Consider the following 81,399-nt stretch of genomic DNA (forward strand, 5'->3'; position numbering starts at 1 on the left):
AGTTTTATCTTGCTCTCTAGTCAGAAATACCCTTAAACGGCTACCCATATTGCTGTTACCTTTGTAGACGCATTGTACGTATTTACTTATCTTTACATAGTTTGGTTTTTTCGCCTCGTTCTACTTACTACACACAAATCAGTTAACCTAGACTTATTTCTTCCTGTTCTCGTCCCAGTTTCCCGAAAAGTTAACCAAGGTAAACTTAAACGCTGAATTTCTGCTTTAAATAAGGTAGCTAAAAATTCGACAATTAAGAAATGTTCAATCGTTGGGGGATTCATTAATTCCAGCCTGCCATCCACTAACTCGTAGTGAAAACCACTGCCATCATCATAAGTTAAATACTCTTCAAATGTGAGTTTTGTTACTGGTGTAGTGACCATCCCAACATCCCCCTAGACGATACCATTATCGTAACTGAAGCGTGAAGTCTGAAGTGTCATCTTTCTCCCTCCTGACCAATAACTAATGACAACAATTAAAGATATTGGCGAACAAGGCCTGTTAGCAAAATTACAAAGCTTTTGTCCCGCAGAAATGATTGGGGATGATGCAGCAGTGTTGGTAACTGTGCCAGGAAAATCTTTAGTAGTAACAACAGATGTCTTAGTTGATGGCGTACACTTCAGTGATGCTACCACTTCCCCAGAGGATGCAGGTTGGCGAGCCGCAGCCGCTAATTTATCAGATTTAGCAGCAATGGGGGCTTCTCCTTTGGGTATTACCGTTGGGTTGGGGCTTCCTGGCGATTTACAAGTCAGTTGGGTTGAGCGGCTTTACCAAGGAATGGCAGAATGCCTGCAAAAATACAATACCCCAATTGTTGGCGGTGATGTAGTGCGATCGCCTGTGACAACTATTTCAATTACCGCTTTTGGTCAAGTCGATCCCCAACGAATTATCCGCCGTTCTGCTGCTCAAGTGGGATATGCGATCGTTGTCACAGGAGTTCATGGAGCCTCCCATGCTGGCTTACAATTGCTTTTGCACCCTCAATTAGGACAAAACCTCACTAACGCAGACAAGACTGCTCTCATCAAAACCCATCAACGCCCTCAACCACGATTAGATGTCTTACCAATTCTTTGGAATATTTTAAGTCCCTCCCCACTATCCATCGCAGGGATGGATAGTAGTGATGGTTTAGCAGATGCAGTTTTACAAATTTGCCACGCCAGTGGTGTTGGTGCTGTGTTAGAACGCCATCAAATTCCCTTACCAGTATCTTTTGAGCATTGGCTAAAACCAGAACAAGCAATAGAATATGCTCTCTACGGTGGTGAAGACTTTGAATTAGTTCTGTTTTTACCAAAAGAACAAGCAAATACTTTAGTACAACATTTGAGCCAAAATGCAGCAATTATTGGAACCATTACATCTGGTTCAGACGTATTACTACATGATGAGCATGAAAAAATCCCTGACCAAGTTCTTAGCCTTAGTCAGGGATTTCAACATTTTAGGCTATAGTCCAATGTCAAGAGTCAATAGTAAAAACTATTAACCATTGTACAGATACCAAATTATTGCCACTTCACGGCTACTAATTCTGCTAAATCCAGAACACGTTGGCTGTAACCCCACTCGTTGTCATACCATGCCATAACTTTTACTAAGTCACTGCCCATTACTAAAGTTAGGTTAGCATCAATAATTGAAGAAGCATCAGTGCCTTGGTAATCTGAAGATACCAATTCGAGTTCACTGTAGTCTAAGATACCTTTTAGTGAACCTTCTGAGGCATCTTTGAGAGCTTGGTTCACTTCTTCCGTAATAGTACGCTTCTCAACCTGAACAACGAAATCTACCATTGAGACGTTCGGGGTTGGTACACGTAAGGCAACGCCATTCAGCTTACCTTTGAGTTCCGGAATTACTAGCGCCACTGCTTTTGCTGCACCTGTCGAGGTGGGTACAATATTGATGGCTGCTGCTCTTGCCCGGCGCACATCGCGGTGAGAAGCGTCTAGCAAACGCTGGTCTCCGGTGTAGCTGTGGGTTGTAGTCATTGTACCTTTGATAATGCCGAATCGGTCATTTAGTACCTTGGCAATGGGAGCTAGGCAGTTGGTTGTACAGCTGGCATTACTAATAATGTGATGTATGTTGTGATCGTAATCGTGATGATTCACGCCGATCACAAAAGTACCATCTTCATTTTTTCCAGGAGCGGTAATGAGAACCTTTTTGGCTCCAGCATTTACGTGCTTTAACGCTCCTTCTTTGCTAGTAAATACCCCAGTTGCTTCAATAATCAGGTCAATTCCCCATTCTCTCCAGGGCAAGTTTTCTGGATTGCGATCAGATACGCATTTAATGGTTTTTCCGTTAACGATGATAGAGTTATCATCTGCGGTAATGTCAACATCCTTTAACTTCCCAAGCATTGAGTCATACTTTAGGAGGTGAGCATTTGTTCTAGGATCTGATGTGTCATTGACAGCTACAAGGTCGATATTACTATTTTGCCGACCTAGCCAACAACGTGCAAAGTTACGCCCGATGCGCCCGAAACCGTTGATTGCGACTCTAATCACAGTGTCTTGCCCTCTGTATTTATGCCTATAAGTTGATATCTTTGACCCCAATCATATCGCAAAGGAGGGGAGTATTAATAACTATAAAGTGTTAGATCCAAAAAAAAATATATATTTTATTCAGATTTTTCTGAATAGAGGTTGTGAGTCGTAATGTAGAATCTAACCGACTCAGGGACTAAATACTTAATAGATTGACTTTCACAAAAAAGTTTGCGAATAAGACTTGACGAAACTCCTACTAAGGGTATATTCAAGAATTGCCAGTGAATGGTAAGTGACTGCTGTTTGAGTTGTTGCTCCACTTGTTGGCAGATTATATCGCTTTGAACTCTATCCCTATCTAATTGTCGGGGCGCAATCAACCAATCACACATTTGTGCTAGTTCGTGTCCACGGTACCAACGGGGTAACGTTTGGAAAGTATCCAAACCCACAATCCAGTACCAGCGAGTATTTGAATAAATAGCAGATAAGTCAATCAAAGTGTTGATTGCATAAGAAGTTCCAGAGCGACTGGTATCCACTAAGGAAACCGTAAAAGCTGGGTTTTCTTTTGTAGCTATTTGTAGCATCTTGACTCGATGCTCAAATGGTGCTGCTTGTTTATGTGGAGGATTGAGCGATGGTACCCAAATTATTTGATCTAGGGATAGCTGATTCAAAGCCGTTTCGGCTATGAGCAAGTGTCCCCAATGAATTGGATCAAATGTGCCACCAAAAATTGCCAGTTGCTGCATCCGATCAAGCCTAAGCTTTATACCTTTGAAACACAATTTCACTATCAATGTATTATTGTACTCAATTCATGCCTTAGCTTGATGAAATTTAAAAGCGATTTGGTTACGAATGTATTATCGTAGCCGTTACCAGTCAGGAATCTAAAAATTATGTATTTGTCATTACATGAATTTCTTTCCCGATGCAGTGGAAATTTGCAGAATAATCTTAAAAATAGTTCAGAAATAGCAAAAACCTCCTACAAAGGTAAAATCATTCTCAATCCGCATAACGAAAGCGGAAAAGCTCTCAGACAGCCAGCATAAAAAAGGTGTAGAAAAATTTACGGTAAAAAACAAATTCCTGTTATGATACGCGTGTCATTTGTGAATATGGTGTGGTGTAAGAGGAGTAATCAATGAGTAATGCTGTGGATTTTGGCGGTAGACCATTCCATTTCATTGGAATTGGTGGCATAGGTATGTCTGCTCTGGCATACGTTTTGGCAAAGCGTAAATTGCCAGTATCAGGTTCAGATGTTCGTCCAAATCATATTACGCGCAAGTTGGAATCTATCGGTACACATATTTTTGGTAAGCAAGAAGCAAGTAATCTTGAATTCTTTCATCCCAAGGTAATGACGAATGAAGCAGCATTAAGTTCACAAGAATTATTAACTGCTCCTACTCAGTTCTCATTACCTCAAGTAATTTGTTCAACTGCAATTAACACTAATAATTTAGAATATAAAGCTGCGTTGGAATTGGGTTGTCCAATATTACATCGTTCAGATGTACTAGCTGCTTTGATTGCTGATTATAAAAGTATTGCTGTAGCAGGCACTCATGGCAAAACTACAACCAGTAGTATGATTGGTTATATGCTTCTACAAGCTGGTTTAGACCCCACAATTTTGGTAGGAGGTGAAGTTAATGCTTGGGAAGGTAATGCTCGCTTAGGCGAAAGCCAATATCTAGTAGCAGAAGCAGATGAATCTGATGGTTCCTTAGTGAAACACGCACCTGAGATTGGCATTATCACTAATATTGAACTAGATCATCCTGACCACTACGAAACATTAGAAGAAGTAGTTGATACTTTCCAAATATTTGCGCGGGGTTGTAAGACTTTAATTGGTAGTATTGATTGTGAGACAGTGCGCGATCGCCTGCAACCTACAATCAGCTACAGTCTACATCCAGATACTAATGCTGACTATAGCGTTACTAATATTGACTATCGTCACGATGGCACGACTGCACTAGTTTGGGAACGCGGTAAAGCTTTAGGTGTGTTAAAGTTGCGCTTACTAGGCCGTCATAACCTGAGTAATGCTTTAGCAGCAGTTGCTGTCGGTCGAGTTTTAAATTTAGAATTTGGTGAAATTGCCAAAGCTATTGCCACCTTTGAAGGTGCAAGACGACGTTTTGAGTTTCGCGGAGAAGTTGATGGCATTACATTTATTGATGACTATGCCCATCATCCTAGTGAACTGCGTGCTACTCTGGCGGCTGCACGTCTTCAAGCTAGACCAGGACAAAGAGTTGTGGCTATCTTCCAACCCCATCGCTATAGCCGCACACTGACATTTTTAGAAGAATTTTCTGAGTCGTTTGCTCATGCTGATTTAGTTGTACTAACTGATATTTACAGTGCAGGCGAACCTAACTTAGGACAAATCAGTGGTGAGCAGTTAGCCGCAGCCGTTAGTAAGTTCCACTCACAAGTGGTGTATCAACCAACCTTACCCCAAGTATGCGATTTCTTGCTGAAGACGCTACGTCCTGGAGACTTAGCACTATTTCTGGGTGCGGGCAATTTAAATCAAGTAATTCCTGAAGTCATTACTACTCTTTGCGAAGCTGCTACAGCCACATCCTAAGACCGTTGAAGAACGGCCAGATCAATTTATAACTATTGCTGTATTTTTGCGGCAGAAAAATGTAAAAATTTCACAAAATTGATGTCACAATGAAAATCTCCCAGGCAGCTGGAAACATCTGCACAGTTTCTGCTACACCTACACAGAAACAAGAATCAGATAAATCATCAGATAGCAAAATAATTTACTTACCAGGTACAGATTGTATTATCAAGCCACAAGCTTCGTTGTCTGCATTCACATCCTATAGAGTAGGGGGAGCAGCGGAATGGTATGTTGCGCCCCGCAACTTAGAAGCACTACAAGCAAGCTTGAATTACGCAAAAGAACATAATTTAACAGTAACAACTTTAGGTGCAGGTTCTAACCTGCTGGTGAGCGATCGCGGTTTACCAGGCTTAGTGATTGCCACACGTCATCTTCGCCACAGTCATTTTGACCCAGAGACAGGTTTATTAACAGTAGCGGCTGGAGAATCTATTCCTAGCCTAGCATGGGAAGCCGCACAACTGGGCTGGCAAGGCTTAGAGTGGGCTGTTGGTATTCCCGGCACTGTAGGTGGTGCTGTAGTTATGAATGCCGGCGCACATAATAGCTGCATTGCAGATATCTTAGTGAGTGCAGAAGTCTTTTCACCCGATGGCAAACTAGAAACTCTCACCCCCGCCCAATTGGGTTATAGCTACAGGACTTCATTACTTCAAGGTAGCGATCGCATTATCACCCAAGCAACTTTGCAATTGCAACCAGGTGCTGATCCAGCCAAAGTTTTAGCATTAACCAAACAACACAAGCAGCATCGACTTTCCACCCAACCTTACAACTTTCCTAGTTGTGGTAGCGTGTTCCGTAACCCCAAACCTTATACTGCTGGCTGGTTAATTGAACAAACAGGTCTCAAAGGCTATCAAATTGGTGGCGCACAAGTAGCTCAACTCCATGCCAATTTTATTGTCAATCGTGGTGGAGCCAAAGCTAGTGATATTTTCTGCTTAATTCGACACATCCAACAAAAAGTACAAGAACACTGGTCAATTTTATTAGAGCCAGAAGTCAAAATGATGGGTGAGTTTCAGGCAGCTTGTGGATAATCAGGAGTTAGAGGTTAGGGACTAGGGGCCAGTGAAAAATTTAATTCATGAGCAGCTATATTCAATTACATTATTTCTACTTCCTAGTCTCTAGTCCCTCATTCCTCATCTCTAGCGTTAATTATTAGTAACAAAAGTGGCAAATTACCGCCCGCATCTATAATTGAATTTGATTTGTTATTGAAAGCACACGCGGACAATCATTATGACAGGTAAAGGACAAGGATTTGGCTTTGGCTTAGGAAAAATGAAAGAACTAGCCGAAGCCTTTAAAAAAGCACAGCAAGTTCAAGAAGGCGCAAAGCGACTCCAAGAAGAATTGGAGCAAATGGAAATTCAAGGAGAAGCTGGTGGTGGTCTGGTTAAGGTGATTGTCAGCGGAAACCAAGAACCAAAGCGAGTAGAAATTTCTCCTGATGCCTTAGCACAAGGATCAGAACTACTTTCTGATCTCATCACAGTGGCAATGAAAGACGCTTACAACAAGTCCACGGCAACAATGCGGGAACGTATGGAAGAATTGACCAGTGGACTTGAATTACCTGGATTTTAGTCAATAGTCATTGGTCATTAGTCATTAGTCATTAGTTGAAACGAATGACAAGTGACTATTGACAAATGACAAGTGACAAAGGACAAAAAATACTTATGCCCTACAAGCTGTTGTTTGTCTGTTTGGGAAACATTTGTCGTTCGCCCTCCGCAGAGAACATCATGAGTCATCTGATTGATCAGGCTGGATTAAGTGGTAGTATCTTCTGTGATTCTGCTGGTACATCTAGCTATCACATTGGTAGTCCGCCTGACCGACGGATGAGCGCGGCGGCGACGGCTAAATTAGGAATTCAACTACGTGGTCGAGCCAGACAGTTTGCCAAATCAGATTTTCAAGAGTTTGATCTGATTTTGGCAATGGATCAAGATAATTACAACGATATTCTCACTCTTGACCCAACCGGCAAATATCACGGCAAAGTGCGCTTAATGTGTGAATTTTGCACTCAACATAACCTTAAGGAAGTTCCAGATCCCTACTATGGTGGAGTAGAGGGGTTTAATCAAGTCATAGATTTACTAGTTGATGCTTGTGAAGGTCTACTTGAGAAGATTACCAAGCAGCAAATATAAGCTTGATTAACTGAAGAAAGGCAGAGGGTAGGAGGAAAGAAATTTATTTTATAGCAGGGGATAGGGGATAGGGAATAGGTAACAGGTGACAGGTAACAGAGTTAAAAGTCTTTGATTGTCAGTTTTATCGCTTACCAATGTCCTAACTAGCTTGGCTACAGCTATACTTCTAGCAAAAGGTTAAAGCTCTATCATTGCTTGATCAACGAAGGCCAAAAAATTTAATTTGTGCGGCGCAGCACTAAGCATCCTTGTTAGATCACGCGAAATAACCCTTCTGCCTTCTCAAGTAACACAAAACAGCTATTCTACTAAACCATGTTTAATTGCAAACCTTACCAGTTCAGCCCGGTTACTGGTAGCGGTTTTTCTTAATAAACTACTAACGTATTTTTCTACTGTTCTTGGACTCAGGTGTAACTGCTGGCCCATTTCGACATTTGACAAGCCATGAGTCAGCAGTTCGAGAACTTCTTGTTCTCTGGAAGTTAAGGATGAGAAAAACTCAGGTTTATCCAGATGGGTAAATACAGGGTTATGCGCTTCTAATGCTGTTCCTGGGGTAGAAGTAGTGACATTTTCTTTATAGGAAACCCGGTACTCTGATTGAATAATTTGCGATCGCTCCAACAAATTACGAATCGCCGCTGCTAACTCCTCTAACTCAAATGGTTTTGGTAAGTATAAATCACACCCCGATTGATAACCCAGAATTCTCTCTTGGGTTTTTGTCCGTGCTGTTAATAAAATTACAGGCAATAAGCGGAATCCTGGTTGTTGACGCACCCTGCGTACCAGTTCATAGCCATTCATTCGTGGCATTACAATATCAGTGACAATTAAATCAGGACGATATTCTTCTACCATTGCCAAAGCCTCTTGACCGTCATTAGCTGTGATCACCGAGTAGCCAGACAGTTCAAGATAATCACTAATAGATAGACGAGTGCCCAGATCGTCATCCACCACAAGGATCGTCAAGGGCATGGACAGTACACCCCTAGCATTTTTGTTACTTAGAAATTTGCTTCTACGAGCTTTTTCAGTGAACACAGGCAATAATAGTGTTCTTATGTTTCATACTATGACAGGATTACCAGCTAATGACTGTCCGATGGGGAATTTATAAAGAAAATCTTAAATCATTAGAGTAGCTCAAGCAGTTTAACGTAGGTTTCATAGCTAGTGCTTGTCAGGCATAGAGACTTTTGTAATTCTTAACAACACTCAATTAATCTAGAGTAATCACTCAGCATAATGTAAATAATATTGACTTTACTCATGATAATGCAGCAGATAGCGCAGCAAGTAACATTTTAATTGATGGTTATAAAAAGCTAGATTAATAGGATAACACTGATATTCAGCTAATAATTAATTTATAGTAGTTTAATATGCCTCTATAAATTCACAAGGTCGTCTAAACGATTTTTGCAATACATTTAAACTTCTAAAAATATCAATGAGTGAAAAAAGCGACAGTTACAAAGTTATTAGCGACAACCGTCAAGCCCGTTATTTGTATGAAATCTTGGAAACCTATGAAGCTGGCGTTCAGTTGACGGGAACAGAGGTTAAGTCCATTCGTGCCGGTAAGGTAAATCTACAAGATGGTTATGGTTTGATTCGTGATGGGGAACTATGGTTACTCAACGTGCATATTTCTCCATACAATGCTAGTGGGCAATATTTCAATCATGAACCGCGACGGACGCGTAAGCTACTACTGCATCGTCAGGAAATTCGTAAGTTAATTGGCAAAGTAGAACAACAGGGTTTGACACTCGTACCTTTAAAAATGTACCTCAAGCGAGGTTGGGTAAAGGTGAGTCTTGCCCTTGGTAAAGGTAAAAAACTCCATGACAAGCGAGATGATATCAAACGCCGCCAAGATCAACGCGATATTCAAAGAGCAATGAAAAATTATTAAAGAGTCCATACATAGTCCAGAGTCATTGCTCACAAGAGGGGCTTGAGACTAGTATATTTACTCAATATGAGTTAAATGCCCCGCGAATATTAACAGCACCTTGCTATACCTTCAGTGTTAGTTGATAAAAAACCTAGTTTATAGCTACAGATTGATTCTGGCCGCATTAGGACTCGATAGAGTGGTGGGTAACTTTGCAACCAATAAGGGACTTCATCATGAAACGCAACCTTGCTAAAGCTGTTAGCGCTGGAGTACTAACATTAGGGATGGCAATTGTGCCTTTAACATTGCCTGTACAAGCTCAGGACAACACTACTACCACTGGTGATGCACCACGGACAACTACTAGCGATCGCAATGATTTTGATTGGGGTTGGCTAGGATTACTTGGTCTGCTAGGTCTGGGGGGTTTAGCTGGCAGAAAGCAGAACGATGAACCGACCCGTTATCGTGATCCTAACGCTCCTGGGACTACGAGCTACAGGGACTAGTGCAACAAAACATAATTCAAAAAATTTGAGAATGAGACTTAGGTGATTTTGATTTTCTGGAAAACTCAAATGGGCAAGTTTCCACTTTAACTTGCCCATTTTTCACTGTTAACTAGTTGCAGACTCTTGGTTAGAGGAATTAATTTGTTGGTTGTAATTTTGATTTAGTGGTATCCAATAGCTGGCAATTAAAGCGACCATCAACCACCAAAGGGTATTGACTTCAGGCCGGAACCAAATAGTGTCTACTGTACCGTGAGCTAACATCCCCAGCAAAGTAGCACAAGCACCAATTAACCAAAATCCTTGAATATTGCTCGATTCTCGTAATCTCCGCAGTTGGAGAAAGGCTGTATTAAAGGTGACTAAGATTAGCCACAAAAAACAAGCTAAACCAACAAAGCCAGTTTCTACAGCTATCTCCAGGAGGATGGAGTAAGCGCTTAAAGCACTATAACGAGGATGTTGGTAAAGGGGGTAGATTTTATTAAAAGTATTATGACCAGGGCCAATACCAATGATAGGGCGATCGCGAATCATTTCAAAAACAGCATCCCAAACATTGCGACGATAATTGTTACTGCTATCTTGGCGATCGGCAAAAATACTAAAAATCCTTATACGCACTGGCTCCACAAATATAACTGCTAGGAGCAAGACTCCTAGTGTACCTCCCAAAATTATCGGCAGTGACCAAGTACGCCAAAAACGAGGTAGTTCTAGACTGTGCCAATAAACCAATAACGCGATCGCTGTTAAAATTGCTACGACTAGCCCAATCCACCCACCACGGCTAAAAGTCAAAATTAAGCAAGCACTATTCACAATTAGCATTGTTAATGCTAAAGCTTTTTTGACCCAACCTTGCCAAGCAAAAATAGCTACTAAACTCAAAACTACAGCTGGCATTAAATACCCAGCTAACAAATTAGGATTACCCAAATAACTATAAACCCTGGTTGTCTTAGACAAAGGTGATTCCGGATCTACCCATGTAGCCAATTGGGCAGCGCCAAAAAACCATTGCCGTAATCCATATACACTAACAATTAGCGATATATGTAGATATAAGGTAATAATCCAAGTTCGCAGACGTGGCGACCTGAGTACCCTAGCACACAGGGCAAACAGCAATAAATATAGTGTTAATGTCACCAAATCATTCAAAGCGGCCTTTTTCACTGGTGATAATGCTGTAGCGACTACAGCAATTCCCCAATAAAGCAATACCAACAAGTGAATCGGCGTAACTAACGGAGGATTGGCTGGTATTGGCTCATCAGATAAAGTCAACAATAACCAAAATGCTACACATGCTGTCAGCAGTAAACCGATCAATGTACTCGAAACAAAAGGGGCCAGAACATAAATTAAGCTGATTAAGGCAGCTGCAATTATGTCTGCCCACTGAATCAGAATACTGCTTTGCCGCCACGAGTTGAACAAACCAACTGAACAACGGCGTAGGTAGCTAGTTGCCAAGTATTCTTTGAGTGGTAAATCAGATAAAGTCAATCGTTGCCAGACTAAATTCATAAAACACGCTGCATTTAATGAGCAGATCTGCACAAGCAGAACTTGCACTTAATCATAATGCCGGTGATTATAAACAGGTAACAACAAAGATTGCAAATTTAGTAAAGATGCTTTCGTGCAAAGGCACTATTCCATCTCAGCGAAAATTAGGAATATCTCATCTAAAAAATGGGCAAAAAATTGAAATTTAAGGTTTTTATATTTTTACTTCTGCCTCGTGATATTAGTGATGATTTATCAGATGATGCTGATTGAAGGGAATAAATCAGTAGTTGGGTAAACTCAAAAAAGCAGCTAGTGATTAAATCTCATTCACTACTTCCGTAGTATTAGCAGTTTGTAATGGTAAAGAAAGTACATAACGGTGTCCTGATTCTGCTGAACCTTGGATCGAAATTTGTCCACCATGCAATTCTGCCAGCTGGCAACTTAACAACAAACCTAAGCTTTCGCGGGACAAACCATTATTACTCTTAACTAACTCCATATCAGAGTTCACATTTAACAAATCTGAGTAAGAATCATTTAAGTTAGGCGATTGTTCTAATGTGATTGATAAACCACCTAGCTCATCTTGGCTTGTAGAATAGGTACTGTAAGATGCTGCTTCATTGGCAAGTTCCAGCAGAGATAAGGGATGAAGACGAAAGTAGGGATCAACTTCGGTGATACCATCTCCCAACCAAGGATGTGAAACCCAAACAGTAATATTAAGTGTGTTTTCCTTGTAAGAGACGTGAATCCTTACAATACTACCTGTAGCCGATAATTGAATCACACTGAAAACCATGTGATAAATTATTTGCCGCACTTTGTCTTTATCTAAAGGCCAAATGCGCCCACGCCCAGGTTCTATTGACAGGCGAATATCTTGCTCTCGACGATTAGCAGGCTCTTCTAGACTATTGATAGCTTGTTGGCATAACATTTCAATGTCTACGGGAGCTAGGTTTAGTGTCTGCGAATTTTCATCGACTGTTCCTAATTCAGTAATCTCGTTAACTAAAGAAAGTAAATAGCGCCCGCTGTGTTGAATAATTTCTAGATATTCTCTTTGCTTAGTTGTCAAAGGCCCATAAATTTCTCTACCTAAGACACTAGCCATACCTAGTACAGATGTTAAAGGCGTGCGTAACTCTTGCGTCAGTTGCCCCAATAGTTCTAGTTTTAGTTGTCTAGTAGAACGTGATTCTTTTTCTAAACTTGCTGATGTTAGTTTTAGTCCATTGTTGGGTTCTTCATTGATGAACAAAGTACCCGTACTTTTATGATTGCTTTTTTCTGGTCTATTTTGAAGGAGTCGGTTACGCTCAAATTCACTCATGCTCCAACGAGCAATGATTTGTAAAAATTCAATATCTCGATTTTTAAACTCGCGCGGAGCCAAATCCATAACTGCCAAGGCACCTAAACAATGCCCGGAAGAATCAATTAATGGCACTCCTAAGTAAGCGCGAATGCCATATTCCTGGACTAATTTACTAGTGATAATAGTATTATTACTATATTTGTGCGTATCAGTTATTACTAACTCTCTACAAGTTTCTACTACTTGAGTGCAGAAAGATTCTCGGCGCAACAACTGACGGCTTTGCGCTAAATGATTCATCAATCCCAGTCTAGATAAACCTACTGCTGATTTGAACCAGTGACGTTCCTGATCCACAAATCCCAGTATGGAAATTGGTGCTTCCAAAAAATGGGCTGCCGTTTGAGTAGCTTCCTCAAAGACAGGTATTGTTTCGGGTTGCCGCAAACCTAGTTCTGACAGCACTGTAAGGCGCTGTTGTTCTCTCGTTTCCTGAGAAGCCCAACCATCCTTAAGAGCAAATAATTTGTTTTCAGGCTCTACCATTGCCACCGCTACCTTGATAATTCGTCGATATTGTAATATATATAACCACTGTTTCCGGGTTATGGTTTCCTATTGTTAAGCATTCCCCAATTTTGCCCTCGACAAACAATAATTGCATAGAAATTTTATACAACTGTGGAAAATACGGTGATCTAGTAGAATGTCTAGATTACTCAAAGTTTTAATGTCAAGCAACGTTAGTTTTAAACTTCACCAGGGTAATCTAATCTTAGAGTTTGTATAAAAGTATTGTTTCAGTATTAGTTCTATACATAAAGGAAAAATAGGAGTTTTTGTCATACTTATGCAAGCATTGTTGATTTAAAATCTAACTTTTACGTATAATCACGGCTGCTAATTTCATCACAGCTTGAGCATTTTTGATATTTTTATTAGGTTAAATATTACACCAGTTAATTTATGGCAATAATCAATCGTAGGTGGGCAATGTGGAAAAGTTATTCAAAAACTTATTTTTATGTTGTGGACATTACAGCTTGAACGAAAAATATGCTCATATTTAAAGTTGTTTTCTATTAATAAACAGCTTGTTTTAAATGTGCTACCCACATTTAAAACAAGCTGTTTGTAGAAAAAAATATCAAAAATTTACTGATGGTTTACAAAGAAAAATCGTTTAAAGTTTATGTTTAAACAGATTCTTGAAAATATTTGACACCTAAAATTTGAGGCGAAATTATCAATGAATAAAATTGCTGTGAGAGTTCCTTTTGTAGACCTAAATTTACAACATCAACCAATTCAAAATCAATTAAAACAAGCAATTAGTGGTGTATTAAATCGGGGAGACTTCATTTTAGGTAAAGCAGTTGCAGATTTTGAGACAGCATTTGCTATAGCATCTGGTGCAGAATATGGTGTGGGTGTGGCATCAGGAACAGATGCGATCGCTCTGGGTTTACAAGCTTGCAATATTGGTGTGGGTGATGAAGTCATTCTCCCAGCCAACACCTTTGTTGCCACATTAATCGGAGTATTACGTGTTGGCGCTAAACCAATTCTTGTTGATTGCGATCCTCAGACAGCCTTAATTGATTTAGCAGCAGCAGCTAAGGTAGTGACTGCCCAGACTAAAGCGATTATTCCTGTACATTTATATGGGCAGATGGTATCACCAAAACAATTATTAGATTTTGCAGCTACCCACAAACTATTAATTTTTGAAGATGCAGCCCAGGCGCACCTAGCTGAACGGGAAGGTTATCGGGCTGGTTCTGTGGGTATTGCTGCGGCTTTTAGCTTTTACCCCAGTAAGAATTTAGGGGCTTTTGGCGATGGCGGAATGCTCATCACCAAAAATCCAGAGATTGCCCAAAAGATGGTGCGCTTACGCAACTACGGTGCAGCCCAAAAATATGTTCATGTCGAACCAGGGACTAATAGCCGCTTAGATACCTTGCAAGCAGCAGTGTTGCTGGCAAAGTTACCTCATTTACAACAGTGGAATGGCGATCGCAATTCCATTGCCCAACAGTACGATACAGAATTAGCCCCTTTAGCAGCAGCTGGCATTATCCCTATTCAAAATCACAGTAGTGCCGGACACGTTTATCATCTCTACGTCATTAAAATTGATGATACTTGTTCGGTTGAACGCCAGCAAATTCAAGACAAACTTACCGCAGCCGGAATTCAAACCGGAATTCACTATCCCATTCCTTGCCATCTGCAACCAGCATTTACCTACTTAGGCTATCAACAGGGAGATTTTCCCCAATCGGAAAAACTCGCCAAGCAAATATTATCTTTACCCATGTATCCTGGTTTAAGTAGTAGTCAAATTAAAGAAGTCGTGGCAGAGATTACATCAATTATGAGTGGCGAACAACAACAGTTGTTATCCGTTTAACAACCAAGAATTCAGGAGTCAGGCTTCTTTATAAGACCCTCCGCGAACGCCGTCAGCGTCAACCAAGTGGAGCCAGAATTCATCATTGAATTTCTAACTCCTGATGGGTGAATCAACAATCAAAGATTCGCACCTCATCTTTGGATTTTCTGACTTCTGAATTCTGAATTCTTTTTTAATGACTTAAAATCATGGCACTTCCGCAACACATTCAAATTAGAAGCACACAACAATTACTGAGCATAGCAATTTTAGGCGTTTTGGGATTACTTTATGTGCCGATATTGCTGCACTGGCTTGATGGTTGGTTAAATAAAAGTATCAGTATCGAACACGAGTATTTTAGCCACGGAATTATTGGTTTACCGTTTGCAGCTTACCTGAGTTGGTTGAATCGCAAACAGTGGCAACGTTTACCAGACAGCACTCATCCTATGGGTGCTTTTTTGCTTTTAATCGGCGGAGTGTTTTATCTTAGCGGTATCGCCGAGTGGGTTAACCTTTCTTTGCCCATCATTCTCATAGGATTGTGTCTGTGGTTTAAGGGCGTAGTCGGCTTGCGATTACAAAGTTTTCCCTTGATACTATTATTTTTGGCAACCCCCACTTTTGTTCCATATCTATTGGTTCCTTACACCTTACCCTTGCAAAGTTTTATCGCTGGTACAGCCGGATTCATCCTCAATCAAATTGGGATGCAAGTTACCGTTGATGAAATTAATATTTATGTTAGCGGACGCATTGTGGAAGTAGCACCCTATTGCGCGGGGCTAAAAATGTTGTTTACGACTCTCTACGTCAGCTTAATGTTACTGTATTGGACTGGTGCATTGGCTTCACGCCGGATTAGTGTTTGGTTTGTATGTATTGCTATTGTTATTAGCGTGACTGCCAATATTATTCGTAACACCTTCCTCAGTTACTTTCACGGCACAGGTAACGAAGCCGCATTTAAATGGTTACACGATAGTTGGGGCGGTGATCTGTATTCTGCTTGTATGCTTTTATTATTGGTACCCTTACTGAACTGGATGAACAGCAATTTTGCAGCAGAGCCAGAAATTGCAGAACCTATAGAAGAGCAAGACTAACAAAGCATTTAAAGTCGTGACGTTATTCACTCACTCTACAAGTATTCTGCAATAATGCGATCGCCAAGGTGAGAATTACTTCGCTTCTCTGGAAACGCAACCAAACTGCTATTGTCTTAACTTTCATCAATCCCCACTCATAGAGACTGCTACTTTTACTGAACTCAGAGTGCCATTTTTTAAGTAAAATCTTGCGTAAATATCGCAAATTTTACTGATGATTTCCTTTTCTAAGGTTCTCAAAGAAAAACAGTTCACTTATGTAGTAGTTCTTGTATTATTGCTACTGCTATTGGCGATGGGTGGAGTTCCCGGATACTTCACAGGACGCTGGGAATGGAAACAGCCATCACCTGTTACCACCCTCAAGGAATTAAAAAAAATTCGGAAGACGGGATTAACCATTCCTGGCTGGGAAACGGTTCAACAAAGCGAACAACAAGTTGGCGAGCATAAATGGTCGTTGCAAATTCTCAAACAAGCCAGTTCACAAACTCAGGTAGTATTGCTATTACTGCCACAAAATGGGCCGAAGGATCAACCTGAAGTGGAATGGACGGAGATTAACGGCTGGGGTCGGTTGCGCTGGGGAAAATGGGATCTAGCTCAAGAACGTTCTCTGGAATTTTCGGTGAAACAGTCCCAAACTTCAAATTCCCATCCAGAAGCGCGAGTCAAGGCTAGATTTTTTCGCGTTTCGACAAAACAAGATACCTTTGCTGCTTTGCAATGGTATGCTTTCCGCAATGGTGGAGACCCATCACCTTTAAACTGGTTTGTGACAGATCAATTGGCACAGTGGCAGAAACATCGGATTCCTTGGGTGGCGGTGAGTATTCTGATACCGATGGAGCCTTTTGGAGAAGTAGAAAATACTCGGTCTTTAGCGCAGTCTTTGGGTGAAGCGGTGCAAACAGCATTGATGGTAAACGCTATCTAGCCAAGTATGTTTGAAAATATCAGAAATCAACTAGTGATGTTGAGAACCTGTTATCTTTGAACAAACAATTTCGGAGACTAGCAGAATAAAAATTTTTAGGCTTTTCTATAATCAATTCGGCAACTCAAAACAAACATAAAAATTATTTCCAACGTACACGACTTGGTAGAACCAATTCTCAATACAGCTTTACTGCACCGATGTTTATAGCTTCCCATCCTTATATACGTGCATTTAGCACTTTATGTTTTGTCAGTTTTCAGGCAGGTGTTTTTCTCACAAATACTGTCCAACCTGTTGTTGCTCAAGCTTTACCATCTCCTGAAACATCTCCAGGGCAACAATTTCCGGTGCTACCTCCGGCAAATCCAGCAGCGGAAGAATCACCCCTCCAACCGCCTGCGCCACCGCCAAATGCTGACGGTGTAATTCCAGGTGAAAGCAGCGAAGCTTCTTCCCAACTCAACCGTTATCTGTTAGGGCCGGGAGATGTAATTAGTGTGGCGTTTCAGCGTCCTCCCGGTGCTTATCGCTTAGGGCCGGGAGATTCGATTAATGTTGTGGTTCAACGCTTCCCTGATTTAAGTTTTCCCGCTTCAATTAATCCAGAAGGTAATATTGCAGTGCCACTACTAGGTACAGTGCCACTACAAGGTTTAACTTTGCTAGAAGCTCAAGAAAGAATTCGGTTGTTATTCAATCGTTATGTAGTTAATCCTATAGTTGTATTGTCCTTGACTGGTCTACGTCAGGATTTGAGTTTTCAAGCGCAAATTAGCCCCGAAGGCAATATTGTTGTGCCACAGGTGGGAATATTATCTATACAAGGCTTAAGTTTGGCAGAAGCTCAAGAAAAAATTCGCTTAAGTTTGAGTCGCGTCACGGTTGATCCAGCGATCGCCGTATCTCTATTCTCACCACGACCTGTACAAATTACAATTAGTGGCGAAGTTTTTCGTCCAGGAATTTATCCTGTCAGTTCTACTACACCTAGAGTTGCTGATGCTTTACTGATAGCTGGCGGTTCGACGATGAACGCCGACCTCAGACAAGTGCAAGTGCGTCGAAAATTAATGGATGGTTCTGTAATTGCCCAAAATATTGACCTCTATGCAGCCTTGCAAAATGGTGGTTCAGTACCAAATTTGCGCTTGCAAGATGGGGATGCAGTGATCATACCCCGTCGAGAAGTCGGTAATGATGATGGTTATGACCGGAATTTAATCGCTCGCTCATCTTTGGCTGTACCACAGATTCGAGTCCGGTTGTTAAACTATGCGGCTGGTGGACTTGTGACGCAAACTCTACCGAATGGCAGTACTTTTATTGATGCTTTGGGAGGGATTAATTTAGATACAGCTAACCTGCGAGATATTGCCTTAATTCGATTTGACCCAGAACGCGGTCGCGCAATTACGCAAAAACTGGATGCCAAAAAAGCACTTTCTGGTGATATCTCTCAAAATGTCCCCTTACAAGATAATGATGTTATTGTTGTTGGTCGCAACTTAATTACCAGAATTACTAATATCTTTAGTACAATTACTCGCCCGTTCTTTGATGTTCAAAGTTTTATCCGCTTCTTTCAATTTTTTGGTGGTAGCTCAAATTAGTGCATATCATTTGTTTGGCCTGATGACATCAAAAAATGACCCTTGACTATTGACTATTAACAGCATTCTCTCGCTTATTTCTATATGCCTCTGCTATGACCCCACCAATTGTTAAACGCTATCTGATTGCATTCGAGAAGTACAAGTGGATTGGACTAGCTAGTTTTGCGCTAGTTGTCGCTGGGTCGACAGTAGTAGCTATACAGCCAGATCCACCTATTAACTACATCGCAGATGGCGCACTGACTTATAATCGTCCACCAGTTTCATTTTCGCTGACGGGGAATGAAATTCAGCAGCAAGGACAGGAATTAAGCGAGGCTGCTTTGCTTTCAGATCAGATTATTGAAGCTACGGCAATAAAAGTTAATGTTAAGCCCAAAACTATTGGCACAAATGTTGCCTTAAAATTACCAGAAAAAGCTAAGGCAGGAGAAGTTGCATCGACAGTTATTGATCTTAAATATAAAGATACTGATCCGAAGCGAGCGCAAGAGGTGCTTCAGGAATTGATGCAAGCAATGATCAAGCTGAGTGGGGAGATTAACACAGGAAGGTTAAAAGCAATTATTCAAAAAATTGAAGAACGTTTACCCCAGGTTAGAGCGGAATTACAAACAGCAGAAAAAAGATTGGAACAGTACGATCGCCGCGAACGACCAGCAATCTTATCAGCAGAAAATGGTAGTTTATTGGCAGGAATCACTAATAGCCAAAATCAACAACGATTAATTCAATTAAATGTTGCGGGGATTGATGCTCAAATTCGCAGTTTGCAGGCAAAGTTAGGTTTAGATGTCAATAAAGCTTATATTTCTTCGGCTTTAAGTGCTGACCCAATTTTGGGTAGTTTGCGAACACAACTATATCAAACAGAATCGCAAATTGCCTTGCTGCGGAAAGATTTGCGTGCTGAACATCCAACGATGATTCAGTTACAACGCCAAAAAGAAGCCACAGAGTTATTGATTCAACAGCGTGCTAATGAAGTTATTGGTGGTGGTGGTACAGCCGCACCTTTTTCTGGAGATATTTCGGGAATTCGCGCCCAAAGTAACTTAGACCCAGCCAGACAAGGGTTAGCGAATCAGATGGTAACTTTGCAAACCCAACGGGATACCCTGCAACAACAGTTAGCACAGCAAATCCGCGAAGAAGTCCGCCTCCGGCAAGAGTATTCTTTAATACCTAACAAGCAGTTAGAGCGATCGCGCTTAGAACAGGAAGTAGCCCTGAAAAAAGCAGTTTATGACCAAATGCAAGCCAAACTCACAGATTCTAAAACCGCAGAGGCAGAAACTGTTAGTAGTTTGACTGTTGCCCGTATACCGAGTATTATTCCTGAACCTACGAAAGTGAAGAGTGTACCAACCACTTTAGGAATTGGTGGTTTCTTAGGCTTGTTAGTGGGTGGTGGGGTGATATTTTTGCTGGGTTCCCTAGAAGGTGTTTTCAAAACCCAAGAAGATATCCGCGACAGCTTGAAGCAACGGGAAGTTGTGTTATTGGGTGAAATACCTTTAATGTCAGTAGAGCATTTAGCGTCTGATGTAGTTCCGGTAGTATTTTCCGTTGATTCGCCTTATTTGGAGTTTTATGAAAAATTCCGCAGTAATTTACGCCGTCTTGCAGGTAAAGACGTAAAGATATTATTAATTGCTAGTACTGGCGCTCAAGAAGGGAAAACAGTCAGTGCTTATAATTTAGGTGTGGCTTGCGCTCGTGCTGGCAAACGTACCTTAATTATTGAAACAGATTTGCGATCGCCCTCAAAGGCTACATCCCTAAACGTTACGCTTGACCCTGACGCTACTATTGAACCCTTGCGTTATTATGCCAGCTTGAGTGATTGTATTCGCCTAGTACCTGATATCGAAAATTTATACATTATTCCCAGTCCCGGCCCTGTGCTGCAATCACCAGCTATTATTGAATCTAGCGAAATGCGGCGGCTGATGGAAGATGCCCGTGAGCGTTATGATTTAGTAATTTTAGATAGTAGTCCCTTAAGTTACTCTAATGATCCTTTGCTGATTCAACCATACAGCGACGGCATAATATTGGTAGCGCGACCAAACTATACTCAAGAAAGTATGTTAGGTGAAGCCATCGATCAATTACAAGAAGCTGAACTGGGATTATTGGGTGTAATTATCAATGGTGCAGATATTGAAGTTGCTTTACCAGAAACAACAGAACCATCACCCAGATCTTCATCAGAACCAGAAGCAGTAATTGTGGAAGAAACTGATCAAGTTTCTGCCGGAGTAAATAACACTTACAACTAGTGAGGAATAAAAGTTTGGGGATACAAGGGTGTGGAAAATGAAACCTCGATACCCCAAATCCCTTGATATTCAGCACTTTGTTAAGGCTTATTCATAGTCGCGTTTAAATAAACCAAATAAGGGCGCAAGCATAACTCCAAAAACAAAGCCCCCGATGTGCGCCCAGTAAGCAACTCCCCCGGTTTGGACGCTCATATTAGCAGCAGCTTGGAGACTAGCAAGACCAGATATCACATTCTGGATAAAGAAAATGCCAATAACTACCAGGGCTGGAACGCTAATTGTAGTCGCAAAAAAACCTAAGAATACTAAAGTTGTAATTCTGGCATGGGGAAAGCGGATGAGGTATGCGCCTAAAACCCCAGAAATTGCGCCACTAGCGCCCAAAGAAGGAATCGGCGAATTCATGCCAATAAACCACTGGCACAAAGCTGCTAAAGCGCCACAAGCTAAATAAAAAATTAGATATTTGAAATGCCCTAAACGGTCTTCGATATTGTTGCCAAAGACCCACAAGAACACCATATTTGATATCAAGTGCCACCAACCACCGTGGAGAAACTGTGAGGTAATTAAAGTTATCCACTCACTAGAAAAGTTGTAGGTTAATTCGCGGGGTACTACAGCGTACTCACCAAAAAAGAGATTTAATCGGGCATTAGACAAACTCACTTCATGAAGAAAAACTAAAACATTCATGCCAATCAAACCATAAGTGAAATACGGTGTGATTCGCGTCGGATTTTCGTCATAGAGTGGAAACACAGGTGTTTTTCCTAATTATCAATTAACTGCAATATAGCTCGTCTGGCTGGCAGTTGAAAAATTTGGATAATTGCACCTGTGGTGTAGTGCTGAGTGCTGAGTTGACAGTGCGGAGTATAAACTCAGCCTACTCAAAGCTGTTGACAGCACTTAGCTGTACCATGATTCTTCTGGGGATTTGTCGCTAAATAAACCTAAAACCGGGCCAAGAATTGCGCCAAAGATGAACCCGCCTGCGTGCGCCCAATAGGCAATACCACCGCTTTCCATCCCTATATTAGTAGGAGTTTCTAAACTGGCAAGTCCGTAGAAAGATTGCTGGAGAAACCAAAATCCTAAAAAGAAATAGGCGGGAACCCGGAAAGTTGGGAAGAAAATTCCTAAAGGTACAACACCGAGAATTTCTGCTTTGGGGAAGCGGAGAATGTATGCACCCATAACTCCCGCGATCGCACCACTAGCACCCAAAGACGGAATGTTAGAATCTTGGGAGAAATACCACTGGGTCAAAGACGCTAAAAGACCACAAGCTAAATAAAACAACAGATATTTGGCATGACCTAATTTATCTTCGACGTTGTTACCAAATATCCATAAAAACAACATATTGCCAGCTAAGTGCAAAAAACCACCATGCAAAAATTGCGAAGTAATTAAAGTTGCCCATTCTGGTACTGGTTGATGCACAGAAACACCAGCAAAACTTAAACTCAGTTCGCGGGGAACAACCGCCGCAAGGTGTAAAAAGCCATCTAATGCTTGTGGCGGAAGGCTACTTTCATAGATAAATGCCAGAACATTAGCGGCAATTAAACCGTAAGTTACATAAGGCGTAATTTCTGTAGGATTATTATCTTTAATGGGAACCACGGGCGTTTTTCCTGATTTTTGAGAAACTAGCCTCAAATTACCGAATATTCCTAGTAATTTCTTCTACCTCTTGGCTAGATTATGACTTACGCAAATGTCATATTTTTTCGCTTAGGCTGTCAATATTCCAAAAAACACCTATCACCTCTCCCCTAGCCCCTGGTTATAAGAGGGATTGACGATCGCTCACTTCAACTGAAATGATGCAGAATAATGCACATTATTTCAGCTAATTCATGCTTTTTAGCAATTCTTTAGAAAATCAACTGCAACAGTGGGATGATATCATTCGCAGTCAACCAAATAATCCTAAAGCTTATATCCGGCGCGGTATGGTGAAATTCCAATTAGCCAAAATTGATGAATCTATTCAAGATTTTGACACAGCCGAAAACATAGAACCTCGCCTCAAACCATACCTCTGGCAACGGGGCTTATCTTATTATTATGCTGAAAGGTTTGCGGAAGGCGCTCAACAGTTTGAAATTGATTTGACGGTGAATGCTAATGATGTCGAAGAAACTGTATGGCGCTATCTTTGTCTAGCGCGTTTGCAAGGTGTGGAAGTAGCACGTAATTCTCTCTTAAAAGTTAAAAATGACCCCAGACGAGTGCTGCGCTTCATATATGATTTGTTTGCGGGAAATTGTACACCCGAAGAAGTTTTAACTGTTGGAGAATCAGAAGGAATTAAGGGGAAATTTTATAGTCATCTTTATCTAGGATTGTATTATGAATCTGCAAACAACTTGAATTTAGCTCAAGAGTATATAGTCAAAGCTGCCGATAAATACCAGATTAATGATTATATGTGGTATTTGGCGCAAGTACATAAAAAGTTACGGGTTTGGTCGGAATTCACTCAAAATCTGTGATTTTTTTGTCGTTAATTAATTTCTCTGGAAACATAGCATAACAGCCTTCACCTGAATTAGTCTGCATATATCCACATTAAAAACCATATAATCACAAGCATAAGCGGTAGTGTCAGGCTGATTTCGGGTGATTTAGCAATGAAACTGGATTTAGTCAGATTTTCTCAGGCTTGCAATCCCAGCAAGACTTTGACGGTTAGTAAAGCAGAAGATAGACAATATTATATTGATTTTGCCAAAGTGCGGGGTGGCAAGATTATTGAAGAATTGAAACGGACAATTGCGCGACTTTCAGCCGACGAACCAACTTGTCAATTATTTACCGGACATATTGGCTGTGGAAAATCAACAGAATTACAACGGCTAAAACTAGAGTTGGAAGATTTGGGATTTCATGTAGTGTATTTTGAGTCCAGCCAAAGTTTAGATGTGGGAGATGTTGATATTACAGATATTTTACTGGCGATCGCACGGGAAGTTAGTCAAAGCTTAGAAGCAATTAAAATTAAACTCAAGCCGGGATATTTTCAAAACCTGTTTACAGAAATTGTCGATTTTTTGCAAACACCTCTGGATATTGGTGTAGAAGCTGAGTTGTCTGTAGGTATTGGGAAATTAACTGCTAAAACAAAAGATAGCCCAAAACTGCGAAGTCAATTGCGGCAATATTTAGAACCACGCACCAGCAGTATTTTAGAGTCAATTAATCAAGAACTCCTCAAACCTGCCAGAAAAACACTTAAACAGCAAGGTAAACAAGGACTGGTAGTGATAGTTGATAACCTTGACCGCATTGATAATTCTTTAAAACCTTCTGGTTATTATCAGCCAGAATATTTATTTGTCGAACGCGGTGAACAATTAAACCAGCTAAGTTGTCACGTCGTCTATACCATTCCTTTGGTATTGATTTTTTCTAATGCTTTGGGGAGGCTAACAAATCGCTTTGGCGTTGACCCTAAAGTGTTACCGATGGTTCCTGTGCAATTTCCAGATGGAACTAAATTTACTGAAGGAATTACACTACTAAAACAAATGGTAATGGCGCGGGCGTTTCCGGGGGTGAGTTGGGAACAAAGCCAGCATTTAATTACAGAGGTTTTTGATAGTCCTGAAACATTAGAAAGACTGTGCTTAGTAAGCGGTGGTCATTTGCGGAACTTACTCATGATATTGTTTCGCTGTCTGCAACAAGAAGACCCGCCAATTTCCTGGGAATGTGTCAATAGAGTAATTAAAAAACGCTGCAACGAACTAACTTTGGCAATTACCGCAGATGAATGGGAAGTATTGCGGGAAGTCGCCCAAGGAAAAAGCCTAAGAGGTCATGAAAAATATGACCTTTTGCTCCGCAATATGTTTGTATTTGAATATCGAGATGAGGATGGTTCGTGGTTTGATATTAATCCGATTTTGGCGGAGGCTAGAGAATTTAGGTTGTAAGAGCGGATCGCAATTAATTTACCATTTGGAAGGATTATGGGGATGCAATTGATCTACATTCCAAGATAGGGGATTGGTTTGCACGTATTGACGAATTTTCTCTAAGGCTGCTTCATGGCGGATAATGCGATCGTAGTAATTACGTTGCCACACTGGGGCTTTAGGTGTATTGCGGTTGATGTTGATTTGTTTGGTTGTTGCTGATTTGAATCCGGCAATCAATGATGAAATAGACCGAGGCTTCATTGGGGGTATGGCATTTTTGCCGTTTCCTGAATGTAGGGGCGAATGGCCATAATGTAGAGGCGAACGGCCGTTCGCCCCTACGAAAATCTCGTTGATCAAATCCACATTTCGCCCCTACGAAAATCTCGTTGATCGCGACGTTCGCCCTTACCACAATCACGCTTTTCACGACAATGACTGAATAATTTTGTTATGACTGAAAATCTCACCCTTAATAATGAGCATTCATTACAAACTTTAGTTAGAGCAATTACTCTTTCTCAGGGTCAATTTTCACTGATTTTGTTGCGGTGTAATTATGCTGATTTGCGGCGACGTATTAGCCAAAGATTACACCAAATTTCTCCTATAAACATACACGAAATTACTATACCAGCATCAGTCAAAACGCTGTACACAAGCATAACTGAAGAACTAGGAAATATACAGCCTCCCGCATTGATGGTATTTGGCTTAGAGAATGTTAAAGACATTGATACGATGCTGACTGCGGCTAATAGGGTGAGGGAAGAGTTTAGCAGCAACTTTCCTTTCCCGATATTGCTGTGGGTGAATGACTTAGTTTTGCAAAAGTTTATCAGACTAGCGACTGATTTAGAAAATTGGTCAACTATTATTGAGTTTGAAAACTCCACTCATGAGTTAATTGCATTTATTCAGCAACAAACTGAGGCAATATTCACTAGTAAAATAATTCTTAATTTGCAGACTTGTTGGGAGTTAGAAAAAGCAATTCAAGATTTGCAAAGTCGCGGCGAAGTTTTAACACCATCATTACAGGCTAATTTAGAATATGTGCGTGGATTGCACAATTATTTGGCTGACAAAATAGATGTGGCTGTTGAACATTATCAACAAAGTTTGAGTTTTTGGCGACAAAGTGAAGATTTAGAACGACAAGGTATATTATTAGCTCATATTGCTTTAGCTTATGAACGTCAAGCAGTAATTGATAAAACAGAAAATCAACGTTATTGGCAATTGGCTCAAGAATATTTGCAGCAAGCACTGGATATTTTAGAGCAAGGCGAATATTTAAATTTAGTAGCGCAGTATATTAATAAATTGGGTGAAATACTGCAAAATTTAAATGCTTGGGCTGAGTTAGAAAGTCTGGCGAATCAATCATTATTGTTGCAGCAAGAATATGGCACACCGTTGCAATTGGCTCAAGCTTACGGCTTTTTAGCAGAGGTGGCTGTAGAGAATTCGCGGTGGAATGAAGCAAATCAATTTGCCCAACAGGCTTTGCACATTTTAGATAATACTCCTGATGTCCAGCTATATATATATAGTTGGTATCGGTTGATATTAGCTCAATCACAACAGGGTTTGGGTGATATTACAGCCGCAATTCATAGTTTAGAAATGGCGCGAGAATCTGCCAATCATCAATATAATCCACAGTTATATATTTCTATTTTAGAGAAATTACGTTTACTTTATTTTGAACAAGGTGAATATCTCAAAGCTTTTAATTTTAAACAAGAACAATTACAAATAGAACAGCAATATGGATTTCGGGCTTTTGTTGGGGCTTCTTATTTAAATCCTCAGAGAAAGGTGATTAATCCTTACGTTGCACAAGTTATGGAAGACCCCTCTCCAAACCTCTCACACCAGTTGCTACAACGGGGGGAACCCCCGCAACGCACTGGTTCCCCTGCAAGGAGAGAGGCTTTAAATATTCCCCCTTCCCTCACAGGGAAGGGGGTTAGGGGGTTAGGTCAACTAGATAATACTGGGACAGTTGCTCAAGAAATTGCGGCTTCTGGGCGAGAAATAGATGTCAACAGATTGCGGGTGAGAATCAGCGAAAACCAGCATAAATTAACTATCATTCATGGTCAATCGGGTGTAGGTAAAAGTTCAATTTTACAAGCGGGTTTAATTCCGGCTTTGCAACAGCAACCCATAGGTGAACGTGATGCTTTGCCAATTTTGATTAGAGTTTATACAGAGTGGGTGACTGTTTTAGGGCGGCGGTTGAGTGAGGAATTTGAGGCGGTTAGAGAAAAGAAATTAACTGTGAATCTTGATTCAGTGACAGCGATTCAATCACAGTTGCAGAATAATGAAGACCGGAATTTATTAACAGTTTTAATTTTTGACCAGTTTGAAGAGTTTTTCTTTGTTTACCCAGATAAGGCGCAGCGGCTTGAGTTTTATGAGTTTTTGCGGGTTTGTTTGGATATACCTTTTGTTAAGATTGTGCTGTCTTTGCGGGAAGATTATTTACATTATTTATTAGAGTTAGAAAGACTGTTTAATTTAAGTGCAGTTAATAATAATATTTTAGATAAAGGTATTCGGTATTATTTGGGTAACTTTTCACCAGATGATACTAAAAAGGTTATTCAAAGTTTAACTGAGAATACCCAATTTTATTTAGAGCCTAGATTAGTTGAGCAATTAGTTAGTGATTTAGCTGGGGAATTGGGAGAAGTGCGCCCAATTGAATTGCAAATTGTGGGGGCGCAATTGCAAACAGATTGCATTACAACGCTAGAACAGTATCAGCAGGTTGGCACGAAAGAGAAACTGGTTGAGCAGTTTTTAGAAGATGTGATTCAAGATTGTGGCGCAGGTAATGAACAAGTGGCGCGATTGGTTTTATATTTATTAACAGATGAGAATGGAACGCGACCACTGAAAACTCGTGCGGAGTTAGCGGAAGATTTGGTGGCGGAAGCTGACAAGTTAAATTTGGTTTTAGATATTGTTGTGAAGTCGGGGTTAGTGTTGCTATTGCCAGGATCACCAGCAGACCGTTATCAGTTAGTGCATGATTATTTGGTGGCTTTTATTCGGCAGCAACAGGGAAATGAAATATTAGCAGAGTTGGCAAGAGAAAGAGAACAGCGTCAACTAACAGAAGAAGAATTAAAACGGGTTGAACAGAAAAATAAAATATTAGCTGATGCTCAAACTGAAGCTGACCAGAAAATTAAGCAAGGACGTAATCGTTTGCTGCTGAGTTCTGGTTTATCTATATGTTTATTAGTAGTGACAAGTTGGTATGCTTTTAGTCTATTTCAACAAGCAAAATCAGCTAAGATAAAACAGCAAGAGTCAGAAATCAAATTCACCGTAGCTCAACAGGGTTTGCAAGAAGTTAATCAAGAAAAACAGCAGACAGAAACTAAACTGGCGAACAACCTCAAAAAAGCTCAGGCATTAGAAAATAAAAGCAAAGATTTAGAAAAGAACTTTCTAGTAGCGTTAAAAAATAAGCAATATGCGGAAGCTAAATTTAAGGTAGCACAGGCAGATACTAAAAAGGCAAGCCAAAATTTAGCTGATGCCAAAGTAGACTTAGATAAAGTCAACAAAGAAGCAGCAAATTTACAACAGAAGAACGCCGACGCAGAGGCAAGAATTAAAACAGTTACAGAAAAAGTAAAAACTGCTGAGGCGAACGTACAACAGGCAAAGAAACAGCAAGACGATGCGGAAGCTAAAGCTAGACAGGCTAATGAGACTTTGAAGCAAGCAGAAACAAAACTGGCAAACGCAAAGAAAGAAACTGAAACAGCATTGGCAGCACAAGCAGAAGCAAAAAAAGGAACGGAACTAGAACGGGCGGGTTTGAATGCTTTAGAACAGTTTGGATTTGCACAGTTGGAAGCTTTGGTGGCGGTGATGCATTCTGCTAAAGAGTTGAAAGGATTAGTTAAAGATGGCCGCCCGTTGGAAAAATACCCGGCTATTAGCCCAATTTTTGCTTTGGATAGTATTTTAAATAAGATTACAGAACGAAATCAATTCAAAGGGCATCAGGGCGAAGTCTATAGTGTGAGTTTCAGCCCAGATGGCAAAACCATCGCCACAGCTTCCTTAGACAAGACAGCGCGGTTGTGGAGTCTTGACGGAAAACTGCTCCAGGAGTTCAAAGGGCATCAGGGCCAAGTCTATAGTGTGAGTTTCAGCCCAGATGGTAAAATCGTCGCCACAGCTTCCTTAGACAAGACAGCGCGGTTGTGGAGTCTTGATGGGAAACTGCTCCAGGAATTCAAAGGGCATCAGGGTGGAGTCGTAAGTGTGAGTTTCAGCCCAGATGGTAAAATCGTCGCCACAGCTTCCTTAGACAAGACAGCGCGGTTGTGGAATCTTGACGGAAAACTGCTCCAGGAGTTCAAAGGGCATCAGGGTGGAGTCTATGATGTAAGTTTCAGCCCGGATGGCAAAACCATTGCCACCGCCTCCCAAGACAAAACAGCGCGGTTGTGGAGTCTTGATGGGAAACTGCTCCAGGAGTTCAAAGGGCATCAGGATGGAGTCTATGATGTAAGTTTCAGCCCAGATGGCAAAACCATCGCCACAGCTTCCTTAGACAAGACAGCGCGGTTGTGGAGTCTTGATGGGAAACTGCTCCAGGAGTTCAAAGGGCATCAGGATGGAGTCGTAAGTGTAAGTTTCAGCCCAGATGGCAAAACCATCGCTACTGCATCGGGCGACACCACAGTGCGGTTGTGGAATCTCAATGGTGAATTTTTAGAAGTATTCCAAGGCTATCGTTTCAATGTTTATAGTGTGAGTTTCAGCCCGGACGGCAAAACCATCGCCGCTGCATTGGGTGATTCCACAGTGCGGTTGTGGAATTTCGACGGAAAACTGCTCCAGGAATTCAAAGGGCATCAGGGCCAAGTCGTAAGTGTAAGTTTCAGCCCGGATGGCAAAACCATTGCCACCGCCTCCCAAGACAAAACAGCGCGGTTGTGGAGTCTTGATGGGAAACTGCTCCAGGAGTTCAAAGGGCATCAGGATGGAGTCTATGATATAAGTTTTAGCCCAGATGGCAAAACCATCGCCACAGCTTCCTTAGACAAGACAGCGCGGTTGTGGAATCTTGATGGAAAACTGCTCCAGGAGTTCAAAGGGCATCAGGATGGAGTCGTAAGTGTAAGTTTCAGCCCAGATGGCAAAACCATCGCTACTGCATCGGGCGACACCACAGTGCGGTTGTGGAATCTCAATGGTGAATTTTTAGAAGTATTCCAAGGCTATCGTTTCAATGTTTATAGTGTGAGTTTCAGCCCGGACGGCAAAACCATCGCCGCTGCATTGGGTGATTCCACAGTGCGGTTGTGGAATTTCGACGGAAAACTGCTCCAGGAATTCAAAGGGCATCAGGGCCAAGTCGTAAGTGTAAGTTTCAGCCCGGATGGCAAAACCATTGCCACCGCCTCCCAAGACAAAACAGCGCGGTTGTGGAGTCTTGATGGGAAACTGCTCCAGGAGTTCAAAGGGCATCAGGATGGAGTCTATGATATAAGTTTCAGCCCAGATGGTAAAATCGTCGCCACAGCTTCCTTAGACAAGACAGCGCGGTTGTGGAGTCTTGATGGGAAACTGCTCCAGGAATTCAAAGGTCATCAGGGTGGAGTCGTAAGTGTGAGTTTCAGCCCAGATGGTAAAATCGTCGCCACAGCTTCCTTAGACAAGACAGCGCGGTTGTGGAATCTTGACGGAAAACTGCTCCAGGAGTTCAAAGGGCATCAGGATGGAGTCTATGATGTAAGTTTCAGCCCGGATGGCAAAACCATCGCCACCGCCTCCCAAGACAAAACAGCGCGGTTGTGGAGTCTTGATGGGAAACTGCTCCAGGAGTTCAAAGGGCATCAGGGTTTGATCTATAGTGTGAGTTTCAGCCCGGATGGCAAAACCATCGCCACAGCTTCCTTAGACAAGACAGCGCGGTTGTGGAATCTTGACGGAAAACTGCTCCAGGAGTTCAAAGGGCATCAGGTCAGTGCCAATAGTGTTAGTTTTAGCCCGGATGGCCAAACTATTGCTACTGCATCTTCTGAAGGCACAGCACGATTGTGGAGTCTCAATGGGCAACTGCTCCAGGAATTTGAAGGGCATTTGGGTAGTGTATATGATGTGAGTTTCAGCCCGGATGGCCAAACCATTGCCACTGCCTCCTTAGACGAGACAGCGCGGTTGTGGCCTGTGCATAGTTTAGACCAATTGTTAGTGCGGGGTTGTGAGTGGTTGCAATATTATGTGAAAAATCCAATCGCAACTGAAGAGGATAGAAGACTTTGCAACGATATTAAGTAAGTAGGTAGGTGTTAAAAATTGTCGTTATGACAAGGCAGGAGGAAAGAGGTTTTTAAGCCACTTTACTTTTTGTTATATAGTTCGGTTTATTTGCACCGTTCTACTTAAGGCGTAAGGGTGCAGGGTGAGTTTGTTGTTGATTAGAGCGATCGCTTACCCATTTATAACAAACGTTTCCTTGTTCATAACGAATGAGGTAGTGTTAATAAGCAACGACGTAAGGTTTGTGATAAAACGTTAGGGGCGAACGTTGGTATCGTAGGGGCGAACGGCCGTTCGCCCTTATATCATTCATAAAATAGGGGCGTTCCCCCAGGGTACGGCCGATCGCCCGGACAAATATATTTGTATCATTCATAAAATAGAGGCGTTCCCGCAGGCTACGGCGGTTGGTATCGTTGGTATAGTAGGGGCGAACGGCCGTTCGCCCCTACTAAAACCGGGTTTCATACTCAAATAACAGCAGATTCTCACTGCCTAAATCAGTTGCACCACGCACCAAGATTTCATCATTCAGCCGATACAGAACGTTATAACGAAAAGACGCATCACTACTAAATAAAGGTCTTGATAAAGAAACAGAAAAATCTCGATTAATGTTGAACACTCCCTCTGCTGACAAATCAAACACCGATGAGCGTCTTGATGTGGAGTCTGTAATGGGAGTGGGAAAGATGCGAAATTCACTAAAGCCAACAGCCTGACCGATCGCTGTAATAGTTCCTTGCAAACTGCCTAAAATAGTATTGCCAGCTAAATTGGTTAATCCTTGCGTTATATCTCCGGTTTGAGCAAAGTTATTTAAAATTGAACCACCCAGCAAAGCGACAATTTCTCCTTGACTGCGGCGAGGTTGACTGGTGAGTTCTAAATTTTGATTTAATTCACTGGCTCGTCCTGTGGCTCTGGCTTGTACGCGCACAGTTCGTAAAGTGCCAAAATTGGTAGTAGAAATATCGCTGATTTCTGACGACAAAGGTGATTCTAAAATGCGATTACTCGTGGCTGATGTCTCCGGGACGATCGCCAACAGTCGCACATCTAATGTAGGATCAAGTCCCTGACTAGGAATAAATGTGGCGGTTTGTTCATAGCCACGTTCTAAGGTGAACTCGGTGCTAAATAAGCTGACTCGTCCTCCGGTTAAACGAATCACTCCTTCGGGGAGAGGTTTGGCTAAGGTTCCATTAATTGTCAAATCGCCTTTAGCGTTAAAGCTAAGTATAGGTTGACTAAAGGCCGCGCCTCCCGGTACAAAGCTGAATAAAGATTGACTCGTCACCTTCACATCGTTACCCAGAGTCAAGCGTAAATCAGCAAACTCTACAGGTAAATTAGGTCTAGTTACGGTGGTGTTATTTACAGCGTTAGTCGGTTCTGTTGTAGCGTTGGGGTTAGCTGCTGTTGTATTTACCGCACTGATGTTGATGTTATTACTATCTGTGGTTGCTGGTTTTGAATTAGCCGTGGCGGAATTTCCAATAATTACTTGTCCGTTACTCAGTTCAATTTCCCCGCCAATTTGTGGTTTGAGTGCTGTTCCGCGAATCACAGCATTCCCACTCACACCACCTTCATACAGTCCTGGAACCTGAAAATCTAGTTGTTTTGCGATCGCTATTGTTAGAGGATTGGAGATAGCTTGTCCCGCCGCAAAAATCGGCAAGATTCCCGCCGCAGTGACTAACCCTTGATTATAGTTACCTTGAATCCCGGCTACATTAACTGTATTACCGTTAAATTCCGCTTTTCCCGTCACATTGGTTAGCGGTGCTGATAAAGCTTGAGCGCCAATAGTGGCATTATTAAATGTGGCAGTTCCATTGATAATTGGCTGGTTTAAAGTCCCGCCAACATTGACAGCGACTTGTCCTTGTCCATCTAGCCAAGCAACTTGATTGTTAGTCAGCAGATTTAACAGTGTTAAACCTTCGTTACTCACATTAGCGTTAACGCTGATTTGATTACTCTCTGGTTGTCCGGCGACAAAGGGTAAAGGTGCAGGAACATTACCTGTAATTGTGATGGGTTGGGTTCCAGTTAACAGCAAAGCACTATCAAAATTTACGCGCGCATTATTATAGGCAAATTTTACCTGTCCTGTCTGTACAGGCTGCTGGTTGAGAGTTGCATTCGCCAATGATACTTCACCATTTACTCTAGGGTCTTGTAAACTACCTTGCAAATTAGCAACAGCATTCACTTCACCTGTAACATCTATCGGATATTGTTCGATGAAAGGCTGAAACAGAGATAAAGGTAAACTAGCTACATTCAACTGTCCCGAAAGTTGGTCAAAGCCTAACTGTCCGGTAAAGGCTACTAATCCTTGATTGATACCAATACTCAAAGGTGACAAAGTAACGACACCATCAGCAAAATTCCCTTGAGCAATCACTTGATTAATAGCATATTGTCCCCATTGCCAATTAGCACCTTGAAGATTAAACCCTGCATTCAACCCAGATTTTAACGAACCACTAGCGGTAATTGTGCCATTTAACGCACCTGTTAATTCTGCCAAACTAGGTAAAGGCGGCGTTTGTTTTTCCTCTTGCTGTTGTTGTGGCGTTACGACTGTGGCAATTTTCGAGAAATATTCTAACTGGGTTTGCAAGTCTGCATTGGGTAAGCTAAGAGGTCTAGTGTTGAGTGCTTCTGCGCCTGCGAGGGTTGGCGGTTCTGTTCCTGTACTCAAGTCTTGGAAATCGTAGATATTAAAGGCTTGTAAAATTTCTTGGATTCTAGTTTGAACTAAATTAGCTTGGACTTGAAATTGCGGATTATTCCCAGTTTGCACACTGCCACTTAAAGCAATGCTACTATCTCCAAGACGCAATAAACCGTTAGTTAAGTTAGCAGTACCGTTAGCATAATTGAAACTACCGCGAAATTCCGCGGCTGAAACTCTAGCAACTCGCGGTTGAGAAATGGCTACGTCTCCAGCCAAAGCATAATTATTCAGATTGACAACTAAGTTTCCTGATAATTGTCCGCCCAAGGGTTTCAATCTATTATCAGGGATAAAACCGCCAACTAAAGCTATAGGAAACTGTTGAGCGTTGATAATTAAATTATCACCCTCAGTTCTACCTGTGCTAATTGCCTGACCGCGCTTGAGTAAAAATGAAGTTGGGCGATAATTTCCATCCAAGTTCAAGGCTATTCTATCTTGCACCCCAGCCAGTCGCAGACTTCCCCCTTGTCCGCCTTGAAAATTAACACTACCAGCTAAAACCGGGTCAAAGGCTAAGTTACTCACATTGAAATTCCGCAGGCGAATATTACCTGTAGCTTGAGGAGTTTCTAGAGTACCTGTAACTTGCCCATTAAAATCGAGAAAGCCTGATAGGGCAATGTCTCCCGGTACTTGCACACCTGTATTGTTGAGGTTGAAATTCTGCGCCAGGACATTGAAATTAAAGCCAACAATTTTCGGTGTACCTGTTTCTGGTAATTGTACTGCGATCGCACCATTCGCACTAATTCCCGGTGTCGTTGCTCGTGGCACAATAATCTGCTTACCATTCCACTGAAATTGGGCTGTCAATGGTTGTGCTAACTGCGCCACCCCTTGATTAGCGCGAAGTTGTCCCGCGGCGCGAATATCTGCAAGCGCAAAAGATTTGGTATTTCCAGCCAACTGCACATTACCATTAAGCCGCCCTCGCAGTTGTGGTGAAAAACGGCTGAGTTGAATCTGCGAAGCATTAGCAACAGCTTGCCAGCGACCATTATTTAAATTAGCATTCCTGATGTTAACTCTTCCGCCTGCCACACTCAAGTTTGCTTGTGCGGTGGCGCGAATAGTTTCCGGTTGAAAAGATTTCGTACTTCCTGACAAATTCACCGACGCACTATTGACAACTCCTTGAAATTGGTCGGGAACTTGCGGAAAACGGCTGAGTTGAATCTGCGAAGCATTAGCAACAGCTTGCCAGCGACCATTATTTAAATTAGCATTCCTGATGTTAACTCTCCCACCTGCCACACTCAAGTTTGCTTGTGCGGTGGCGCGAATAGTTTCCGGTTGAAAAGATTTCGTACTTCCTGACAAATTCACCGACGCACTATTGACAACGCCCTGAAATTGCTCTGGAATCTGTTTAAAACGGCTTAACTGAACTTGCTCAGTATTAACAAAAGCTTGCCAACGATTCTGTACAACCTGACCCCTAGCTCTAATTGTATTACCTGCCACATTAAACACCGCCGTGGGCAAGATAATATTCTGTCCTTGTTGGTTAATTACAGCTGCACCGATGGTGGGATAAGTTGCATTAGGCGCTTGCACTTGCGCCACAGCCCGCAAACTCCCCAACGCGCCAGAAATTCTAGTATTTAATGATACATTTCCAACTTTGATTGTAGAGGAAGAATTGTTGGTTTTGGCGATGACATCCCCTGGTAAATTTTGGGCGAGAACATTCAACAATACTCTACCTTGGGGTGCTAGTTGCACTTGACCACGCCCGACAATTTGCCCGCCAGATGGCGGTTGTACTTGAATGTTGGCAATGTTGAGTATTAAAGGTTGTTTGCCCAGGGAGCCAGTAATTTGTGTATTAGCTGAGACATTACCAATGTTAATTGGGGGAGTGAAACCGTAATTACGTGCCAGTATATCTCCAGATATTCCCTCAGCTTGCACGTTAAATTTTACCTGACCACCCAGTATGGCTTGACCACCGCCTGTAATTACTCCACCAGCTGCGGGAACTAAGTTGAGATTTGAGACAGTGATTTGCGACGCATTTTTATTAACATTCAAGCGAAAATTAGTGTTGACCGATTTAAACTGTACACGGTCAACTTGAATAGGTTTAGTGTTACTTGCACTACCGCTAAGAACTGGTTGCTGAAGGGAACCTTGAACTTTGATGTTGGCTTGAATTTCTCCAGTGGCGACAACTGGTGATTTAACGTTGAAAGTATCTAATAAGTTTTCTGCACTGACTGGTTTTACCTGCGCTACGAGGTTGAAACCTGTTTTAAGATTAACTATGCCATTCGCCAGAATGGGAACCTTACCCAAGTTTGTGGTGAGATTATCTAGTGCGATCGCCTGACCTTGAAATACTAATCTACCGTTAGCATTGACAAACTTTTGGGGAATATTTTGGATTTGCGCCGTCACCTGACTTGGAATAGCTGTCCCAGTAATTGCTATATCAGAAACATCTGCGGGAATCTGCACACCTAAGTCAGCATTTACCCTTCCTGCTTGCAAAACAATGGGTAACTGAATTAATCGGCTAACATCTGATGCTTGTAAATCTTGCGCCACAACCTGAAGGTTAGTTTGTTGTGTTTTTGGTTGTGTGTCACCAGTAATTTTAACTGCACCACCTCTGGCTAGTTGACCATTGATTTCAAAACCAATCTGTGTATTATCTGGTGAAAATCGCGCTACCCCACCGAACTGATTAATAACTACAGAACCTTTTGGTTTAGTTGGTGTAGAAGCTGGTAATAATTCTACATTGCCATCAACAATCTCAAGTGTTTGTAACTGTGTTTGAATAATACCTTGCCCTTCTTGAGACTTCACCGCCGCCGTTACCCAACGGCCCTCCTGATCTTGTTGGATAAAAACACGGGGTTGCACGACGGTGACATTTAAAGGTAATGTGCGGCTGAAAATGACTGGTAACAGAGAAAAGCGCACATCAACAGCTTTGGCTGTCAGTTGGTCAGAATCAGTAGGCGTTGCTGGTATAGCCAGAGAACTAAATCTCAGACTCGAAAGTGAAAAAGCCTCAACTTGACCTAATGTTATCGGTCGCCCCAGTAATTGTTCAAGATTCGTCTCGACTAACGGGGCTAAATCGTTATATACATAATTTCTCGCCCACCAAATTCCCCATGCAATTCCAGCGAGCAAAAAAATTCCTACTACCAAACTAGTACGTCTTAAAAGGAGAAGATGTAATAAACGTCTGTTAGTAGGCTCCTGATCATTGCCTGAATTTGGAGAGCGCGTCATTTTCGTTACCAGCAACGCTATCGAGTAACAAAGTTATTATTACCCGAAAACAACATAGTTGTTTTTACTAGCTACGAAAAACTTGTCCTAGATAGATTCGTAGTTCATTCTACTAGGGGATGACAATTTATCGCGATCGCCCAGGTAGCTAAGACATCCGTAAAAGTCTCTTAACTTTGTTCCCTATCCCCTGTAACCTATCACCTGTCACCTATCCCCTATCCCCTACTATATCTACTGATACCCCTTCCAAGGAGTCACTTCTAGTTTGCCATCGGGATTAAACACAACTTGGAAATGCGCCAGTGCTTCTTGATTATTGGGGGCTGCGCCATTAGAACCATAAACAGTTTGAAACATACTTGGCAGTGGTGTTTCCCGGAAATAATCGAAAGCAACCTGATTTAGTGGTTCATAATCAGCAATAATGCCTTCTTTATTTACGGCGACTCGATAACGCAAATCTTTGGTGTAACTAGGAGTACCTTTCCAATTTTGGCGAATAGTGTTGTATAGCTTTTGGTTTAAAGTTTTAACTGTATTAGCATCTGTAATTTTGCTACCAATTACTTTTGGTGTACTAGCGTAACCGCGCCAAGGACTAACTTCTAATACGCCTTTGCTAGTAAAGACGACTTTAAACTGGGCTATGGGTTCATTAGCGATCGCACTACGTTTAGCCGGATTATAAAGGACTTTGGGTAGTGGAGTTAATTCTATGCCTTCATTTGACCCTTGATTAATCGCCTTATAACCAACAATTGCCCCATCACCAGCTACACCGAGACGATAAACTAAATCGTCTTTAATTGCCGAACGATTATTCCAAGCGGGATCAAGTTGATTCCATACCTGACGATTTAAAGCCCGTAGTTGAGATGGGTCAGTAATTTCAGCAGTTGTATTTAACAGTGCTTCTAAATCTGTTGTCGGTGCTGTTGTAGCTGCTGCACTGGGAGTGGGGGTAGGATTTGTCGTAGCAGCTATAGGTGTTGCACTAGCTGATGGTGTTGTGCTTGGTATACCCGCCACAGTACTAGGTGTTGGCGTGGCGCTACTTTGAGTTTCTGGCTGTGGTTCTGGTGTGCGAATTTGCGGAGGTGGAATCAAACTAAAAGCAACCGCTGCAACTGCGACACTCGCAACTCCAATACTGGCTGGTACTGCTTGCTTAATCAGAATTTCATTTGCACCACCATAGCGCCGGGCTACTGGTTGTAACTCTAGTGATAACTCTGGTAGAGTTTGAGTATCAGCAAAAAATTGATCTACCGCTTCTACCAAATCAAATAACTGCACCGTATTCATATCAATTTCAATCGGTGATTTATTTGGGGAAGAATTCGGCTCTAAGCCTTCGCTTGTGCTTTCAGAATGGATAATTAGTCTGTGGCGATTATGGTCAATTTTTTGGAGTTCTACTAATTCCGAATCTTGATTATGAGCTTGGGGATTCGGCACAGTACTTAAAAATTCTTGGGCGTAGCCACTTACAGCCCTAACCAAACTTTCAAAAAATTCTCGGCCGCCAACTAAGGGCTGCTTATAACCAGATATATAGCATTCTACATTTACCAATATTGATAATTCTGGGCGTAGCTCTTGTAAATGTGCCGCCCTCGAAGCATCACTTAAACCCTCTAAAAGCAATGTACAGTTAGGTAAACTGTACTTCCGTTGAATATTCATTCCACTTCACCGTCAAAAAGACTAATCCAGAACCGCTGCATTCCGGCCGTACCTGTACAAAATAGGAGTTTTTCTAACAAATTAATAGCTAACTCATCTAATTTTTCATCAGAAGTTAATGCTAGTACGCCAGAACGTCGGGCATTCATTCTACTTTTAAAATGCGCTCGAAAGCGTTCTAAATAGTTAGATAAACGCAAATTTTGTTCTAAAGGTATCTGTTTGTCATTCATTTGCTGATATATCATTAGCATCTGGCGGATGACAACTGTTAACCGCCGGGCAATGTAGCAAGCAATGACGACTAAAGCCTTTGCTTCCATAATAGTTAGGGGTCTGCGGATATTTGCTCGGCGCATAGGGTTAGAGCTACGCATCCGCCATAAATTGACCCGATTTTTAATAATGTCGGTTAAATCTAGTTCTTCAGCAAAAGCCAGAATTGCTTCGGAACCACCAAGTTCTAAAGCTTCAATTGCCAGTAAAAGGAGGTCGATTTGCAGCCGAGTTCTGGGCGGACATCCTTGTCCTGCGATCGCCGGATCTGGTAATGTATCCAAAATCATTGGCGTTGATGCAGGTGCGGGACTGTTGAACGGCGTTAAGCTCGCGGAGACATTCATTCGATAAATTACCTTGTGCGCTTCCAACAGACTAGATACAACTAGTACAACTAAATTTAAGATAAGTAGCCAAAAAATAACATTAAACTTGTGGCAGTAGCCATAATACTTGACGTATACATGACTTAACTTGTTCTACAGCCAAGTTTGCGTATACTTATAATTTCAGTTTTTCCAGCATCATTTCACCTTGTTTTAATATTGAGTACCAGTCCATATTTAAGCTTGGTGTAGATTCTCACTATCGTCAATGGATGATGATACTAGAGCCTCAAATCCAGCGTATGACATTATAGTGTACGATTTTTCCAGTCTGACCTACTCCTTCACTGTTTATGGATTTAAAATCTCTAGTTCGTGACATCCCAGATTTTCCCAAGCCTGGCATTTTATTTCGAGATATTACTACTCTACTGCGTAATCCAGAAGGACTGCGTTACACTATTGACTTTTTTGCTCAGAAATGCAATGAAGCTGAATTTAAAGCAGATTATGTGATTGGGATGGAGTCGCGGGGATTTATTTTTGGCACTCCTCTAGCTTATAAATTAGGTGCTGGGTTTATTCCTGTGCGGAAAAAAGGCAAGTTACCCGCAGCCGTTCACTCTATTGAATATCAACTAGAGTACGGTACTGACTGCTTGGAAATGCACCAAGACGCATTGCATCCAGGCAGCCGAGTTTTAATTGTAGATGATTTGATTGCTACAGGTGGGACAGCCAAGGCTACAGCACAGTTAGTCCAACAGCTTGACTGTGAACTAGTAGGTTTTGGGTTTATTATCGAGCTACGGGATTTACAAGGGCGGAAACATCTCCCAGATGTGCCGATTATCTCGTTAATTGAATATTAGTCAATGGTCAAAAGTCCATAGTCCCAAGACATTTACCATTGACCATTGACCACTGACCATTGACTAAATACTATGACAGCTACAAAAATTTCCTTGGAGACAAGTCGAGATTGGCTAATTAGGCTAATCACAAGTGAAACTTTTATTTATGTGGTGAAACGGATATTGCAGGCGCTGTTTACCTTATTGTTGGCATCAGCGCTGTCGTTTTTCATCATCAAATTGTCTCCAGGGGATTATGTAGATACCCTGCGACAAAATCCGAAAATTTCGCCAGAACGCATTGAGGAAATTAGAAGACAGTTTGGTTTAGATAAGTCTTGGCCTGAGCAATATTTCTTGTGGTTGTGGCGGATATTTACCAAAGGAGATTTTGGCACAAGTTTTGTTTACCAGCGTTCTGTAGCTTCGCTGTTATGGGAGCGAGTACCAGCAACGTTACTACTCGCGATCGCTTCTTTAATTGTGACATGGGCGATCGCAATTCCTTTGGGCATCATCGCTGCTGTCAAGCAAAATCGCCCCACAGACCGCATCTTGCAGGTAATTAGCTACGCCGGACAAGGCTTTCCCAGTTTCATCACCGCCCTATTTTTATTAATATTTGCTCAATTTACCTCGCCTTTGTTTCCCGTTGGTAGCATGACTAGCATTGATCATGCTGATTTATCTTGGTTTGGTAAAATTATTGATGTCGTTTGGCACATGATTTTACCCACTGTTGCATTGAGTATCACCAGCTTTGCTGGTTTGCAACGCATCACCCGTGGGGAATTATTGGATGTTTTACGTCAAGATTATATCCAAACAGCCCGCGCCAAAGGATTACCAGAAAATCGCGTTATCTACGTTCATGCTCTCCGCAATGCTATCAACCCTTTAATTACTTTGCTGGGTTTTGAATTAGCTAGTTTATTAGGCGGTGCATTCATCGCCGAACAGTTCTTTAACTGGCCAGGTTTAGGAAGATTAACCTTGCAGGCAGTTATCGCTAAAGACCAATATTTAGTCATGGCAAGCCTCGTGATGAGTGCTTTACTGTTAAATATCGGCAACTTATTCGCAGATTTAATGTTAAAGGTCGCCGATCCCCGAATTAAGTTAGATGCTTAAATATTTAGCCTATTGATTTTTGAAGAGGTTTTATCAAGCATTACAGGCTATTCCCCATTAAGAGCCTTGTTCCGTTTGGTTTCTACCTGTTTACTGATTTTTTTCTATCAGAAGCGTTATAGCTGTAGTCAGATATGGTAGGACAATTTGAAAGCTTGAATATCAGGAATAGTAAGACTCTTACTCCTGCCCTTCGGGTTCGCAGTCGCTCATGGGGGAAACCCCCAAGACCGCGCTGTCTCACCTTCTGCCTTCTGCCATAGCTCCCAAATTAACTGATATCAAGTCTGGAACTATCAATATGCTTTCCGACGTTTATTATCTATTGCGTGTAAAAGCTGATGGTCGTTATCTGACAGCGCGTCCCAACGCTGAAGAATCAGGTTATGTGTTGCTGTTTCGAGAAAACTTTGATGCTTTAAGCTATCTCAATACTCATGCAGCAGAAGTCGCAAATCGCTTTGCTGTAGAATCTCTACCAGGAAGCCAACTCAGTAGCTTGCTCAAACGCTGGGGTTTTATCGGTGTAGCTATTGTAACTGACCCTTTATTACCACAAGTAGAGTTTTTACAGCATAGTTGAACGCTTCTTTACCTTCTGTGGTTGGTCGTTGGGGTTTTTTGAAACGAAGCTATGAGCAAACAAACAATACCAATACTGATAAATGAATCGGCAATATTAAATACAGCAAAATTAATTAAGCGAAAATCCAAAAAATCTACTACATAACCTAAAACAAAGCGATCGATGCCATTACCCATCGCCCCGCCTAAAATTAACCCGTAACCCAACTGATCCCAACGACTTAGCATTGAGCCAAATATACCCCATGCTATCAACACTAAACTAACTCCCAAGGATAGCCAGCGTAACCACTCTACCTTGCCACTGAGTAAGCTAAAAGCTGCACCTGTATTAGTCACATAAGTAAAATGAAATACCCCTTGTATTAGTGGTAATGTTTCCCCTAATTTAAAGGTTTGCACTACCCAATATTTAGTCAGTTGATCTAAAAAAAAAGCGATAAAAGCAGCAATCCAAAACAGGCGATTTTGTAAAGTCATGGTAGGTTAGTCAGTTGGTCAAGAGTCGATAGTCAAAAGTCAAGAGTCAGTCTATTGACAATGGACTATTGACAAGGGACTAATAACTAATAAAACATTAAATGACGTAATAAATAAGCTATTGAGGTAACAGCACAGACTACAGCCAATTGTCCTGGGACTGAAACCCAAGAATATTTCAGGATTGCTTGGATTAAGGACAAATTTTCTGTACCTTGCCACTGAAGAAAATAACTAATAGTCAAATAAGTAATACCGCAGAAATGAATGGTTAACAAGCCACAAATACAACTAAATGCCAAAGATTCTAGTTTTGGTCTGGCTTGAAAAGCTAAAAAGCCACAAATCCATGCTCCTGGAATAAAGCCTAATAAATAGCCAAACTGAGACAGCTTAACATAACCAAGCCCTCCACCTTCAGAGAATACAGGTAGTAAGGTTAACCCCATCACCAAGTAGGCAATTTGCGAAAGCGCACCAGCATTTCGCCCTCCCAAACAACCGACAAGTAACACTGCACCAATTTGAAAGGTGACACCTAAAGAAAAAGTTTGAATTCCATGTTGAGTCCAACTCCAAGGCAAGGTGATACTATATGCTTCCAGAAATGTGCCACCCATTGTCAGGAGTAAGCCAATCATAGACCATAATAATTGAACAGTTCCCACAATATCTGTACTTTCAGCTATTAATCTCTTTAATATGCTCTATATATGCTCAAAAACGTAATTTTCAAATTTTAAGTAGACGAACTGGGAATATTTTTATCCTCAATAACTCTGCTTAATCAGATTCAGATAGCCGACTTCTTCAAGAAATCGGCTATCTTTTTGTTCACGAATAATTTATGACTTCCGGTAAATAATTGGGGATTGGGTACTAACAAAATTTTCCCCATAATCCCTTGCTTGCTTTAAGTGTGTACTACTTCAAAGCAACTTTGACACTGGCTACAGACACTTCTTGAGTTGCAGGCTCAATGGTAACTTGAGTAGTTGTTGCTGATGCTTTCCACCACAAGGTAATAGCAGGAGTCACGCCTAAGACTAAACCGAGTAATACGGGAATAGAGAATCCCGCAGCCAGACTCATAACTGTAGCAAAAGCAAAGTTGCTTAAATAGACTACTAAAGGTAAATTGAGTTGCGATCGCTCAAATTTGATTGGCTGGTTTTTCCACAATAAAGCTGCTACTGTCATGAAGACTGCGCCAGTACCTAACCAACCGGCAAAGTTTTGATAAGGCATTCCAAAGAAAGCACCTGGTTGTTGCCAATACCAAAAGGGTAAGGTCGTTTGACTCATTGCTGGGTCAAGTACAAAATCCCAGGAGGTCAGCAGCAAAGAACCCAAGCTAATCGCGCCAATATGTCGCCACAAGCTCGGTTTTGTATCTACTTCTAAACCTGCACGGGCTAACAAGTAAGATACACAGCCTAAATAAAACCAAGATAAGGGAATTGTAAACGGAACTAAACCAGCAATTTTATAACCTAAGCCACTTAAATAGTGGTAGTGACCAAAAGGAAAGCCTGTGCTGGTTCCTAAGAGTTCACTGGTTAAAGAAATTAATACAGCAGGCAGCAGAAATGCCACAGCACGACCCACACCTAATGTCCGCGAGGCATACAACAATACGGCTGCTGCACCCAAAATCATATAAACTACACCGCCACCAGCCATACTCCACTGCATGGCAGTTTGCCCAAATTCAGACAAGTTTAAAATGAGTTCGGCATTGGGTACAACCAATAATATCCCTACTAACCCAAACACCATTGACACAATATGACCGATGAGGCTTACGCGCTCAGCGACAACAAGTTGTTTCATGACAATTCCTTAATCCCGATGTGATACTTTGCTACTCTGCTGCTAACAGTTTACAAATGTTTACGAAAATATTTAACTAGTTTGTACCGTAATTGTTTGTAAATTTATAGAATTCGCCTAACAGCCTATTGATTACGTCTTGTAAAAATAGGATGATAGACATATAGTCTAAGCCATTCTCGTCATAATATACTCAATTGGAGTTTGCTTTCTTGTAGGTGGCGATCGCCTTGACTCCCACCAGCATCAAGACTCCTACAAGTAAGCTTAAGTCTTTGGTAATTGAAAATTTTTTTAAAAAAATCACTTTACTTATTCATGGTAAAACCAACCCATGTCAATTTTCAAAAGACTTCCTTGGATATCCTTATTACTAGTACTGGTTAGTTATACTACCCTAGGTTGGGTGTTATCTGAATCACGTATGCCCTGGCCTCTGTGGATAGTAGTGATACTTGGTGTATTAATTTTGTTAGCAAGTTTAGCTGTTCCCTTTTTAGCAATGGCTAATTATTCTAGTGTATTTTTTGAGTCAAGTACTAGAACTTTCTTGATTGCCGTGTGTGGGGCATTTTTGTTTTTCTTGATGGTTGCTTGGTTTCGACTCTTTCTCGATACGTTATTAATTATTTCTGCGGCTATATTAGCAAAAATTGATTTTCACACAGCAGGATTTCAAGGAAGGTCAGCTTTCTTAATTACATCCTTATTTTCATTAACAGGTATAGCTTGCGGCGCATTTCTCCACGAAGAGTTATCAATACATACATCTCTGTGGTAAGTAGAAACGCAAGACCTTAAGCTTTGATAAATAGTAAAAATGAGGGGGGAATTTACCAACCCTCATTTTTTTGGCGAAAATTCTGGGCAATAAATCAAATTCCCAGATTTCTAGCTGGCTACTGCTTCAGTCGCCACAACAACTGGATAAATGCTGACTTTTTTGCGAGATTTACCCTTTCGCTCAAAGGTAACAACACCATCAATTAAGGCAAACAAAGTGTCATCGTTGCCGATACCAACATTGTTACCAGGGTGGAATTTAGTACCGCGTTGACGTACAAGGATATTTCCCGCCCGCACAACTTGACCACCAAAACGCTTCACACCCAGACGTTGGGCATTAGAATCACGACCGTTGCGTGTACTACCTGTTCCTTTCTTATGAGCCATAATTTCCTTTTATGTTTATTTTTCTATTATTCAGCAGTGGTTTCCGCTGGGGAATTCTCAGCTTCTAGAGCTTCGGCTGTTGCTGCTTCAGACGCTGCAAATACCTGACCATTAAGAGTGATGGAATTAATTAATAATCTGGTAATTTCTTGGCGATGACCCCGTTTTTTGCGGGTTTTCTTCTTCGGCTTCATTTTGTATACCAGGACTTTGCGACCTCTAAAATGTCGTAATACTGTCCCTTCTACCGTTGCCCCAGCTACTAGAGGCTGTCCAATGCTGATTCCATCTTCATGCTGTACTAGTAGTACGGAATTTATTGTAACTTTTTCGTCTGGTTGGGCGGTCAGCAGTTCAATGTCGTAAAAACGACCAGGCTCAACTCTTATTTGTTTGCCGCCAGTCTCAATAATTGCGTAGGTCATAAAATTGTCCTTAGAGTTGCCGTACAGGTAGCTAACTATAATCTTTTGTAGAAAAGGCGATATACCTGAGCTTGATGAATCGCTGTGGTTAGCTTTTGTGATGTGTCTACCTGATCCGAGCAGGAATAAGACAGACAATCTAAAATTGTATTTTATTAACTATACAGAAGTCAATATATAGCTAGAAGTAAAACTCTGAGTCGTAAATTGAGTAAATTTGCAGATTATTTTTTTAAATTTGCGTAATGTTGGCAAATTCGACTGAAGTTAATAATGACACAGAACAGCACCAACGAATCTGAGCAGTAGATGTCACTGCTCAGATTTTTCCCTTGTTTATGGCTATGTTTGGCTTTATTTGAAGATTAAATCTAACCGCTGCTGACTAGCTTGCAGTGCCTCAGTTGGCGAAAGTTTACCTAATAAGACAGCTTCAACTGCCCGTCCGATACCATCAGAAATGCGATTGTAACCAGGAAAAATGGGACGACTGCGGCCATACTGGGCTTGTTCTAAAAATATTTTTACTTGTGGTATTTTGTTGACAAATTCCTGATATTTTGTACTTTGGCGAGATTTTAAGTTAATCGGTAAATAACCAGTTCCTAGGGCTAATTCTGTTTGAAAATCAGCACTCATAGCATATTCTGCAAACTTAAATGTCGCGTTTTGACGTTCTGGTGTGGTTTTAAATAAGAACAGATTTTCACCACCAATATTAGTCGACTGTTTTTGGTCAGCAGGGAGGGGAAAAACACCAAAATCAACCTGAGTATCTTGAAATTGTCCTAAATTCCAAGGGCCGTTAATTTGCATAGCGACTTTTCCAGATAACAAGGGGTCTGTTTCATAGCCTCGTTCTGGGCTAGATAACATTGTGGAACCGTCTGTAATTAAATTACGCCAAAATTGTAAAGCTGCGATCGCTCCTGGATTTTCGGTTAATCTCACACCTGCGGGATTTTGGGCATCACTACTCACCAATTCACCGCCACTACTCCACATAAATGGCAGCCAAGTGAAAACAGTAAATTCACCTTTACCTAAAGGCAAAAACATTCCATACTGGTCTATCTGCCCATCATTATTCATATCGAGTGTTAGTTGTTTGGCAACTTGGCGAAATTCTGCCCAGCTTCGGGGAATTTTCGTAATTCCTGCGGCTTTAAATAAACTCGGACGGTAAAAAATGCCGAGGTTATTTGTAGCAAAGGGAACTGACCATAATTGGCCTTTGTATTCCATTGACGCATACAAAGTTGGGTCAATTTCGTTTTTGACTGGGGAGTTTGCCAGCATCTCATCTACAGGAATCAACGCCCCCAGTTCTACTAGTTGCCCGGCAATAGTTGGGTTGTACCACAATAAATCTGGCGGTGCATTGCCAACAACAGCAGCCAAAATTTTTGGTGTTTGCTGATCTTGTTGCCCAATGTACAAAGACTCTACCTGAATATCTGTATGGGTTTGGTTAAATTTATCTACCAGCTTTTGCAATACATCTCGATTTGGTGGTGGATTCACACCATGCCATAAAGTTAGATGAATGACCTTATCTGCGTCGACTCTAGAACGCAGAGTTTGGCATCCACTGACAGCAACTATACCTATCAGCAGTAACAAAAGTAATTGCTGTGGATATTGGGGTAATTTCTGTTTGATTCGCCTAAATTTGCGTCTGTTAAGCAAAAACCGCCCAAATAATCCCTTGAGAAGATGAATCACTAACCTGATAGGGAATAGCAACTCATGAAGAATGAAAGCTAAATTTTGATACTTCATACTAGCCTGCGGCAAGCCGCTGCGCGTCTACACACTTCACACTTCACACTTTCCTTGTATATCCTAATCTTTGGAGAGAACATAAATAGTTTCAAATTATGGCAGGTCATAGTAAATGGGCTAATATTAAGCGCCAAAAAGCTGTAGTAGATGCCAAAAGGGGAAAAACTTTTACTCAGTTATCGCGGGCAATTATTGTGGCGGCGCGAAACGGTGTACCAGATCCAACCGGGAATTTCCAACTACGCACAGCGATTGACAAGGCAAAAGCTGCGGGTATCCCCAATGACAATATTGAACGAGCGATCGCTAAAGGTGCAGGTACATTTAACGGCGATAATCATAGTCTGGAAGAAATTCGCTATGAAGGTTACGGCCCTTGTGGTGTCGCTATTTTAATTGAAGCCCTCACCGATAATCGCAATCGTACGGCGGCTGATTTACGGGTGGCTTTTAGTAAAAATGGTGGAAATTTGGGTGAGACTGGTTGCGTTAGCTGGATGTTTGACCAAAAAGGTGTGTGTGTTGTGCAAGGTGTGGTTAATGAAGACCAGCTTTTAGAAGCATCTTTAGAAGGTGGTGCTGAGTCTTATGAAATGACGGAAGAGGAGACGGCCGAGGTAGTGACGCAGGTTGCTAATTTAGAAATTCTCAACCAAACCCTCAAAGACAAGGGTTTTAAAGTCACTGATGCCGAATTGCGCTGGATTCCCAGTAATAATGTAGAAGTGACAGACGCAGATCAGGCGCGATCGCTGCTAAAGTTAATCGATACTCTAGAAAGCTTAGATGATGTGCAGAATGTCACATCTAATTTTGATATGTCAGAACAGTTATTGGCTGTCAGTATTGTTTAAGGACATAGCTTTAGTCACATAGATTCAGACATTCTAAAAAAGTGAATGCCAGAAACAGTAATGTTTTTAACTTCTGTTTCCAGCTTTCTGCTATGTATACAAATTTAGCCGAATCCGAATAGTCATGAGACTGACTTAATATTTTGTCTCAACAGTTGGTTCTTGATATTTGACTCCTCGTTTACTATGACGAGACTGAGCAACAATGGAATACACAGTGTAGCGCAATCGATTAATCGCACCGACAGGACGATGTACTGCTAAACCATTCCCTGGAGAAAAACTGAGATTTTCCCCAAAGTCACTTTCTAAGGGAGAATCAACTTTTTGATGCTTCACTGTCAGACGGCCAATTGTCAAGAAAGGTGATTCTGCTTCATTCCAAGGAATCGTGGAATCATCAACCGACATCTCTGGTTTAGTTTGAAATTGGATTTGAAAGTCCCAAGTGTATTCAGCATCAGGCTTGGCTAAAGCTTGAATAATATCTTCTCGATAGTAGTTATCCTCTGCACCTGAAGCTTTGATACGCTGAAGTTCAGTTTCTGGTCTGGACTCTAGAGGAAGTGGTTGATAGGGTGCTTGACTAGAAACTGGAGTAAACCCATATTTAATTACAGCCGGATATTCCACCGGAACTCGACCTGGTTGAGATGGGTCAAAATTTGGTTTGAGTCCCACTGCATAGGCCGAAGCACTCCAATAGCGTTCGGTGAGTAAACTTTTAGGAAAACGTTTGAAACTAGTTTGTAGAAGATTCGATTCGTAGGGATGTAACTTGAGCCATAACAGCACCAACAACTTAAAAAGCGGAAATAAACCTGCTCGATAAATCGCCAAAAAAAAGCTGTAGAAGTCTTTAATAGTTCTGACAAAAAAGAGTTCTGTATTGTGGACAATAATATCGTGGGTTTTTAACTCATGACTTTGTGGTAATCTTTCTCCTTCTACCCCAAGGATTTTCACCGCCATAGAGCGTGTATCACCTTCATAATCATTTTTGACGGAGAATGCACCACTAGCAAATCGTAACCAAACAGGATATTGTTTTGCTTTGGCAAATAAACCTTGTTTCAGGGAAATTCCTTGAATTTGAGCTTCAGTTAAGGAAGTGCGTTGACGCAATTCTTGTTTAATTGCGGCTTCATCAAAGTCAAAAATTTCTAAAGTACCTTGAACAGCAGCGTGAGTTTTAGAGTGAGTATCTCGCTTGGCAATTTTTTGCTTCTCACCTCCGTAAAGATTATCCATGTTCTTTCTGACTAGCTCACTCATGAGAGCGCAATATTTTGCTTCGTCTTGTTCTGGATATTCTGTAAATAGGTTCATTGTTCAACAGATAGATAGAATAATTGTGGTGAGATATTTTTTAACCTTTATATCCCCAACTTCTCAAAGAAGTTGAGGATATTTTTGTCCTGATCAATCAAACTCAAATCAGCTATTCCTTGTGCAAATCAAAAGTAACTTTATACTTTTTGCCTGATGACGGAACGTTGCGATTAACTAAGTCTGAGACGGTATTTGTAGTTTGATATATTTCCCAGCCTATAGGCGAAAGAGTATCTTTGTTAAAGATTTTAGGTGATAACAAAGGATTAGTTAGTGCCTGAGAAAAAGCATCAATCCCAATTAAACGTGCTACTAAAGGAGGGATGGTTGAATTTTGGCGCACATCTTCAGAGTAGAGTCCAACAAAAAACTCAATATTATCAACATGACCATAGAATTCTTTAAGTTTCTGTTGAGTAAATTCATCACCAGTAATTTGATCAAAGCTGGTAACTCTGGGGAAACCACACAATTCTCGATAATCGTTATATCCAGCTAATTGCAGTTCTCGTCCTAATCTAATGGAAGGTAATTCAGCTAATTCAACTAATATATCAGGCGTGTTGAATAAACCAATTCTTGTTCCTGGTTGAGAACAAGTTTCCTCCATTAATGCTCCCAAGCCTTGGTCAATTAAGATTTTATTATTCCAGAGAGTTGTAGCAACATGAGTGGGTTTACCGTTACAGGTAAACGTTTCAGGAATCGCACTATGCCAGCGATAAACAAAGTCAAATTCAATTGACATATGATTGGTACGATACCAACTTTCCTTTGTAAAAGCTTCAGGATCAGCAAATAGTTTAAAGTGATAAGGAGTGATGTGATTAATGTACTCTTCCATAATGATTTTGAGAATAATTGCCATGAGAATATTTCTCGAAGTTTGGAAGAGGCGTTCATCATCCCAATCGGGGTAATTACTGGCTAATACATCACATAAACGATTATGTTCCCGCAGACAGAGAGTATTGAGCATGACATAGCCAATCTGCACATTGGCGCGTTCTACCCCCATTGCAAACAGATATTGTTTTTTATCTGCTGGCTGTCTTTTTTCATCGTTAATAGGTTCATAAAGACCGACAAATTGCGGGTCAACTATCCCCTGGGCTGGATCAGCATAATAAAATAGAGGATATTCTTCTTCTACACCATCTTGGCGTTTGAGTTTTTGAGTTTTGAATTTACCACCTTCGAAGCTGCGTAAAAGATGTGTTTGTTTTCGGGTTAAACCATAAACATTACACAAATCAATTTCATGATTGGATGTATTTTTTAATTTATTAGTGTGGTCGAGACGCAGAAAACTATCAGTAAACCACTGCACCCAATAGGGAAACAGCATTGTTGATTTGCTAGAGTAAATTGTTTTCCCGTCTCTTTTGTGGAATAAAATCGCTAGGTCTTCAACCTTTGGTAGATTATTTGGGTCGTTTAATTTGGGATTAGGTGGTAAATGTCGTCCGGTATAAGTGCGATCGTTGAGTGAGTCCCAGGAAGTATAAGTATCAGTTTTCTTCTCCTTATCGGTATCAGGAATATGCTTATCTAGTGTCATCATACTGTAGGGATTAGGACGAGTAGGAATTTTGTAGATGAGACTATTGAGCAATGCTTTGTTAACTTTACGTTTGATAGATTCGTTGCTTTGAAGTAATTGCCAAAGCCCTTTAAAATTAGTTAAAACTAATGTTTGAATTTTGTTGTTTAAACCGTCTTTAGATGTGTCTCTTTGACCAGCCATAATGATTACCTATGTATTGCTTGAACTTGAATTTGGTATTTTGAGCGATCGCCAAAAAATTTCCTAATCTGGAATTAATCCAATAATTTGGAAATAATGCTTTTTAAATTTTTGGGTCTGTAGTCCTTGCGACCTTTGAGGCGGTTGATTGCACTGTCATGAATATCTTCAATAGCATCACCAACCTCACGCAGCTTGATTCCTGCTAATTTAAAGAACCCAGGATCGTTCTTAAATTCACATTCATAATTGGGGTTGATACCTGTGGGAATTACACTTGTATCGAAGTCCAGTCCTAATCCTAAATCACCGACAGAATCAATCATCCACTGTAAGGCTGCATCAGATAATCCGCTGTGTTCTTCAGTTCCACCACCAACGCAACCATGCTCACCAGGAAACCACTTTTGAATTACTCGTTGATGTGTCGCTTCAGGATGAGCTTTCATTGGGGTTACATCAAAGATTTCTCGGATTTCATCGATCGCCATTGCGTGGATCGCATTCTGAATATCTTTGTTTAAAGTAGTGTCATGGAATCGGTAGCGTTGATTAAGTTGGTCGTGAAACTTTTTGAAGACAGCTAACCCAGGAATCCCCAGCGCTCCTACGGTGTCAAAACAACCAATTAAGGTGATAGGAACTCTTTCTCCGTATGTGTTGCGATAGTTTACGGCTTCTTTGTCTTTAGGCTTGACATTACGGTTACGATAAAGCTCGTAAGCTTCGTGTGCTTTGGTGATATGCGGTCGGTCTAGCAAACCTGAACAATAGATCATTCCTGCTAGACTTCTGACTGTATAAGCACCACGACTAAAACCAAATAAATAAATTTCATCACCAGGAACATAGTTAAGAACCAAAAATCGATAGCCATCTTCAATATTTCTATCGATTCCTAATCCAGTAGCTCCTCCCAAAACCTTTTGACTCTCAGAGCCAATTCCTTCATCATAGAAAACAATCTGGGGAACTCCATCTTGAGCAATTGGTTTCACCGATTGAGCCAGCTTCACCACATTGCTTGGATACGGACTAGCTAACTGTTGCCAAGTTCCATCACAACAAATAACAAGACGTTTCATTGTTCTGTTTTAAAGTTTGAGAGTAGTTTGAATGAGCAGAACAAAAAATGTCACAATTTTGCTCATATTTATAAGCCAAATCAAGACTATTTTTTAGGCATAAGAATTATGTTTTTTTATTATTTAAATAGCCATACGTTAGACTACAAATACTTACTTAATCCAGCAAGTATTTGTACAATAAGTTTACTTTTTGGCTATTTTAAAGGACAGTTAAGACATTTAAGACATTTAAGCCAATGCAAATAGTTAAAAAAGTTAATAAAAGACTTCAGTATGTTGATGGAATTGGAAACTTCGCTGATTAACTTGCTCTATCAGGGGCGATCGCGTAAGAATAATATTTAAGATGGCTTAACTTCTCTTAACAATGGCGCTAACCCAACCTACTCAAACTCTTTCTCCTCAGCAACCCGCAGCAGACAAACGGGGATACGACTATGATTTGGTAATTGTCGGCGGTGGAATTGTTGGGTTAACCCTAGCCGCTGCTTTAAAAGACTCTGGCTTAAATATTCTGCTAATTGAAGCCAAGGTAACATCAGCATCCGTGGCAAAAGGCCAAGCTTACGCAGTCCATTTGCTTTCGGCGCTGATTTACCAAGGTATTGGAGTTTGGGATAAAATCTTACCCCAAATTGCCAAATACCGCCATGTGCGGCTTTCGGATGCTGATTATCCTGATGTGGTGGAATTTGCAACGGCTGATCTGGCTAAAGATACACCAGAGTTAGGTTACGTTGCTGAACACCAAGCTTTGTTACAGCCGTTGCAGGAATTTGTCCAGAAATGCCCAAATGTGAATTATCTGTGTCCGGCGGAAGTTGTTAACACGCAACATCAGCAAGATATCGTGGCAATTGAGATCAAAATTTCTGAACAGATATATACAGTCCGCAGTAAGTTATTAGTGGCGGCGGATGGATCGCGATCGCCTATTCGCCAAGCAGCTGGCATCAAAACTCATGGTTGGAAATATTGGCAATCTTGTATAGTTGCTTTTGTCAAACCGGAGAAATCCCACAACGATACAGCTTACGAAAGATTTTGGCCTAGCGGCCCGTTTGCGATTTTACCTTTACCGGGGAACCGTTGCCGCATTGTCTGGACAGCACCCCATGAAGAAGCCAAAGCCTTGTGTGCTTTGGATGATGATCAATTTTTGGCAGAATTAAGCCGCCGTTACGGTGATCAGATGGGCAAATTGGAATTATTAGGCGATCGCTTCGTCTTCCCCGTCCAACTCATGCAAAGCGATCGCTATGTCCTCCCCCGTTTGGCGTTAATTGGTGATGCAGCCCACAACTGTCATCCCGTCGGCGGACAAGGTTTAAATCTCGGTATTCGGGATGCAGCCGCCCTCGCCCAAGTTATCCAAACAGCCCACGCCAAAGGCGAAGATATCGGTAAAATTCGAGTTCTCAAACGCTATGAACGCTGGCGGAAACTGGAAAACTTGACAATTTTGGGTTTCACCGATTTATTAGACCGGATGTTTTCTAACCGAATCTTACCCTTAGTTGTGTTGCGGCGTTTGGGTTTATGGTTAATGCAGCGGGTTCCCGTATTAAAGGTATTTGCCCTCAAGTTAATGATTGGCTTAAAGGGGCGGACTCCGCAATTAGCACAACGGTTTTAGAAATTCAATACCAGATTTTGTCGGTGCGATCAGGTTGGGAATAGTAGATGCAATATTCATTAGCCAACAATGCAAATGACCCAAAATCACAACTCCAAGCCAAACCCTCTCACCAACTCTAATTCCCCCTCCTCGCAGGCCTACCGTGTACACACAAGTTAAAAACTTTCGTGTTCAACCACATCCCGCCTAGAACTAAAGTTCCAGGCTCATAGCTAAAGTCCACAAAGCGTGGACTGGAAGAGATTTCTGCTTCAGTCATCTTTAGATGACTTGCGCTGACTCGGAATTCATTCCGAGACGGGACAGATGCAACTACACGAATATTTCTGTGTACACCGTAGGCCAGCGAGGCGCGATCGCCAATACTTTACCAATTTCTTGCTAAATGTATCACCTGCTTGCCAAGATGAATAATTATAGTTATACTAAATATTACGTACGCTAAGTAATTTCTATAATGGTTGTCAAACCTGATAATTCTACCGCATTAGAGTCGTGGCAGCAAGTTTTAGCACCTTACAATTTAGGGTATCGAATCAAGCTGCTTTCACAACTGCTTACCCGCAAGTTTACTGAGAAACTAGAACCTTTTGGACTAACGCCATTTCATTGGTTGGTATTGTGCTGTTTGTGGCAAGAAGATGGTTTACCCACATCCAGTATTGGCGAGAAGTTGCAACAGGTGGGTGGGACTTTAACAGGCGTACTAGACCGGATGGAAGAACGCGGCTTAGTCCGTCGAGAACGGGATGTACATGATCGCCGTATTTGGCGCATCTGGTTGACGGATGCGGGTAAGGAATTGGAAAAAGTTTTACCGCCACTGGCCGCAGAATTACGGGATGAAGCTATGGGTGGAATTTCCGCTACTGATCGTGAGTTCTTTTCGCAACTCCTAAATAAAGCAATTGCTAACCTATCTTAAGGCTGGATGACAATCGCCCATTCGGGTGAAGCCATGTATAAATTCTTTTAATAAAATATTTAGCATACTAAATAAAAGAGTAGAAGTAGCTTGCAACTAAATAGTACGTGTTCTAATTATTAAGCAAGGAAGAGGGGAATTATGACGACAACTACTTTCAACGGACGCAACAAAGAGAAAACAGCTGTTGTCGAAACAGAAATGATTACGGATACCGAGACTTTAGAAACAGCGATCGCCACGCCAGAAGCACCGGAAACTGATGTACAGCCAGAGGTAGAGAAAAAAGACAAATCGCGTAGTAAAAAGCGATTGCCTTTAATTTTGGCGGGGTTGGGTGTAGGTGCGATCGCCGCAGGTACATTTGGTTATAACTATTGGCAGTTTGCTTCCACCCACGAAGAAACAGATAACGCTACGGTGACAGGACACGTTCACCAAGTTAGTAGCAAAATTCCCGGAACAGTTGCCCAAGTTTTAGTTAACGATAACCAAGAAGTGCAAACGGGACAATTATTAGTCAAACTTGACCCCCGCGACTATCAAAGTAAAGTGCAGCAAGCCACCGCCGCTTTAGAAAATGCCCGCAGCCAAGCCCAAGCTGCCGCCGCCAATATTGCTTTAAGTTCTGAAACCACCAGTGGGAAGACAACCCAAGCCCAAGGCGATGTTAGTAATGCCATAGCGGCAATTTCTACCGCCCAAGCAGCAGTACAAGAAGCCCAAGCCGGGATTCCCGCTGCCCAAGCAGCAGTACAAGAAGCCCAAGCCGGAATTCCCGCCGCCCAAGCCCAGGTAGCCCAAGTCAACGCTAACTTGCAAAAAGCGGAAACAGATTACAACCGTTACAACAGCTTATATCAAGAAGGGGCGATCGCACGTCAACAGTTAGATGCAGCTAAAGCAGCTTATGACGTGGCTTTAGCGCAGAAAAATGCGGCTGTCCAAGGAGTGCAACAAGCCCAAGCTAGGTTAGCCTCAGCCAGAGTTGGAGTAGCCAAAGCCCAATCTCAACTAGCACAAGCCCAAGAAGGTGTCACCAGCGCCCAAGCCAAACTTGCAGCATCGAGAGGTGGATTGCAACAAGCAACAGCTGGCGGTCAAGATACTAGCGTCAAACGGGGTCAATATGAAGCGGCTAAAGCGGCGATCGCCCAAGCCGAAGCATCATTAAAAGATGCCCAATTGCAGTTATCCTACACCAACGTTACGGCTCCCAGTGGCGGACGAGTTGGTAAAAAAACCGTGGAAGTTGGTAACAGAATCCAAGCGGGATCACCTTTAATGGCGATCGTCGATAACGAAAATTGGGTAGTAGCCAACTTCAAAGAAACCCAGTTAGAAAGGATGAAAGCAGGACAACCAGTAGAAGTGAAACTAGATGCTTTTCCCCATCACATCTTTAGCGGAAGAGTTGACAGTGTTTCGCCAGCTTCCGGCGCGCAATTTGCCTTGTTACCGCCAGATAACGCTACAGGTAACTTTACTAAAGTGGTACAACGTATCCCCGTCAAAATAGTTTTAGACCAAAAGAGTATTCAAGGTTACGACTCACGGATTACACCGGGGATGTCTGCGGAAGTTACTGTTGAAGTTAAATGAAGTCTGAAATATAGAATTTTATATTTTAGCCTCCTGTCTCCTGCCTTTCTTAACCAATGACAATATTTAAACAGTTGCAACTACCTGCCTTCAGGTCAAAAAACTATCGTTTGTTTTTTGCCGGACAAGGCATTTCTCTAATTGGCACATGGATGACTCAACTAGCTACAGTTTGGCTAGTGTATGACTTAACTAATTCACCATTAATGCTAGGAGTTGTCGGATTTGCTAGTCAAATTCCCAGCTTTTTTCTCGCTCCCTTTGGGGGCGTGTTTGTCGATCGCTTTTCGCGGTATCGTACCTTAATTGGTACACAAATCATGGCGATGATCCAGTCATTAGCATTAGCAACCCTGACACTAACAGGAGTAATTCAGGTTTGGCACATCATCGTATTAAGCTTATTACAAGGATTCATTAACGCCTTAGATGCACCAGCACGCCAAGCATTTGTCCCCGAACTAGTAGAACGCAAAGACGATTTAGCCAATGCGATCGCTCTCAATTCAACTATGATTAATGGTGCGCGACTCATTGGCCCCGCTGTGGGAGGATTGCTAATTGCCAGAATTGGTGTTGCTTACTGTTTTTTAATCGATGGTTTGAGTTACATTGCTGTGCTTGCAGGGTTACTAGCGATGACAGTTAAACCGTGGAGAATTCCAGTTAATCCAGGGAATCCCTTACAAAGAGTTAAAGAGGGATTTATTTATGCTTTTAGCTTTCCCCCGATTCGGGCAATTCTTTTACTATCAACTTTAGTTAGTTTAATGGGGTTGCAAAATACAATTCTGGTGCCAGTTTTTGCCGAAACAATCCTTAAAGGTGATGCTGAAACTTTAGGCTTTTTAATGGCTGCATCAGGTGTGGGGGCATTATCAGGCGGGATATATTTGGCTACACGCAAAACCATTTTAGGAATTGGGAAATTAATTGCGATCGCGCCAGCAATATTAGGATGTGGTTTGATCGCCTTTGCCTTTTCTCGATTTTTACCATTATCTTTGTTCACAATGCTATTTGTTGGCTTAGGAACGATTTTACAAATTGCGGCTAGTAATACATTTTTGCAAACTATTGTTGAAGAAGATAAACGCGGCAGATTGATGAGCTTATACACCATGTCATTTTTAGGCATGATACCCATAGGCAATTTAATCGGCGGCGGAATTGCAGATATAATTGGCGCTCCTAATACATTAATCATTGATGGGATAGCGTGTATTATTGGTTCTATATTTTTTAGTCGGCAACTCCCTACTTTACAAAAAATGGTAGTACCGATTTATCAACAAAAAGGTATTTTAACTAGTAAGTAGATTTATCAATCAAGCTTCAATTACTAACTGTGTTGACGTTGAAAAGTTATTTCACGCAGAGGCGCGGAGGCGCAGAGAGATTTAAGAGAATATCGGTAAATATCCCTCTTCTGTAACCTCTAACCTGTAACCTGTACCCTCTAACCTACTATCAATGGTAAATTTTTAATATTCTCCCAATCCTATTCACACCTCAAACTGGAGCAAAACTATGGCTAATGTTTCTGCTGTAGCACCAGAACGCATACCTCTAAGAACTTGGATTGGTGTATTAGCTAGTATGCTTGGTGCCTTTATGGCAGTTTTGGATATCCAAATCACTAACGCTTCATTGCAAGAAATTCAAGCATCTTTAGGCGCAACTTTAGAAGAAGGTTCGTGGATTTCTACTGCTTATCTGGTAGCAGAAATTGTGGTCATTCCCTTAACTGGATGGTTATCGCGGGTTTTTTCACTTAGACTTTATTTATTAGTTAATACAGTATTATTTATTTTCTTTTCTATTTGCTGCGCTTGGGCATGGGATTTAAATTCCATGATTGTTTTTCGGGCTTTGCAAGGTTTTACAGGCGGAGTTTTAATTCCTTCATCGCTAACAGTAGTTTTAACAACATTACCACCAGCCAAGCAATCAATCGGATTAGCTGCATTTGCGATTACAGCAGTTTTTGCACCATCAATTGGCCCAACTTTAGGTGGTTGGTTAACAGAAAATTATAGTTGGGAATATAGCTTTTATATTAATGTATTTCCTGGGGCATTAATGCTGGCTGGTGTATGGTATGGAATTAAGCAAGTTCAACCTCAAGTACAGTTATTAAAACAGGGCGATTGGTGGGGAATTATTTCAATGGCTATTGGCTTAGGTTCCCTACAGGTAGTGTTAGAAGAAGGTAGCCGCAAAGATTGGTTTGGTTCACCATTGATTGTCCGGTTAAGTATTATTGCCGCAATTTTTTTGACTCTATTCTTCTTTATTGAATTAACTCGTAAGCAACCATTTATTAATTTAAGTTTATTACGTTATCGCAACTTTGCTTTAGCTAGTGTCGTTAATGTCTCCCTGGGGATAGGATTATATGGCTCGATTTATATTTTGCCTTTGTATCTGGCTCAAATTCAACAATACAATGCTTTGCAAATTGGTGAAGTGTTAATTTGGGCTGGGATTCCACAATTATTTATTATTCCTTTTATTCCCAAATTAATGCAACGCATTGATGTGCGGTTTATGGTGGCATTAGGAGTAACTTTGTTTGCGATTAGTGCATTTATGAATGCTGGTTTGACTAATCAAACAGGGTTAGATCAATTGCGCTGGTCACAACTAGTTCGAGCGATGGGACAACCATTAATTATGGTTCCGTTGACATCAATTGCAACTGCGGGTTTGAACCCAAAAGATGCAGGTTCAGCTAGTGGTTTATTTAATATGATGCGAAATATGGGTGGTTCCCTAGGAATTGCTATATTAGCAACCTTATTAACTAATAGAGAGCAATTTCACTCGAATAGATTGGGGGATGCCGTATCTTTATATAACCCAGAAACGCAACAGCGAATTGACCAGATGACACAATATTTTATTAGCCGCGGTGCAGATTTAACTACAGCCCAAAATCAGGCGATCGCATCTATTTCTAATGTCGTCCGCCGCGAAGCATTTGTCATGGCTTTTAATGATTGTTTCTATTTTATTGGTCTAGCTTTATTAGTCAGTGGTATTGCTATTTTGTTCATTAAAAAAGTGAAAGCAACTGGCGGTGCAGTTGCCCATTAGATTTTGCCTAGGGAAGTCATAGGCTTTAACCGCGAGAAATCTGTCTAAATTTTATTGTAATCCTAATGGAAAAACACCAAGGATATTTTAACTTCTTGGTGTTCAAAAATAGCAAACTTAATAAATTATGAGTTCTATATTCTGCGTCAAGAAACACTAGGATCATCGGCTGCTTTAATCTGTTTTAGCATTTGTTGAATTTGGTAAACCTTATCATTTCTACTTTGGGTTTTGAAAATATTTAAAGCTTTTTCTAGAGAAGCAACTGCCTCATCTTTTTTATTAAGCTGCCATAGCGCCTGTCCTAAATTCGTCATTGCTTCGCCATAATTAGCATTTATTTCTAAAGCTTTACGATATTGGCTAATAGCATCATCCCAGCGGTCTTGAGTTGCATAAACAACACCTAGTGCATTGTAAGCCAAAGCATATTTTGGCTTGAGGCGAATAGCTTCTTGATATGATGTAATTGCTGGTTCTGGTTGTTTTTGGCGGAGAAGTATATTACCTAGTTGAAAGTAGGCAAAAGCATCTTCTGGATATTTTTTAGTTAATCTACGTAAGATTTTTTCTGCACCTGTTAAATCTCCTTGATTATATAAAGCATTTGCTTGTAGTACTAGCTGCGATCGCTCTGAATTATTGTCGTCTTGAAACTGTGCTAGTTTAACTGGTTGTTTTGTGGTAATCTGTGCATTTCCCTGTAATGCCACTTTTGGGGGAACTGCTAACACTAATGGTGATCCACCAATTGCAGCTACTAAACTTAGGATCATGCTACTAATAGGTAGAATCTTCATTACCTTCAACTCCTCAATAATGTCCTGATCCCTATCATAAATTGAAGATGGGTTATCTAACGTTTCTTAGTTAAGTCTAAAGTCTGAAATTAATCAACATATAATGAGTTTTTTGATTAGCGATCGCGCTGCAACTTTGGGAATACTGAAATTTAGAGTATACAAGGTTGTAGTATATATGGCAGAAAATCGTATCAGTGCCAACTTAACCACCGCAGATAGAGATGCAGTTATGCAAGCGATCGCTACTATCAAAGAAAAGTTACCCTTTTTAATTGATTTAACCACAGAAGACCGCCGCACGATAGTCAAAATGGGCGATAAAAGCCGCGCCTTTGTCAGCAAAGCTTTAGAAGTCGCCACACAAAACCCCAACTTTTTACCCCGTTCTTTTGATATCGAAGAAATGCGGCGGGACTTAGCACTGTATGAAGCGTTGTATCCCGTCTTGTTGTCTTTAACACAACTGCAAGAACTGGTGGATGATACTTGTATGGCATCTGGTAGTGAAGCATACACAGCAGCATTAGCAGTTTATAACTATGCCAAGGCTAGTGGTGATGTCGCTGGTTTAGATAGCGTAATTGATGAAATGGGACGCAGGTTTACCCGCCGTACTAAGAAAAAGAAAACCGAAGTTGTCGCGGGGTAAGAATTAGGATAGGCGATCGCACCAATAATTAGTATAGGGACACAAAAATTTTGTGTCCCTATTTTGTATTTTTCTTAGAGGATGTTTGGAAAGTCCAAAATCATAATCAAACCCCTCTCCAAACCTCTCCCCTGCAAGGAGAGAGGCTTCAAAAGGTCAATTTCTCGTCGGTAATTAAGGATATTTAAGCCCCTCTCCGCGTCGGAGCGAAAAGTTTGCGCGTCCGGGTTTCCCGGCGCAAAACTTTTCAAGGCAGAGGGGTTGGGGTGAGGTCAAAAAAGACTTGTAGAACTCACGTTTTGAACCTTTGAGGCTGACGATTGAACCTTTGAGGCTGAAACTTGAACCTTTGAGGCTGACAGTTGAGCCTTTGAGCCTGAAACTTGAGCCTTTGATGCTGAAACTTGAGCCTTTGAGCCTGACAATTGAACCTTTGATGCTGAAAGTTGAACCTCTGAGGCTGACAATTGAGCCTTTGATGCTGACAGTTGAGCCTTTTACAGACAAATTATTAATTTTTAAACTGGATTTTGGAAATTTTAGGATAAAACACTGCTTAATTAGTTGTTAAAGCAGTATTTTTTACCTAATTGCCATGAGTATGAGCAGTGAATCTGGAACATCAATCAGTAAGCCTGTTCAATTTTGGAGAAAACCACCAAATTTAGATGTTAGAGAACTGTTCAAATCTCTCAGCAAAGCCGCTATAGACGGAGTTTTAGGAAATTGGCAAGAGGTAGCCAAAGATGCAGTAGAAGCATCAGCCGCAATTGGGTGGGCGCAAACACCAGAAGAAATAGGCTGGTTGCTGGTTTACCGTGCTTTGATTCAAGCAATGCTCAGTTTGGTAGAAGAGAACCGAACTTTTCTCTTTGAAACACCAAATCAAAGTGACCTGGAATTATTGTATGGTCATCTCAACAAATCTTTAGAAAGTCAAGAGTTACGCATTGACCAAGATTTTTTTAACAATCCCAAAGATTTGCCAATTCTTGCCACAATTAACAGTGCTTTTGGTAATTGGTTGCAATATTTTAGCCTAACTACAGTTCAAGCTCAAACAATAAGCGATCGCCTACCTACTTATTTTATCTTTGCTCTACATCAAGAGTGGGCAGAATATCCAGATAAATATGCTTGTTTAAAGGCAGAGGTAGATACTCCCTTTACGCAAGCCAATGAACAAGAACGCTCATGGTTACGTTATGCAGCTTGGCTACAAAAACAAGTAGTGGAGCCAATTTTTGATGAAACCTTTGGCTTAGAAAAAGTCTATATCCCCTTGCGGGCTTATTATAAAGTCCAGATTAAACCTCAAAAAGACAGTTATTCTTATCGTCAAAGTCAAGAATCAGAAAAATTTGAGGAAGTTGTAGTTAATTTAAAAGAAGAATTAGAAGCTTGGTTAACAAAAGCTGCGTCTCAAGATGCTATCCGGGTAATTAGTGGTGGCCCTGGTAGTGGTAAATCTTCCTTTGCCAAAATGTTTGCTGCTGAACAAGCTGCAAAGTCAGAAATTCAAGTTTTATTTATTCCCTTACACCGTTTTGAAGTTGAAGATAACTTAGTTAATGCTGTGAGTGAGTTTGTGCAAGCCAATGGATTCTTGCAGCATAACCCCCTAGAAGATAATGATAAATCACGTTTACTAATTATCTTTGATGGCTTAGATGAACTCGCCATGCAGGGTAAGCTGGGTGCAGAAGTAGCCAAACAATTTATTCAGAAAGTAGAAAGAAAACTAGATAATTCTAATCAGCACGAAACTCGCTTACAAGTTTTAATTACTGGACGTGAGTTAGTAGTGCAAGCCAACACAAATCATTTTGATAAATCTCCCCAAGAGATATTACATATCCTGCCTTACTTCGTAACTGAATATGAAAGGTCTAATTACAAAGACGAGAACAAATTGCTTGAAGTAGATCAACGGCAGTTTTGGTGGCAAAAGTATGCCCAGGCTAAAGATAAGCAATATAATGGTTTACCCGCAGCTTTAGACCAAGGCAAATTAATAGAAATTACTGCTCAACCTTTATTAAATTATTTAGTGGCTTTGAGTTATGACCGTGGAGAAGTAGAATTTTCTGAAAATAGCAACTTAAATACTATTTATGCAGACTTACTCAAAGCTGTTTATGAACGCCGTTGGGGTGATAAACAAAAACATCCAATTGCTCAAGAGTTTAGTATCACAGATGATGAAGAATTTGCCCTGATTTTAGAAGAAATCGCGTTAGCTTGCTGGCATGGTGATGGTAGAACCACAACAGTAAGCAAGATTGAAAAGAAATGCGGCACTAATAGTCATATCAATCAACTATTTAAGGAATATCAGCAAGCAGCAGAAGCGGGTGTCACACGTCTGTTAACAGCATTTTATTTCCGTCAGAGTGGAGTTCAAGAACAGGAAAAAACCTTTGAATTCACTCACAAAAGTTTTGGTGAATATCTCACAGCAAGGCGCATAGTGCGTGAACTGATTTGCATACATGAACAGTTAGAAGAACGTCAAAAAGACAGATATCATCGTAAAGGATGGGATGAAACTGAGGCTTTAAAAAACTGGGCAATTCTTTGCGGCACATCCACAATTGATCAGTATTTGTTTGATTTCATTTGCGATGAAATCCGTTTACAAAATCCCGCAGATGTTGAAACCTGGCAACAAAGCTTATGTCATTTAGTTGGTTTTATGCTGCGTCACGGAATGCCAATGGAACTTTTGCCGGAAATCAAAAGTTTTCATCAAGCTAATCAACAAGCGCGTAACGCCGAAGAAGCTTTGTTAGTTGTCTTAAATGCTTGCGCCAGAGTTACGCAAAAGATTTCTCAGATTGAATGGCCTGATCTGGAAACTTCTGAAACATCTGAAGAATCAAAAGCCTCTAATGTTTTTGGGGCTTGGATTTCTCGTTTACATGGGCAAAGAGTTAGTTGGAGTGCTGATGTATTGTGCTTAGATTGTCTAAGTTTTTTAGATTTACAAAACTGTATTTTAACTACTAAAGACTTTTTTACAGCGAATCTTCAACGGGCGAATCTTGAAGCTGCGAGGCTTGGATGGGCGGATCTTCAAGCTGCGAATCTTGAACGGGCGAATCTTGAACGGGCGAATCTTGAACGGGCGAATCTTCAAGGGGCGAATCTTCAACGGGCGAATCTTCAAGGGGCGAATCTTGAACGGGCGAATCTTGAACGGGCAATTCTTGAAGGGGCGAATCTTGAACGGGCAATTCTTGAAGGGGCGAATCTTCGAGGGGCGAATCTTCGAGGGGCAATTCTTGAAGGGGCAATTCTTGAAAGGGCGAATCTTCAAGGGGCAATTCTTGAAGGGGCAATTCTTGAATGGCCGAAACTTTTACCAGCAAATTTTGAGGATGAAAAGATCATTGACTTTGATGATGAAGACGTAGAAGACATCACAGACTTTGATGATGATTCAAACTCTAATGAATAATTTGCGTCAGTCTATCTCACACCATAAGAAACGGCTGAACTAAAAGCAATGGCAGAATTAGACGTAATTTTTAGCTACCTTAATGCAGCGTAGCGCAGCGATCGCATCATCAGATAGGGCAATTTCTCATTATTCCTCTTCTCTTCTTAAATAGAAGACCATATTTGCTGAATGCGTTGACGTACTGTTTCCCAATCCTGGGGTTGGAAAATTCCTAATTGACGTTCTAATAAACGTTTTTCTACAGTGTTTATCTTATGCAGCCTCACTACCGAAGGACGCATTAAACCTGCTAACTGCCATTCTATAATTTCAATATCAAAAATCGTTTGACTAATTTGACTTGTAATCCGCGCGACAATAACATCATCATCTCCTGTATCTAAAATTACTAATACCGGACGAAGTTTGAATGTTACTGCATCAGAAAAAGGCAATTTGAGCAAAATAACTGAGCCAGATTGATAATTTTGCATTGCTTAAATCGTGTCGTAGATAGCATCATCGTCGCTGTAGCCTTTTAATAATTGCTCGGCTGCAAGACGATGCCAAGCTGCTTCCTCTTGTTCTTCTTCTGTAGGTTCATTAACAAGGATAATTACTTTTACCTGTTGCTGATTTGCTAACTGTTGCAAAATCAAATCTGGTAATTCTATTTTTCCTTCCACAGTAATATTAGCTGGAAATTCGTATGCTTTCATATTTGCCAATTCCTTTAAAAAGCTTTTAGTATATTCAATTTGCCACATTCTTTTTCTTCAAGCACTGGTAATATTTCAATGCTTCTTCTTTAGTCAGATGTTCATCGCTTTCTGATTCTGCCATCAACTTTACCAAGCCGCAGTTTTCTAATATTTCTTCGATTTTTTCAAAGTCAGCAATAGAAATTTGTACAGCAATAGGTTGCTGATTTTCATCCATCACGTAATTTTTGCTTATTTCTAGCATTGTTCTGACATTTGAATTAAGTGATTGGCCTGCTTTACTTCAGCTTTCAGCCATATACGATGATTTTATCTTGGACTAGGAGGGTGCGTTAGAACTAACGTTCATAACGCACCGCAATCTCAGATGGTGCGTTGCGCTACGCGACAACACAACGCCAGTTGCTATAACGGAGGGAACCTCCGCAAAGCACTGGCTCCCCTACTGATTTACGCACCTTCGCGCAATTTATCTAATACGCCACGGTCTTCTAATGTTGAAGTATCACCAGAAACTTCTTGTCCGGCTGCTAGGTTACGCAACAATCGCCGCATAATTTTACCTGATCGCGTTTTGGGTAAAGCATCGGTAAAGCGGATTTCTCCGGGACGGGCGATCGCACCAATCTCTTGGACAACGTGTTTTTTCAGTTCTTTACTCAACTCCTCGCTGGCTTGATGACTACCTTCTAAGGTGACAAACGCCACAACATCCTCGCCTTTGAGTTCATCTGGCTTACCCACTACCGCCGCTTCTGCAACCGCTGGGTGAGAAACCAAAGCTGACTCAATTTCCATTGTCCCTAAACGATGTCCCGAAACATTCAACACATCATCTACCCGTCCCATCACCCAGAAATAACCGTCTTCATCCCGTCGCGCACCATCGCCTGCAAAGTAAGTATACTTGCCATCTTGCGGCGGAATATGTTCCCAATAGGTGCGGCGGAAGCGGTCAGGATCACCGTAAACAGTCCGCATCATTCCCGGCCAAGGATGGCGTATTGCTAAATAACCGCCTTCGTTATCAGGTAAAGAGTTACCCTCTAAATCGACAATATCTGCCAAAATTCCAGGGAAGGGACGCGTCGCCGAACCCGGTTTAGTCGCAATCGCCCCCGGTAGGGGTGTAATCATAATTCCGCCAGTTTCAGTTTGCCACCAAGTATCCACAATCGGGCAACGTTCGCCACCAATTACACGGTGATACCACATCCAAGCTTCGGGGTTAATTGGTTCGCCGACGGTTCCCAACAACCGTAATGAAGACAAGTTGCGCTTGTTGGGATGGTGTTCACCCATTTTAATAAACGCCCGAATTGCCGTTGGTGCAGTGTAGAAAATATTCACGCCATATTTTTCAATTACATCCCAAAAACAGCCGGGATTAGAAGCACGGGGCGCACCTTCATACATCAGCGTGGTTGCACCGTTGGATAAAGGGCCATAAACAATATAACTATGTCCCGTAATCCAACCCACATCCGCAGTACACCAATAAACATCGGTGTCTTGCAAGTCAAAAATCCATTTCGTGGTGATATGGGTGTACAAGTTATAACCGCCAGTGGTATGCACAACACCCTTGGGTTTCCCTGTACTCCCCGAAGTGTAAAGTACAAACAGCATATCTTCGCTGTCCATTGGTTCCGCCGGACAATCAGCCGAGACACCTTTTTGTAAATCGTGCCACCAATGGTCACGTCCGCCCAACTGCATATAAACATCTTGTCCGGTGCGTTTGACTACCAAGACGTTTTCTACAGAAGGGACAGCGCCATCAGCCAAGGCTTTATCAACTTGTTCTTTCAAAGGTACGATCGCATCTTTACGCCAACCACCATCAGCCGTAACAACTAATTTAGCTTGGGCATCAATTAAGCGATCGCGCAATGCTTCGGCACTAAAGCCACCAAACACTACACTATGGGGTGCGCCAATTCTTGCACAAGCTAACATCGCGATCGCCGCTTCCGGGATCATTGGCATATAAATACCCACGCGATCGCCTTTCTGCACTCCCAGTTGCTTCAGCACATTGGCAAACTGGCAAACTTCCCGATGCAATTGGGCGTATGTTAAAGTCCGGGAATCCCCTGGTTCACCTTCCCAAATCAACGCCGCTTTATTTTTGCGCCACGTCGTCAGATGTCTATCTAAACAGTTGTAAGAAATGTTAATCTTACCGCCGACAAACCACTTAGCAAACGGTGGTTGCCAATCTAAAACAGTGTGCCATTTTTCAAACCAATGCAACTCAGTTGCGGCTAAGTCTGCCCAAAATTTTTCCGGGTCAGCCTTGGCTTTGTCGTAAAGTTGTTGGTAATCTTCTAAACTTTTAATCTGGGCGTTCTGCGAAAATCCCGCAGCCGGATGGAATAAACGCTTCTCTTGTAGGATTGATTCTATAGTTGGCTGTGACATAAAACTATGAATGCACTTCTAACACTGAACTATATTGTTAACGGAGATTTGCCAGAAAGTGTTTAGATTTTCATTAAGTTCGTCAGCTAGGGTGGCATTAGCACCAGAGGATTTTGCTAAAGTGAACCTAGTTCTGGGAGCGATCGCTGATATGTCAGCCTACTATTGTGGACTTTGACCCATTCAGGGTATTGACCCGGAGAATATTTAATAGCATGATGAAGTTAAGGGCATTTTTTTAAATAAACTCAGTATTTTTGACCAAAGTAGGGCATCATTTGCAAGCTAAAGAGATTAAGGAGCAGTTACAATCACTGATTGAGCAGTCATCATCGATAGATCCAAATCTAGCGAAAAAATTAGATGAAATTAATCGTTGGGTCAAAGATATTAAATTAGGTTCCCTGACGGCTAAACCATTCGTGCTGGCGTTTCTTTTAGAAGTAATTACAGATTCTACTATTTGGCTATTAATTAAATCCTTACCTTCAGCCGCCGAACAACAAGCCAAATTAGCCGAAATGACACCGAATGAACGGTATTGGTATGGTTATCTTTTCCCGAAGTGGATTAATGCAACTGACTCTAAATTTTATATTTGGAAGCAAAAATTGATGTCCGGTGAATTTAATCAAGTTGATGATGATATTATTAAATCAATAGCTCAAGATATTGTCAGTCGAGAAGGTAGTTTTTGGCAGCGATATATTGCCGACCTCTCTATGGCAACAGACTTAATTGTTAGCAGTCGGAACAATCAACCGCTATGTATTCAAATTACCAGTGTTTCGCAAGAACTAAGTAATCAAAAGTATCATGACTGGAAAAACACACTTAACTTGTGGGAGATAGAAAGAGGCTTGTTTGTTAGTTATAATCCCAAAGATGCTAATTTCATTAATCAGTTAGTCAACGTTGCTTTGTATAACAGTGATTATCTTGCTGACGGCAAATATCTAAAATTTGCTTAATTTTTTGATGTATTTCATCCAATTAACTGCTTATCACAGCTTTTATGCCTAACCAACGTGAAACTGCAAGCTACGAAGGACAATTAGACAAATTTGCCCAAGCATTAGCAACAGCACGGAAAATGCAACAAGATTGGCTAACTTATGGTTTAGATTTTGTGCATATATATGTTGAAGATGTTGATGGAGATTGGCTAGAAACTTGGGGAAATGATGAGATTTTAGGTAATCATTTATTAGATGCAATTAAAGAATTTTTAGTTAGTAATGATATATTAGCTGTCCAGGTAAGACAGCAATTAAAGCAAAAATCACTGTTTGATTTTGCAGTTAACTTAGCAGAATGTGAAAGAATTATTGCAGCGAGTGACAGATTATCTGCGGTCAAAAACTTGTTAGCTGACGATGATGCAGATCATGTAAAAGTTGAGAATTTAGCCAATCAGCTTTTAGACAAATTCTTTCAGTGGCTGTAGTGAAATAGGACTTACGTAAAAAACGGAAAATTAAGGTTTTAGAGCAGGGTGTAGGGGTATAGGTATTCACAAACCTTACACTCCTACACCCAATCCTCACAGACAATTTCGGTGCTTAAGTCCTGTGAAAGTCTAAAAAAGCCAGAAAATTGCCGAAATTTGTGTATAATGAAATACATTTACCCAGAATCGTCCCAAGATTCAGTGGCGATCGCTAACATTATGCAGCCTCTACAAGTTAAGCTGGATAAGAGTAGCGATTAATTGCGCTTTTTTATAGAAGAAACATTCTATATAGTTTTTATTTTTCTGCTTGAGAAACCCGGAATGCTAGACAGCATATTTGATTATCTCCATTTTCATGTCAGCGTAGAAGCCCCGATAGTTCTGCTAATTCTGGTGTTTTTAGAAGCAGTTCTATCCGCTGATAATGCGATCGCCCTCGCCGCGATCGCCCAAGGATTAGAAGACAAAGAACTCGAAGGTAAAGCCCTAAACTTTGGTTTAGTTATTGCCTATGTGTTGCGAATTTCCTTAATTTTGACCGCCACCTGGGTACAAAATTTTTGGCAATTTGAACTTTTAGGTGCTGCTTACTTGTTATGGCTGGTGTTCCAACACTTTACCTCAGAAGAAACATCAGACTCTCACCATCACGGGCCGAGGTTTAAAACTGTTTTACAAGCCATACCCGTAATTGCCTTTACAGACTTGGCATTTTCTTTAGATAGCGTCACAACAGCGATCGCCGTTTCCCAAGAAAGATGGTTAGTACTAACTGGTGCAACTATCGGGATTATCACACTGCGATTCATGGCTGGCTTGTTTATTCGCTGGTTAGATGAATATGCCAATCTAGAAGACGCAGGTTATGTGACTGTAGCCTTTGTGGGTTTGCGTTTGCTCTTAAAAGTCATCAACGATGATTTAGTCCCACCAGAATGGTTAATGATTAGTGCGATCGCCATAATTTTAGCTTGGGGCTTTTCTAAGAAAACTGTTCCTTCATTACCCCAAGCAGAACCAGAAAAAACAGAAGTAAAGTAAAAAGTTAAAAGTAAAAGGCAAAAGTAAAAACTTTTACCTTTTACTTTTTTACTTTTGCCTTCTTCTATTCGTGCAACCAAGGGAATATATGTGGTTGCCAATTAACTAGTTCTTCATCTTTAAACCACAGAGCAACTTCTCGTTGAGCAGTTTCGGGAGCATCAGAACCATGAATTAAATTGCGTCCGATATTGATCCCAAAATCGCCGCGAATTGTACCTGGCTCTGATGTTAATGGATTAGTTGCCCCAATAATTTTTCTTGCAGAAGCAATTACACCATCACCTTCCCAAACCATCGCTACAACCGGGCCGGAAGTGATAAATTCAACTAGGCTACCAAAAAAGGGTCTTTCCCGGTGAACATCATAATGTTGTTCAGCCAATTCTCGACTCACTTGGAGAAACTTCAATCCCACCAGGGTAAAACCCTTAGTTTCAAACCGACGGATAATTTCGCCAACTAGTTTACGTTGTACGCCATCAGGCTTAATAGCTAAAAATGTGCGTTCCAAAGCTGTCTCCCAAAACTTAATAAAATTTTTATTTAGTCAAGAGGCAATATTCCAAAGTCAATAAGTTTTTGACCATTGACTCTTAACGCTTGACTCTTGACTAACGACCAATCAGAGTTTATCTCAGAAATCATCATTGGGTGCATATCCATTAGCAGGTGAATGAGTTAAATTGTTTATTCGTGGGTGAAACACAGAGGTCAGAAATGGGTGTTGAGTCAACTGCTACATCTGATGAGGTGGTACAACTACCGTCTAATGGGCATAAATCTGAAGTGAAAAATCACAAACAAAAAAAGTTATTACCACCAAGCACTACCGCAAGCGATTTACCTCGCACCTGGAAAATCGAGGATAGCGAGGAATTATACCGCATTGAAGGATGGGGGCAACCTTATTTTTCGATTAACGCAGCTGGTCATATTACTGTTTCTCCCAAAGGCGATCGCGGGGGTTCTTTAGACTTGTTTGAGTTGGTCAATGCCTTAAAACAACGGAATTTAGGGCTACCCATGCTAATTCGCTTTTCCGACATTTTGGAAGACCGAATTGAGCGATTAAACGCTTGTTTTGCCAAAGCGATCGCCCGCTATAACTACCCTGGTGTTTACCGTGGTGTATTTCCTGTTAAATGCAACCAGCAACGGCATTTAATTGAAGATCTAGTCCGGTTTGGTAAACCCCATCAATTTGGTTTAGAAGCTGGTTCCAAGCCAGAATTAATGATTGCCCTGGCTTTATTGGATACCCCCGGAGCATTGTTAATTTGCAACGGCTACAAAGACCAGGAATACATCGAAACGGCAATGTTAGCCCAAAGACTAGGGCAAACCCCAATTATCGTTTTAGAGCAGATTGAAGAAGTTGATTTAGTAATTGCTGCTAATCGCCAGTTGGGGATTAAACCAATTCTCGGAGTCCGCGCCAAACTCAGCACCCAAGGAATGGGACGCTGGGGAACTTCCAGCGGCGATCGCGCCAAGTTTGGTTTGACAATGCCAGAAATTATCGAAGCTGTAGACAAACTGCGCGAAGCCGAATTAATGGATTCTTTGCAGTTATTACATTTCCATATCGGTTCGCAAATTTCTGCAATCAATGTGATTAAAGATGCCATCCAAGAAGCCAGCCGGATTTATGTAGAGTTGGCGATGTTGGGAGCAGACATGAAATATCTCGATGTTGGCGGTGGCTTGGGTGTAGACTACGACGGTTCCCAAACCAACTTCTACGCCTCCAAAAATTACAATATGCAAAACTATGCCAACGATATCGTAGCAGAGTTAAAAGATACCTGTACAGAAAGGCAAATTCCCGTACCTACACTGATCAGTGAAAGTGGCAGAGCGATCGCCTCCCACCAATCGGTACTGATTTTTGATGTTCTCAGTACCAGCGATGTCCCCCTTAATTCTCCCGAACCCCCACAAGAAGGAGAATCGCCAATCATCAATTACCTGTGGGAAACTTACCAATCAATCAATAAAGAAAATTACCAAGAGTTTTTCCACGACGCGACGCAATTTAAAGAAGAAGCCATCAGCCGCTTTAACTTAGGCATTTTGCGCCTACGCGAACGCGCTAAAGCCGAACGCCTCTACTGGGCTTGTTGTAAAAAAATTCTCGACATTACCAGACAGCAAGATTACGTACCCGACGAACTGGAAGACCTAGAAAAAATCATGGCTTCCATCTACTACATCAATTTGTCGGTGTTTCAATCAGCACCAGATTGTTGGGCGATCGACCAATTATTTCCCATTATGCCCATCCATCGCCTTGATGAAGAACCAACACAGCGAGGAATTTTGGCAGACCTCACCTGCGACAGTGATGGTAAAATAGACCGTTTTATTGACCTACGTGATGTCAAATCAGTTCTAGAACTGCACAACTACCAACCAGGCCAACCGTATTACTTGGGGATGTTCCTCAATGGCGCTTATCAAGAAATCATGGGCAACCTGCACAACTTGTTTGGTGACACCAACGCGGTTCACATTCAACTCACACCCAAAGGCTACCAAATTCAACACGTCGTCAAAGGCGACACCATGAGTGAAGTAGTCAGCTACGTGCAGTATGACTCAGAAGATATGGTGGAACACATCCGCCAGCGCTGCGAGAAAGCCTTAGAAGAAAAACGCATTACCCTCGCAGAATCTCAACGGCTCATGCAAACTTACGAACAAAGTCTCAGACGATACACGTATTTGAATAGTCAATAGCCCAAAGTCAATAGTCTAAAGTCAATGGTTTTTCACCAATGACCATTGACAAATGACTATTGACTCTTAACTAACTCGCGTTTGTCCCTAGCAACTCTTCAATTGCTTGCCGTTCTAGAGGAGTATGGACTGGTGGTGCTTGACGAGCATCGGTAATCAGCCAGTCTAAAGCAGCAGCCTGTACATCAATTGCTGCGCCAGTCTTATCCACACAATAACGACCAAACACCAACTTATCAACTAGGCGCACTCCCGGCCCCAAGCGCGACCATTCAAAAATTACACTGTTATCTACTGTTGCACCACTACATATCCAGCAATTTGGGCCAATCATGGCTGGGCCAACGATTTTTGCCCCGTCTTCAATTCTGGTCATACCGCCGATGTAAACAGGGCCAGTAATATCCACCTTGTCCCAATTCACAGCCACATTTAAGCCAGTGTAGATACCAGGGGCGACTTCATGCCCAGGAATTTGCACATTTTTGATTTCACCCAGCAAGACACCGCGAATTGCCCGCCAGTAGTCTGGAACTTTACCGATATCTACCCATTCAAAATCCATTGGAATGGCGTAGAAAGGCGCACCAATTTCGACGAGTTTTGGGAATAATTGACTACCAATGTCATATTCCACACCAGAGGGGATGTACTTAAATACCTCCGGCTCAAAAATGTAAATCCCTGTGTTGATGTTGGTGCTGAGGGCTTCTTCTGTTGAAGGTTTTTCTTGGAAAGCTTTAATACGACCATCTTCATCGGTGACAACAACACCGTAACTAGAAACTTCTTCTAGGGGAACAGATTTAGAAATAATCGTCGCAATTGCCCCTTTGGATTTATGCCACTTCACGGCAGATGTTAAATCTAAGTCAATTAAAGCATCACCACACAATACAACAAAAGTATCATCAAAAAACGGTGAAAAATCTTGAATGCGTCGCATTCCTCCCGCAGAACCAATTGCTTCCCCGACTAATTTACCATCATCAATTTTGCCTTCAAAAGAATAGGCAATTTGGACACCGAACCGCTGACCGTCGCGGAAATAGTTTTCAATTTCTTCAGCCAAATGGCTAACATTGACCATAATCTGGTCAAAACCATGTTGACGCAAAAGTTCCAGTAAAAATTCCATCACTGGCTTTTGCAGGATGGGAATCATTGGTTTGGGAGTCGTGTAGGTAATTGGACGAACGCGAGTACCCTTACCCGCCGCGAGAATCATCGCTTTCATAAAATTTATTCCTCAACCACAAGCCAGTTTACTTTCAACGAGTGATACTTAATCATCAGTTTTGATTTCTGGTCTAAGTAACTCCTAGAAACAGGGATAACAGTAATTTGCTGGTTATCGCAACCATAGCGAGAGATAGACTACAAGCGTAGACATAGCCCAACCTAAACATCGCTCATATTTTAAATTTGCTAAAACTTAAAAAATAAGCCTTGGTGTGTTTGGGTAAATTACATAATATTTTTAGTATGAACTAGTAATTTAGTTTATTGGTTGTTCTACTGATTGTGGGATGTTAGCTGCATCTGTAATTAGGCGAATTTGAATCTCTTGGTAAAATTCCTCTTGAAATAGCTCAACTTTAGATTGAGCAGACAAAAGCAGTAAAGCCCAAAAAACGCCAACTAGGTGACTATGTTCGGATTGGTGGCTAGAACCATTTTCGTGAGGTTTCTTCGTTTGAGACCACAATTGTACAAGCTGTTCGAGGCTAACATAATTTTGTTCTTGCATTAATTTTTGAGCAGCAAAACGCAGTACCTCCTCCAGTTCCCCGGCTACCTCTGTCAGATTCTCTTGGTGAGCCAATTCTAGCGCCTGTCGCATAGTTCGGACACTGGGCTGGCGCTTCACACGAATAGGTTTATCAACTTTCTGGACAAGCTTTAGCTGATTTGCCATCAGCTGCAATTGCTCAATTAATTCTTGCAGGGTGACACGGCGCTTAGGCGGTGGCATTGCCGATGAACGGCGGCGTAGGTGCAACTCTAATGGCAAACGACGCTGATGTAAGAGGCCGTTTTCCATATCAGTCAGGCCATCATCTTCCAGAATTTCTTGGACATCTTCGGCAGTTGACCACTGCATTAAGGTGTTTGCTTTGAATAACACCAGCATTGATGCAGATAAAAAAGCTTGTCCAGACTGCGATAAATCGGCTTCATAGCCTTTTGTTGTTGCCTCCGGTGCCATAAATTCTAAATAACGGTCAATCACCTCTATTACCTTGACATCCCAAGGGTCTATTTCCCCTCGTTCAGCTTGGTCAATCAGGAGTGTTATGTTCTCTAATAGCTCGGAAGCATCCATTCTGATTTCCGAATTATGGAAGTTGTCATTTGAGGTCGGTGAAACAAATCCCAGCAAAGTAGTCTAGTGAATTTAATTATTTATGGACAAACTAATATATCATTAGGTTTTTATACTGCTGTTTCAGCAAAATAACTTAATAGTGCTGAGTAAACACAGGACTTACGCAAAAATTCCCAAAAAGCTTAATTTATCGTAGACGCGAAGCGGCTTCCCGCAGGGTACAGCCAAGTCGCCGAGAACGCCAAGAAATCGTAGAGTCTGCGTAAGTCCTAAAACATTCTTCCCCTACTTCCCACTCCCTCCTTCCTAATTTCTCTGGTCTTTTGGTGGGTTATGGGGAATAGTAACAGTTGATACAAAATTACCTCCTTTGTTACTCTTGATGGCATCAAAGGTGCCTTTAATAGTACCGGCGATGGGAACAGCCACAAGTGTACCCAACAATCCGGCAATTTCAAATCCCATCAAAATAGAGACAAAAATCCAAATTGGATTGAGGCCAATAAAGTCACCTAGTAATTTGGGGGCTAGGAGATTATCTTTTATTTGTTGCATAAAAATAGCTACTAAAGCAACTTGCACTGCTAACCAGCCATTTTGCAGCATGACTAAAAGTGTGACTAAACTAATGCCAAGTGTCGCGCCAATAAAGGGAATTAGTTCTGATAAGCCGATGAGTATGGCAAATAATAGGGCAAAAGGAACTTTCATACCAATAAAAATCGGAGTGAGAGTCAATATCATGAATAAGCCAAGTAATAATTGGCTTAAGAAGAATCTTTGAAAATTTAGCTGTAAAGATATTGTTAGAGGTATGCCAATATGAGATGGCAAAAGGTTAATCAAACCATACCAGACGCGATCGCCATACAACAGCATATAAAATGCCATAACAACCACTAATACAAGATTTAATAATCCTGACACCAAAGTTCCGGCAACACCCACCGCACTAGAAGCCAACTGTTGCACTAAACTTTGAATACTAGTAGCAATTTGATTACTCAGTACACGAAGTAAATCTAAAGGTAAATGTCGCCGTTTGGCAAATTCCTCAAGCTTTTCGAGGTTTGATTGACTAGCAGTTAACCAGTCAGGAATTTTATTCAACAGTTGAATTGTTTGGTCAATGAGGATCGGGACTAAGGTAACGCCTAAAATCGCCACCAAAGTTAATGTCACCAGCAACACTATGATGACTGCCTGTGTCCGCGTGATGCGAGCGCGCTCAAAAAACTTCACTGGGTAATTTAGTAAAAAAGCTAAAATCGCCGCAACGCTCACAATGGTTATGGGATGCTTAAAATAACTAAAAAGTACCGATAGCAGCCCAACATTGAGAGCGATAATCGGGCCGCTCAAACCGTAAAATAACAGAGTTTGTAGAGAGGCTGAACGGCGCATTGGATTTAACGATCTAGATAGTTAGGGAATAAATTTAGGAAACTGGCATTGATACGAGCCATGATTTATAGATATTTTTAACAAAGCCCTGTATAAGTGTATCTGTTATAGAGGAAATACATGACGATGAACACCACCATAGCTGACCTCCGCAAAGACTACACATTACAAGACTTAACTGAAACTGAAGTTGACCCCAATCCATTTATACAATTTAAAAAATGGTTTGAGCAGGCATTAGCGGCGCAATTACCCGAACCCAATGCGATGACTTTAGCGACTGCAACACCAGATGCTAAACCTGCGGCGAGAATGGTTCTACTGAAAGACTTTGATGAACGAGGCTTTGTCTTTTTTACCAATTACAACAGTCAAAAAGGTCAAGAACTCGCAGAAAATCCCCAAGCGGCTTTGGTGTTTTGGTGGGCAGAATTAGAACGCCAAGTGCGAATTTGTGGTCATGTAGAAAAGGTTTCGGAAACTGAGTCAGATGGGTATTTTGAGAGTCGTCCGTCTCAGAGTCGCCTTGGTGCGTGGGTGTCTCAGCAAAGTGAAGTTATCGAAAGCCGAGAACTTTTAGAACAAAGAATGCAGGTGTTTCAGAGTAAATATGAAAATCAGGAGATTCCCCGTCCTCCTCATTGGGGGGGGTTAAGAGTTATACCTTCCGAAATTGAGTTTTGGCAGGGTCGTCCTAGCCGATTGCACGATCGCCTGCTTTATACTCGGTTAGATGATGGTAATTGGAAAATTGAGCGCTTATCACCTTAGAGGTTAGAGGCCAGCGGTGGCAAACTTTATTCAAAAACGTACTTTTCTGCAACTTTCCAATAGCGGGAAAAGCGTTTTAAATCAATATAGCCGTCATATTCAAAAAATGGTTCGACTGCTAATATTTCTAACTTCAAAGAACGTTTTATTTCATCGCAGATATCATCAAATCTGGGGCTGGGGCTTGCGGCTGTCACCACTAAATTGGCATTATGCTCTTGAGCAAAGGTTAAAATTTCTTGGGCAACATTACCGCGACGAATTTCTACTGGTAACTCTAGCAAGCATTCATAAATAAAGGCGATGCGTTTCAGGCTTAGTTGCCATTCCGCAATTAAAGCATCATCCCAAACCCAAATTGCTGGGGCATCGGGATATTCTTGAAATGCCGGGTTGGATGGACTGAGACAGTCGCCGTGTATCCAAATAATGGGTTTATTCATTTCATTTTTTCCCTTTCTTACCATGTTGCCAACTTTGACTATTTGGTTTTTTGGTAAATTCCCCTTGAGGAAACAACCGTTGTTCTAATTCTTCATAACTACCTTCAAAGTCACAATGTCCATATAGAGGACATTTTTGGCAATAGATGCTGTTAGTGTAGCGTTCTAAATTCTCACGGTTGAAAAAATATGGTTTATGGCTAAAAGTGCTGGCTACCCATTGCCAAGACATATTATTACTGGCAGGATCACCATCTAAAAGATGTGCTAAAAACCACTTAGCGCCAGCTTGCCAACGGATACGCCTCCAATGCACGATGTAAGCGGCTAACCACATCCGGCTGTGGTTGTGTAAGTAGCCAGTTTCGTGCAATTCTTGGCTGAAGCTGTCGACGCAAACTCTACGGGTGCTACCTTCGTTAATATCTGCGGGTAATTCGGGGGCATATTCTGAGGCTGTGTAACCAGTTTTATATTCTTCTTGGTCTTGCCAGATGCCATTACCTAGTTTGGCATACAATCTCTGCCAATAATCCCGCCAGCCTAATTCGTTAATTAGTTTAGTGGCATCCTCTGGCTGTTTTACATTATCCAGTACATAATTGCGGATTTCTGCTAGGCTCAAAACTCCATAGCGAATGTAAGGTGAAAGTTGTGTAACTGCACCTGTTAAGAAGTTCCGGGTTTTACTGTAGGTAGCTGGGTCGATTTTTTGTAATGCTTTTTCGGCAGCTTTGCGTCCGCCAATAGTATTGCTGATGTGGTCGTCACGTTCTGCGGCTTGCGGAAACTGTTCGCGCAGATAAGCTATCAATTCATCGCGGCTAGTAAATTCACGTAGCATTGAATAGTGATTCTGATAGTTGGGTTGTTGAACTTATATTTTGTCTTATTCTCAATAACTGTAGGGTGGGTATATAGAGAAAATTCGTCTCTTCCGGTAAAATTTTGAGGCGATCGCTATTTTTATAAGTACCTCATGAGCAATATCCCCCAAGTTGGACAGCCTGCACCTACTTTTTCCACACCTGACCAAAATGACAATTTACTTAGCCTCGATGATTTTAGTGGCCAATGGATTGTCCTTTATTTCTATCCCAAAGATGACACCCCTGGCTGCACCACAGAAGCTCAAGATTTCACCGCACTAAATTCTGAATTTAGCCAATTAGGAGCCAAGATTTTAGGTGTAAGTACCGATTCTGGTAAGTCTCATTGTAAGTTTATTACCAAACATAACTTATCAATTACTCTGTTGAGTGACCCAGAACATCAACTAGCAGATTCCTATGGTGCTTGGCGATTAAAAAAGTTTATGGGCAAAGAATATATGGGAATCGTTCGGTCAACTTTTCTGATTTCACCAGATAAAATTATTGCTTACGCTTGGCCCAATGTAAAAGCTAAAGGTCATGCCCAAGCTGTACTTCAAAAGTTATCAGAATTAGCAAACAATTAAATATATAGGAATCCGAATTGATTATTGAAATTAATTGTGTAGGTAGGTAACAGGGAACAATAAAAGAAGTAACCGAGGTGTGCTGAGTTTTTTTCTCCAAATCAAATATGACTGAAAAATAAAAGCGATCGCATTAACCCTAATAAAAATTTTCAGCAATTCCTAGTTCATTGTATACAGCAATAAATTCTTCATCTTTAATTTCGTTATATTTATCCATACTGAGATTAATGAATTCTTCAATAGTTAAACCATATTTATATAAACCTTTAAACTGAAAAATTTTGGGAGTGCTATATTGTAAGCCAAAATATCGATATATTTCATTGTAGATAGGCCAAATAGGCCCATTCATCCAATCAGTGAGAATAAATTCTGAACTAGGTAAAGAATAGTTATTATCACTTAGTTCTAAATAATTGAAGATTCGTCTAGAAACTTCAGTTATTAATAGCGTTGTAGGATGATTAATACTCAACAATAGCGGTAAAAAAATTAAATTATTGCTAATAAAATCAAATATTTTGACATTCCATCTCTTGTCTCTATTCATTAACTCTAAAAAAGAACTCATGAATATTTTATCCTTTTTTAGTGAACTAATACACATCTTAATATTTTTGCATAGATGATGATTATATTCTGTCGTTATTTTATTGTAATGGAGCTTGAGAGCAATCATTGAGTGATAATCCATAAAGGGCGATGAATAATTTTTGAAATAAACTAAATCAGGATGAAGGCCTCGAAAAGAAATATTGGGCAAAATGATAACTTTTTCTGGGACTAGTCTACAAAGATTAGCTGTTATTAGCTTGCCAAATTGTTTTTCATCAAAAAGTTCTTGAGTAAGGATAAATTTATATCTTTGAGCCAGACTTTCTACTAAAAAATCATCTGTAAATGATTGACTTAATTCCTGTAGTACAGATAAAACAAAAAAATTAAACTTAGCCTGAAAGACACTTAGAATTTTGAATAATTCTTCTGCTTGGCAATTACCTATTATCAATATATTGTCCTTATTATAATTTTGGTGTTTGGATTCAAATTTTAAGGATTTTGCTGTTTTTTCTAAAAATTCTTGTGAGTAAAAAAAAACGGATATTTTTTCCTTAATAGTTGTCTTAGAACGAGACTGAATAACAAATTGATTCTCTGGGTTTCGACTTAGAAATATATTGTACAAAAAGGTACTAAAAAAATCGCAGGCAATTTCTGAGTCTTCTTCAATTAAACTGGTTGATTCAATATAATCCTGAACATTTTTGATAAAAGTTGATAAGTATTGATGATTGGCAAACACTTCCTCTGAAATGTGGCGGATACCTTGAAAACTATAAATCTGCAAATCATCAAGTCCTTTTTGGATATTAATATCCTCAATATTTTTGAGAAAAACAGATAGATATTTGGTTATTTTTAAATTTTTTTCAGAAAACATATTACAGCGAAATTTTAATTAAACAATCTAATCTAGATTAAATAGCTATCTTATCATGTTTATAAAAAACGCCTTAATTAATTTAGTCTTAAATTATATAATAATTTAAGAATTAGTAAGAATAAATATAGCAATTCTCAGGCAGATGAAATACACCCCACCCGCGCTGTCGCGCACCCTCCCCTTGGCAAGGGGAGG

The 81,399-nt window shown here is 41.1% G+C and carries 67 protein-coding genes and 1 pseudogene; 33 read left to right on the top strand and 35 right to left on the bottom strand.

Annotation, left to right across the window (positions count from 1 at the left end):
• Positions 1–107: 107 nt before the first annotated feature.
• Positions 108–386: pseudogene (locus IQ244_RS17915) on the bottom strand (Uma2 family endonuclease); the annotation flags it as partial.
• An 85-nt stretch (positions 387–471) separates the two neighbouring features.
• On the opposite strand from IQ244_RS17915, the gene thiL reads away from it, so the two are divergent.
• Complete coding sequence (thiL, locus tag IQ244_RS17920) at positions 472–1,473, top strand: thiamine-phosphate kinase (protein ID WP_193896475.1); 1,002 nt, start codon at positions 472–474, stop codon at positions 1,471–1,473.
• A 53-nt stretch (positions 1,474–1,526) separates the two neighbouring features.
• On the opposite strand, the gene IQ244_RS17925 is transcribed toward thiL, so the two are convergent.
• The gene (locus IQ244_RS17925; RefSeq protein WP_193896477.1) at positions 1,527–2,540 is read right to left on the bottom strand and encodes a type I glyceraldehyde-3-phosphate dehydrogenase; all 1,014 of its coding nucleotides are present in this window, start codon (positions 2,538–2,540) and stop codon (positions 1,527–1,529) included.
• A 116-nt stretch (positions 2,541–2,656) separates the two neighbouring features.
• Entirely contained in the window at positions 2,657–3,280 is a 624-nt protein-coding gene (nadD, locus tag IQ244_RS17930; RefSeq protein WP_193896479.1) for a nicotinate (nicotinamide) nucleotide adenylyltransferase, read from the bottom strand.
• Positions 3,281–3,678: 398 nt separating this feature from the next.
• On the opposite strand from nadD, the gene murC reads away from it, so the two are divergent.
• From murC to IQ244_RS17950, 4 genes are all read left to right on the top strand, one after another.
• A complete protein-coding gene (gene murC, locus IQ244_RS17935; protein ID WP_193896481.1) occupies positions 3,679–5,142 on the top strand; it encodes a UDP-N-acetylmuramate--L-alanine ligase in 1,464 nt (487 codons plus the stop codon).
• 89 nt (positions 5,143–5,231) lie between these two features.
• Positions 5,232–6,233, top strand: coding sequence for a UDP-N-acetylmuramate dehydrogenase (gene murB / locus IQ244_RS17940; RefSeq protein WP_193896483.1), 1,002 nt, complete (start codon positions 5,232–5,234; stop codon positions 6,231–6,233).
• Between the two features lie 205 nt (positions 6,234–6,438).
• Positions 6,439–6,786, top strand: coding sequence for a YbaB/EbfC family nucleoid-associated protein (locus IQ244_RS17945; RefSeq protein ID WP_015113098.1), 348 nt, complete (start codon positions 6,439–6,441; stop codon positions 6,784–6,786).
• Positions 6,787–6,881: 95 nt separating this feature from the next.
• The gene (locus IQ244_RS17950) at positions 6,882–7,361 is read left to right on the top strand and encodes a low molecular weight protein-tyrosine-phosphatase (protein ID WP_193896595.1); all 480 of its coding nucleotides are present in this window, start codon (positions 6,882–6,884) and stop codon (positions 7,359–7,361) included.
• A gap of 303 nt (positions 7,362–7,664) precedes the next feature.
• Here the strand turns inward: IQ244_RS17950 and IQ244_RS17955 are convergent, their stop codons facing one another.
• Positions 7,665–8,348, bottom strand: coding sequence for a response regulator transcription factor (locus tag IQ244_RS17955; protein WP_193896485.1), 684 nt, complete (start codon positions 8,346–8,348; stop codon positions 7,665–7,667).
• A 475-nt stretch (positions 8,349–8,823) separates the two neighbouring features.
• On the opposite strand from IQ244_RS17955, the gene smpB reads away from it, so the two are divergent.
• Positions 8,824–9,291, top strand: a complete 468-nt coding sequence (gene smpB, locus IQ244_RS17960; protein ID WP_193896487.1) for an SsrA-binding protein SmpB — start codon at positions 8,824–8,826, stop codon at positions 9,289–9,291.
• Between the two features lie 218 nt (positions 9,292–9,509).
• Positions 9,510–9,785 (top strand): WGxxGxxG family protein, encoded by a 276-nt coding sequence (locus IQ244_RS17965; RefSeq protein WP_193896490.1) that lies wholly within the window; start codon positions 9,510–9,512, stop codon positions 9,783–9,785.
• Between the two features lie 108 nt (positions 9,786–9,893).
• On the opposite strand, the gene IQ244_RS17970 is transcribed toward IQ244_RS17965, so the two are convergent.
• Entirely contained in the window at positions 9,894–11,321 is a 1,428-nt protein-coding gene (locus IQ244_RS17970; RefSeq protein ID WP_193896491.1) for an IctB family putative bicarbonate transporter, read from the bottom strand.
• 301 nt (positions 11,322–11,622) lie between these two features.
• Positions 11,623–13,176, bottom strand: coding sequence for a GAF domain-containing sensor histidine kinase (locus IQ244_RS17975; RefSeq protein WP_193896493.1), 1,554 nt, complete (start codon positions 13,174–13,176; stop codon positions 11,623–11,625).
• A gap of 703 nt (positions 13,177–13,879) precedes the next feature.
• Here IQ244_RS17975 and IQ244_RS17980 point away from each other — a divergent pair.
• From IQ244_RS17980 to IQ244_RS18000, 5 genes are all read left to right on the top strand, one after another.
• On the top strand, positions 13,880–15,046 hold the full coding sequence (locus tag IQ244_RS17980; protein ID WP_193896495.1) for a DegT/DnrJ/EryC1/StrS family aminotransferase: 1,167 nt from the start codon (positions 13,880–13,882) through the stop codon (positions 15,044–15,046).
• A 191-nt stretch (positions 15,047–15,237) separates the two neighbouring features.
• Complete coding sequence (gene crtB / locus IQ244_RS17985; protein ID WP_193896497.1) at positions 15,238–16,137, top strand: cyanoexosortase B; 900 nt, start codon at positions 15,238–15,240, stop codon at positions 16,135–16,137.
• Between the two features lie 217 nt (positions 16,138–16,354).
• A complete protein-coding gene (locus IQ244_RS17990) occupies positions 16,355–17,077 on the top strand; it encodes a cyanoexosortase B system-associated protein (protein WP_193896500.1) in 723 nt (240 codons plus the stop codon).
• Positions 17,078–17,277: 200 nt separating this feature from the next.
• Positions 17,278–18,690 carry a polysaccharide biosynthesis/export family protein gene (locus IQ244_RS17995; RefSeq protein ID WP_193896502.1) on the top strand — a complete coding sequence of 471 codons (1,413 nt, stop codon included), beginning with the start codon at positions 17,278–17,280 and terminating at the stop codon, positions 18,688–18,690.
• A gap of 95 nt (positions 18,691–18,785) precedes the next feature.
• Positions 18,786–20,978 (top strand): GumC family protein, encoded by a 2,193-nt coding sequence (locus IQ244_RS18000; protein WP_193896503.1) that lies wholly within the window; start codon positions 18,786–18,788, stop codon positions 20,976–20,978.
• An 87-nt stretch (positions 20,979–21,065) separates the two neighbouring features.
• On the opposite strand, the gene IQ244_RS18005 is transcribed toward IQ244_RS18000, so the two are convergent.
• Positions 21,066–21,743: a rhomboid family intramembrane serine protease gene (locus tag IQ244_RS18005; protein WP_193896505.1), complete on the bottom strand. Its 678-nt coding sequence runs from the start codon at positions 21,741–21,743 to the stop codon at positions 21,066–21,068.
• Positions 21,744–21,893: 150 nt separating this feature from the next.
• Entirely contained in the window at positions 21,894–22,613 is a 720-nt protein-coding gene (locus tag IQ244_RS18010; protein ID WP_193896507.1) for a rhomboid family intramembrane serine protease, read from the bottom strand.
• A 236-nt stretch (positions 22,614–22,849) separates the two neighbouring features.
• Between IQ244_RS18010 and IQ244_RS18015 the strand changes: the two genes are divergently transcribed.
• A complete protein-coding gene (locus IQ244_RS18015; protein ID WP_193896509.1) occupies positions 22,850–23,488 on the top strand; it encodes a tetratricopeptide repeat protein in 639 nt (212 codons plus the stop codon).
• Between the two features lie 138 nt (positions 23,489–23,626).
• Positions 23,627–24,931, top strand: coding sequence for an ATP-binding protein (locus IQ244_RS18020; RefSeq protein WP_193896511.1), 1,305 nt, complete (start codon positions 23,627–23,629; stop codon positions 24,929–24,931).
• Between the two features lie 18 nt (positions 24,932–24,949).
• Here IQ244_RS18020 and IQ244_RS18025 read toward each other — a convergent pair whose 3' ends face one another.
• A complete protein-coding gene (locus IQ244_RS18025) occupies positions 24,950–25,282 on the bottom strand; it encodes a transposase (RefSeq protein WP_322746087.1) in 333 nt (110 codons plus the stop codon).
• A gap of 87 nt (positions 25,283–25,369) precedes the next feature.
• On the opposite strand from IQ244_RS18025, the gene IQ244_RS18030 reads away from it, so the two are divergent.
• A complete protein-coding gene (locus IQ244_RS18030; protein WP_193896513.1) occupies positions 25,370–31,243 on the top strand; it encodes a hypothetical protein in 5,874 nt (1,957 codons plus the stop codon).
• A gap of 202 nt (positions 31,244–31,445) precedes the next feature.
• Here IQ244_RS18030 and IQ244_RS18035 read toward each other — a convergent pair whose 3' ends face one another.
• The 4 genes from IQ244_RS18035 to IQ244_RS18050 all read right to left on the bottom strand — a co-directional run bounded on the left by IQ244_RS18035 (position 31,446) and on the right by IQ244_RS18050 (position 39,541).
• Positions 31,446–31,601 carry a hypothetical protein gene (locus IQ244_RS18035; protein WP_193896515.1) on the bottom strand — a complete coding sequence of 52 codons (156 nt, stop codon included), beginning with the start codon at positions 31,599–31,601 and terminating at the stop codon, positions 31,446–31,448.
• Between the two features lie 75 nt (positions 31,602–31,676).
• Entirely contained in the window at positions 31,677–37,229 is a 5,553-nt protein-coding gene (locus tag IQ244_RS18040) for a translocation/assembly module TamB domain-containing protein (protein WP_193896517.1), read from the bottom strand.
• A 234-nt stretch (positions 37,230–37,463) separates the two neighbouring features.
• A complete protein-coding gene (locus IQ244_RS18045) occupies positions 37,464–38,918 on the bottom strand; it encodes a DUF4335 domain-containing protein (RefSeq protein WP_193896519.1) in 1,455 nt (484 codons plus the stop codon).
• Positions 38,915–39,541: a DUF3038 domain-containing protein gene (locus IQ244_RS18050; protein ID WP_193896521.1), complete on the bottom strand. Its 627-nt coding sequence runs from the start codon at positions 39,539–39,541 to the stop codon at positions 38,915–38,917. Before IQ244_RS18050 ends, IQ244_RS18045 begins: the two co-directional genes overlap by 4 nt.
• Before the next feature lie 335 nt (positions 39,542–39,876).
• Here IQ244_RS18050 and IQ244_RS18055 point away from each other — a divergent pair, with 335 nt between their 5' ends.
• From IQ244_RS18055 to IQ244_RS18065, 3 genes are all read left to right on the top strand, one after another.
• Positions 39,877–40,395, top strand: coding sequence for an adenine phosphoribosyltransferase (locus IQ244_RS18055; RefSeq protein ID WP_193896523.1), 519 nt, complete (start codon positions 39,877–39,879; stop codon positions 40,393–40,395).
• A 72-nt stretch (positions 40,396–40,467) separates the two neighbouring features.
• Positions 40,468–41,508, top strand: a complete 1,041-nt coding sequence (locus IQ244_RS18060; protein WP_193896525.1) for an ABC transporter permease — start codon at positions 40,468–40,470, stop codon at positions 41,506–41,508.
• 301 nt (positions 41,509–41,809) lie between these two features.
• Positions 41,810–42,091 (top strand): hypothetical protein, encoded by a 282-nt coding sequence (locus IQ244_RS18065; RefSeq protein WP_193896527.1) that lies wholly within the window; start codon positions 41,810–41,812, stop codon positions 42,089–42,091.
• A gap of 8 nt (positions 42,092–42,099) precedes the next feature.
• On the opposite strand, the gene lspA is transcribed toward IQ244_RS18065, so the two are convergent.
• The 3 genes from lspA to cruF form a co-directional block, all read right to left on the bottom strand.
• On the bottom strand, positions 42,100–42,573 hold the full coding sequence (gene lspA / locus IQ244_RS18070; RefSeq protein WP_193896529.1) for a signal peptidase II: 474 nt from the start codon (positions 42,571–42,573) through the stop codon (positions 42,100–42,102).
• A gap of 86 nt (positions 42,574–42,659) precedes the next feature.
• On the bottom strand, positions 42,660–43,214 hold the full coding sequence (locus IQ244_RS18075; protein WP_193896597.1) for a biotin transporter BioY: 555 nt from the start codon (positions 43,212–43,214) through the stop codon (positions 42,660–42,662).
• Between the two features lie 283 nt (positions 43,215–43,497).
• Positions 43,498–44,406 (bottom strand): gamma-carotene 1'-hydroxylase CruF, encoded by a 909-nt coding sequence (cruF, locus tag IQ244_RS18080; RefSeq protein ID WP_193896531.1) that lies wholly within the window; start codon positions 44,404–44,406, stop codon positions 43,498–43,500.
• Positions 44,407–44,740: 334 nt separating this feature from the next.
• Between cruF and IQ244_RS18085 the strand changes: the two genes are divergently transcribed.
• Complete coding sequence (locus tag IQ244_RS18085; protein WP_193896533.1) at positions 44,741–45,187, top strand: hypothetical protein; 447 nt, start codon at positions 44,741–44,743, stop codon at positions 45,185–45,187.
• Between the two features lie 110 nt (positions 45,188–45,297).
• Here the strand turns inward: IQ244_RS18085 and rpmA are convergent, their stop codons facing one another.
• From rpmA to IQ244_RS18100, 3 genes are all read right to left on the bottom strand, one after another.
• Positions 45,298–45,579 (bottom strand): 50S ribosomal protein L27, encoded by a 282-nt coding sequence (gene rpmA, locus IQ244_RS18090; RefSeq protein ID WP_193896535.1) that lies wholly within the window; start codon positions 45,577–45,579, stop codon positions 45,298–45,300.
• Between the two features lie 26 nt (positions 45,580–45,605).
• Positions 45,606–46,004 (bottom strand): 50S ribosomal protein L21, encoded by a 399-nt coding sequence (gene rplU, locus IQ244_RS18095; RefSeq protein WP_193896537.1) that lies wholly within the window; start codon positions 46,002–46,004, stop codon positions 45,606–45,608.
• Positions 46,005–46,358: 354 nt separating this feature from the next.
• Positions 46,359–47,786, bottom strand: coding sequence for an ABC transporter substrate-binding protein (locus IQ244_RS18100; RefSeq protein WP_193896539.1), 1,428 nt, complete (start codon positions 47,784–47,786; stop codon positions 46,359–46,361).
• 98 nt (positions 47,787–47,884) lie between these two features.
• Between IQ244_RS18100 and IQ244_RS18105 the strand changes: the two genes are divergently transcribed.
• The gene (locus IQ244_RS18105; RefSeq protein ID WP_193896541.1) at positions 47,885–48,643 is read left to right on the top strand and encodes a YebC/PmpR family DNA-binding transcriptional regulator; all 759 of its coding nucleotides are present in this window, start codon (positions 47,885–47,887) and stop codon (positions 48,641–48,643) included.
• A 135-nt stretch (positions 48,644–48,778) separates the two neighbouring features.
• Here IQ244_RS18105 and IQ244_RS18110 read toward each other — a convergent pair whose 3' ends face one another.
• From IQ244_RS18110 to IQ244_RS18120, 3 genes are all read right to left on the bottom strand, one after another.
• A complete protein-coding gene (locus IQ244_RS18110) occupies positions 48,779–49,972 on the bottom strand; it encodes a catalase (RefSeq protein ID WP_193896543.1) in 1,194 nt (397 codons plus the stop codon).
• Positions 49,973–50,084: 112 nt separating this feature from the next.
• Positions 50,085–51,722, bottom strand: coding sequence for a peroxidase family protein (locus IQ244_RS18115; RefSeq protein ID WP_193896545.1), 1,638 nt, complete (start codon positions 51,720–51,722; stop codon positions 50,085–50,087).
• Between the two features lie 74 nt (positions 51,723–51,796).
• A complete protein-coding gene (locus IQ244_RS18120; protein ID WP_193896547.1) occupies positions 51,797–52,807 on the bottom strand; it encodes a DUF2235 domain-containing protein in 1,011 nt (336 codons plus the stop codon).
• A 370-nt stretch (positions 52,808–53,177) separates the two neighbouring features.
• On the opposite strand from IQ244_RS18120, the gene IQ244_RS18125 reads away from it, so the two are divergent.
• The 5 genes from IQ244_RS18125 to IQ244_RS18145 all read left to right on the top strand — a co-directional run bounded on the left by IQ244_RS18125 (position 53,178) and on the right by IQ244_RS18145 (position 60,075).
• Complete coding sequence (locus IQ244_RS18125) at positions 53,178–54,446, top strand: FAD-dependent hydroxylase (RefSeq protein WP_193896549.1); 1,269 nt, start codon at positions 53,178–53,180, stop codon at positions 54,444–54,446.
• 460 nt (positions 54,447–54,906) lie between these two features.
• Positions 54,907–55,374, top strand: a complete 468-nt coding sequence (locus IQ244_RS18130; protein ID WP_193896551.1) for a MarR family winged helix-turn-helix transcriptional regulator — start codon at positions 54,907–54,909, stop codon at positions 55,372–55,374.
• 141 nt (positions 55,375–55,515) lie between these two features.
• Positions 55,516–56,976 (top strand): HlyD family secretion protein, encoded by a 1,461-nt coding sequence (locus tag IQ244_RS18135; protein WP_193896553.1) that lies wholly within the window; start codon positions 55,516–55,518, stop codon positions 56,974–56,976.
• A gap of 56 nt (positions 56,977–57,032) precedes the next feature.
• The gene (locus IQ244_RS18140; protein WP_193896555.1) at positions 57,033–58,295 is read left to right on the top strand and encodes an MFS transporter; all 1,263 of its coding nucleotides are present in this window, start codon (positions 57,033–57,035) and stop codon (positions 58,293–58,295) included.
• Positions 58,296–58,506: 211 nt separating this feature from the next.
• Complete coding sequence (locus IQ244_RS18145) at positions 58,507–60,075, top strand: DHA2 family efflux MFS transporter permease subunit (protein ID WP_193896557.1); 1,569 nt, start codon at positions 58,507–58,509, stop codon at positions 60,073–60,075.
• A gap of 146 nt (positions 60,076–60,221) precedes the next feature.
• Here the strand turns inward: IQ244_RS18145 and IQ244_RS18150 are convergent, their stop codons facing one another.
• Complete coding sequence (locus IQ244_RS18150) at positions 60,222–60,875, bottom strand: tetratricopeptide repeat protein (RefSeq protein ID WP_193896560.1); 654 nt, start codon at positions 60,873–60,875, stop codon at positions 60,222–60,224.
• A gap of 178 nt (positions 60,876–61,053) precedes the next feature.
• Between IQ244_RS18150 and IQ244_RS18155 the strand changes: the two genes are divergently transcribed.
• Entirely contained in the window at positions 61,054–61,527 is a 474-nt protein-coding gene (locus tag IQ244_RS18155) for a hypothetical protein (protein ID WP_193896599.1), read from the top strand.
• A 174-nt stretch (positions 61,528–61,701) separates the two neighbouring features.
• Here IQ244_RS18155 and IQ244_RS18160 read toward each other — a convergent pair whose 3' ends face one another.
• Positions 61,702–62,034 (bottom strand): hypothetical protein, encoded by a 333-nt coding sequence (locus tag IQ244_RS18160; protein WP_193896562.1) that lies wholly within the window; start codon positions 62,032–62,034, stop codon positions 61,702–61,704.
• 94 nt (positions 62,035–62,128) lie between these two features.
• Here IQ244_RS18160 and IQ244_RS18165 point away from each other — a divergent pair, with 94 nt between their 5' ends.
• The gene (locus IQ244_RS18165) at positions 62,129–64,987 is read left to right on the top strand and encodes a pentapeptide repeat-containing protein (RefSeq protein WP_228058996.1); all 2,859 of its coding nucleotides are present in this window, start codon (positions 62,129–62,131) and stop codon (positions 64,985–64,987) included.
• 146 nt (positions 64,988–65,133) lie between these two features.
• Here the strand turns inward: IQ244_RS18165 and IQ244_RS18170 are convergent, their stop codons facing one another.
• From IQ244_RS18170 to acs, 4 genes are all read right to left on the bottom strand, one after another.
• Positions 65,134–65,463 (bottom strand): type II toxin-antitoxin system PemK/MazF family toxin, encoded by a 330-nt coding sequence (locus IQ244_RS18170; RefSeq protein WP_193896566.1) that lies wholly within the window; start codon positions 65,461–65,463, stop codon positions 65,134–65,136.
• A gap of 3 nt (positions 65,464–65,466) precedes the next feature.
• Positions 65,467–65,688 carry a hypothetical protein gene (locus IQ244_RS18175; RefSeq protein WP_193896567.1) on the bottom strand — a complete coding sequence of 74 codons (222 nt, stop codon included), beginning with the start codon at positions 65,686–65,688 and terminating at the stop codon, positions 65,467–65,469.
• A 34-nt stretch (positions 65,689–65,722) separates the two neighbouring features.
• The gene (locus tag IQ244_RS18180; RefSeq protein ID WP_193896569.1) at positions 65,723–65,935 is read right to left on the bottom strand and encodes a hypothetical protein; all 213 of its coding nucleotides are present in this window, start codon (positions 65,933–65,935) and stop codon (positions 65,723–65,725) included.
• Positions 65,936–66,141: 206 nt separating this feature from the next.
• Positions 66,142–68,115: an acetate--CoA ligase gene (gene acs, locus IQ244_RS18185; RefSeq protein ID WP_193896571.1), complete on the bottom strand. Its 1,974-nt coding sequence runs from the start codon at positions 68,113–68,115 to the stop codon at positions 66,142–66,144.
• 278 nt (positions 68,116–68,393) lie between these two features.
• Between acs and IQ244_RS18190 the strand changes: the two genes are divergently transcribed.
• The 3 genes from IQ244_RS18190 (at position 68,394) to IQ244_RS18200 (ending at position 70,609) form a co-directional block, all read left to right on the top strand.
• Positions 68,394–69,086, top strand: coding sequence for a hypothetical protein (locus IQ244_RS18190; RefSeq protein ID WP_193896601.1), 693 nt, complete (start codon positions 68,394–68,396; stop codon positions 69,084–69,086).
• 44 nt (positions 69,087–69,130) lie between these two features.
• Positions 69,131–69,562 (top strand): hypothetical protein, encoded by a 432-nt coding sequence (locus IQ244_RS18195; protein WP_193896573.1) that lies wholly within the window; start codon positions 69,131–69,133, stop codon positions 69,560–69,562.
• Positions 69,563–69,889: 327 nt separating this feature from the next.
• Positions 69,890–70,609 (top strand): TerC family protein, encoded by a 720-nt coding sequence (locus IQ244_RS18200; RefSeq protein WP_015113140.1) that lies wholly within the window; start codon positions 69,890–69,892, stop codon positions 70,607–70,609.
• A gap of 64 nt (positions 70,610–70,673) precedes the next feature.
• Here the strand turns inward: IQ244_RS18200 and ndk are convergent, their stop codons facing one another.
• Complete coding sequence (gene ndk / locus IQ244_RS18205) at positions 70,674–71,123, bottom strand: nucleoside-diphosphate kinase (RefSeq protein ID WP_193896575.1); 450 nt, start codon at positions 71,121–71,123, stop codon at positions 70,674–70,676.
• Positions 71,124–71,329: 206 nt separating this feature from the next.
• Between ndk and speA the strand changes: the two genes are divergently transcribed.
• Positions 71,330–73,351, top strand: a complete 2,022-nt coding sequence (gene speA / locus IQ244_RS18210) for a biosynthetic arginine decarboxylase (RefSeq protein WP_193896577.1) — start codon at positions 71,330–71,332, stop codon at positions 73,349–73,351.
• 70 nt (positions 73,352–73,421) lie between these two features.
• On the opposite strand, the gene IQ244_RS18215 is transcribed toward speA, so the two are convergent.
• From IQ244_RS18215 to IQ244_RS18225, 3 genes are all read right to left on the bottom strand, one after another.
• A complete protein-coding gene (locus IQ244_RS18215; RefSeq protein WP_193896579.1) occupies positions 73,422–74,588 on the bottom strand; it encodes a sugar phosphate nucleotidyltransferase in 1,167 nt (388 codons plus the stop codon).
• Positions 74,589–74,849: 261 nt separating this feature from the next.
• Complete coding sequence (locus IQ244_RS18220) at positions 74,850–75,677, bottom strand: segregation/condensation protein A (RefSeq protein WP_193896581.1); 828 nt, start codon at positions 75,675–75,677, stop codon at positions 74,850–74,852.
• 309 nt (positions 75,678–75,986) lie between these two features.
• Positions 75,987–77,084, bottom strand: a complete 1,098-nt coding sequence (locus tag IQ244_RS18225; protein ID WP_193896583.1) for an AI-2E family transporter — start codon at positions 77,082–77,084, stop codon at positions 75,987–75,989.
• A gap of 126 nt (positions 77,085–77,210) precedes the next feature.
• On the opposite strand from IQ244_RS18225, the gene pdxH reads away from it, so the two are divergent.
• A complete protein-coding gene (gene pdxH / locus IQ244_RS18230; protein WP_193896585.1) occupies positions 77,211–77,855 on the top strand; it encodes a pyridoxamine 5'-phosphate oxidase in 645 nt (214 codons plus the stop codon).
• A 26-nt stretch (positions 77,856–77,881) separates the two neighbouring features.
• Here pdxH and IQ244_RS18235 read toward each other — a convergent pair whose 3' ends face one another.
• Both IQ244_RS18235 and IQ244_RS18240 read right to left on the bottom strand, forming a co-directional pair.
• Entirely contained in the window at positions 77,882–78,298 is a 417-nt protein-coding gene (locus tag IQ244_RS18235; RefSeq protein WP_193896587.1) for a hypothetical protein, read from the bottom strand.
• 1 nt (position 78,299) lies between these two features.
• Positions 78,300–79,142: an FAD-binding domain-containing protein gene (locus IQ244_RS18240; RefSeq protein WP_193896589.1), complete on the bottom strand. Its 843-nt coding sequence runs from the start codon at positions 79,140–79,142 to the stop codon at positions 78,300–78,302.
• A gap of 135 nt (positions 79,143–79,277) precedes the next feature.
• Between IQ244_RS18240 and bcp the strand changes: the two genes are divergently transcribed.
• The gene (gene bcp, locus IQ244_RS18245; RefSeq protein ID WP_193896591.1) at positions 79,278–79,757 is read left to right on the top strand and encodes a thioredoxin-dependent thiol peroxidase; all 480 of its coding nucleotides are present in this window, start codon (positions 79,278–79,280) and stop codon (positions 79,755–79,757) included.
• A gap of 139 nt (positions 79,758–79,896) precedes the next feature.
• Here the strand turns inward: bcp and IQ244_RS18250 are convergent, their stop codons facing one another.
• Positions 79,897–81,201, bottom strand: a complete 1,305-nt coding sequence (locus IQ244_RS18250) for a WcbI family polysaccharide biosynthesis putative acetyltransferase (protein ID WP_193896593.1) — start codon at positions 81,199–81,201, stop codon at positions 79,897–79,899.
• Positions 81,202–81,399: the final 198 nt, after the last annotated feature.

Origin of the sequence: Nostoc sp. LEGE 06077 (assembly GCF_015207705.1) — a bacterium.
Classification (GTDB): Bacteria; Cyanobacteriota; Cyanobacteriia; order Cyanobacteriales; family Nostocaceae; genus Nostoc_B.

What these genes read in the sequence shown, in the direction of transcription:
- IQ244_RS18225 (WP_193896583.1), bottom strand. Translation starts at nt 77,084, where the DNA reads ATGCGCCGTTCAGCCTCTCTACAAACTCTGTTATTTTACGGTTTGAGC.
- IQ244_RS18000 (WP_193896503.1), top strand. Translation starts at nt 18,786, where the DNA reads ATGACCCCACCAATTGTTAAACGCTATCTGATTGCATTCGAGAAGTAC.
- cruF (WP_193896531.1), bottom strand. Translation starts at nt 44,406, where the DNA reads ATGAAACAACTTGTTGTCGCTGAGCGCGTAAGCCTCATCGGTCATATT.
- IQ244_RS18060 (WP_193896525.1), top strand. Translation starts at nt 40,468, where the DNA reads ATGACAGCTACAAAAATTTCCTTGGAGACAAGTCGAGATTGGCTAATT.
- murC (WP_193896481.1), top strand. Translation starts at nt 3,679, where the DNA reads ATGAGTAATGCTGTGGATTTTGGCGGTAGACCATTCCATTTCATTGGA.
- speA (WP_193896577.1), top strand. Translation starts at nt 71,330, where the DNA reads ATGGGTGTTGAGTCAACTGCTACATCTGATGAGGTGGTACAACTACCG.
- IQ244_RS18105 (WP_193896541.1), top strand. Translation starts at nt 47,885, where the DNA reads ATGGCAGGTCATAGTAAATGGGCTAATATTAAGCGCCAAAAAGCTGTA.
- IQ244_RS18195 (WP_193896573.1), top strand. Translation starts at nt 69,131, where the DNA reads ATGCCTAACCAACGTGAAACTGCAAGCTACGAAGGACAATTAGACAAA.
- IQ244_RS18065 (WP_193896527.1), top strand. Translation starts at nt 41,810, where the DNA reads ATGCTTTCCGACGTTTATTATCTATTGCGTGTAAAAGCTGATGGTCGT.
- IQ244_RS18130 (WP_193896551.1), top strand. Translation starts at nt 54,907, where the DNA reads ATGGTTGTCAAACCTGATAATTCTACCGCATTAGAGTCGTGGCAGCAA.
- IQ244_RS18215 (WP_193896579.1), bottom strand. Translation starts at nt 74,588, where the DNA reads ATGAAAGCGATGATTCTCGCGGCGGGTAAGGGTACTCGCGTTCGTCCA.
- IQ244_RS18155 (WP_193896599.1), top strand. Translation starts at nt 61,054, where the DNA reads ATGGCAGAAAATCGTATCAGTGCCAACTTAACCACCGCAGATAGAGAT.
- IQ244_RS18240 (WP_193896589.1), bottom strand. Translation starts at nt 79,142, where the DNA reads ATGCTACGTGAATTTACTAGCCGCGATGAATTGATAGCTTATCTGCGC.
- IQ244_RS18150 (WP_193896560.1), bottom strand. Translation starts at nt 60,875, where the DNA reads ATGAAGATTCTACCTATTAGTAGCATGATCCTAAGTTTAGTAGCTGCA.
- IQ244_RS17995 (WP_193896502.1), top strand. Translation starts at nt 17,278, where the DNA reads ATGTTTATAGCTTCCCATCCTTATATACGTGCATTTAGCACTTTATGT.
- thiL (WP_193896475.1), top strand. Translation starts at nt 472, where the DNA reads ATGACAACAATTAAAGATATTGGCGAACAAGGCCTGTTAGCAAAATTA.
- IQ244_RS18115 (WP_193896545.1), bottom strand. Translation starts at nt 51,722, where the DNA reads ATGGCTGGTCAAAGAGACACATCTAAAGACGGTTTAAACAACAAAATT.
- IQ244_RS17955 (WP_193896485.1), bottom strand. Translation starts at nt 8,348, where the DNA reads ATGCCCTTGACGATCCTTGTGGTGGATGACGATCTGGGCACTCGTCTA.
- IQ244_RS18220 (WP_193896581.1), bottom strand. Translation starts at nt 75,677, where the DNA reads ATGGATGCTTCCGAGCTATTAGAGAACATAACACTCCTGATTGACCAA.
- lspA (WP_193896529.1), bottom strand. Translation starts at nt 42,573, where the DNA reads ATGACTTTACAAAATCGCCTGTTTTGGATTGCTGCTTTTATCGCTTTT.
- IQ244_RS17980 (WP_193896495.1), top strand. Translation starts at nt 13,880, where the DNA reads ATGAATAAAATTGCTGTGAGAGTTCCTTTTGTAGACCTAAATTTACAA.
- IQ244_RS18165 (WP_228058996.1), top strand. Translation starts at nt 62,129, where the DNA reads ATGAGCAGTGAATCTGGAACATCAATCAGTAAGCCTGTTCAATTTTGG.
- IQ244_RS18135 (WP_193896553.1), top strand. Translation starts at nt 55,516, where the DNA reads ATGACGACAACTACTTTCAACGGACGCAACAAAGAGAAAACAGCTGTT.
- IQ244_RS18075 (WP_193896597.1), bottom strand. Translation starts at nt 43,214, where the DNA reads ATGATTGGCTTACTCCTGACAATGGGTGGCACATTTCTGGAAGCATAT.
- IQ244_RS17950 (WP_193896595.1), top strand. Translation starts at nt 6,882, where the DNA reads ATGCCCTACAAGCTGTTGTTTGTCTGTTTGGGAAACATTTGTCGTTCG.
- IQ244_RS17990 (WP_193896500.1), top strand. Translation starts at nt 16,355, where the DNA reads ATGATTTCCTTTTCTAAGGTTCTCAAAGAAAAACAGTTCACTTATGTA.
- IQ244_RS17945 (WP_015113098.1), top strand. Translation starts at nt 6,439, where the DNA reads ATGACAGGTAAAGGACAAGGATTTGGCTTTGGCTTAGGAAAAATGAAA.
- IQ244_RS18200 (WP_015113140.1), top strand. Translation starts at nt 69,890, where the DNA reads ATGCTAGACAGCATATTTGATTATCTCCATTTTCATGTCAGCGTAGAA.
- IQ244_RS17965 (WP_193896490.1), top strand. Translation starts at nt 9,510, where the DNA reads ATGAAACGCAACCTTGCTAAAGCTGTTAGCGCTGGAGTACTAACATTA.
- IQ244_RS18030 (WP_193896513.1), top strand. Translation starts at nt 25,370, where the DNA reads ATGACTGAAAATCTCACCCTTAATAATGAGCATTCATTACAAACTTTA.
- acs (WP_193896571.1), bottom strand. Translation starts at nt 68,115, where the DNA reads ATGTCACAGCCAACTATAGAATCAATCCTACAAGAGAAGCGTTTATTC.
- pdxH (WP_193896585.1), top strand. Translation starts at nt 77,211, where the DNA reads ATGAACACCACCATAGCTGACCTCCGCAAAGACTACACATTACAAGAC.
- bcp (WP_193896591.1), top strand. Translation starts at nt 79,278, where the DNA reads ATGAGCAATATCCCCCAAGTTGGACAGCCTGCACCTACTTTTTCCACA.
- IQ244_RS18050 (WP_193896521.1), bottom strand. Translation starts at nt 39,541, where the DNA reads ATGAATGTCTCCGCGAGCTTAACGCCGTTCAACAGTCCCGCACCTGCA.
- crtB (WP_193896497.1), top strand. Translation starts at nt 15,238, where the DNA reads ATGGCACTTCCGCAACACATTCAAATTAGAAGCACACAACAATTACTG.
- IQ244_RS18120 (WP_193896547.1), bottom strand. Translation starts at nt 52,807, where the DNA reads ATGAAACGTCTTGTTATTTGTTGTGATGGAACTTGGCAACAGTTAGCT.
- rpmA (WP_193896535.1), bottom strand. Translation starts at nt 45,579, where the DNA reads ATGGCTCATAAGAAAGGAACAGGTAGTACACGCAACGGTCGTGATTCT.
- IQ244_RS18170 (WP_193896566.1), bottom strand. Translation starts at nt 65,463, where the DNA reads ATGCAAAATTATCAATCTGGCTCAGTTATTTTGCTCAAATTGCCTTTT.
- murB (WP_193896483.1), top strand. Translation starts at nt 5,232, where the DNA reads ATGAAAATCTCCCAGGCAGCTGGAAACATCTGCACAGTTTCTGCTACA.
- IQ244_RS18055 (WP_193896523.1), top strand. Translation starts at nt 39,877, where the DNA reads ATGGATTTAAAATCTCTAGTTCGTGACATCCCAGATTTTCCCAAGCCT.
- IQ244_RS18085 (WP_193896533.1), top strand. Translation starts at nt 44,741, where the DNA reads ATGTCAATTTTCAAAAGACTTCCTTGGATATCCTTATTACTAGTACTG.
- IQ244_RS18015 (WP_193896509.1), top strand. Translation starts at nt 22,850, where the DNA reads ATGCTTTTTAGCAATTCTTTAGAAAATCAACTGCAACAGTGGGATGAT.
- IQ244_RS18110 (WP_193896543.1), bottom strand. Translation starts at nt 49,972, where the DNA reads ATGAACCTATTTACAGAATATCCAGAACAAGACGAAGCAAAATATTGC.
- IQ244_RS18100 (WP_193896539.1), bottom strand. Translation starts at nt 47,786, where the DNA reads ATGAAGTATCAAAATTTAGCTTTCATTCTTCATGAGTTGCTATTCCCT.
- nadD (WP_193896479.1), bottom strand. Translation starts at nt 3,280, where the DNA reads ATGCAGCAACTGGCAATTTTTGGTGGCACATTTGATCCAATTCATTGG.
- IQ244_RS18020 (WP_193896511.1), top strand. Translation starts at nt 23,627, where the DNA reads ATGAAACTGGATTTAGTCAGATTTTCTCAGGCTTGCAATCCCAGCAAG.
- IQ244_RS18235 (WP_193896587.1), bottom strand. Translation starts at nt 78,298, where the DNA reads ATGAATAAACCCATTATTTGGATACACGGCGACTGTCTCAGTCCATCC.
- IQ244_RS18035 (WP_193896515.1), bottom strand. Translation starts at nt 31,601, where the DNA reads ATGAATGATACAAATATATTTGTCCGGGCGATCGGCCGTACCCTGGGG.
- IQ244_RS18045 (WP_193896519.1), bottom strand. Translation starts at nt 38,918, where the DNA reads ATGAATATTCAACGGAAGTACAGTTTACCTAACTGTACATTGCTTTTA.
- IQ244_RS18250 (WP_193896593.1), bottom strand. Translation starts at nt 81,201, where the DNA reads ATGTTTTCTGAAAAAAATTTAAAAATAACCAAATATCTATCTGTTTTT.
- IQ244_RS17970 (WP_193896491.1), bottom strand. Translation starts at nt 11,321, where the DNA reads ATGAATTTAGTCTGGCAACGATTGACTTTATCTGATTTACCACTCAAA.
- IQ244_RS18125 (WP_193896549.1), top strand. Translation starts at nt 53,178, where the DNA reads ATGGCGCTAACCCAACCTACTCAAACTCTTTCTCCTCAGCAACCCGCA.
- IQ244_RS18040 (WP_193896517.1), bottom strand. Translation starts at nt 37,229, where the DNA reads ATGACGCGCTCTCCAAATTCAGGCAATGATCAGGAGCCTACTAACAGA.
- smpB (WP_193896487.1), top strand. Translation starts at nt 8,824, where the DNA reads ATGAGTGAAAAAAGCGACAGTTACAAAGTTATTAGCGACAACCGTCAA.
- IQ244_RS18180 (WP_193896569.1), bottom strand. Translation starts at nt 65,935, where the DNA reads ATGCTAGAAATAAGCAAAAATTACGTGATGGATGAAAATCAGCAACCT.
- rplU (WP_193896537.1), bottom strand. Translation starts at nt 46,004, where the DNA reads ATGACCTACGCAATTATTGAGACTGGCGGCAAACAAATAAGAGTTGAG.
- IQ244_RS18145 (WP_193896557.1), top strand. Translation starts at nt 58,507, where the DNA reads ATGGCTAATGTTTCTGCTGTAGCACCAGAACGCATACCTCTAAGAACT.
- IQ244_RS18175 (WP_193896567.1), bottom strand. Translation starts at nt 65,688, where the DNA reads ATGAAAGCATACGAATTTCCAGCTAATATTACTGTGGAAGGAAAAATA.
- IQ244_RS17975 (WP_193896493.1), bottom strand. Translation starts at nt 13,176, where the DNA reads ATGGTAGAGCCTGAAAACAAATTATTTGCTCTTAAGGATGGTTGGGCT.
- IQ244_RS18140 (WP_193896555.1), top strand. Translation starts at nt 57,033, where the DNA reads ATGACAATATTTAAACAGTTGCAACTACCTGCCTTCAGGTCAAAAAAC.